Source organism: Wolbachia endosymbiont (group B) of Ischnura elegans (genome assembly GCF_947251585.1).
Lineage (GTDB): Bacteria > Pseudomonadota > Alphaproteobacteria > Rickettsiales > Anaplasmataceae > Wolbachia.
Genome location: NZ_OX366371.1, coordinates 57,672 through 173,014, shown reverse-complemented (window position 1 = coordinate 173,014; position 115,343 = coordinate 57,672). Strand labels below are relative to the sequence as shown.

Below are 115,343 nucleotides of genomic sequence, written 5' to 3'. Positions count from 1 at the left end.
GAAAAATGTTGTTGTTTTTAATGGGTAAATATTGGTATCCGTTCAGGATAGCGGCAAGGTAGTATAACCATAGAGTAAAAGTGAGTTTACAACAAATGGTGTCATCCCAGTGCTTGACACTGGGATCCAGTCCTTTCGCACAAAAAACGTTGTAAAGTGTTTACCAACTTAGTTGGATCCCATTGTCAGCTACTCTGATGACAAGAAAGGGAGCACTGGAATTTTTGTTTCAGTATTTGTACATTAGCCATGCATCTGAACAGATACAAATATTGCAATTAAAAGCATTAGACAGGCAGTAAAGGTCTTGATATTATATAATCTTAAGTTCTAAACTTGGAAGGGTGGCCGAGCGGCTGAAGGCGGCGGTTTGCTAAACCGTTATACGATTGAAAAGTCGTATCGAGGGTTCGAATCCCTCTCCTTCCGTATATTATTGTTTAGGTATTCATTACAGTAATTTTACCCTCTTTTTTAATTATTAAAAAGTTAGCTAGCGTTTATTCAGTATTTATTATAGAATTAGTTATTAGCTAAATAATTTTATATGCATAAAATACTAATTTTGATATTAATAATGCTGCCGCTTAGGTTACTTGCAACTGAGATTGAAATTGTTGCAGATGTAAATGGTGAGCCAATTTCAAATTTAGATATCGAAAGACGTATAAACTTCATAAATTCATTGCTTGGCACTCAGAAGATTAATCAAAAAGAGGTAAAATCTCAAATTCTAAGACAGTTAATAGACGAAATTATCATTGTCAGCAAAGCACAGAAGATGAATATAGAATTGAGTAACGAGGAGTTAAATAATGCTGTCACGTTATTCTTAACTCAAAGTTTAAAACTTGAGGCTGATGAAGTTGATCAATACGTAAAAAAGCATAATATAGATCTCAATACTCTAAAAAAACAAGTAAAGTGTCAGCTACTGTGTAACAAGATTATTGAAGTAGGAATTGTGCCACTTGTCAATATCAGCGATAAAGAAGTGGACGATGTAAGAAAACAAAAAGAGAAACCTGACTACCTTATTACATTTCAGGAGTTTGTAATTCCTGATCAGAAGATGGCTGAAGATTTAATAAAACAATTACGTAGCAGTAATAATCCAGAATCTTCAATAAAGATGAGCAAAGCAACCGTTAATTTAAGTCAGCTAAAAGGTAAACTCAAGGACGTTTTGGAAGGATTAGAAATCAGTGATGTAGCAGGTCCGGTTAGTTTAAGCGAAGGTTACTCTGTTATAAAAGTCATAGATAAAGTACAGCTTAATCATACAATGCTGAAAAGTACTTTAAAACTGAAACAGGTTGTAGTTGAAGGTTCAGAAAGTTTACTCTCTAATTTTAAGGAGCAAAAGGTCAGTTGTTTAAATTTTGACAAGTTAGCAGATGATTTCAAGTTGCCAAGCGTAAAAGAGTTTGAAATAAAAATGCGAAATTTAAATCCTGATTTACAGATTTTATTTAGTAAAACAAATATGAATGAAATAGTAGAATTAAGAGAAAATAGCACTGCAAAGTTGATGATGTTATGTGATATCAAAAATAATGTAATGGATATAGAAGCAATCAAACAGGAAATGTATCAACAAAAGATTATGATACAAAGCAACCTGTTATTGGATAATATGCGTAAAAATGCAGCTGTTAGTTATCAGTTTAATTGAAGTTAGAGAGGTTTTCTAATCCATAAAAAGTTTATGAAGAATATAATGCTCATTGGCGGTGGAGTTGGAAATGCAGTGTTATTTTCGATAGGGAAGGCATGTCTTGAAAACAATCATAAGGTTTTATATTTCGCTGGCTATAAAAAATTAAGTGATGTATTTAAACGAGCACTGATAGAACGTGCATCAAGTGCAGTAATTTGGGCATGTGAAGAAGGATTGATAGAAACAAGTAGAGATCAGGATAAATCCTTTCATGGTAATATAGTTAATGCAATAAGCTCATATCAGCAAGGAAAGTTAGGTAAAATTACTATTAGTTTAAACACTATAGATAAAATCATCACTATTGGTTCTGATAAAATGATGAAAGCTGTAAATGAAGCTAGAAAAACAATTTTAAAGCCATATCTGAAACCAAAACACATAGCAATATCATCAGTTAACTCTCCTATGCAGTGCATGATGAAAGAAATCTGCGCTCAATGTATTCAGCAACACATAAATAAGGAAACAGGAGAAATAAGTTTTGTTTATAGTTGCAGTAATCAAGACCAGGATATGGAGCTTGTTGACTTTGATTTTTTAAGTGAGCGCTTGAAGCAAAATAGTTTACAAGAAAAGCTCACTGCAAAATGGATAGAACATGTTCAAAGACACTAAACAGCACAAAGAGGAACTAAGGAAGCAATATAGAACCATAAGAAAAGATGTTGATGAAAGTTATTCTAGTTATGCAGCAAATTCTCTTATTAATCTCTTTAACAAAAACTTAAGTTGCGTTAAAGGTAAAACAATAGCAGCGTACATTCCAACAGACGGAGAAATTAATGTTGTGCCTTTGATGCATCATTTACTCGATTTAGGATATAAAGTAGCAATTCCTAATAAAAATAAGTTATTAAAATTTGAGGAATGGAATAAAGCAGATGAAGATATAATTCCCGACACAATCATTACCCCTATTATTGCTTTTGATGATCATTTTAATAGGTTAGGTTTTGGCGGTGGTTGGTATGATGAAATGATAAAAAAATTACGGCCACTTGGAAAAATATTTATAGGTGTAGCCTATGAGAAGCAATATTGTAAAAATTTACCTGTAGAAAAACATGATCAAAAATTGGATATTATAATCACTGAGATGTGTGTTAGATGTAGAAGTGGATTGCTCAAAAAAGTGGATAGAAAGGAGTAGCATAGTCTCCCTCTTTCTGATAGTATAGCCCTTCTCATAATAGTCCAAAAAGAGTAAGATATGGATTGGTAGTAGTGGAAGGTAAGGATGCCAGTAGCATATAGTTATGACTTAAGAAAAAAGGTAATGGAAGCATTGGATGAAGGAGAGAGTGGAGAAACTGTTGCCAAGAGATTTAAGATCGGAAAAACAACTTTATATGAGTGGAAGAAAAGACGTGAGAAAACGGGAGATTTTCAGTCAAAAAAGCCTGGAAGCGTGGCATAAAATTACCGACTGGAATGCATTTGCCGAATTTGCAAATGAGCAAGGTGGCAAAACTCAGTCAGAGATGCTGGGGCAATATTAGTAGACAAACAATTCATCGAGCACTTAAAAATATAGGATTCACAAGAAAAAAAAGACCTACGGATATAAAGAAAGAAATGAAGAAAAGCGAGCTCAATTTTCAAAGGTTATAGCAACAAAAGAACCTAAAGAATTAGTGTATAGCTCTTTTCATAATGGTCCAAACGGGTTAAAATAAGAGTTTATAGTAGTGAAGGTAAGTATGCCAGCAGCATATAGTTATGATTTAAGAAAAAAAGCAATGGAAGTGCTAGACGAAGGGGAAAGCAGAGAAACGGTAGCAGCAAGATTTAAAATTGGAAGAACTACATTATGGGAGTGGCAGCAAAGAAAAAAAGAAACAGGAGATTTTCAGTCGAAAAAACTTGGAAATGGAGGTTATAATCACAAAATTACCGACTGGAATAAATTTACTGAATTTGCCAAAAAACACGGTGGAAAAACTCTATCGGAAATGGCTAAGCTTTGGAGTAATGTTAGTATCCCAACGATTCATCGAGCTCTTAAAAAAATTGGACTCACACGAAAAAAAAGACATATGGATACAAAGAAAGGAATGAAGAAAAACGTGCTGAATTTTTGAAAATTATAGCAACAAAAGAACCTCAAAACTTAGTATATATAGATGAATCTGGTATTGATAATACCGAAGACTATCCCTATGGATATTCTCAGAAAGGATAGCGGTTTTATGCCCTAAAATCTGGAAAGAAAACTCAACGAATTAGCATGATTGCAGCTCTAAATGGTAGAAAAATAGTTGTTCCGTTAACATTTGAGGGCCATTGTAATATGGATATCTTTAATAAATGGTTTGAGCAGTTTTTGACACCGATTTTGGAACCTGGACAAACTGTTATCCTTGATAATGCTACTTTTCATAAGTCTAATAAGATTTGCTAAAGGAGTTGGTGCTGAAATTTTGTATCTTCCTACGTATTCCCCAGATTTCAATAAAATTGAGCATCATTGGTTTGCTATAAAAAATAGAGCTAGGAAAAACATCCCTCTATTCACATCTTTTCGTCATGCTGTTGATTCTGCTTTTCTATGAACTTTCCGGATTATTATGAAAAGAGCTATATATAGATGAGTCTGGCATCGATAACACTGAACCTATGGGTATTGCCAGAAAGGACAGCGGTTTTATGCCCTAAAATCTGGGAAGAAAACTCAACGAATTAGCATGGTTGCAGCCTTAAGTGGAAGAAAAATAATTGCTCCGTTAACCTTTAAAGGCCACTGCAATATGGATATCTTTAATAAATGGTTTGAGCAGTTTCTGACACCGATTTTGGAACCTGGACAAACTGTTATCCTTGATAATGCTACTTTTCATAAGTCTAATAAGATTTGCTAAAGGAGTTGGTGCAGAAATTTTATATCTTCCTCCATATTCTCCAGATTTTAACAAAATTGAACATTATTGGTTTGCTATAAAAAACAGAACCAGGAAAAACATTCCTTTATTCAAATCTTTTCGTCATGCTGTCGATTCTTCTTTCTTATGACCTTTTTGGACTATTATGGGAAGGTAACCGTTCACGGAATATTCCCAATTAGGCAGGAATAGCGACTAAATTCTGTAGTTTCTGGACAGGATTCTGATCATTCAAACGTGCAGTCAAAAATATCGAAAGCATTCTTTCAATGAACTTTTCTCCACGTTCTGACCAAGTGAAAAAACTATTTTTACGATAAATGACGTACCGTCTAGCCTGACGTTCTGCAAGGTTATTGGTTGTCTCGATCAGATCAGGATTGCGCACGAATCTCCACATCATATCTTCAGAACGTAGTATATTGGCAGCCATTCTCGAGGCCTGAGTTCCTTTTGCAACCCTTGTTATCTCTCGCAAAAAATGTTTCACCCTTTTTCGAATCTTCCTCATTAACCGGAAAAATCTTAAATTGTCTATCAGGTTTTGTTTACGTGCTCTATCTACCACAAATACCCTGTTGCTCAGCGATTTTAATGCTGCGCCAATTCTGCTCACTTCAACATTTTTACTGTAAAAAAACCTTTCAAAGTCCCTTGCTAAATGGGCCCAGCATATCTGTCTGTTTTCACGATTAAAGTAATTATACGCAGCATACCTATCGCTTATAACTATTCCATCATACTCTGGCAATAGCCCTTTTAATATCTTCTTTCCGCGAGATCCAACTAACTTCATAAGTGTTGCTGTTTTATTCGTTACTACCCAACTCCAACCTTTCTTTCCCTGGTTCCTATGGCTTGTTTCATCTATATGTAAATACTTGCTTTTCCGTAGCTCTTCTCTTATTTTTTCGTATTCAGATATACATTTTTCTGATACTCTACCCTCGGTCTTTGATACCAAACCTAGGCTTATATTCAGATTAAATATGCTGCTCAAAATTTGCTGTACTTCCCTTTTTGAATTGATAAAAAATCCACTAAAACTGCTAATTACTGCTTTTGCATTAGCTCCTAAAAGATCCCTTGTCACACCTTCAGGCAGACTAGCTGAGATCCTTTTCTTACACGCCTTACAGTAGCCTTTTTGTAGCCTATATTCAGTCACTATCGGTTTAATTTTTGGCAATTCAACCTTTTGATGCACAGTTTCTTCTTCTAAAATAACTTGGCTTCCACACATGCAAATTGTATCAATTGAACATTTTACCACCTCATCTGCTACCATCAATTCCCGCTTGTGCGCTTCATGTCCTGGCTGCCCGCCTGGTTTTTTATCGCTCTTCTTTTTTGTCTTTTTGCGATATACATCTTGCGATGGTGGCAGCGATGAATTTTTTGAATTTAAACCCAGCTTATCCTCTAGCTCAATTATTTTTGTCCTTAACTTATCATTCTCTGCTTTCAGAGTACCAACTTCTGACTCCAATACCACAATCTTTTCTTGTAGCACCTCTATCATCAACCCCTCATCTATCTAGTTTATTGTTTTTTATACTAATTATGCAATTTTTGTAAACTACTTTCTTATACCGTGAATGGACAAAGTTGATAAGCCTAAACGCCATCATGTCTTTAGGAGAGTCTGCTAATGAAGGCTCTTAAGTTGACGCCATTGCGTGAACGGTTACTATGGGAAGTGCTATATTGCCTGAGTCTCTTGACCTTGGGTCTTTTACTTTACTTTTTAAACATGGAGTACTCTCTATTAATGGCGCAAATCTTCCTTTTGACCAGCGTTTTCCCATTTCAACTGTTGGCTGTACAACTAACATTGGCCCTGGTGTTTGATCGATAATATAGCCTATCCAATTGTTACCTGCTTCTGTTCCTCCAATCTGAGCTCCTTTCATGAATACTACTTTTTCTACTGGCGAGGACGGAGATAGTGAATCCATGATCTCTTGAAGGTATGGCGTTCTCTCTGTTCTCCATTTACCAGGTTCTGATGCTGCAGTTGCTGCTAAAACTCGATACTCATTCGCCCACTCTGATACTTTAAGCTCTGGATCTGGTTTTAAACCTTCAGAAAAAGATTTGGCGTATATCATTGTCTGCATCTACTCACAATTGGTTCTATCTGAATATCATTAACAGTAGAACTACACTCCTCTAGCTCCATAAACATCTTTTTCTGAAATTCCTTTTCTATATATCTTTTGCTCATCTCACTTAGCATTATTGCTATAACAAGTGCAAATACTCCTGTTATTGTTGCAAAAATGATCGCACTGCTTATTGTGGCTGCTGTTAAACCTATATATGCTGCCATTGCTACTGCAGAATCAGTTACTCCCTCTATAACTTTCAGGTCATCCATTTCTCTACCTAAAATCCTTCCTACTCCCGTATAGCTATTCACCAGATTTTTAGCAATTTCTTGAGCTTGTGGTCTTTCATGTACTGCACTTAGAAACGTTTCCATTATTTCACGATCAAGTAGTGCTTTGCCTTTGCTTTCTAATATTCTGAATTCTATTTCTTCTTTATTCTTATTATTATTCATAAAAATTACCCTTCACTAATAACAAAATGTTTTTATATATTTACTGCTGTTTTTTTATCAGCATTGGAATAGAGCCATAGCTTTTGAGTGAAGTCAAATCAATTTCTCAATCTTTTTTGCTTATTTTTTTATCTAAGAGTAAAGATATTAATATATACTGATTTCTTTATTTTAAACTCGTTGAATTTCGTCCAAAGAGATGCCTACTGTTTTTAAAATAATATTGATAGAAATTCCTTCCTTAACTAAATTATTTGCAATTTTCATCCTTTCTACTCTCTCCACTTTCTCTTTGCAAACTTGTATGCTTTCAAACAGAGATTTTATTAGTGCATTACGTAGTTCTTGACTCTCAATTTTTTTGTATTCTTTTATTAAATCAGGTAGCTCATTTTCTACTATCTCATCTTCTTCTATGAGCAGATCTGTAATGCTAATCGATAATGTTTCTGCTGTTGCATATAATTTTTCCAGTGGAATAGCTACACGCCCTTGTTCATAGTTGCTTATTTCGTCACGGGTCGTACTCATTTTCTCTGCTAAATCTTTTTGAGTATACTCTCTCACTAGTCTCCATTCTTTTATCTTCTTTCCTATTTTGCAGTAAATAGAACCTCCTTTTTCTTCAACGCATTCATCAGCAGAGAGACCAATTGTTTTTGCAACAATATCAAAAGAAACTCCTGCTTTTACCAAACCTTTCGCAATCTTTATTTTCTCTGCTTTTTTACTACTTTTTTCACTAACTTGAGCAAATTTGGTTAGTAAACAAAACATTTTACGTAGCTCTTTATCGTTAATCTTTTTATATTTTCTTACTAGATTTAATATTTCCTCTCCCTCATCTTCAAAACAGATTTTTTCATTTGATACAGGAATTAGGTCTACAATACCAATCGACAATATCTCTGCTATAGCATACAACTTTTCAATCGAAATTCTGCGTGTTCCTTTTTCATATTGTAGTATTACCTGATATGTTGTACCGATTTTTCCCGCTAAATCTTTTTGAGTATAACCTCTCTTTAACCTCCAGTTCCTTACTTTGTGTGCTATCTGATACCTTATCGAGATGTTTGTCATAAATATTATACAGGTTAACATTACGTTTAATTGTTGAATATTTCTTCAGAATTGTGTATAATTATTAATGCTTTTTATCTTACTTTCTCATGGCTCTTTCGAAGTTTCTCGATCCGAAGAATGATGTTGCATTTCGCCGTATCTTTGGTACTGAGAAGAATAAAGATATCCTCATTCATTTCCTCAATGATATTCTGGATTTCACTGGCAAAAATACAATACAGGATATAGAGTTTTTAAGTACTATTCAAGACCCTGATATTGCCTCTAAAAAGCAAAGCATTGTTGATGTATTATGTAGGGATTCCACGGGGGTGCAATGCATAATTGAGATGCAGGTCGCTAAAACTAAAGGCTTCGAAAAACGGGCACAATACTACGCAGCTAAAGCTTATTCAAGACAAGCTGATAAAGGTGATCAGTACCATAACCTTAAGGAAATTATCTTTATTGCTATAGCAGATTGTATTTTATTTCCTGATAAGTCTGAGTATAAGTCAAAGCACACTATTCGCGATGAAAATACTAATGAGCATGATCTAAAAGATTTTTACTTTATATTTATTGAGTTGCCTAAATTTCCAAAAACCAAAGAAGATCAGCTTTCAAGTATAGTTGAAAAATGGGTCTACTTCTTTAGATATGCAGACGAAACTAGTGAAGAAGAGCTAGAGAGAATAATAGGAAGTGATCTAATAATTAAAAGAGCATATGAAGAACTCAATAGGTTCAACTGGTCAGAAAAAGAATTTATTGCCTATGAACAAGAGATCAAGCGTATTCGTGATGAACAGGCTGTCCTTGCTCAAAAACTCGATGATGCTAAACATGAAGGTAGACAAGAAGGTAGACAAGAAGGTATTCAAATCGGCGAGGAAAGAGGTATTCAAATCGGAAAGGAAGAGGGAAAGGTTGAAGGCAAAATTGAGGTGGCAAAGAACCTACTTAAAGCTGGCATCTCTATTGACGTTGTATCGCAAACTACAGGTCTTTCTTTCGATGATATCAAACAGTTACAGGCAGAAAAGACCTCATAGTTCCCTCAATTTATCCCTCTGCTTATTCCTTTAACTACTGATGTGTAACCGTTCACGGAATATTCCCAATTAGGCAGGAATAGCGACTAAATTCTGTAGTTTCTGGACAGGATTCTGATCATTCAAACGTGCAGTCAAAAATATCGAAAGCATTCTTTCAATGAACTTTTCTCCACGTTCTGACCAAGTGAAAAAGTAACCGTTCACGGAATATTCCCAATTAGGCAGGAATAGCGACTAAATTCTGTAGTTTCTGGACAGGATTCTGATCATTCAAACGTGCAGTCAAAAATATCGAAAGCATTCTTTCAATGAACTTTTCTCCACGTTCTGACCAAGTGAAAAAACTATTTTTACGATAAATGACGTACCGTCTAGCCTGACGTTCTGCAAGGTTATTGGTTGTCTCGATCAGATCAGGATTGCGCACGAATCTCCACATCATATCTTCAGAACGTAGTATATTGGCAGCCATTCTCAAGGCCTGAGTTCCTTTTGCAACCCTTGTTATCTCTCGCAAAAAATGTTTCACCCTTTTTCGAATCTTCCTCATTAACCGGAAAAATCTTAAATTGTCTATCAGGTTTTGTTTACGTGCTCTATCTACCACAAATACCCTGTTGCTCAGCGATTTTAATGCTGCGCCAATTCTGCTCACTTCAACATTTTTACTGTAAAAAAACCTTTCAAAGTCCCTTGCTAAATGGGCCCAGCATATCTGTCTGTTTTCACGATTAAAGTAATTATACGCAGCATACCTATCGCTTATAACTATTCCATCATACTCTGGCAATAGCCCTTTTAATATCTTCTTTCCGCGAGATCCAACTAACTTCATAAGTGTTGCTGTTTTATTCGTTACTACCCAACTCCAACCTTTCTTTCCCTGGTTCCTATGGCTTGTTTCATCTATATGTAAATACTTGCTTTTCCGTAGCTCTTCTCTTATTTTTTCGTATTCAGATATACATTTTTCTGATACTCTACCCTCGGTCTTTGATACCAAACCTAGGCTTATATTCAGATTAAATATGCTGCTCAAAATTTGCTGTACTTCCCTTTTTGAATTGATAAAAAATCCACTAAAACTGCTAATTACTGCTTTTGCATTAGCTCCTAAAAGATCCCTTGTCACACCTTCAGGCAGACTAGCTGAGATCCTTTTCTTACACGCCTTACAGTAGCCTTTTTGTAGCCTATATTCAGTCACTATCGGTTTAATTTTTGGCAATTCAACCTTTTGATGCACAGTTTCTTCTTCTAAAATAACTTGGCTTCCACACATGCAAATTGTATCAATTGAACATTTTACCACCTCATCTGCTACCATCAATTCCCGCTTGTGCGCTTCATGTCCTGGCTGCCCGCCTGGTTTTTTATCGCTCTTCTTTTTTGTCTTTTTGCGATATACATCTTGCGATGGTGGCAGCGATGAATTTTTTGAATTTAAACCCAGCTTATCCTCTAGCTCAATTATTTTTGTCCTTAACTTATCATTCTCTGCTTTCAGAGTACCAACTTCTGACTCCAATACCACAATCTTTTCTTGTAGCACCTCTATCATCAACCCCTCATCTATCTAGTTTATTGTTTTTTATACTAATTATGCAATTTTTGTAAACTACTTTCTTATACCGTGAATGGACAAAGTTGATAAGCCTAAACGCCATCATGTCTTTAGGAGAGTCTGCTAATGAAGGCTCTTAAGTTGACGCCATTGCGTGAACGGTTACACTGATGTTCCATTTAAGAATGTATCAGGCTTTTTAGATAACTCTACTTTCCTTGAAACTTTCTGACCTAAAACTTTAGAAGGCTTTTCTACTTTCTGCTGTAGTATCATAATTTCTTCCTTAGCTAAAACTTCTTCTAAGTTACTCTTTAAATGATCTAGAAACTTATCAGTTTGTTTAAATTCTGGACATGCTTCTTTTCCAAATGAATATAGGGTTTCTGCTATTTCAGAAAATCTTCTATTTGTTATTTTTCCATTTATTATTTTTTCAATTATAGCTGATTGCACTGCCATGGGATCAAAGTTTAGATTTGTCACTGATATTCCTGACTTAATAGCAGTTTTATTTAACACTTTCTCAAATCTATGTGTAATATTTAGTGCATAACCTCTTGCTTCTAATAAAGGTATAGATTGATCTACTGCAGGTATATATTGTTTACCCGCAAACTTTCTTACAAGCAAATCAAGTAACATTATCGTACCATTTACATCCATTTTTGCATCTACTTGTGAGATTGGACTTTTAGTTGTAGTACTTGATTTGGAATCTAATAACCCACCTATAGAGCTTTTTACCCAACCAAATAAATCATTTATCCATGAAGATGGTCGTCTTGTACCACTACTCATTGTGTACTCACTTCTACGGTTTCTAATGTGCTGCCTATGTCTATGAGGTTGATCAGATAACATGACTTCTGTAAACACATCATCGTACACTTGATCCTTATACTCTCTTTTTACAATATCCAAGTATCTTGCAGCACTTATTTCCTTCTCATGATCTTTTAATACTATCTCTTTATCAGTAAATTTTATTGATAACGTTTTCATTTTAGGTGTTTTATAGAATTTACTAAGTGTAATACTGCAAAAATCATCTTTAGTAATAGTCGAATCAAAAGCATTAGTTATTATTAGATCATGACCATTACTACAAACAAACGTATTGTTTCCTCCTTTTCTAGGCGTGATAAGCTCAGCATCTTTCTCCACATCTTGATCGGTTACCACAATAATTTCTTTATCTTTGTCAAAGATCAAAGGTAGTGGTTTTAATTCTAATTCAGAACTTATTTTCATAGGCGCACTATCTGAGATAATATGAAGATTTTCATACCAATCCAAACCGTCTTTTAATCTTACTGTTAGCACTTCTAATAAAAAACTTTGTCCCATTTCTGTTTCTAACTTAACTAGCAAATCATTTCCATCTTGAAAAATTCTTGGCAGATTAATATGTATTTTCAAATCATCTTGTATTATTTTTACCACGTTACGTAAATCTAATGTATCTATGGAACTTCCTTCATCAAAATTATAGATGTTTACTTCTGGTATAGAAGAAATACTATGTTCATATCTTTTCTCACCTGAAGCTATAGTAATTACATATATATTCTCACCACCATTTCCAATTAAGTGACTGTTATAGATTGGGTTATTGTGAAGTACCTCACATTTCCCATGGCCAACAAGTATAGATTCACCACCTGATTGCACAGCGATAGTCATATTGAGTTTATTCGCTATAGCTGGATAACTTTTTATAATTTCATCAATAGTTGTATTAGTACTCTGTATTGCATACAAATTTCTTTCCTTACCCACTTTTATTTCAGCGCTGTCTTTTAATTGATAGGTTATATTGTTCATTATGTTATATGAGATAGCTATACTAAAGTTTCCATTTGCAACTTTTGGAAAAAAATTGAACTTTATACTATTTTGATCTTTAACATCAACACTCTGAATATCAGCAAGCAAGTAGTCGAATATAAACCTATGATTACTTTCCAAATTAGTAAGTAATTTAACAGATGCACTACCTTTTTGAAATGGTACAATATAGTTAAAGTTACCTTTGAGTGCTAGATTATTTACTTCAGTGTAATTTCTAACTATTACTTGTATATCATAGACACAGTTATTATCTTTTATTTCCAAATAATCAAGTTGATCTTCCTTACCACCATCACCATCCAAGAATTTAGTTTCACATGCACTAAATATATGATCTGCCTTAGCTTTTCTACCAAGCACTCTTTCTACTGAATTAATTTGAAATCCAGAATAACCATATCTATTGTACATAATAGTGCCAATATTTGTATTTAAATACACATTCACACTTACAGCTTCTTGAGCAAATTCAGTCAGATCTAAGGTATCAATTCCATCCTCTCCGTACAAAGACCCTTCTATCAGATCTCTCTGCAAAACAAAGATATCATTCTTATTTCCTCCATAGTATCTCTTAGATCCATCATTCACTATAAATATGTTTGGGCTATCCTTAAATCCTTTTGCATAATCTTCACCTTCTCCTAAATTAATTAGAGTATACCCTTCTGTTTTGTTATTAGATAAACCAATTGCATTTTTACATAAATATGAGCCATAACTTGGAGCAGGATGATAATCTCCTTTTGGTAAACAAAATAATTTTCCACCACTTGGATCATCCGGTCTTTCTTTACTCCATTTTATATCATTTCTTTTTCTGTCAAGCAGTACTGTACTGTCTAAATCTATCTCAAATTTAGTTGTGCACTCTTCAGTATAATAATGTCTAATCCCAAGTGATGTTGTGTGCAGCACTTTACGACAAGAACCCACAACTGATCGATCAGTAGGGAATACATAGCTTTGAATAGCACGATTCTTCCTTAAATACTCAAATCCTTGCTTAACTAATTGGTTATAAAGTTGTTTTTCTTCCATTAACTTTTCTACATATTGTTCAGGTCGCATACCTATAAATGCACGCAATCCTTCAATAAATTTTTCTCCTCTAGTTAAGTGAATAATTTCATCAATTTTATCAACTCTCTTTACTGCCATATAAATATCAGTGTAAATAAATACTGCAGTGCCAACTCCTGCTCCAATAGGTCCAGTAATAGATGAAACTCCTTCTAATACTTCAAAACCTTCAGCAACTTCAATCCCAATCTCTGCAGCGTCAACTCCCAGGTAAATGCTATCTCCTACTACGCCAACCAATGCTCCTTCTGTACCATTTTTAAATGCTTTTACCTGATTTACTAAATCATAAATAATAAAGGCAGAAGTACCTCGAGCAAGAAAAGGTGATGCAACTCTTAAAGACCTACCAAGTAATACCTTTTCTTCTGAGAGCAAATTTAATCCTTTACGAGATGCAACTTCAGCAACTTTAGCAAACCCTTGACCACCTGCTATAAAACCAACATTAATTGCTACACCCTGATAATCTCTGTTTAAAAAGTCAGCTAAAATATTTTTAGCCATCATTCCATGCATAGTTATGCTAGAGATTTTCTTTACTCTATTTAAATGATTCATGACCTTCTGATTACTGGTAAGCTTATTAATCAAATCACGAAACCTACCTGTAATTTGAACTTTATCTGCTAGCTCAATTAGCTGAGAATGCTTTTCCTCTGGTAGATCTTTAATATAATTAACGAACTTTTCACTATCTATTTTAATTTTACTAAAATCTCTTTTCTCATCTTTTTCTGTGTTAAATTTATCTACATCTTCCCAAGAAAGCTCACATTCCCCGATCTTTACTTCTCTTTTTCTTCTTCCTGAACTTGTACTTGGTAAACATTCTTCAACTTTACCTTTTTGATATATTGCAGACGCCCTTTCTAGTAACTCTTTTGCTCTTTCATGATTACCTAAAGCTTTCTCAGCACCACTTAAATTTTCTAAGACCATAGCTACTTCAACATGATTTTCTCTATAATACTTTTTAAATATAGGCAAAGCCCTTTCTAGCAACTCTTTTACTTTTTGATAATCACCTAAAGCTCCATAAGGGATGCTCAGGTTTACTAATGTTTTAGCTACTTCAAAGTTATCTTCTCCGTAATGCTTTTTAAATATAGGCAAAGCCCTTTCTAGTAAATCTTTTGCTCTTTCATAATTACCTAAAGTTTCATAAGAGTTACCAAGGTTTGCTAGAACAATAGCTACGTAAAAATGCTCTTCTCCATAATGATTCTCTAAAATAGGTAAAGCCTTTTCTAGTAACTCTTTTGCTTTTTGATAATCACCTAAAGTTTCGTAAGCATTACTAAGATTTGCTAGAGCTATAGCTACTTCAACATGATCTTCCCCATAATGTTTCTCTAAAATAGGTAACACATTTTCCAGCAAATCTTTTATTTTTTGAGCATCACCCAAAATTCCGTAAGAAACAACAAGATTTGCTAGAGCCATAGCTACGTGAAAATGCTCTTCTCCATAATGATTCTCTAAAATAGGCAAAGCCCTTTCTAGTAACTCTTTTGCTCTTTGATTATCACCTACAACGTAATAAGTGACACTCATACTTATTAATATTTTAGCTACTTGAAAGTAATCTTCTCTATAATTATTCTCTAAAATAGGTAAAGCCTTTTCTAGCAAATCTTTTGCTTTTTGATAATCACCTAAAGCTCCATAAGCGGTACTAAGATTTACTAGAGCCATAGCTACTTCAAAATGCTCTTCTCCATAATTATTCTCTAAAATAGGTAAAGCCTTTTCTAGTAACTCTTTTGCTTCTTCATAATCACCTAAAGCTTGATAAGTGACACTCAAGTTTACTAATACTTTAGCTACTCCAAAATGGTTTTCTCCGTGATGTTTCCTTTCAATTTTTAACCCCTCTCTATCAACCTTTTCGCTTTTTGATGATCACCTAAAGCTACATAATTGATACTTAGATTTACTAATGTTCGAGCTACTTTTAAATGCTCTTCTCCATAATGCTTCTCTAAAATAGGTAGCACCCTTTCTAGCAACTCCTTTTCTCTTTTAGGATTATTCAAGTTAAAATACCCATCATCCATCAATATCAATAAATCCTCAAGGTAATCCTCTTCTATTTTTCTTTATCTTGAGGGTTCTTTTTTAACCAATTATCTATATTCGATAAAAATGCCTCTAAGTGCGGTAATAATTCTCGTTTCTTTAAATAGTCTTCTAATTTATCACCATTATAAGGAAAACTTGCTCTGAGTAGCTCGAAAGTCTCTTTCATAACTTCCTTATTCTTACCTTTCTCTACCAACGCTATTCTTGTTACTTCTTGAACTAATTTATGGGCACTCAACACACTTTGCCTTTGTTCACCATTCACCATAGAATATTTTATAAGCAAACGAACAGCTGACCTTAATTCCTCCTCACTACTCCCTGTCAAACCTAAAAACACTTCTCTACTAATATTGTCAGGTGCAAGATAAGAGATAACATCAAGAATCCTTAAAGCTAAATTTCCATACTTTTCATTGCTTGCTATCTTATCGGTTGTAATCTTCCAAGTTGTGAAAGTTGTTTTTGCATAGTTATTATCAATTCCTCTAAATCCTTCATAATTAAGCAAATCTTTCGCTTTTTTCTCATATTCCTTTAGGTAATCATCTATATCAAATTTTCTAGTAACTCTTTGATCTTCAATATATGATATTGCTTGCTGTACAGCTAAAGGAAAGTGTTGTAATTTCTCTACCAAAGCTTTTATCTTTTCATTTTGAGATTCATCTTCTATACTAAAGCCCTTTTTTACAAATTCTATCGCTTCTTCTGACTTTAATTCGTTTAGATTAATAACTTCTATCCCCCTTTCCCACTCTCGATTACGAGAAGTAATTAAAATATAAGGTCCATTACCACCCGGTAATGAATCATGAATTGGTAAAAACTTATTCAAATAATTACTTTTCTCGGCATCATCAAAAATAAACAAGCTTTTACTATTACTGAAAAATTCATAAACCTCTTCTATGAGAGCTTTTATATCCTTTTCTTTTCCATTCTCATCTTTTATATCAATTCTTAGTTTATTCTTCGCTAATCGAGTAAATGATTCAACAAGAGCTATCTCACTTTCAGCATTGATCCATATAACGTTGTCATAACAATCTTTACTATATTCTTGAACATATTGTCTAGCTAACTCAGTTTTTCCTATTCCTCCTAAACCGCTAATTGAGGTTATTTGTGATATTACTGTTACTTTTTCTGAACTACGTTGTATCTTATTATGTAGGTCAATTAACTCTTCCCTTCTTCCAGCAAACAAAATTACTGGCTTTTTCACATTAAACCAAATAGGCTCTCTTACTTGTTGTCCTGCTACAACTGCATCATATATCTTATCAAGCTTTTTATCTATTTTCTCGAAACTTTTTTCACTTTCTTTCCTTCCTTCTACAATAGAATCTGCTATCTTGTGACGTTGCCTACTGGCTTCCTGATATTGACTCATTAATTCATCAAAGACTCCCTTAATCTCATTTTGATTACTTTCTATGTAACCTGATAACTCATTAAAATTCTTACCTATATAATCCTCTAATTCATTGAAGTTTTTTTCAGCTTCCTGTTCCATTTCTCCTTTGAATTTGCTTAGTAACCTCTCTTCGACTAACTTCGGATCTTGCTTATTAAGCTCATCCAATAATTCATCTTTCCATTTTCCCTCATCTAACTTTAAAATATACCTATACTCCTCCCTAGAAGGATTTTCTTCAATGTATTCTCTAGCGAATTTTTTTATTTTACTTTCCAATTCCCATTTAAAAAGAAGACGATAGCCATATTTGCTAGTATCACTCTTTCCATCTATTCTCCTATAGTACTTATCAGCACTACCATCACTCTTTATTGTTACTAATCCCGCTTTATCAAATAGTTCTGCAGTATTCCATGAATTCGAGTTTTTACTTTCTAAAGTATGTCCTAGCTTAATATGAGGAACACCAGTGTAGGTTTGTTTATATCTTTTTGATTCTCCAAAAATAATACCCTCAGTAATTGAGGAAGCACAAAGCTCTTTTTCAGTATTTTTTCTATAGTAATCAACCACTCTACTCACAGCATCTTCTGCTAATTTTGTCATTGCTCTCTGCCAACTTCCTTCTGCTGTTACTTGTATAAATTGGCTCTCAAAACTTTGAAAAATCTCAATACCAGATTTTACTAACTCTTCCCTGACTTTGATTGGATCCTTTTTAAATATATACAATTGATCTATCAGCTTTTTAAGCTCTGCTCTATTATAACTACTACCAATGCTGGATATTGTTGCTCGAAGAATGTTAATTCCAATAAGAGGAATTACTTTTGATTCCGCTTCTCCTTGTTCTGTTCCACCTTTTCCTATATATATTATCATATTAACAAAATCAGCCCATTTACCTTGCTTTCCTCTTTGATTTTCTAGTCTCTCATAGTACTCTGATAAAGAGCGTTCATAAATAAAAACAAAATCTTCAACAAACTTTCTTAGCTTTTCATGTACTTCCTCCTCCTGTGCAGAAAGTCTTTTTACTTGATCAGAAAATTTTTTTAAATGTTCTTCTAGAGTCCTAATAATCTCTCCCTTATTTTGTTGCTTAGCAATATCTAGTGGAGTTTTACCTTGATTATTTTTAATATTTGGGTCTATACCAGACACATTCAAAAGAAGTTCAACAATGTCTTGATGATTTTTGCTTACAGCAACATGTAGTGGTGTATTACCACCATCATTGAGATCAATATCATTAATATTTTGTACTTGAGTAAGTAACCCTTCAATTTCACTAATCTTATTTAGCTGAGGATTATCCGTTCTATGCTCACGTATCGCCAGAAACAATTTAGCAATGTTAGTATCATCAGGATTATATTGACGTCTTATTCTATTTTTAAATTGAAAAGATTTACTGTTTTGTTGCTTATTCAGCTGCTCTTTCAACCGATCAATGATTTCTGAATTAATCTCTTTTTTTAGATTACTTACTCGATGTTGTGTCCTCAGCATACACACCCCCTATCTTACCTAAAGCTTTTATATAGTAATTAGATACATCAGAAAACAAAGGATTTTTGAATATTATGGTATTTTGTTGAAGTTTTTGAGCTTCCTTGTAGAAGGGCTTTGTTCTAATTTCGTTTTTGCTGTAAATCATCTCAATTTTTCTTTATTCTCCCAAATTTGGGAGAAAAACCCTGGACCATCCTTTCAAGAATATAATTTTAAGGTGAAAAATTTGAAAGAATGTGGAATATTATAGAAAAAGCAGTCACTCTGTATATATATCACATAGTGTGGATAACAAAATATCGATATCCAGTATGAGTTGGAGATATTGGTCAGAAAACTAAAGAAGTTGTACAAGAAGTATGTGGAAGTAGAAATTATCAGAGGTAGAGTTACGTCAACATGTATACGTTTCTGTACCCCCATACTTAAGTATTAGTAAGTTAGTGCAGTTAATAAAAGGAAAAAGTTCCAGCAAAACTTTCCAGAGCTGAGAAAAAGATACTGAGTTATGGTTAGTAGGCTACTTTGTAATGATAAAAAATCATATTGAAAATCACTCTAAAAAAGAAGATAAATTTGGTAAGTCGAAAGTTAGCATTCTACGCTCTCTTTCAATCTTTGGATTTTAATCCATAGTGGTTGAATTGAGATGTCATTAAGTACAAATTAAATTCTTTTATTTACTCACTTTACTCATTTTGTATAATATTCGAGAGAGTGAGTTCGAAAAGTACGCTTGCCTCCACCAATATAGGTTTCAACATACCATAAAGCCAGCCTATTTATTCTATCGGGGTTTTATACTAATTCTCTAGTGATATTTGTTATTATGACTCCAATACATGCTAATTTAATTATAAATTAATCAGTAAATGCTAGAATAGCTATAATTAAATTTATTAGATAATACTTATGAGTGGAAAAAAACATGTCTTTAAGATGGTACCTGGACAGCAATTTTCATGCGGATCTAGTGGATATGAAACGTATTCTAACATTGAAGATCCTCAATCTATGAAAAAAGTCAAGCTTATATCGCTAAGCGAAGAAGACGATACGCTAGAATTATCTATAAAATTCTGTAGCGATTTTCTTGATAGATTAGGAATGTATTGCGTAGAAGAAAAACAAAACAGATATATTCGAGATGATCAACCTGGTTATTATAAGAACAGTAATTCATTTGCATATGACAATGATAGATTAGTTAAACTATCATTAAATTGGGGCATAGGAGATAAAACTGGTTATCATAATTTTGTGTAACCGTTCACGGATTGTGAGAATGAATTAAAGAACTAAGCAGTGACAGCTACTAGATTCTGTAGCTTTTGAAAGGGGTTCTGGCCATTTAGACGTGATGTCAAAAATATCGACAACATTCTTTCCACGAATCTTTCTCCACGTTCTGACCAGGTGAAAAAGCTGTTTTTACGATAAATTACGTACCGTCTAATTTGCCGTTCTGCAAGGTTATTAGTTGTTTCTATCACTTCAGGTTTTCTTAAAAACTTCCACATCATATCCTCAGATCGTAACATCTTAGCGGCCATTCTTGAAGCTTGAGTGCTATTTGCAACCCTCGTCATTTTACGTAAAAAATGTTTTACCCTTTTCCGAATTTTTCGCACCAGTCGATAAAATCTCAAATTATCTATCAAATTTTGTTTTTTTGCCTTATCTACTACAAACACCTTATTGCTGAGCGATTTTAGTGCTTGGCCAATTTTGCTCACTTCAACATTTTTACTATGGGCAAATCTCTCAAAATCTCTTGCCAGATGTGCCCAACATATCTGTCTATTTTCACGATTGAAGTAATTGTATACAGCGTATCTATCGCTCACAACTATACCATCATATTCTGGCAGTAAACTCTTCAACACCTTCTTACCACGAGACTCGCTTACCTTCAGAAGTGTCAACGCTTTGTTTGTTATTACCCAACTCCAGCCTCTCTTTCCTTGATTTCTGTGCCCTGTTTCGTCTATATGCAAATACTCGCTTCCTTGCAACTCTTCCTTCATTTTCTCATATTCAGATGCACACTTCTTCGATACCCTGCGTTCAGTATTTGAGACTAAACCAAGGCTTATATTTAGATTAAAAATACTGCCCAAAATTTGCTGTACCTCTCTTTTTGAGTTAATAAAAAAGCCGCTAAGGCTGCTTATAACTGTTTTAGCATTGGGTCCTAGAAAATCTCTTGCAACACCTTCGGGTAAATTTGCTGTAATTCTTTTATTACATACTCTTATATGTTAAAAACAAGTCTTTATAAATGTCACGAAATGGCGGTATAAAGACACGCAGAGAGGAGGAACCGTACATACTCTTGGTCATAAGGACCGTTTTGCAGCAAGGTTCTCCTCTCTGGTTTATTATACTGAAAGTTCCGAACAACTGGTTGAGCTTTTAGGCTCGTATATAAGGGTGGAAAATGCAGTATACACATTATTTATGGAGGGATTATGAATTTATCAAATATTATTACTGGCATTGATATTAGCAAAAATAAACTAGATATCCATATTCATCCACTTGGACATCATAAAGTATTTGAAAATAACGTTCAAGCTATTGATCAAATAATCGACTTTTTGCGTTTACATAACGTAACCAAAGTTGGACTTGAAGCAACTGGTGGGTACGAAAAATTATGTGCTTATACTTTATTAAGCCATGGTTTTGAAGTATATGTCATTCAACCAAGATGGGTGAGAGATTATGCAAAAAGCCTTGGTATTGCTACTAAAACTGATAAAATAGACTGTAGCATCATCTCACGTTATGTTAGTAATACAGACATGCGTGTCACTCCTTTAAAAGTTAGTAGTATTGACTGTTTGAAGCAAAAATTATCTCGCAGGAATCAACTAGTAGAAATAGCAAAAATACAAAAAACCCAAGCTCATCAAGTAACCGATTTATCTATAATCAAACAAATGGAAGAGCTACTTGCAGTTTTACAAAATCAAATTCAAGTCTTAGAAGATGAGGTAATGGAATTAGTCGATAAAAATCAAGAGCTTAAAAAAAAGTACATGTCAATAACTAGTATACCTGGTGTAGGTGCAATAACAGCTATTACTTTTATTTGTTATCTACCCGAGCTTGGAACTCTCCAACATAAAGAAATATCCAGCCTTTCCGGAGTTGCACCTTTTAATCGAGATAGTGGTTTTAGTAAGGGAAAAAGGTGTATTCAGGGTGGTAGATCACAAATTAGAAAGGTTTTACATATGTGCATTCTTAGTGCGCAAAGGTACAATTCTTATATAAAAATCTTCTTTGATAGGCTATACAATCAATATAAAAAACCATATAAAGTTACCTCTACTGCTGCAATGAGAAAATTACTTATCCTTGCTAACTCTTTAGTAAGAGACGGTAGACTGTTTACTGAGGAGTATAGCCCTAAAACTGCTTCTATATAGCAATAGCATAGCTGTGAATAAGTACGCCCACACAAATTTTAAGTACTTATTCACAGCTACATCAATTTTTCTATTGACTTTTAACACAACTGCTACAATGTCCTCTTTGCAACCTGTACTCAGTTACAATTGGCTTAATTTCTGGCAACTCTGCCTTCTGATGAATAATTTCATCTTCTAAAGTAATCTTACCTCCACACATACAAATTGTATCAATTGTGCATCTCACTACCTCGTCTGCAGCCATTAATTCACGCTTATGCACCTTATGTCCTGGCTGACCTCCTGGTTTTTTATCACTTTTCTTTTTTGCTTTCTTACGATATATATCTCGTGATGGTGGCAGCGATGAGAATTTTGCGAATTTAAGCCCAATTTGTCTTCTAATTCAACTATTTTTGCTTTCAAGCTATCATTTTCTCTGATCAGTGCTTTTATTTCTTCCTTGAGATTAGCCTTTTCTGCTACAACCTTTTCTTGCAGCACTGTTGTCATTTACCCATTCCATATTTAGCTTCCTATCTCTTTACACTTTTATACTTACTTTGTAAACCACCTTATCTCCGTGAACGGTTACCATTAATTTAGCATAAGCTTACCGAATTAGTTTGCCTGTGAATTTTCTTAGATCCCAGTGTCAAGCACTGGGATGACACCAAAAGGGCTACTTAGGCGACAAGAAAAGAAGCACTGATTTCAACATTTGCACATTAGCCATGCATCTGAATGGATACTAAAACTTCACCCTAATCTAGATTAGAATACTGATTCTTCTAGAAGTTGTTCACGCTCCTCTTCTATTGCAATAGAGTTATCGTGATTTTTAAATAAATCTCTGATTTTTGTTTCTATTTCATTTGCAATTTCTTTGTTTGCCTTGAGGTAACTTTTTACATTTTCTCTTCCTTGGCCAAGACGCGTATTGTTATATGAATAATAAGCACCTGCCTTTTCAAGCACACCAAGCTTTGCTCCTATATCTATTATTTCTCCAAATTTTGATATGCCTTCATTGTACATTATATCGAATTTTGCTTCTCTAAATGGAGGAGCAACTTTATTTTTTACAACTTTAACTCTCGTTTCATTACCCGTAATATTCTCCTTATCCTTTATCGCACCAACTTTTCTTATATCAAGTCTTATAGAAGTATAGAATTTTAACGCATTCCCACCAGTGGTAGTTTCAGGATTTCCATATACTACTCCTATTTTCATACGAATTTGGTTAATAAATATCAATATACAGTTTGCTTTTGAAACTGCAGAGGTGAGCTTTCGTAGCCCATGACTTAGAAGTCTTGCTTGTAGTCCCATGTGCTGGTCGCCCATATCTCCTTCAATTTCAGCTCTTGGAGTTAGTGCTGCAACAGAGTCAATAACTATTACATCAACTGCACCAGAACATACTAAATACTCAACAATATGCAACGCTTGTTCTCCAGTGTCTGGTTGTGAAATCACTAAATCATCGGTGTTTACTCCAAGTTTACGAGCATATATAACATCAAGTGCGTGCTCCGCATCGATAAATGCACATAAACCTCCTTTTTTCTGTGCTTCAGCAATTACATGCAAAGCAAGGGTAGTTTTACCAGAACTCTCAGGGCCAAATATCTCAATTATACGTCCTTTTGGCAATCCCCCAACACCCAGAGCTGAATCAAGTGCAATCGACCCTGTAGATATCGTGTCTATTTTTTCTACAGGGTTTTGCTTTAGCTTCATTATTGCACCTTTACCGAATGCTTTTTCAATTTGACTTATTGCATTATCTAGTGCTTTTTGCTTATCATTATTTCTTTCTTCTGGATTATGTGCCATGGATCATTTATTAACTTGTATAGTCTCCATGGTAATTGAACGCAACCAATCTGCCAAGGGTTTTTTAATAACGAAGAACGTTAGTTACCTAAAATTAGATAGATAGACTTTGTAGTGCGATACAAAATAACGATAGAATACAATGGTAGTGGTTTCTCTGGCTGGCAAAAGCAACAACACTCTGCTAACTCAATTCAGGAAACCATAGAAAACGCTATATTTAATTTCAGTGGCGAGAGAGTCTCTTTGCATTGTGGTGGCAGAACTGACACAGGGGTTCATGCTTTAGGGCAAGTTGCTCATTTCAATATGGAAAGGCAATTTGAGCTTTACAGAATAAGAAATGGAATAAACTATCACTTAAAAGCGATTCCTATAGTTGTGCTTAGTGCAGAAGCTGTAGATGATGCATTTCATGCACGATTTTCAGCAAAAAAAAGATATTATGAATATAGAATAATTAATCGCTACGCTCCTGCAGCTCTAGAAATCGGTTATGTGTGGCAAGTATTTTACCCACTTGACGTAAACATCATGCGTGAAGCTGCTAGACACCTGCTTGGAAAACATAATCTTTCAAGCTTCCGCTCAAAAGATTGTCAAGCTACAAATCCGGTCAGAACAATCGATGATATTGATATAGTACAAAACGGAAGTCACATATACATCAAAATATCTGCGATTTCCTTTTTACATAACCAGGTGAGGATTATTGTTGGTACTTTAGTTGAATTTGGAAAAAATAGAACTAATCCACAAGAAATGCTAAACATATTAAGTCAATGCAAAAGAAACGCCGCTGGAATCACTGCGCCGTATCACGGCTTATACTTAGTAAAGATAGATTACTAGCTTAAGTCCTCATTGGCATTACTATATATAGTGCACTTGGATCATCTTCATCAGTGATAATTGTAGCACTATTACCATCTGATAGGCTGACCTTACATTTGTTTTTTATACAAGATAAAGCATCAAGCAAATAACGAGAATTAAATCCTACTTCCATAAGAGCTCCATCGTAATCCACCTCTATAGACTCAGTCGCATCACTGCACTCTTGGGAATTTGAATGTAGAGTTAATAAATTCTCTTGCAATGAAAATTTAATTGATTTTATTTTATCGGACACAACAACGGAAACTCGGTCTATAACACTAGCAAGTTTGCTACTCTCAACAATCATTTGTTTATCTTGAGACGTTGGAATGACAGCTTTGTAATCTGGAAAAGTCCCATCTATCAATTTTGATATTAGAATATACTCACCACATGTAAATTTGATTTTTCTATCTGAAAGTTTTATATTTATCTCATTACAATCACCCAATACTTTCAACAGTTCCATGATAGTTTTACGTGGAATGATCACCCCAAATTCTCCGTTGATATCTTCAGGTTTAGGCCTTTTTATACATGATAAACGGTGGCCATCAGTTGCAACGCAGTACAGAAATTGCTCATCTGTATGCAGATATATCCCGTTTAAATTATACCTTGTATCATCCAGCGACACAGCAAACTTCGTTTTAGTCAACAAGTCTACCAAATCTGCACTTAGTAGAGTGAAATCGTATTGATGATCACCTTCTTCAAGAACAGGGAAGTTATTTGAAACTACGTTCGGTAAAGAAAAATTTGCATTTCCACAGGATATCAATAATTTTCCTTGATTATTCATTTCGAAATTGACATCCAAATTAGTTGGCAATTTTTTCACTATGTCATGTAAAGTATGTGCTGAGATTTTCACTTCTCCTTCTGCTGATACATTTGCAGTAAGTGAGGCAAATATTGAAATGTCAAGATCAGTAGCCTTCAATTTTATGCTACCATATTGTGCTTTGATATTTATACACGCTAAAACATCTATCGCGTTGCGCCTTTCAACCACCCCGCTCACTCTGGATAGCGTATTTAAAAGACTTGCTCGGCCAACGCTAAAACGCATTTGTTCACACACAGAACTTTGTTCTTTGATTCCTATATCTACAATTTTTGACATATTAATTCTCAAAAATATATTTTAAATGATATTCATATTCTATGTAAAGTGATATCCATATTTTTGTCTGAGAGACAAAACAGCCTATCTTATACTTTAGTGATCAATAATTTACTTTGTATGGCATAAGTCATGCATTTTTTTGTACGCTTTTTGAAAGCCAAGCAAGGAATAAGTATCATCAACATTTGCTGTTTTTACTTTTCCATTAACTACCATTGATAATCCCTGCTTCATTTTTAGAATCAAATCTTGGTCCATTTTTGTATCATCTGTCCACGCAAGACTTCCCTGTATTATTGGCAATTGATATTTAATTTTTTTATCGATATTGAGAACTACAGGCTCATTATTATACTGAAAGCCAGAAGTGACGCTCACCTCATCTGCTTTTTTATCAACGTAACTGACCATTACATACGGCTTGCGGTCAGCTGTATAATGTTCACTTTTTTTCTTAGGATGAGATACAATGTAACACACTTTTTCACCATCTTCCAATGCAGTGTACACAAGCCAATCTTTATATTTTTCCTTCAGTTGTACGTTACTAACCGATGCAAGAGTACCTATTGAAAAAAATATTAGAAATACAAAAAGACTACGCATGTAAACCAAGTTTCAAACTCTCTGATTTTACATGTTGTTTTACCTTACTCATTGCTTGCTTAGCCAACTGTCTTATTCTTTCTCTTGAAACACAATATTTTTTGCTAAGCTCATCCAAAGTCTGAGTACTTTCAGATAAATATCTGCTAATGAAAATGTCTCTTGATCTTTCATTAAGACTTGCCAGCGCATTGCTTAAAATTGTTTCTTTTAATGCCTTTTCTTCATGATTCTGGTAAGCTACTTCTTGACTAACTAAATTACACGGAATCATATCTTGTAACTCCTTTTTAGAGTCATCACCTATTTTTATACAATTATTTAACGACTGATCCTTACAAGCCAGACGATAGCTCATCTGTACAACATCTTCTTCAGATACAGAAAGCTCATTTGATATTGCTTTTATTTCTTCTTTACTCAAAGTTTCTCTGTTTGTGTATTGTAAAATTCTTTTTTTTATTTTACGTAAACTAAAAAACAATCTCCTTTGTGATTGCGTTGTACCTATTTTTACAAGTGACCAAGATTTTAATATAAAGTCTTTCATTGAAGCTTCAATCCACCATACTGCATAAGTTGAAAAACGAAATCCCAAGTCAGGATTGAACTTTTTCACTGCATGCATTAAACCCATATTTCCTTCCATGACCAGGTCCATCAACAATAGACCGTAATTCTTAAATTTCATTGCAATTTTTACTACCAAATTCAAATGGCTAGTAATCAACCTGTGAGCAGAAGAAATATCCTGGTATTCTTGCCAATTTTTTGCTAATCGCACTTCCTCTTCTTGGGAAAGCATAGGAAATTTTCGCACTTCAGCAATATATTGCATGAGATTAGTGCTACTATTAACACATAAATTTGCTACTGGGGTCAACATAATAACTTAAATTAAAACTCTGTACATATAATATATTGATTTTCAGTGAAAAATTCAAGCTTTAATTAAAAAAGCATAACTTTATATCTAGTTGAGATCTTAACAACAGCTACCTAAATGTAGAATTAAAATTGCCAGCGTGTAACGATAAAAACTACATTAAATAAATAATGTGTTATTCCAGTGCTCAAACACTGGAATTCACATTTCTTTTTTCTAGATCCCAGTGTCATGCTACTTGAATGACAAGAAAAACCCACTGGGATAATAAGACAAAGATAGACTAGAAATTAAACGCTACTCCAGCTTCTGCACCAACAGTGCTGTAAAGAACATTTTTGATACCAGTATCATCCTTAGCTGCCTTATCAAAACTAGCACCATAAGAACCGAAGTAACGAGCTCCAGCAAAGAGTTTGATTTCTGGGGTTACATCATAACTAACACCAGCTTTTGCTTGATAAGCAAAACCAAATCCTTTTTGATCTTTAACTGCATCAACTTTTGAAGGATTGCTGATATATGCTGCACCAACACCAACACCAACGTATGGAGTGATAGGCATATCTTCAATCGCTATATCGTAATAAACGTTAACCAATCCTGAAAATGCTGTTAAACTGTCTGCAACATTTGTTTCAGAAGTATTTACTATAGCTTTATCTTTAGCCAATTGTGAGTAAAGCCCTTCAACATCAACTCTAATGTCATCCATTTTATAACCAAATGCACCACCACCAGCTATAAAAGATCTTGTTAAGGGACTATCCTTTTCTTTACCTGTTGCATTTGTAATACCATCAACTTTTGTATAAAAAGGTAAAATTTCACCGTTGTATTGTAAACGAACGTAGTAGCTAGTTTCTTCATCACTTATTGGACCAATAGGGTCTGATGAAAAAGCAGAGTTTGATAGGCTTAGCAACGTCACTAAAGCAGCTGCCGAAAAAAACTTTTTATAATGCATAATTGCCCTCGTTAAAAAAATTAAAATTCCACTTTAGCAGTCTAAATAATAACTAAAGTTAAGTCAAGTGCTAACTTAATAACACAAAACCTTCTGTATCTTAACTAACTTTTAGGAAAATACAAAGATTTTATTAATTAATAAATAGAGTTACTCTACTTTTTTTACTCTTGATCTTCTGACACCTATTTCACTAATGTCTTTTTATCTTCTGATCTGCATTCATCATTGTGAATTGCTGCATATTCATGCAGTAATATGAATGTACTTCATGGAAGTACTAGTATAAAAGGAAAACACTTAGTTACTGCATTAAGGCAAACTTCAGTAGTAAATTTAAAAAGGAAGTTTAAATCCAGGTGGTAACCCCATCATACCTGCAAGATCAGAGGTTGCATTTGCCATATCTTCTTCTGCTTTTTTAATGGCATCATTAAACGCTGCTGTCACTAAATCTTCTACTATATCTTTTTCTTCATTTCTCATAAGTTCTAAGTCTATATTTACCTTTTTAGCTTTATAGACACCTATTTTTATAACTTCCACTAATATAGAAACTTTGCCACCACCAGAAATACCTTGAAACTCTTTTCCAATATATTTTTCTTGGGCTTCCGCAAGCTTTTTTTGCATTTCTTGCGCTTGCTTCATTATTTGACTGAAATCCACAACCTACTCCTTATTTTCTATATTAACTACCTTTGCACCTTTAAACGTATTTAATATATCCTTAACTACAGGTGCATAATTTAAATTGCTCACTTCCCTATTCATATAACTCGTATCAACTATAATAACCCACTCCTGATTAGTAGATTGATTTAAGTAACTTTTCAAGTCATTACAAAAATTATTGTTCAAGTTAGATACAGCTTTTAATTTTAAATACCCAAATCTACAATCTATTAATTGTAGATTACTACACAGTTGTTTGTAAAGATAAATTTGGTTACTCCGCCTTAATAGTTGCAAAATCTTATCAAAATCGTAATTTTGTTGTTTATTTTTCACATGGATCCCAGTGTCGCGCACTGGGATGACAGAGTGGGGTTTTTCCACATATTTTTTTGGATCCGAGTAGTCAGTTACTTGGATGACAGAGGGGGAAGGTGCAACAGGTCTGCCCTGTCTATTTCCTTGCTCTACATTCTGTGAAAGAATTTTTTTGATCACCTGTTCCGGAGAAGGCAAATCAGAAAGATAACAAAGGCTAATTAACATCATTTCAGCAGCAACCTCATTGCATGTTGAAATTTTTATATCTTGAATACCCTTAAGCAGCACCTTCCACAATCTCGAAAAAAATATTAAAGACTTTTTTGCACTCAAATCTTTTACTCTGCTCTTCTCATATTCTGTATCAATCTCTTTTGTAATTAAAAAACGGCATATTAACTGGATTGTTTGCAGCAGATCTTCAAAAATATTGAGCGGATTTGCTGTTTTTACCACATTGTCGAATACTAACAAAGCCTTCTGTAAATCACTATCTAATACTGCTTCCAGTAGATCAAATATAACGTTTCTATCTACTAGACCAAGTATGTCTGTAACACTTTGAGTGGATATTGTACCATCTTTGCTATATAGCACTGCTTGATTCATCAAAAATAAAGCGTTACGCATTGAATTGCTACAGTGGTGAGCAATTAATTCCGATGCTTCTTTTTCAATAAAATAATTTTCTTTTTGTGCAATATCATTTAAACGCTCCATTATCTTAGCTGAAGGAATGTTATGTAAGTCAAACCTTTGACAACGTGCAATAACAGTTATTGGTATCTTTTTTATTTCTGTAGTTGCTAGAATAAACTTTACGCTAGATGGTGGTTCTTCTAGAGTTTTAAGTAATGCATTAAATGCATTACTGGATAACATGTGTACTTCATCTATAATGTAAACTTTAAATTTAGAACTTATTGGTAAATAGCAAATATCTCCCAAGATCGCTCTAACATCCTCAACACTAGTGTGACTTGCCGCATCGATTTCAACTACATCTGGATGGCTTGAATTTTTTATTGCCAGACAACTTGTACATGATCCACAAGGTTCAAAAGTTGGCCCCAATGAGCAGTTCAAACATAAAGCTATTATTCTTGCAGTGGTGGTTTTACCAATTCCACTGCTACCAGAAAGCAGTATAGATTGTGGAATTTTGTTGAGAGTAAAAGCATTTTCTAGTATACGCACCAATATATCTTGACCTACTAAATCTTTAAAGCTACTAGGACGATATTTTAATGCTATGTTCATAGCCTAGAATAAAACAAATAGTACAAATAGGTATGCAACCCAAAAAGATTCTGATATGGTTGCTTCATTTCTGACCTGACCAAGTTACAGAATTTTTGCCTGCATACCTTATAAAAGGTTATACTTTTTTTTTTTTTTAGCAAGGTATATTCTATATTAGTCTTATAATTTATATGTTAGACCTTTTGCAACATTACTTTGGAGTAAACAGATGTTACCTAAAATACTCTTCTTCTGTCATCCCAGTGCGTGACACTGGGATGGCTTTGTTGCATAGCACCTTAAGCAGTGATGGTTTACGACAAATTTATGTAATGATTTCAAATTTAGCCATACCAATACCAGTGAATTTGTTGAGCAAATAGCACTTAATTAGTAATTCTTTTTCACGATTTACTTCAGATTTATTCCTAAACAAATACTTGCTTCAACTTTGAGAAAAATCCTTCTATATAAGATCTTTTCCCATAATTTACTTCTTTTTTCCATTCTTTCATGCCATCTTCACCGTATAATTTTATTAACCTAATAGCAGCATTCCTGTCAGACATATAATCTATTTTTGAATGTTCTGCTGCATTGTTTATTGGTGGAATTTTTGTCTTTATATCATATTCGTTACACAACTTATAAAACTTGTGCCTATCACATGCTCTATCTGCATATAGTGCTTTTATGGCATGCTGAAAATCAACTTCTTTTAGCAAATCACAAGTGATCAGAGTAGACACCGTTACTGTATTTTACAGCTATGGCTTTTTTGTTGTTTATATTCAACATTACGTGCAATTTTCTCGTTTGCTCATAGCCACTCTGTCAGTGCTATTTTCCTTGCTGTGTGTTGTTGTATATACTAATTCCTGTACTGTCTATAGCAATTTCGATATCTTCTATATTATTTTCTGCAATCATTTATCTTAATATTAAGTTTTTTGATGCTTGTGAATAGCTGCAAATCTCTTCCTATTTGTTGCAAATACCCTTTTATAAACCCGACTGTTTGTCTTAAACCAATTCTAAAGAAACTGACGATTATATGCACTAAAATCACAACTTTATCACTATAAATATAGTTGCCGCCCTGCATTTTTGGACAATTCTCGTACCAATTTTCTATGGCGTCATTGATATAACAAAAAATGCTTCCTCTTTCTTGGAGAAATTTGTTATATTCATGGCAGTTACTGACTCTCATTTTTTGTGGCATATTTTTTCTTCAACAGTTAAATGGCTATTTATAATGAATTTTGTCAGTAACTGCCAGTTCTTTTCACTTGAGCGATGCAACAAAGCCCACTGGGATCCAACTAAGTTGGTAAACACTTTACAACGTTTTTTGCACAAAAGGACTGGATTCTAGCGTCACGCGCTAGAATGACATCAACTTTTGAATTCCAGTTATGCAAGAAATCTATTCATTTGAAACTTGTTTGAGAAACGTAGCTATAAAAACCGCAGGTACCAGTTGTTTTTTATTAGCTAAAGTAAAGGTCAAATATCTGGAATTCTGGACATAAAATCCCCCTGTAAAAAAGATTAGAAAAAAATGCAGCGCACATATGACAGAAATTAAGTATACACTGAAGAGGATACGCTACATTTTTTATGAGTTTAATAAAAAAGGTCTGCAGACAAAGATAGATTTTTGAGCTCTAAAAATATCTATAATTGTAATTATAATTGGATTCAAAATACGCGGAAGTAATTTTTTTAGCTATAAAATAATTCTGTCTTGTAAAAGTTTAACAAGAGAACCAAAAAGTTAGTGTCATAAATATTTTTATCAAAAACTATTTTAAAAAAATTTAAATAGAGTTGAAAAATTTTAAAGATGAGATACCCTACCTGAAATGCAATCCCTGTAAAATAAAGAAATATGAAAGGTGAAATAAACACTGCAGCAAATTTTCAAGCAGAAGACCTTGAGTCTAAAAATGCTACAGATCTTGATTGTTTAGCTAACTCTCTAAATTCTTTGAATGCAAAGAGTGCTGAGATTAAAGATAAAAAGAACGATGTGCCTTTTTCCAGTAGAAAAAGCAACTCGCATGTTTTAGAACTTTTTTCTAGTGAAAATGTTGAGATTAACATTCCAGATGAAACACCTTGTGCCACTCGGAGTGAATCAGGTATAGCTGAACTGTTTAGAGGTATAGCTGGGTTGTTTAAAGGCAGGGGTAGTATGAACATAAACCTTTATCAATCTAAAGTGAAACGTAGCTCTGCAATTGATTACAGTACTACAGAAAGTATAGGGTCACGGCTATTAAATATCTGTGAAGGAGAAGAAGATATCTATTTTGACCAAGAGATTGATTCTCTATATAAAGAGGGCTGTTTGTATGATGCCTTATTGTTGCAAGATAAGAAAAATCAGGACACACCTTTACATTTGGCCATAAAAAAAATCGTGCTGATTTTGTAAAAAAGCTTTTGTCTATTCTTAAGGAACCATACTGTTCAAATGAGTTTTACAAGCACAAATATTTTGAACGTAAGCAAGAGAATGAAAAGCCGCTTTCTAAAGTTATTAGTACTAAGAACAAAGACGAAAAAGATGTAATTACTCTGGCTATTGAAGGTAATAATTCAAAATGCGTTTCAGTTCTTTTCGACTACTTAACTCGTGAACATATTAACAGAAGGAAAGATGTTGAAAGTGAGTACACACCTCTACACGAAGCTGTGCTTCTTGGCAAGAATGAAGTAATCAAAGAGCTTCTAAAATCAAGAGATATAGATACTGAATTTATGGATAAGGAATCTTACAAAGCATATAATTATGCTAATAACAAAGAGGCAATAGAATTGTTTATTAAGCACTATAGTAGTAAAATTAGTGAGTTGCGTATAAAATTAGAAGATAATAATAAAAAACTAGCGCGAATTAAGTGCGTCCTAAACAAAACAAAACTTACTTGCGTATGCTTAGCAGCCTTCGGCTCTTGTTTTAGAATGTATAAAAATTCTCATGACATAATAAATGAAGAAGTGAGTGAAGATATGTTATATTATTCTCTTGAATTGCTCTCCAACACTACAGGTCTAATATTATTTTTTAATTATTTGATCGATACAATACTTTCCAAGTATGAAGAAAAAAATTCTAGTTTGAATAAAGAATCGGACAGTTATGTGGAAGAAAGAAATATGTTGAAAAATAAATTACGTCATTTTCAAAAAAGAAGTACCGTAGTAACTACGCAAATGTGTGAGATAATTTCAGTTATACCTGAATCAGAGTTAGATTACAGTAGATTGTGATTACATTAATTTTTTCAAGACAGTTCTAAAAAAAAGTGGGAAATCTTTTTCATAGCCAATCAAACTAAGCTTTCTTTACGAAAGGTTTGATGTTATCATTTTATAAACTATATCCTGAATTTGTTAAATGAACATTAATATAAAGAATTTAGTTCATGCTTTTTCTAAATTGCCAAGTTTAGGTCCATCATCATCACGAAGGTTAGTTATACATTTGCTCCAAAATAAAGAGAAAGTCATGCTACCGCTTGCATCTTTGATTAGAGAGCTAGCGGATCTTATAATAGAGTGCAAAATTTGTGGAAACCTAGATACTAAATCGCCGTGTTCTATTTGTACTAACCCAAAGCGTGACACCAAGTTAATGTGTGTAGTAGAAGAATTGGGTGATCTATGGGCATTTGAAAAAGGGAATATATATTCAGGTATGTATCATGTTTTGGGTGGAAGGCTATCAGCAATAAATGGCATAGGTCCAAAAGAACTGAATCTTGATAACATTCCCAAAAGAGTTACAGAATTTAAAATTGAAGAGGTCATTATTGCAATCAATCCGACATTAGAAGGCCAAGTTACTGCGCAATATATAATTGAATTGCTAAAGAATTCGAATGTAAAAATATCGCGCCTTGCTTGTGGTATACCGATAGGTGGAGAAATTGACTACCTAGATGAAGGGACTCTGAAGATAGCGCTTACGTCAAGACAAGAGTATGAGTTAAATATAAAGTAAGGTATGTGCTTAAAAAAACTTACATCGCTAATAACCTTCAGAAAAAAAGAAGAGAAACAATTGCCTAAGGTAATAAATTGGGAAGGTGATTGCTTGGGTTATAAGCAAATTGCAAGTAAATTTAGTTCTATAATCAAGACAATCGATAAGTCTTTTTCAATCGTATCCTTAGAAGGATATGATAAGTGGGGTAAGACATTTTTTTTGAAAGAATGGGTAAAGGATCTAGAGCAGCAAAATGAAATTGCAGCTTATTACAGCGCATGGGATATTAGTGCGCTAGATCAACCATTGCCTTCTTTTTTGCATTTCTTGTTTGAGGATCTATTCGCATCATACAAAGTAAAAAGGAGTGTTATACAGCAGTTCAAAAACATAAACCAAGAACTATTTTCTCTCAATACATTAGGAAAGCTGATCAGTAAATCTCCACTTGCTATGCTTTCAGTATTTCTCGATGCTGCAAAAGAGGCTGATAAGAAAGACATTGGTTTTGTCTTGGGTGAATTAAATCTTCTCCAAAGGAGAAAAGAGAACATTAGAGACTTTAAGATACAACTAGCAGATGTGGTTAATAAAATCAGGAAAGACAAAAACATTTATATAATGGTCGATGATCTTGATATATGTCGCCCTAAATTCATTGTCGATTTTTTAGAATCCATAAAGTACATGCTTGATGTCGAGGGACTGGTTTTCATTATCTCTGTTAGCCAAGATAAGAGTAATGTGCAAAGAGCAATTAGCACAATACTTGGACCAAATTTTAGCCTAAAATCTTTTACTGATCTCTCTTTGCATTTGCCAAAACAGCCAACAGAGCAGTTTATAAGAAAACTGTTTGAAAGTTCTGAATTACCGAAAAAATCAAAGAGCTTAATTATAGATAGCTTTATATTTTATGCAGAAAGCTTCTCATTATCACTGCAGGCAATACAATACTGTATAAGGAGAATAAAGCTATGTTTTTTGAACCATGCAAAAGAAGAATTACTTGATCCGAATTTATTTACATTTTTAGTAATACTACAGTCAGTAAACACTGATTTGTACGAGGAATTATATTCATCACCTCAGAAAGTACTGGAGAAGATTGAGAGTGATTTAATGCCAAATGGTCAAGAAGAATGGAAAAAGCTTAAAATCTCTCTTGAGACTACTTTTAAAAAAAAAGAATCAAAGACTAACAAATCTTTGAAGCAAATAAGAGATATTATATTCTAGCACTTTCTTCTTAATTTGCATGACACAATGGTTGTACTTATTCCAGTTTAGCATTGGAACCATAAGTTGGCCCACATAAATTTTAGCATGTGTGACCTTGAAAGATCGCAGTGCAATACTTAAATTATTAGAGTAGTAGGCTAATAATGGAGCTCAAAATGCACAACATACAAGAAACTGAAAGTTTAAAACTTGACGCTGAAGTAGGCAAAGTACTAAATATAGTAATTCATTCACTTTATACTAATAAGGATATTTTCTTGCGTGAGTTAATATCAAATGCATCAGATGCATGTGATAAATTGCGCTATGAATCACAATTAAATGCTGATTTATTAGATTCAAGTGATGAGTTGAAGATTACTATTAGCTCCAGTAAAGATAAGAATGAGCTGTATATAACCGACAATGGAATTGGCATGAACAGGCAAGATTTAATAGATAATCTTGGCACGATTGCAAGTTCTGGTACGCAAAAATTCTTGGATGCAATTAAGAATAATAAAGATTCGAGCCAAGCTGTAGAGCTGATTGGAAAGTTTGGTGTTGGTTTTTATTCAAGCTTCATGGTTGCTTCAGAAGTTATAGTAGAATCAAGGAAAGCCGGAGAAGAAGAGTCTTGGGTGTGGAAATCTAAAGGAGATGGAGAGTATTCAATCAGCAAATTAGATGGTCAAATCTCTCGTGGCACAAAAATTACGCTCATCATGCGTCCTGAAGAAAGCGAATTTTTAGACAAATTCCGTATTGAAAACATTGTTACTACTTACTCTGACCACATAAATTTTCCCGTTGAGTTTGTAAATGAAGAGGGAAAAAGTGAAAAATTAAACAGCAAAGCTGCAATTTGGACTAAGCCAAAAAATGACGTTACTCCAGAAGAGCACAACGACTTCTTCCGTGGTGTTGCACATGTGGGCGGTGAGCCTTGGATGATATTTCATAATAAAAATGAAGGTGCAATAGAGTATACGAACTTGCTTTATGTTCCTTCTATCAAGCCTTTTGATTTATTTCATCCAGATAGACGCTGCTCTGTAAAATTGTATGTAAATAAAGTGTTTATCACTGAAGATAATGTGCAGATTATACCGCAGTACTTGCGTTTTTTGAAAGGTGTGGTTGATTCACCGGATTTGCCTCTCAATATCAGCAGAGAAACACTGCAAAATAATCGTGTAGTTGAGCAGATTAGGAAATCTTTAACTAAGCGCATAATATCAGAGCTCGGCAAAAAAGCAAAAGAGAATTTAGAGGAATATACAAAATTCTGGGGCAATTTTGGTGCGGTGTTAAAAGAAGGTCTTTGCGAAGCTATGCCAACTGATGAAAGAGAAGCATTGCTTTCCATTTGCAGATTTCATAGCACCAGTGATGGTAAGCTAGTTAGCATTGATGATTATATAAGCAGAATGAAGCCTGAACAGGAACATATCTACTATCTCACAGGTAATAGTCTCGATTCAGTGAAAAACAGTCCACAACTTGAAGGATTTGTCAGTAAGGGATTGGAGGTGCTTCTATTTGTTGATCCAGTTGATGATTTCTGGACTAGCGTAATTCATGAATATAAAGATCAAAAATTTAAGTCTGTAACTCGTGCAGATGTTGATTTAGAAAAATTCTCTTCAGAAGAAGGTAAGAAAGATGAAGAAAATAAATCAGATGAAAACAAAAGCGAAGAAAACGCGGATTCTATACTCGAATACTTCACCAAGGTTCTTGGAAGCTTAGTAAAAAGTGTAAAGATCTCTAAGAAATTAACCGATAGTCCTGTGTGTCTAGCAGTTGATGAAGGAACTATGGATCTCCGTATGGAGCGTTTTTTACGTGAACAGAAGCAGCTAAATTACCGCACGCCAAAAGTACTTGAAATTAACATTAAGCATCCTTTGATAAGAAACATAATGGAATCTCACGCTGAAAATGGTGAAAATCCAACACTTGGAGATATGATTTACTTATTGTTCTATCAAGCTTGTATAGTGGAAGGTGAAGAGATGGAAGACGTAAGTCTATTTGCTAAAAGGCTCAATAACTTGCTTGGCAAAATTTCTATTTAATGCTATACTTAGTTTAGCTAATAATGAGGGGGTAAAACATGGGGTGGAATTTACTTGGTGGGCTCATGCCGCCAGCAGTAGATACTGCAGGAGAAAGTGAGCGACGCCATTCTGGAGATTCAGGCACTGAAGAGGAGTTTGAAATTTTAGGGCGAGAAGAAATTAAGGAGCGTCGCTACTCTGGAGATTCAGGTGATGAGAGTCAAGAAGAAGCTGATGTGAGGGATTCTGATGTTGAACCTAGTGTACCAATTATGTTACAGTTTCAACTAACACAATCTCTGCTAAGTCAAGTAAAGGCAAGTGAGAATAATAGGAATGCAAATTCTGGCAAGCAAGCTTACAAAGACCTACCCAGGATGGATTTTGTAATTAATGGTCAAGTTATAGACAAGAATTTCGTTAGCCAGCTTCGTGATAAATGTAATCAAAATGACCAACGCCAAATTGCAAAACATGTTTTTACAAAAATGTTTGAACATGCTAAAGCAGAAATTCCAAATGATAATCTATTAGAAGAATTAATTACTAGTTGCAATCAGGCTGGTTATGATGGCTCTTTGTTAATGCAGCTCTCTCTTATATTTTTGGGACACGGTTTGCAATTGCCTGATGCTAATGATAGACATATAGAGATTGTCTGTAGTGATCAGGATTCTTTAAACGTTAAATATTGTCCAAATATGCCTGTTAAGCAACTGGGTAAAGAAATATGCAGGGTTGATGCTATTTTAGAGTTCACCCTTAAGTTTCGAGATAGTAAGGTAGAGTATGAAAACGGCAAAGTAACATTTGCCATTCCTGAACAATTAGAGAATTACAAAGCTGATGGCAAAAGTTTGTTAGATGAAATAAATAGGCATTTCGAAGATGAGGATAATAGAATTACAGAGACTCTTGAGAAAAATATGAATGAAGGACCTAAGTCATTTGCTGCTGAAGACTTGTCTATTACTGAGAGTTCATCTGATAGTAGTGAAGTAGCAAACAAAGTAGTTACTGATCCAGGCATTTTGGTAATGTTGCGAATGTATTGGTAGGTGTTGCAGAAGTTACAGCAGTTGTAGCAACAGAGTTATTTTGGCCTCAAGATCAGGTTAATATAGAACCAAGGCATAATGAAGAAGAATTTACCATTATCCCTGAAAATTTAACCTTTGATGGATTAATAGACGTTATAAATAAAGCAAAAAATTATGGTGATTACACAGGTTTAGATAAAACTATAAATAATATAGAGGAAAGCGATAGATTTATTACTGATTTGAATTGTGGTAATTTGAAGGATTTTTGCTCTCAACAGCTTAATTTGACTGATCATATGCACAATGTGCTGTTGAATAATAGCTATGATGAAACAAATGGTTATTATAATTATTCAGTAAAAGAGCTTTCACTACTAGCCATTGCAGCTGATGACACACTTGTGGAAAGGTATGCAGAAACGCATAAAAGTATATTATTTACGCAAGATGAAGGTCTCGATAGGCTACTTATTGGTGTTGGTGGACAGCGCTATACTAAGCTTTTATTAGAAGATTTGGAAAAAAATCGAAGTACTATTCTACCTTGGCATAGCATATGTGAAAAACTTCGAAGGGCGTTGTCTATTCGTAATCAAGAATGCGTGAAAGCGGTATTAGATAAATTTAAAGATACTGAAGCCAGGTCTAGAGTTTCTGATATGTCAGAAAAATTTTTGCACTATGCTATACAACAAGATTTTATAGATGTAGCAAAGACTATTATTAATCATAAAATTGCTGATATTAATAGTATAGACAATTCAGGGCATGCACCTTTGCATTGGGCTGTGGCACGTAATAATTTAGAATTAATGGGCTTGCTTATTGGAAATGGCGCTGAGATTGATATTCAAGATGAGAGGCATGGCAGAACAGCTTTACATTGGGCTGCTTACCATGATAAATTTGAAATAGTAAAATTACTTGTAAACAAGGGAGCTGATTGGAACATTAAAGATAGAGATGGCAAAACAGCTTTAGATCTGGTAGGAACGAAAAGTTTATATTTGGTAAGGGAAGAAAACAGGGAAAAATCTTCTAGTGAATCAAAAATCACAAAATTTCTTGAAGGTTTAGATGATAAAACACCTTTGCATTTAAATATTAAAAAAGATCCAGAATCCAAAAATATTGATAATCAACGGCCACAAAGGAGTATTGTTGATAAAGAAGAAAATATTATGAATAATAAAAAGGTTTCAATAGAAAAAACTATAGATAATAATAATTATAGGAGGGGTAAAATGCCTAAAAATATAGAAGAGAAATTGTCTAATGATATCTTCGCTCTTAATTATGAAGAAGTAATGTCTTTAGTGGAAAAGGTAAGGAAAGAGGACAATAGTGTAGACACAAAGCAAATCTTGAATAAAGCCTTAGAAGACGCTAATAAGACGGAAGTTGGTAAGAAAGATAAACTATCTCAAAGCAAGCTCGCAAAAATTAAAATATTTCTTGAAAAAGAGTTCGAGCATGTTGCTGCATTATCAGTGAGTGGTAATATAGCTGCTACTGCAAGTAGCCAAGAAATTACTGTAGTGGAGCGTAAAGAAAGCGAGCCGGATTCACCATCACTGAGTTCTGAAGATGATGATTTTTCTAAACTTGAAAGTGACGATTCTCCTAGAATTTCTTCAGATTCTCCTTCGTTTGATATTATTTCTGAAACAGAAGTACCTGAAACTGCAGCAGAAATGCCTTCAATGGTCACTGAGGGAAAGTCTGATGATCTAAATGACGAAAAAGATGATCAGCAAAATCTTACAATACCTAAAGCTGTAGATCAGGGTACATCGCCTATTCCCGAAAGTCAATGTGGTACTGCACACAATGAAGAAGATTTTACTGTTCTACCTCAATCATCATCATTAGGTTTTGCAAATGAAAGTGTTAATACCGTAATATCAATTGATAATAACAGAAAAGAGCAAACTTCTAATAAACCCGCCAAGCATGTAGAACAAGTTGCTAACGAAAATACACAACCAAAATCAGTAGCTAATAAGCAAGCTAGTAATAGCAACAAAATTTACACAAAAGAGAATAGCGTTAAATGGCCTACTGTGGCTACATGGATGTTTGCAGTAACTGGAGTACTTTCATTAGCTGCTGCACCAGTTGCATATTTTGCTCTCGGTACTAGTCTGCTGGTAGCAGGAGTAGCGGCAGGCATTGGAGCTTTCTGTATAGTTGCTGCTATAGCTGTACATTATTATAATAAGGCACCTTCAGGTCCACTTAAAGGACCAGATGTTGAGGAGGTTGTTCGTAATGCTGCTGTAGAAGCAAGTTAAGAAATAGTAGTCTATCATTTAATAATTTATTATAATTATATTGATTGTTAATAGATAAAAACTTGGTAGACTACGAAGAGATGCTTGCTAAGTTGACAAAATTGCCATTTAATGCTACACTTAGCTTAGCTTAGCTACTAATTAAGAGGAAAAACATGTTAGGTTCAGATTTTGTATCACAGGAATCAAACAAAATTTTAAAGAAATCAGATTCTAGGGATTCGGGAACTGAAGAAGGGTTTGAAATTTTAGAACGAGAGGAAAAAGAGCGCCGTCGTTCTGAGGATTCAGGTAATGAAAGTCAAGAGGAATCTGGCGTTAATAATTCTGATACTAAATCTAGTGCAGTAACTACGTTAGAATTTCAGCTAACGCAATCTCTGCTGGGTCAAGTAAAGGCAAATGAGAATAATGAAGATGTAAAGTCTGGTAACACAGCTTATCAAGACCTATGTAGAACGGATTTTTTGTAATCAATGATCGCACTATAGATAATAGTTTCATTAAAGGGTTATATGATAAATATAATGAGGGAGATGATAAACGTCTGTTTGCAAAGTATGTTTTTACGGAAATTTTTAAACATGCTAAAGCAGAAGTTCCAAATGACTATATACTGGAAGAGTTAATTACTAGTTGCAATCAGGCTGGGTATGATGGCTCTTTGTTAATGCAGCTCTCTCCTATATTCTTTAAGCATAAACTAATCTTGCCTCATGCCAATGATAGAAAGATAAGTATTGTATATAATAGCCAAGGTTCTCTCAATGTTCAGTATTGTCCAAGTATGCCTGTCAGGGAACTTGATACAAATAGGGAAATATGCAGGGTTGATGCTATTTTAGAGTTCACACTTAAATTTCATAACGGTGAAGTAGAGTATGAAAATTGTAAGTTAAAAATGTGATATAAAAGAGATAAGAGGGAAAGATAACCCTACTCACTATAGGAATAGGGCTATCACGGGCGTGTGCGACCGAATGAAAGTTGGTATTACAACCGTAGCCATCAAGGTAAACTAGCCCCATCTCTCGATACGTTTGAATAGTTGCATGGGACATATGTATGCACCCGTTTACAATCTTAAATTAATTAAACTATCGAGGTTATTTATTATGATTACATCTTATCAAAATTTCATTGGCATTGATATCGGAAAATTTAAAAATGTTGCTGCAGCTTATAACCAAAGGAGCGCTATCAAGTTTGACAATGATGCTACTGGTTGGCAACAGTTGTTTCAAAAATTTTCAGATATCCTACCTAATTCTCTAGTAACTTTAGAAAACACTGGAAAATATGAGCTTGGCTTAGCACATTTTCTTGTTGATAAGAATGTTGCTGTACATCGAGCTAATACTCGTAAAGTAAAAAGTTTTATCATATCACATGGAACTTTAGCAAAGACAGATCAATCAGATGCAAGAGCCCTTGCTCAATATGGTTTTGAACGCTATAGTGCTCTATCTCTATTTGTGCCTATGTCAAAAGAACAAACCGCCTTAGTTGCACTCTGTCAACGTCGTGATGACATTACACAAATGAGAACTCAAGAGAAATGTAGGCTTGCAGCACCTGAAAACGACTATATAAAGGAAAGTTGCCAAAAAACAATAGACTTTTTTACCAGTCAGATAAATGAGTTCAACGATGCCATACAAAGAATTATTGATAAAAATCCAGAGTTACAAAAGCGTCAAAAGATCTTGAGAACAGTGCCAGGAATAGGTCTCAAGTTATCACAAGTTTTTGTGTGTCTAATGCCAGAACTTGGCCACCTAAACAAAAAAGAAGTTGCAAGTCTTGCTGGAGTTGCTCCACATCCAAAAGAAAGCGGTAAAACTATTGGTTACCGAAGGATAACAGGTGGTAGGAGCAATGTTCGTGCAAAGCTTTTCACAGCTGCTATGGCTGCTGCAAGATCTAAATCTGCACTTGGTGCTTTTTATTCTGATCTTATTGGTAGAGGTAAAAAGAAGATGGTAGCTATAACAGCTCTAATGCGAAAAATCATAGTAATTGCCAATGCAAGACTTAAAGAAGCAATTAATATGAAATAAAAAATCTGTATAGAAAATAGGTTAACGAATATGTGCGTCTACACACATTTAAAGCACATATTCGTTAACCATAAAATCTAAGCAGTGCTTGCTGTTTGATATAAATTTCTTTCTGTATAAACTAGGGTTTTTGTTGCCAAAATACATTTTTCAATTGAATAAAAATACAAAATTATCAACAAATGAGACTAAATTCAAAAAATTTTAAAAAACATAGTTGAGGTAAAGTAACACTTATCATTCCTGAGGAATTAAAAGCTGGTAGGGAAAGTTTACTAGACGATATTAATGAACGTTTCACAGATTATGATAATGATGGATTTATTCGTTTACACGTTGCAGCACAAAAAGGTAATGTTGAGCTTGGCAGGCGTTTACTAGAATGTGGTGCAAATATTGAGATTAAATCAAAAACAAAAGTAGGTGGTGACACTGCACTTCATTTAGCTGCCAAGAGTGGTCATAAAGATTTTGTGAAGCTTTTACTTGATAATGACGCAAATGTTAATTCAGTAAGCAGTACAGGCAGCAGAGTAACTCCTTTACATGAAGCAGCATATAAAGAACATTCAGATGTTGCAGAATTGCTAATAAAGCGTGGTGCAACAGTTGATGCTAAAGATCGGCAATAACTTTACTCCTTTGATGTATGCTTCTGCAAGAGGTAATTTGGAGATGGTGAGATTACTTTTACAAAACAATGCAGATCTTTATTTACAGAATAATAATGATGAAACTGCACTGCACTTAGCTGCTGATAATGGTCATTCTGATGTAGTTGCCATTTTAATAGGTGCAGCAAAAGATAGAGAAAAGTATGTTAATATGCAAAGCAACAGTATTGGTACTGCGTTGCATGTTATAGCTTATAATCGAGAAATAAATGAAGAGCATAAAAAATCTGCAAAATTGCTACTAGACAATGGTGCAAGCCCGTATTTAGAAAATAATCCAATTATTAATACACCATTAGATACTCTTTTGAAAGGAAGCTCTTTAGATATGGCAAAAAAACGAGGAAATAAGGGATTTTTGGAACTTATGGAATCTTGGGGTCATTCAGCAACCGTACCAAGCAATTCAAAGAATGATCCACAAAACACAAAAAAGTATGTCGTAGCTGCTTCTGCGCTTGCAATGACTGGGTATTGCCTTAGGAGCAGCAGTTGCAGTTTGTTGTCTTATTGCAGCTACAATTACGTACTGCTATAGGCCTAAAAGCTTAGTTGAGGATAATCAGTTCAAAAAGGTTATGCAGACAGAAGAATGTCAGTCTAAGTAATAAATATAGTAGTCTATCATTTAATAATTTATTATAATTATATTGGTTGTTAATAGATAAAAACTTGGTAGACTACGAAGAAATATTCTTAAATAAAATCAAAGATATAAAAGAAGAAGGGCGCTATCGTGAATTTACGCATTTTGCGTCATTACCTGGCAAACTTCCCTATATTATGGATTATGAAAGAAATAGAGAGGTTATTGTCTGGTGCAGTAATAATTATCTGGGAATGTCACAAAACGATAGTGTCATTGCTGCTATTCAAAATTCATCTGTTGGTGCTGGAGGAACAAGAAATATATCAGGTACAACAAAGGAAGTTGTTGAGCTCGAGAAGTCTTTGGCTGACTTGCATCAAAAAGAAGCTGCTTTAACTTTTGCTTGTGGCTATCTTGCCAACCAAACTACACTTAGTACTTTATCGTCTGTTATTCCGGGCGTGGTAATTTTTTCAGATGAGAAAAACCATTCTTCAATGATAGAAGGTATAAAATCAGGAAAAAGACCGAAGCACATATTTAGGCATAATGATGTTGATCACTTAGAGCAGTTGCTAAAGTCTATAGATATAAAAACGCCGAAAATAATAGCACTTGAATCTGTATACTCAATGGATGGTGATGTAGCACCGCTTGAAGCGATATGTGATCTAGCAGATCAGTATAATGCAATTACCTATTTGGATGAGGTACACGCAGTTGGCATGTATGGACCGCGCGGTGGCGGAATTGCAGAAAGAGAAGGTTTGATGGATAGAATAACTGTTATTCAGGGTACATTATCAAAGGCTTTTGGAGTGATGGGTGGATATATAGCGTCTTCAAAGAGCTTGGTGGATGTAATAAGAAGTTCAGCCCCAGGATTTATTTTTACTACTGCTATGTCACCCGTTTTAGCAGCAGCAGCAAAGGCAAGCGTTGAGCATTTAAAATCGAGCAATGTTGAAAGAGAGAAGCAAAAGCAGTCTGTTGAAAAGGTAAAAGACTCACTGAGAAACGCAGGAGTGAATTTTATGCAAACAGAAACTCATATAATTCCAATCATAATTGGCGATCCTGAGTTGTCCAAAAAAGCATCAAAATTGTTATTTGATGAGTATGGAATATATGTACAACATATAAATTACCCAACAGTTTCAAAGGGGACTGAGCGCTTCCGTATTACTCCTACGCCTTACCATACAAATGAAATGATAGAGCATTTAACAAAATCTCTTGTAAAAGTTTTTGAGAAATTGTCTGTTTGTGTCTGTTGTTGAGTTTAAAGTTGCCAAGAATAAGGTATCTATTTAAAAGCATGGTTAATGTACAAAATCAGTGCTTTATTTCTTGTCATGAAAGTAGCTAACACTGGGATCTATAGCTCACACAGGTAAAGTTTACTCTTTTGTCATCCTATGGCTTGACCATAGGATCCAGTCTAAACAATCTGGATTCTAGTGTCACGTGCTGGAATGACACCTATTTGTTCCTATAGTTGTCTTTTCTCGTCTATCTTATTTTGCCACCCTGCTGCAATGAGCGGTAGGTAAGACCATTTATTATTTTCACTACGTGACTTTTGCTCTTTTGAATGAACTTTAGTTTATATCTCCAGCAATGACAAGCGCGTTATCTTCCCTTAATCTCCCACCGCTTTCTTGCAGAAAAAGCCTACCGAGTGAAGTTTTATATTTATTAATTCCAGAGTAAATTATTCCATTGTATCTTCCGGCAGCAAGATATGCAAAACCTAGTACCGTTGAGCCAAGGGAGCGTAGATTATTATTGTCAAGTGGTAATTTATTTAACAAATTACCACTTATGTCTATTATTCCCCCTTCACGAGCTTTCATCCGCATTTTTACATGGCGAGATTTGAAATCTTCAAGAAAAGCTCCTTTCTTTTCCTCTGCCCAGAAAGTTTCTCTAAGCGCTGGAGCATCAATCACAGCTGCTACAACTCTGTTTTTATGAATGAGACAAACTGATACTGCAAAATAAACCATACAACTAAAAAGGTTTTCCTTGCCTTCTATAGGCATAATAAACCAAGTATAACCGCCGTCTTTTAGATCTTGGCCCACATCGTCTTCAAAAATAAAGTCATAGTTCTGGTTGTAGTTTTTCAAGCAATCGTATATAAGTTGCTTGGATTTTGAATAAGTTTTATTGATAAAGTCTGCTGACTTAACGCTTGAAATTTGCAATTCATTAAAATCACGTATAAGCTGCTTGGAGGCACTGCGTACAGAATCAAGCATCACATTGATTCGTGGTGATGAAATGGCCATTTACTCTTTTACTCTTTCGTAATAGCTGTTATCAGGAGTATGTACTACAATTTTATCCCCTTCTTTTATAAATTGAGGCACGTTAACACGTATTCCGTTTTCCAAAATTGCAGGCTTATAAGAAGCAGTAACAGTCTGCCCTTTGATAACAGACTCTGTTCCTTTTACAGTTAGTGTAACGTGATCAGGCACATGTGCAGAAATTATTTTATCTTGATAAGTTACTACTTTAATTTTCATATTATCTTGCAAATAAGCCTTCTTTTCCCCTAATAAGTCTAAATTTATAACAATCTGCTCGTAACTACTTGGATGCATAAGATTTACGATATTCCCTTCAGTAAAGAGATAAACATATTCCTCTTCATCTAAAATTGCCCTTCTGATTGTTGCATCAGAGCGAAACCTCTCATAGTACTTTGCTCCTGTTTGGATATTTTTCATTTCAGCTTGTATATATGCACCACCCTTACCAGGTTGAGTATGCATAATACTTATAACCGAAAATAAACCACCGTTATGTTCTAGTACCTGACCTGGCCTGATATCATTAGCCCTTTCTGCCATAATTACACTTTTAATTTAGTCTGATGATTATAAATAACTTTATACAAATATCAAAATTTTTATTGGCCAATGAATTCTGGCATGTTGATTACTATATATCTTTCCTTCATGTTGATGTATGGAAATATTTCTTTAGTGAAAGATAGCATAATGTTTTTTTTTGTGCTGATAACCAAAATTTCTAATATATCCCCTGAGCCAAAATTATGTACAGACTTCACATAGCCATATAATTCATTACTTTCTAATCTTACTTCCATATTCACAAGATCATTTTGGTAAAATTCATCCTCATCATTTAATTGTGGTAGCTTATTTCTCTCTATATATAACTTTTTATTTCTTAAAAGTTCTGCTTCATTACGGGAGTTCACACCGCTAATTGTTGCTATTACTAAATTATTACTGACAACAGACACCAAGCTTATTTTATAATTTTCACTTCCGCTTATTAGTTCACCATATAGGAAAATATTTTCGGGCTTTTCAGTAAAGGTTTTTATCTTAACAGCTCCTTTGATTCCATGGGGAGAAGTAATTATTCCGAGGCATATATTCATATTAATATGATAGTTGAAATCAGCTTTTTGTCTATAGAATTGACAATTTACTGAATTAACATACAATTAATATTGTGATAATTATAGTGGATAATGTGTGAGTTCTATCAGCAATCAAGAAAAGCAAAGTATTATAAGTGGCTTAGAAGAAATCAACTGTAAGTTGCAAGGTGAATCTATAAAACTTGATGATACAAAGGAATCTATAATAGTAGCACGTCGTAAACCTGTTGTTGAAGGGGTATTAGAACATCTACGCAACCCTTCTACTACTAACTGTAATGTTATGATCGATGCAGAAACTGGGTTTGGCAAGACTTACGATATTGGAATACTGAGTCATGTACTAACCCAAGCAGGGTTTCATCATCTGGTTGCAGTACCAAGTAGTGACCTAGTGAATCAACTAAAAAAATGATGAGCAGTGCATTTACTGTAAACATTAGGACACCTAAAACTGCTGAGGAAATTAAAAATGCACTGAAGGCAACTAAACCTACAACAATTATAGTGACACATGACCTGTTATTACAGCAAGAAAATGATCGTAAATTTAAAGACCAAAATACCAAGTTGTGGATTAGTGTTGATGAAGCAGACAGTATTAACAAGCAGCAGGATTTTGAGAACATGTGCAAGCTTGATGAGAAATATCCTACGACTTACCTCACTGCAACACCAAAGAGAAGGATTTTAAATAGATGCGGAAAAGTTATCAGCCCGACAAGATTGAGTAGACGTTGTATTGCAAACGCCATCGAAACAGCAAGTGTTATTGCAAAAACCAATAGGAGAACAAATTTCACTCTAGCATTTGTAGTGAATATTGCTGTTACTATAATACCTATGATTACATTATTTCCTGTTATAAATAGTAATGTTGCTGCTGTAATTGGTCTAACTTCAAATTATTGGCTGTATTCTGCTTTGATTGGGCAGCTATACTATACAATTTCTATGTTTATATTTGGTATGGTAATGTTGCCAGTTTGGTGGGTGCTAACTAAAGCAACTGGAGTAGAATCAAGAGAACTACTCTCTAGGTTTCTTGCTAACGTGCGTAGCTTGTTCACTAGAGAAAAATCCAGTCCAGCTCATGAGTATGTTGAAGAGAGCGAAGAAGTTTTTAATTACAATAAGCTTGTTGATACCGATGATTTATTAACTTCTATAAGATGGAATGTGCAAAGCCCAATTGGAGAAAGTGCTCTGCTTTTAGCTGATGATGTAAATAGTATAGTTAATCTTAACTTTGCGTTGCAGGGTAGAGATAATTTAGTATATGAAGGTAGTACACGTTATGAAGTGTATAATAAATTTCAGCCTGAAGGGATATCTTATCAAGACTATAGGCTCAAGTTACGCGAAGCGAACTTTATAAGCTGCGTTAAAAAGCAACATCCTAGTCTGACAGAAGAGCAGATATCTGAATTAAAAGAAAAGGTGGATTTCAGTAGTACTGCTGAATATCTAAAATATAGAGTAATGCATTCAATGATCGATCTTACTCTCTCATATTTAATGAAGTGTGATAATATTACTTTAGATAAAAAAAGAAGAGAAGGTTTGAGTGAATTGATAGAAGATGTTAAAAAGAATGTTAGCACCACTAATGATAACAATATTATAAGCTACCTAGAGAGAAAAGGCTTTAGTGAGCAATTTGCTAGAGATGAGCTCTTACTGCAAATAAAGACAGTAATTGAAGCACTGAGTAAAAGTGATAATGAGCAATGCAGCTTAATAGTTGATAATTGGCGCTTAAGCAAAGAGCTCCATGACCTCATGGAAAGAGAGGAAGGTATACTACATAGTCTCATTGATTTCTGCAAACAAAATAAATGTATCTTTGCAGGAATTGGGAAAAATGATCTTGGTATTGGAGAAAACAGACTCTTTTCAGCGATAATACGTAATCAGATAGGTGGATATCGAACTCTTTATTGTGATTATGAAAAAAGAGATTTTGATTCATTGGCTAAATATGCGTTGACAACGGTTATAGATGGATCGAAAGGTCGTGGATTTGATAGTGAATATAATCATGTTGCATCAATATTTGCAGATTCGGTTAGTCAGTTCAATAATCCATCTGAAGCCCTACAGAATCTTGGAAGAAATAGAGAGCGTAATGAGAGCAGACAATCATGGTTTTTCGCTGCTGCAGGTGAAGAAGTTGAGCTATTTGTGAATAAGATCTTAGCAAATTTTAAAAACGAACCACAGAAATTTTGTCAGAAAGTTTTGTTTCCAGCTACTAATAAATACAATAAGTTGCTAAAAAATAGAATGGGAGAAGAACTTGGAAGAAAAATAGAAATCTATATTAGTAAAAATATTGATGCATTAGGAAATATTGATGATTCAGCTCTGAAGAAGTTTTCTAGTGATTTGATAAAAGAAACGTATGAAAAAGTTCATGATATAAATGATTTTGATGTCAAAAAGACAGAACAAGATTTACATAGGATTTTAAAAAGTACAGAGGCATACCTTCGTTCATATGAGAACAGAATTAAAAACAACGGTAAATTATCTTGCACACGCTCAGCTTTATTTTCTGTGGGGAGTGCTATAACAAAGGTAATGTATTATCTTTGGGCAGGGTTTGACTATTTAGTCTTTTTGGCTAAAGCGTACAATATAGATAAATCTGGAGATACCAGTGCAAGAGCGTATGTACACATAATCAGAAACTTTCACTGTGAAAGTAGTGTGAAGGCGCAAAATGTATTGGTTCATGCATTAGAAATTGCCAAAGAACATGACAGCAGTTTCAAAAGAAATAGTTTGTACGAAGGCAATGAGGATAGATGTAAAGAAAAAATCATCTCATATTTTCAATCCAAGCAATATATACGTGCATTAGATAGAACAATTGCTCAAATTGAAAATAAACACTTGGTAACAATTTTGAAAGCTGTAGGCTACGAAGATGATGCTAATAAAATGGCACAAGAAATCAAAGATTTTTTATGTGATTTAAAGAATTTAAATTGTGTAGACTTGAGAGAAAAATATTATCAAGGCAACTTATATCAAGAAAGCAAATTATACAAAATCAATAATCAAGTTAGTACGATAATTGATGAAATTGTAAGGTGTCATAAGTGGCATCATGGAATAGAGGACTTAGAGCTAAAATTAAAAATCAACCATAATATTTTTGAAGTCAGAGTTAACAATGATTTTTCTAAGTTACGTGAGAAAAACTTTAACAAACGCTCTAAAGAAAGGACATATCTAGGTAGAGCTATGTTACTTATTGGGTTTATAATTTCAATGGAGCTTATAGGTAGAATATCATCAGGTCAGACCATGCCATTGCCTTTACTTTGCGGTTTTATAGTATTTGGACCACTGGCACTCTTGTGTGGTGCATTGTTATATGAAATAACAACCTATTTAGTGAGAGGAGCATTTTTTACTTTTGGAGTGCCAGTTGTGTTAGAGGAGCTATTTAAATTCATTGTTAAAAACAGTTTAATGCAGAAGTTATTAGATGTGGCATTATCGTTTGGTAATGGTGCTTTCTTAGGTGTTGAGAAGAGTGCCGTGCAATCTTTTATATTTGAAGATGCAACAAAATTTGACTCACTAAGTGATATAAATGAGCTTACACTGATAAGAGAACAGGAAAAGGCAAAGTGTACAAATGAAGTAGCTGATAAAGTTGTAGCTACTGCTTTATCTGCAATTTTGATACAGCCAACAACTAGTGAGCAGGAAGGTTTAGTTTTTAACTAGAACTTTTCAGATAAATACTGAGTGAGGATTTCAATGCCTTCATCAATCTCTTTTTCAGTGATAATGAGTGGAGGCAAGATTCTTAGAACATTATCTGATGTTACTCCAACAGTAAGTAAACCACGGTGACTTAGCTCTTCTGCAAATTTTTGGTTATTCATTTTTACTTTTATTCCTAGCATCAACCCTTTCCCTCTCACTTCTTCTATCATTGGAAACTTGCTTGCTAAGTCCTCTAGTTTGTTTTTTAAAGACTTACCTCTCACTTCAACATTTTCTAAGAAGCCAGGGCTGAGCAATTCATCCAATACAGCATTACCTACTGAAGTTGCAAGTGGATTACCACCAAAAGTAGAACCATGCATACCGACCGCCATGTACTTAGCAACCTTTTCAGTTGCAAGACAAGCCCCCAGAGGGAAACCTCCTCCTATCCCTTTTGCAAGAGCACATATGTCAGGCTTAATTTCTATGTGTTCATATGCAAATAACTTTCCTGTCCTGCCAGCACCGCACTGAACGCAATCAAAAAATAGCAGTATGTCGTTTTCGTTACATAGTTCTCTTAGCTCTTTCATGAAGACTTCACTCATTACTTTAATACCACCTTGTCCCTGTATTGGTTCTATTAATATAACACCTATGCCATTAGAAATTGCTTTCTTTACACTCTCAATATTGGGCTCTATGTTATCACACCAGTCAATATAAGGATTCAGTAATTCAGAAAATTTCTGTCTATCGTTTATTGCACAAGTTAAAAATGTCCTTCCATGAAATGCACCATGAAATGTTAGAATTCTATAGCGATTTTTATTACCTTTTCCATTTTGATAGGCCCTAGCGATTTTAAGTCCACATTCCACTGCTTCTGATCCAGAATTTGCAAAAAATACAGTATTAGCAAAGCTGTTGTTTATTAAATTTTCTGCAAATTTGTTGGCAGTAGATATATTATAGGTATTTGATATATGCCATAGTTTTTCTCCTTGTAATTTTAGGACATCAGTTAATCGTGGGTTGGCATGACCTAAACTGCTAACAGCTATTCCAGAGTGAAAATCTATATAGCGCTTATTATCGATATCATACAAGTAAATACCTTTGCCATAAGAAAAATTTATGTTAACAGGAGAATAAACTGGCAAGATAGGAGAAATTGTCATAAAAGTATGATATGCTAATTTTTTATTAATACCATAAAAGACGTTATTTCACAATGAGAAGAATATGTATAAATTAAGTAAATTAATTTTTACTACACTAAAAACAAATAGATATACAAAAATTATCTCGCTATTCTTATTAATTTTTGTGGTTTTATTGGGCACAATATACCGCAGTTATTCATTAAAGAATAATTTTCTTTCTTTTTACCGTAATTCAAATGCAAACTTAAAAGATCTATTGGAAAATAGTATAATAAAAAAATATCATTATTTACTAATAGAAAAACATCATATTAAATATAACAGTTTTGATTACATAAACCAGTTGGTAAAATTGCGTGCTGAATTGTTACAATCAGTAAGCAAAGTAAGAAATTTTAGCTTAATACTGTATGATCAAAATGCCAGAGTAATTTTCAGTAATTTTAATACTCAAGGTCATGACTATGAGCAGTTGCTTACAAATGATGAAATTGATAAATTGCTAAGCAATCAAGAAATATTTTACGCTACAGGAAATACATTAACTTCTACTTTCCCTATATTTCATGAAGATGACATTAAGCCTTCATTTTTTTTGAAGATCATTCAAAGCTATAATGACTCTTATATTATGGTATATAGTCTATTTTCAATATTAATGGGCTTATTACTGGTTATCTTAATACTAATAATGCTTTATTTGCACTTTTCCAATACCCAAATGCTAGCCAAGCAGCATAAAACTAATATTGAATTACAAAGGGTTAAAGAGGCATTAGAGCAAGAAAATGCAAATAAGATAAAATTTTTTGCAAGTGTTACACATGAGTTGCGTACACCTCTTAATGCTATTATTGGATTTGCAAAGTTGATCAAAAATGAAACTTTAGGTTCGGTAGATCACTCTAAATACAAGGAATACGTAGACGATATATATAATGCTGGTACACATTTACTTGCTTTGATTAATGATGTGCTCGATTTTTCTAAAGCTGAATCAAGTAGTTTAACAGTAGAGAAAGTGAAGTTTAATCTGAATAAGATAATAGATTCGTGCTTAAAAATGTTATCACCTAAACTAAAAGAAACAGGTATTAGTTTAAAGAAAGAGATATCTGATAAACAATTATTAGTTATCGCCGATCCCAAAAGAATGAAGCAAGTTATAATAAATTTGTTATCAAATGCAATCAAGTTCACTCCTCAAGGTGGTTTAATAAGAATGATTATTAAAGAGAATATAGAAAAAAATTTATTAACTATTGAGTTTCATGATAATGGAATAGGGATAATGCAGCAGGACATATATAAAGTTATGTCCGTTTTTGGCCAAGCAGATTCGGGATATAGAAACGAAGGCACAGGTATCGGATTACCTCTAAGCAAGAAATTAGTAGAGTTAATGGGTGGGACTTTCAACATTCAAAGTGAAGCAAAACTTGGTACTACGATAACATTGAGCTTCTTTTATGAAGAGCAAACATGTGAAAAGTTGATTGATTTTTAGTAAAATATATTTGATATTGCACTTTTATATCTAGTACATTCCTAAGTCATACTGACGTGATACCTCTTGGCTAATAATAAGTAGCGGAATGTAAGTAAATTAAACTTTTTTAGCTATACTTCCTGAAAACACTTTATAATTCTTGAGCATAAAGAAAATTCCTTTAATAATGAAGCATGCTAATCAGGAACTTAATAAAACAAGCAACTCAAGTAGGAAATAGTGAAAACGTAATACAATATGTCAAATATCTCTATCAATTTGAGAAGTTTAGAAATACATTAAACCTCACTTTGTCACTAATAAAGCAAACTAGACTCTCGTTTGAAATATATCAAGAAGGATTAGTGGATATGGAAGAGGGAGTGTGTAAGACAATTCATTCTTCTGGTTTAAATAAGTATGTTATTGTGCTAAGAAGGTCAAATCCTTACATCATAGTACATGAACTTTCACATATGGTTGAAAATGAACTGAACTTAAGCTTAGAGCAAGAATTTCTCTATAAAGTTTATCAGGATATTGAGCAGAACTTAAAGCAGTCAAATATTCTGGTACAAAAAATTATTGGTCAAATTATATTTAAGGAGATACAAGTTTACCAAACTCCAAAATCACGTGCGTCTGAGTTATTCGCACGCTATTTTGAGCTGTTTGCTTGGGCTCAGGAAGTTTATCCTAAAGATAAAGAATATCTAATTCGCACTCAAGATTTAAATAAAGTATTTCTTGCTACTAACCAATGGAAAAAGAGATGCCTGGATCCACAAATAATGAAGATAATAGATAAAGAAGTAAAGGAGTATAGCAATAAAACTGCCTTTAAAGATATAAACAAAGTACAAAGCAGTTGGACTAATAAATTTTCCTCTGGGAGTAAAAAAATTGGTTCTATATTTGGAGATGATAATTAGCTTAACAGAACAAAGTTCACTTCTTCAACATTTCAAGTTATAGTTCTCACAATTAAAGAGTTCAAATATATATGAAAACTATATTAGCTGTTGAAACAAGCTGTGATGAAACTGCAGCAGCAATTGTAAATAGTAATAAGCAAGTCCTTGCTCACGAAATTCTTTCTCAGGAAGAGCACAAAAAACGCGGTGGGGTAATACCTGAAATAGCGTCACGTGCTCATATGAAGCATTTAAGTGGTCTAGTAAAAAGCGCTATAGAAAAATCTAACCTTAACTTTTGTGATCTAGATGCAATTGCAGCAACATCAGGACCAGGACTCATAGGTGGACTAATAGTTGGTACAATGATGGCTAAAGCAATTTCGCATGTAGCACAAAAACCGTTTATTGCAGTTAATCACTTAGAGGCACACACATTAGTTATTAGGCTGCTATATGAGGTTAAATTTCCATTTCTAGTCCTACTTATATCGGGTGGCCATTGTCAATTTTTAATTGCACAGGATGTAGGTAAGTATATTAAACTTGGAAAAACACTTGATGACTCGCTGGGTGAAGCGTTTGATAAAATTGCTAAGATGCTGGATCTAAGCTATCCTGGAGGTCCATTGATTGAAGAGTTAGCTAAAAAAGGTGATGGTATGAGATTTAAGCTGCCAAGAGCAATGATAAAACGTTCTGGATGTGACTTCTCATTTTCTGGAATTAAAACAGCAGTAAAAAACTTAGTTAAAGAGCTTGCAATGAGCAAGCAAGATGTTTGCGATATGTGTGCTTCGTTTCAAGAGTGTATTAGCGACATATTACTCGATAGAGTCAGAAATGCTATTGATATCACTTCATCTTTAAATATTAAAATCAATAATTTTGTAATTACCGGTGGAGTTGCAGCAAATAATTTTCTGAAGGAGAGATTGAAAAAATACATAGATTTGAACGTGCTTTCTCCTCCAAGCAATTTATGTACAGACAATGCAGTGATGGTTGGATGGACAGGAATTGAAAGGTTACAGAGAAACTATGTAGACTCTCTTGACTTTGCACCAAGGCAAAAGTGGGAATTAGAAAAATATTAGTAACCGTTCACGGAATATTCCCAATTAGGCAGGAATAGCGACTAAATTCTGTAGTTTCTGGACAGGATTCTGATCATTCAAACGTGCAGTCAAAAATATCGAAAGCATTCTTTCAATGAACTTTTCTCCACGTTCTGACCAAGTGAAAAAACTATTTTTACGATAAATGACGTACCGTCTAGCCTGACGTTCTGCAAGGTTATTGGTTGTCTCGATCAGATCAGGATTGCGCACGAATCTCCACATCATATCTTCAGAACGTAGTATATTGGCAGCCATTCTCGAGGCCTGAGTTCCTTTTGCAACCCTTGTTATCTCTCGCAAAAAATGTTTCACCCTTTTTCGAATCTTCCTCATTAACCGGAAAAATCTTAAATTGTCTATCAGGTTTTGTTTACGTGCTCTATCTACCACAAATACCCTGTTGCTCAGCGATTTTAATGCTGCGCCAATTCTGCTCACTTCAACATTTTTACTGTAAAAAAACCTTTCAAAGTCCCTTGCTAAATGGGCCCAGCATATCTGTCTGTTTTCACGATTAAAGTAATTATACGCAGCATACCTATCGCTTATAACTATTCCATCATACTCTGGCAATAGCCCTTTTAATATCTTCTTTCCGCGAGATCCAACTAACTTCATAAGTGTTGCTGTTTTATTCGTTACTACCCAACTCCAACCTTTCTTTCCCTGGTTCCTATGGCTTGTTTCATCTATATGTAAATACTTGCTTTTCCGTAGCTCTTCTCTTATTTTTTCGTATTCAGATATACATTTTTCTGATACTCTACCCTCGGTCTTTGATACCAAACCTAGGCTTATATTCAGATTAAATATGCTGCTCAAAATTTGCTGTACTTCCCTTTTTGAATTGATAAAAAATCCACTAAAACTGCTAATTACTGCTTTTGCATTAGCTCCTAAAAGATCCCTTGTCACACCTTCAGGCAGACTAGCTGAGATCCTTTTCTTACACGCCTTACAGTAGCCTTTTTGTAGCCTATATTCAGTCACTATCGGTTTAATTTTTGGCAATTCAACCTTTTGATGCACAGTTTCTTCTTCTAAAATAACTTGGCTTCCACACATGCAAATTGTATCAATTGAACATTTTACCACCTCATCTGCTACCATCAATTCCCGCTTGTGCGCTTCATGTCCTGGCTGCCCGCCTGGTTTTTTATCGCTCTTCTTTTTTGTCTTTTTGCGATATACATCTTGCGATGGTGGCAGCGATGAATTTTTTGAATTTAAACCCAGCTTATCCTCTAGCTCAATTATTTTTGTCCTTAACTTATCATTCTCTGCTTTCAGAGTACCAACTTCTGACTCCAATACCACAATCTTTTCTTGTAGCACCTCTATCATCAACCCCTCATCTATCTAGTTTATTGTTTTTTATACTAATTATGCAATTTTTGTAAACTACTTTCTTATACCGTGAATGGACAAAGTTGATAAGCCTAAACGCCATCATGTCTTTAGGAGAGTCTGCTAATGAAGGCTCTTAAGTTGACGCCATTGCGTGAACGGTTACGACTAAACAGTAAAATTAATCAAGAAAATGTAGATGGTAACACCCCATTGCATATAGCTGCAAAACATGGAAATAAACAGCTAATAGAATTGTTTATTAAATCAGGTGCAAAAATTGTTCAGAATAAACAAGGTAACACCCCCTTACATATTGCTATTATACATGGTAATACATATTGTATAGAGCTATTTTATGAAAATATAGGAAATAGCATACTTCAATCCAAAGGTGAGTATGGAAGAGATCTTGTACATTTAGCTGCAATGTACGGGAAGTATGATTGTCTAACATTTTTACTCAATAAATTTCCTGATTACGATTTAAGCACAGAAACACGCAAAGGAAATATGGCCCTACACTTAGCTCTATCGAGTAATACAGAAACAGAACTAAGAAAAAAATGTGTGAGTCTATTAATAGACAGAAGCATGCAAATAAATAAGAGTAATAATGAAGGAAACACCCCTTTACATTTTGCTGCCCAACTTGATTTATCGTTTTTAAGCATGATAGAAAAAAAGTTGGAAGAGAAGAAATTTGACGTTTATCAAGAGGTTTTGCGTGAGAATAGCAACGGTGACACCGTCTTTCATATGGCAGCACGTGTTGGTAATAAATCATGCCTTGAGCACCTTTTTAAAAAAGAGAGAGTGGGAGAAATATTAAGTAAGAAAAATAAGGATGGACAAACTTTACTACACTTATCTATCCTCAGTGGAAGAGTAGAATGCGTTAAGTATTTGGTAAAAAAAAGCCCAAAGGGTATTTTTTTAGAACAAAATACACAAAAAAAGTTGTTATTTGCAGCTATTTTGAGCGGCAATAAGGAATGTCTTGAATTTGTGTCAAAAGAACTTGTAGGTAAAAAGGTGGCTGCTAACATCAAAGTGTTATATGATGAAAATGACAATACACCGTTACACATGGCTGCTCTTGCCGACGACATAGGATTCTCTCAGTATGTTATTGAAAGTATTGCTAAGTCAATTATTAGGAACACAGTACCACTTTTTAACACAAACAGTCAAGGGCTTATACCTCTACATTTAGCTGCCATGAGCCTTAATGCTGAGTTAATAGAATATTTTATGACAGATAATCATTACCCCTATAATAAGAAAATGTTAAATGTTGTATCTAAATCTGGAAGAACAGCATTACACTATCTTGTAATGAGTGATAATGATTTTGAAAAAACTATAAATGAGGATTTTAAGCAAGGTCAATTTTTGAAAAAGTTGGTTTTAGAAAAGCGTAAACAAAATGAGCGCTTAAGGGAAAAAGCTATTAAAGCCTTATTCTACCTAACAATCAGCACCGAAGAGAAAACTGTAAATAAGAAGATAAATTTTGATATAAAGGATAATGCAAAAAAAACAGCTTTAGATTATGCTTTTAAACATGGCGACACAAATATCTTGAGGTTATTTTTAGATTTCTTTTATGAAATAAGGGAAAACAAAAAAAGGAAATATGATAGACTTAATATGGAAGATCAAGAAAGAAGCAAAAAGCTTCTAGACTACTATAATCTGGCCATGTCAATATCAAGTGTGATTATTTCTGTTTGCGTTAAGTATAATAATGCAGAACCTGAAAAGGAAGAAATTCTTACCTGGATTTCCATTGCATTTTCTTCGATATCATTTTTACTTATCTTATACAACTTAGTGATTGGCCTTCAAAAAGAACCTGTTAAACGTAAGATAGAAAACTATACTGAAAAAATGAACAGAATTGAAGAGGCTACAGGAAAGTTAGCTAAGACAAAAGTAGAGGATCATGATTTGGAGGAATACAACTCAATATTGGAACTATTAATAAAGAATGCAGAAGATATTTCACGATTGGAAAATGAACTTTACAAGTTTACGCATGAAACTAGATTAGAGAGTAAAGACAAACTCAATATTTCTCCTCAGAAAATGAGTAGGGGTGGTAGTGCAGTACCATGTTCGAATAAGTCTTTAGAAGGTAGAAAAAGTTCACCTGTTTTGAATGATTTAACAGCAAAACTTAGTCTGTTTTCAAGACGCAACAGTAGAGTACAAAATACAATGGACAAGTTAGATAATCCATCATGTGTAATTACTATAAATGAGCATCCAGAAATTAAACCAAAAGCTCCGAAAAACAAATTCAAGAATGTTGCAACCAAGCTAAAAATAGGCAATATCTTTAGTAAGAAAAAAGAAGATCTTATTGCTTCATCAAGCTTATCAGAAGGTGCTAATCAAGAGAATATTACAAAAATGAATGAAGAAAACTGTGGGTTGATAAAACGATTTGGTGATACCAATGGGTATTCAACATTTTCGACTCCTTTTAATCCAAGCGGTTCAACCTCAAGAGAAGAGTGTGGTAACAATCATAGTGCAGCGCGTCATGTGAGTTATGGTAGTGCAAATAATTCTGTGAGTGATAAGGAAGTTAGTAAATCTCCATCTCTAATACTTTCTAACTTTGAGGAGGGGATTACTGTTGACTGTTTTAAATTCGAAAGATATAGACCAAGGTTATATTCAAGTCCATCTTGTGTGAGAAAAAGAGCAATTACAGCTAGATCATTGGAATATGTAATACTTCCTGATCATATAGAAAGAGGAAAATAGATGCAGATTGTAATCACTGACTCTGATAGCATCAACTTTCAGAGGAGTGATAGTAAGCATTATAGTAAACTGTCATTGAGTAGTAGATAAGGAAAACATAGAACAATTGGCAAGGCTATCGTATAAGATTATAGTAGAGAAGGAATTAGATAGTCTTGCTATAAAAAAGTTTATGTTTTCCTATTCGCATATGTTAACATTTTATTATATTAACGATAGGGTAAGGCAATAGCTGTTAATACTTTTGAAATAAAAGTTATATATGGTGCATATAGTTAAGTTAAAAGGAAGATTGTGGAAATTACTCCATCAATAAAAAAAGAATTAAAGCAAAGTATACTATACACTTGTCTAGAGAAATGCAAGAGTGCGTTTTGGTTCATTTTCTGGTTTAGTTCAGGGATTAATGCGTTGATGTTATTTTTGCCACTCTATACTTCTCAGGTACTTGATCGAGTGATATCGAGCGAGAGTGTATCAACATTAGTTATGCTGACGATTATTACTTTATCTGCGTTTGCATGTTCTGCAATGCTTGAAACTTGTCGATATTTAGCCATGGCAAAAATTGGCGACTGGATTGATAAAACTGCAACACCAGACCTAATAGTAAGGTCAATTAGGCTAACATCAGTGCAGAGCTCAACTTCCAGCGGTGAAGCAATACGAGATCTTGGGGTAATAAAAAATTTCATTACAGGAAATGGTATATTTTCACTATTTGATACTCCATGGTCGTTAATTTACCTTGTTTTCATCTTTATGATACATACCTCTACAGGGTTTATAGCTATTGCCGGAATTATTATATTAGTTTCAATGGCAGTATGGAATGAACTTGCTACTAAGCGTATATTGAGAGAAACCAATGAAGAAACTATACGTAATATTAATGCTATAGATGTTGCAACACGAAATGCAGAGGTGGTTGAAGCTATGGGTATGTCAGAATTTATAGTTTCTGATTGGTGTAAACGGAATGATCAAAATCGTGCAATGCAAGTTACAGCGCAGAATCGTTCTAATGTGATTACTGGGATTACTAAGTTTTTACGCTCGACTCTCCAAATTTCAGTAATTGGAACAGGTGCATTACTCGCAATCACAGCTCACAAAACTGCTGGTAGTATCATTGCTGCCTCAATTTTGATGGGTAGAGTATTGGCTCCATTTGATGCAGCAGTTCATACTTGGAAATTTTTAAATCAAGCCAAAATGTCATATGGCAGGCTGCAAAGACTTATCCTAACATCACCAAAAAGAGAGCAAACTATGGCTCTACCAGAGCCTGAAGGGAAGTTGGAATTTGATAGAGTATTCTTTACTCCTTATGGGAGTAATAAGCCAACAGTAAAAGGAATATCATTTTTAATAGAACCAGGGGATGTAGTTGGTGTTATTGGCGCAAGCGCTTCTGGTAAGTCCACCATTGCCAAGCTAATTGTTGGTGTATGGAAACCCATATCTGGTGTAGTCAGACTAGATGGTGCTGATGTATACACTTGGAATCGAGAAAATTTTGGTAATTATGTTGGCTACTTACCTCAAGATATTGAGTTGTTCAACACTAGTGTTAAAGCTAATATTGCTCGAATGAGACCAGACCCAAATCCTGAAGAAATAATCAAAGCAGCAAAAATTGCAGGAATACATGAATTAATACTGAGCTTACCAAATGGGTATGATACAACAATAGGAGGACCTGGAGGAGTAATACTCTCTGGTGGCCAAAAACAGCTTCTTGGACTTGCAAGGGCTTTTTATGGTAATACTAAGCTTTTAGTGCTTGATGAACCGAATGCTAACTTAGACAGTAATGGAGAGGCGCGCTTGATTAATGCAATCAATGTTGCAAGAAAGCAAAATACTACCACTGTTATCATCACTCATAAGCTACCGTTACTATCCGTAGTTGATAAAGTGATTATCATGTCAGATGGTGTTATTTATGATATGGGACCAAAAGATGAGATTTTGAGCAGATTAGTTGCTCCATCACCAGATGCCACAGAAGATAAACGTTCTTCAGCAAGTGGTTAAGAAAGAGAGAAGCTGTCACACTTCTCTTTCTCTTATAGAGTACTATATGCACAGTTTATAAAATCTTAAGCAATTGTTATTAGAAAAATCCAATAATGATTAGCCGCGGAACCTATTTGCTAATTCTCTCACATTGACCTTAGACATTTCTGATATAGGCTCTTGTGTATATGAGACATCAGATTTAACGCCTTTTTTGTCATGACCTTTAGTAATAGAACATACTACAGTATCGTAACCGTTCACGGAGATAAGGTGGTTTACAAAGTAAGTATAAAAGTGTAAAGAGATAGGAAGCTAAATATGGAATGGGTAAATGACAACAGTGCTGCAAGAAAAGGTTGTAGCAGAAAACGCTAATCTCAAGGAAGAAATAAAAGCACTGATCAGAGAAAATGATAGCTTGAAAGCAAAAATAGTTGAATTAGAAGACAAATTGGGCTTAAATTCGCAAAATTCATCGCTGCCACCATCACGAGATATATATCGTAAGAAAGCAAAAAAGAAAAGTGATAAAAAACCAGGAGGTCAGCCAGGACATAAGGTGCATAAGCGTGAATTAATGGCTGCAGACGAGGTAGTGAGATGCACAATTGATACAATTTGTATGTGTGGAGGTAAGATTACTTTAGAAGATGAAATTATTCATCAGAAGGCAGAGTTGCCAGAAATTAAGCCAATTGTAACTGAGTACAGGTTGCAAAGAGGACATTGTAGAGTATGTAATAAAAGAATTACAGCAAATTTACCCGAAGGTGTTGCAAGAGATTTTCTAGGACCCAATGCTAAAACAGTTATAAGCAGCCTTAGCGGCTTTTTTATTAACTCAAAAAGAGAGGTACAGCAAATTTTGGGCAGTATTTTTAATCTAAATATAAGCCTTGGTTTAGTCTCAAATACTGAACGCAGGGTATCGAAGAAGTGTGCATCTGAATATGAGAAAATGAAGGAAGAGTTGCAAGGAAGCGAGTATTTGCATATAGACGAAACAGGGCACAGAAATCAAGGAAAGAGAGGCTGGAGTTGGGTAATAACAAACAAAGCGTTGACACTTCTGAAGGTAAGCGAGTCTCGTGGTAAGAAGGTGTTGAAGAGTTTACTGCCAGAATATGATGGTATAGTTGTGAGCGATAGATACGCTGTATACAATTACTTCAATCGTGAAAATAGACAGATATGTTGGGCACATCTGGCAAGAGATTTTGAGAGATTTGCCCATAGTAAAAATGTTGAAGTGAGCAAAATTGGCCAAGCACTAAAATCGCTCAGCAATAAGGTGTTTGTAGTAGATAAGGCAAAAAAACAAAATTTGATAGATAATTTGAGATTTTATCGACTGGTGCGAAAAATTCGGAAAAGGGTAAAACATTTTTTACGTAAAATGACGAGGGTTGCAAATAGCACTCAAGCTTCAAGAATGGCCGCTAAGATGTTACGATCTGAGGATATGATGTGGAAGTTTTTAAGAAAACCTGAAGTGATAGAAACAACTAATAACCTTGCAGAACGGCAAATTAGACGGTACGTAATTTATCGTAAAAACAGCTTTTTCACCTGGTCAGAACGTGGAGAAAGATTCGTGGAAAGAATGTTGTCGATATTTTTGACATCACGTCTAAATGGCCAGAACCCCTTTCAAAAGCTACAGAATCTAGTAGCTGTCACTGCTTAGTTCTTTAATTCATTCTCACAATCCGTGAACGGTTACGTCCAGACTGGCTTTGTTGCATAGCACTGATAGGCATGTAAATCACAATGAACTTACGCAGCTAATTTAAATTTAGCCATACCAATATCAGTAAATTTGTTCAGTAAGTAGCACTTAATTAACAGCTCTTTTTCACGATTTACCTCTGATTTATTTTTCAAGCCAAACCCAAATATTTGCTTCAACCTATAGAAAAAGACTTCAATATAAGACCGTGCTCCATACTTAACTTTTTTCTTCCATTCATTAATACCATCTTCATAATTCTCATATGACCTAATTCTACTAATATACTTGTTTCTTTCTGATAAGTAGTCAGCTAAACAAATTTTAGTATCCTTCCTAGGGCGAATAATAGGCACAATATTGTATTTTCTGCATTCTTTATACACACTTTTTATATCATAAGCCGCATCTGCTCGAATAGAACAAATGTTATATTTATCACTGACTTCTTCTAACATATCGCAGACCGGCAAATAGTCTACAGCAACACCACTAGTGTAGTTCATGCTTATTGCTTTCTTATCATTTATGTTTAAAATAACATGTAATTTTCTTACTTGACCATAACCACTGTATTTTCTTTTTCGAATATTAAGCTTACTATGCCCACCGTTATTATTGTAGATACTAACTCTAGTGCTATCTACGGCAATTTCAACATTTTCCAGATCATCTTTATTGCTTCTATGGTCATCAATCTTCAAATTAAGCTTTTTAAATCTTCTGGAAGCTTGTGTATAGCTGATAATCTTAAGTTTTTTGCCTATTTGTACCATATAACCTTTTACAAAACCTACAGCTTGTCTCAAGCCAATTCTAAAAAGATGAACTATTATGTGTATTAAAATTACAACTTTATCACTATAAGTGTTATTGCCACCTGCAACTTTTGGACTATTTTCATACCAATTTTCTATGGCTTGATTAACAAAATGAAAAACATTTCCTCTTTTTTTTAGAAACTCATTATATTCTCTTTGGTTACTTACTCTCATTTTTTGTGGCATAAGTTATACTTGTTTGAAAAATGCCTATTTTACAACAAAATGCGTTAGTAACCATAAGCTTTTCTCCTTACAATAACCTCAACCAACACTAGCTATGCAACAAAGCCATCCCGGTCACATGAAAATAAGGAGCTTTTTTTGAGTGACAATGATGAAGAAACTAAGAAATTTCTGAGTGTAATTCGAAAAGGAATTGCTGAATATACAGGTAATGATTCTGTAGATGTGAGGTTGAGAGGAAAAGAAGATAAATCATTTACTGCATGGGTATCGTTAAAAGAAGGCAGAGGTGAGTTAAAATTTGATAACTCATTTCCTGGTAAAGCCTTAAAGGATAGTAATCCAAAAATTGGAGCTTTTACATTGGTATCTCCAGAAGATAAAAGGTTGGTGCGTGTTTCACAAAGTGATGATGGTGTAAGGCTTTATCACATACTAAATGAGTCTTGTATAATTAAATTTAACTGGAAAGTGGGTGATAGAGATTGCAGTATTGCTTTAAATATTAGTGAAAATGGTAACGTATTTTGTACTGATTTAAGTGATAATATAAGTCCTGAGGACTTCGAGGAAAACAAAGCTGTAAAAATAAAAATTGGCTATTATGAGAATAAGAAGATGGATAAATATAATGACATGACTCTAGCAAAATTGGTCTCATTGGCTTCAAACTTACAAGGAATTGAAAGAGAAGTTATAACAATTAATCCATCAACAGGTGTAACAAGTGCAAGTGCACAGAATGTTAGTGAGTCTCAGCATTCTCAAAATATTAAATAGAAATTGCTAGCGCATTAATTATCGTACACATACACCGTTGCATGCAGCAACGGTGTATGTGTATAATCAATAGGATTTGTAAGCTCAATAAAGTTTACAACCAATTTGAAAGTTATTTTACTACATGCAAGACTCTGAAATACTAGAAACTCTAAAGATCAAAACATTAGAAGCCGAAAAAGGAGGAGGTCCTGATAGAGTTAACAAGCAACATGAAAAAGGAAAGCTAACCGCTAGAGAAAGGCTGAGTATATTGCTCGATGAAAATTCATTTCAAGAGTATGATAAGTTTGTGAAGCATCACGCAACTGATTTTGGCATGCAAAATGCTGATTTTTTAGGTGATGGAGTTGTAATTGGCCATGGTACTATTTATGGCAGAAAAGTTTTTGTTTATTCTCAGGATTTCACTGTCTTTGGTGGATCACTTGGTGCATCACATGCAAAAAAAATATGCAAAATTATGGATATGGCAATTAATGCCAGAATTCCAATTATCGGACTAAACGATTCTGGTGGAGCCAGAATCCAAGAAGGAGTAAATTCCCTTGCTGGTTACGGAGAAATTTTTCAAAGGAATGTAAATGCATCAGGCGTTATACCACAAATCTCTCTAATCATGGGCCCATGTGCTGGCGGTGCAGTTTACTCTCCAGCGCTAACCGATTTTATTTTCATGGTAAAAAATAGCTCATACATGTTTATAACCGGACCAGATGTAGTGAAAAAAGTTACATACGAGAACGTAAGCCACGAAGATCTCGGTGGAGCAAAAATTCATACGAGCAAAACAGGAGTAGCAGATTTTGCATTCAATAATGAAGTTGAAATGCTACTAGAAATGCGAAAATTCTTCACCTTTTTGCCAGCAAATAATCAAGAGTTGCCAAAAACTGTACCAATCTGCGACTTAATTGATGATGTTGATGAATCTTTGAACACTCTAGTTCCTAGTAATCCTAATACTCCTTATGATATGTATGAACTCATTGAAAAGGTGTGTGATGAAAGGAAATTTTTTGAACTAAAACCCGATTTTGCTCGTAACATCATAATTGGCTTTGGCAGAATTGGAGGAAATACTATTGGTGTTGTTGCAAATCAACCTATGCACCTTGCAGGATGCTTGGATATTGACTCTTCAAGAAAAGCTGCAAGGTTTGTAAGATTTTGTGACGCATTTAACATTCCCATCATCACACTTATTGATGTTCCAGGGTTTTTACCTGGCACGAATCAAGAATACAATAATATAATACAACACGGAGCGAAACTGCTTTACGCTTACGCTGAAGCGACCGTGGCGAAAATTAGCCTTATCACTAGAAAAGCGTATGGTGGTGCATATATTGTTATGAACTCAAAGCATTTAAAAGGTGATATAAATTATGCTTGGCCAACCGCTGAGATAGCTGTAATGGGCCCTGAAAGTGCAGTTGAAATTATATTTAGGCATGAAAAAGAACAGCAAACGTTAATCAAAGAATATAAAGAGAAATTTGCTAATCCATTTTTTGCTGCATCACATGGATACATTGATGACATTATAGTGCCAAGTAAAACAAGGCATCACTTTCACAAAGCATTAGAGCTACTTAAAAACAAGAAAGTAGAAAGAATATGGAAGAAGCATGATAATCTTCCTTTGTAACTTTCCTCTCAGTCTTTATTGTAAGGTCTACAGTGCCGTTACACCAAGACTAGCGCTTGGATTACCAATAACGCTAACTTTTGGATTCTTTTTTCTACAATATATTCTTACTTTAGCTAAAAATTACTTCCACATATTTTAAATCTGATTATAACTACAATTAGAGATATAGCTCTTTTCATAATAGTCCGAAAAGCTTATAGAAAAGCGGAATCAACAGCATGACGAAAAGATGTGAATAGAGGGATGTTTTTCCTAGCTCTGTTTTTTATAGCAAACCAATGATGCTCAATTTTGTTAAAATCTGGAGAATATGGAGGAAGATATAAAATTTCTGCACCAACTCCTTTAGCAAATCTTATTAGACTTATGAAAAGTAGCATTATCAAGGATAACAGTTTGTCCAGGTTCCAAAATCGGTGTGGCTTTGTTGCATAGCACTGATAGGCATGTAAATCACAATGAACTTACGCAGCTAATTTAAATTTAGCCATACCAATATCAGTAAATTTGTTCAGTAAGTAGCACTTAATTAACAGCTCTTTTTCACGATTTACCTCTGATTTATTTTTCAAGCCAAACCCAAATATTTGCTTCAACCTATAGAAAAAGACTTCAATATAAGACCGTGCTCCATACTTAACTTTTTTCTTCCATTCATTAATACCATCTTCATAATTCTCATATGACCTAATTCTACTAATATACTTGTTTCTTTCTGATAAGTAGTCAGCTAAACAAATTTTAGTATCCTTCCTAGGGCGAATAATAGGCACAATATTGTATTTTCTGCATTCTTTATACACACTTTTTATATCATAAGCCGCATCTGCTCGAATAGAACAAATGTTATATTTATCACTGACTTCTTCTAACATATCGCAGACCGGCAAATAGTCTACAGCAACACCACTAGTGTAGTTCATGCTTATTGCTTTCTTATCATTTATGTTTAAAATAACATGTAATTTTCTTACTTGACCATAACCACTGTATTTTCTTTTTCGAATATTAAGCTTACTATGCCCACCGTTATTATTGTAGATACTAACTCTAGTGCTATCTACGGCAATTTCAACATTTTCCAGATCATCTTTATTGCTTCTATGGTCATCAATCTTCAAATTAAGCTTTTTAAATCTTCTGGAAGCTTGTGTATAGCTGATAATCTTAAGTTTTTTGCCTATTTGTACCATATAACCTTTTACAAAACCTACAGCTTGTCTCAAGCCAATTCTAAAAAGATGAACTATTATGTGTATTAAAATTACAACTTTATCACTATAAGTGTTATTGCCACCTGCAACTTTTGGACTATTTTCATACCAATTTTCTATGGCTTGATTAACAAAATGAAAAACATTTCCTCTTTTTTTTAGAAACTCATTATATTCTCTTTGGTTACTTACTCTCATTTTTTGTGGCATAAGTTATACTTGTTTGAAAAATGCCTATTTTACAACAAAATGCGTTAGTAACCATAAGCTTTTCTCCTTACAATAACCTCAACCAACACTAGCTATGCAACAAAGCCAATCGGTGTCAGAAACTGCTCAAACCATTTATTAAAGATATCCATATTGCAGTGGCCTTCAAAGGTTAACGGAGCAATTATTTTTCTTCCACTTAAGGCTGCAACCATGCTAATTCGTTGAGTTTTCTTCCCAGATTTTAGGGCATAAAACCGCTGTCCTTTCTGGCAATACCCATAGGTTCAGTGTTATCAATGCCAGACTCATCTATATGCACTAATTCTTTAGGTTCTTTTGTTGCTATAACCTTTGAAAATTGAGCTCGCTTTTCTTCATTTCTTTCTTTATATCCGTAGGTCTTTTTTTTCTTGTGAATCCTATATTTTTAAGTGCTCGATGAATTGTTTGTCTACTAATATTGCCCCAGCATCTCTGACTGAGTTTTGCCACCTTGCTCATTTGCAAATTCGGCAAATGCATTCCAGTCGGTAATTTTATGCCACGCTTCCAGGCTTTTTTGACTGAAAATCTCCCGTTTTCTCACGTCTTTTCTTCCACTCATATAAAGTTGTTTTTCCGATCTTAAATCTCTTGGCAACAGTTTCTCCACTCTCTCCTTCATCCAATGCTTCCATTACCTTTTTTCTTAAGTCATAACTATATGCTACTGGCATCCTTACCTTCCACTACTATCAATCCATATCTTACTCTTTTTGGACTATTATGAAAAGAGCTATACTTTTAGAGCTCAAAAATTTATCTTTGTCTGCAGACTTTTTTTATTAAACTCATAAAAAAATGTAGCGTATCCTCTTCAGCGTATGTGGGTGCATACACACATACTTAATTTCTGTCGTATGTGCATTGCATTTTTTTCTAATCTTTTTTTTCAAAGGAGGATTTTATGTCCAGAATTCCAGATATTTGACGTTTACTTTAGCTAATAAAAACCAACTGGTACCTGCGGTTTTTATAGCCTCAAAATTTCAATCAAAATTCAACTATCATTCAAAGAAACTTATAGTTATTCTTAGTGTTATTACTGTAGTAACAGCGCTATGATGATAAGAATATACAATCCTTTGTAACTTTCTTCTCAGTCTTTATTATAAGGTGTTCAATAATATGGGAAGAGTAAAGTTTTAAAGAGATAATTAAAATTATCCTTATCACCTACTTAGCAATAAATTATATTTGCTTAATCGTGATTACTTACACTTCTTCAATGTCCTGTTTTATTTATGGCAAATATTAAGCTTAAAAACGTACACAGTTTATTCAATTATATTGTTTGCTTTTTCCTTATATACATTCAGTATACGCACTCTGCTATTGCTTTAGATAACTCTTCATCAAATTTGAAAAAATTACCTAATTTTCTACCTTTTAGAAAACCTTTTGATAATATAGAAAAAATTATTAGAACTGGCAATTTTAGAAGTTTTGATCTTGATAAAAGAAATAAGCTTTATACCAATGCTCATAATAGTATCAGTCTTGTAAATATTATTAATAAAATTATCTTAGCTCAAGATAACTTATTCATACTAGAAAGTAAGCCGTATAATATAGTATAGCTCTTTTCATAATGGTCCAAACGGGTTAAAATAAGAGTTTATAGTAGTGAAGGTAAGTATGCCAGCAGCATATAGTTATGATTTAAGAAAAAAAGCAATGGAAGTGCTAGACGAAGGGGAAAGCAGAGAAACGGTAGCAGCAAGATTTAAAATTGGAAGAACTACATTATGGGAGTGGCAGCAAAGAAAAAAAGAAACAGGAGATTTTCAGTCGAAAAAACTTGGAAATGGAGGTTATAATCACAAAATTACCGACTGGAATAAATTTACTGAATTTGCCAAAAAACACGGTGGAAAAACTCTATCGGAAATGGCTAAGCTTTGGAGTAATGTTAGTATCCCAACGATTCATCGAGCTCTTAAAAAAATTGGACTCACACGAAAAAAAAGACATATGGATACAAAGAAAGGAATGAAGAAAAACGTGCTGAATTTTTGAAAATTATAGCAACAAAAGAACCTCAAAACTTAGTATATATAGATGAATCTGGTATTGATAATACCGAAGACTATCCCTATGGATATTCTCAGAAAGGACAGCGGTTTTATGCCCTAAAATCTGGAAAGAAAACTCAACGAATTAGCATGATTGCAGCTCTAAATGGTAGAAAAATAGTTGTTCCGTTAACATTTGAGGGCCATTGTAATATGGATATCTTTAATAAATGGTTTGAGCAGTTTTTGACACCGATTTTGGAACCTGGACAAACTGTTATCCTTGATAATGCTACTTTTCATAAGTCTAATAAGATTTGCTAAAGGAGTTGGTGCTGAAATTTTGTATCTTCCTACGTATTCCCCAGATTTCAATAAAATTGAGCATCATTGGTTTGCTATAAAAAATAGAGCTAGGAAAAACATCCCTCTATTCACATCTTTTCGTCATGCTGTTGATTCTGCTTTTCTATGAACTTTCCGGATTATTATGAAAAGAGCTATACTTGTTGATAATCCAAATCTTAGTAGAACTACAGGTGCTGCAGGAAAGGACTATGTAATTATTGAGGGAAGCTTAAAAAAAAATATCAAAGATTATACTAGAGTGATATCACATGAATTAATTCACAGATATATAGGACATATAATAGAGCAAGACAACGATAAGAAAAATGAAATAAAATATAAGTGGTTTTTTGAAGGATTTACGGAATTTTATGGAGTGAAAACCTTACTTGACACGAAACTTATTGATAAAGATGAGTACTTAAAAATAATTAATATTACTTTAAAAGAATATTGTAATTCTTTAATACCTGATATTGATTTCGAAAAAATAAATCAAAATCATTTACTTGATCAAAACATAAGCATGTTGAGCTATAACAGAGGTTTTATTCTTGCAATGATAATTGATGAGAAATTAAATGAGGTTAGTAATGGAAGGTATAACTTATTGACTACTATAAATAGTATAATAAGTGAAATAACTTCAAAGCAAGTTAATTTTAATGTTGACTTATTTGCAAGTCATTTAAAACATTACTTACCAGAGTCTTTTATAAAAGACATCATAGCCTCTATAAGAGATTCTAGCATACTTCTCAGTTTGTTACCTAGTAGATTACTCAATAAAAATTTAACTTTCCAAGATACTGATAAGTATAGTGATATATGCTTTAACTTAACCAGAAGTCTAGAGCTACAAAAAATACGTGGGGTTAAATTAGGTAGTGATTGCCATAATATGGGACTCAAGAATGGTCAAGAACTAAAGTGTTATAGTATTGACTTTAATAGTGGTAATATTAAGTTAAAAGTCCTTGAAAACAAGATACCGAAAGTTATACATTTGAAAGCCAACAAAATAACGAGTAGCACTCCAATATATAAATAGCTCAAATAAATGCTTGACAAAAGCTATAGTAAACCTAGAGTTTGCTATTTTAAAGCAAAATAATTATGGTAAACAATAAAGAAAAACAAGTGGATTTATTATTAGAGCGTCTTAGCGTTAATATTGGTCAAGTTAGTAGTAGTATTATACTTAAAAGAATAGAGAAACTTTCAGGTAATTTTTATGGTAGAAATAATCACAGTAGCCATTGTCAGTTTGATAGAGATGGTGGAGGACATGGTAATATATGCTGGGCAGATAAGATTACAGAAGACTTAAGTAAAATTAATAGCGGAAAGGGTAAGGAAGTGTCCAGGTAATTTCCACGATAGAAGTAATTACTTTAAGCACAATAGTTACTGTCAATTTGAATGTGAGGTATGTTAGTGAAGGCTGGTGTTATACTTAAAACTATAGAAAGGTGTAATATTAATTGCACCTACTGCTATTATTTTAATAAAGCTGACCAATCGTGGCGCAATCGAAAGCCTCATATATCGATGGAAATGATTGATAAGTTCAATGATCTTATTTCTCAAGGAGAACATGTGTCCCTCATAAATTTGTCGAATATAACATCAGCAATACTAGTTGGGCTAAGTTCTTATCAGATAAATTTTAACAACTTTTTGAGTGATATGGAAAATAGGCCTGATGATTGTAAGCAGTGTTGTTATGAAAATATTTGTGGTGGGGGAAGTTATGGTAACAGGTTTAACCCTGCCAACGTAAGTTTTAATAATCCTTCAGTATATTGTGAGGGATTTTTGGCAAAGGATTATACAATTTCTTTTAATGCATGGATTTTCTAAAGAAAAATTACGGCAGGTATTATTGAATAGTGATACTGAAAAAGCAGCTTAATGGTAGTGTATAAAAGGTATTTACTAGACGTTTTTCTATAATCTAATTAGCATCTAGAGGATTGACTTTATGAATATCGTCCTCTAAACTGCCGTTACCAAGATTCGAACTTGGGACCTCGTCATTACCAATGACGTACTCTACCACCTGAGCTACAACGGCAAGTTCACGTATTATGATAATGAATAACATGAAAAAAAATAAGGAAAAAGAAGAAGAGAGAAAAAGATTGGCAAAAGCTTTAAAGCAAAATATTCTAAAAAGAAAAAAACAGCAACAGAGTAGACAAGATGCCAGAACTCCCAGAAGTGGAAGTAATCTCTAACTTCTTATTTGATAAAATCAAAAATAAGAAAATAAGTAATGTTACAGTCAATAATTGGAATTTGCGTGTACCAATAACGAAGAATATTGATGATTTGCTAAAGGGCAAAGTTATAAATGATATCAAGCGTAGAGGTAAATATATAATCTCGAATATAGATGGTAGTATGGCTGTCATCATACATCTTGGCATGAGCGGAAAGCTTATATATGCTGAAGACAATCAAGCACAGAACAAACATGATCATGTGATATTCTTATTTTCTGACAACACTTCACTAATCTTTAATGACCCAAGAAGGTTTGGATTAGTGATTGTTTTAAACAGAGAGCAAGAACTAAATTTTTTTAATAACCTAGGAATAGAACCCCTCACAGATGAATTTGACGGAAATTATTTACAGAAGTTGCTAAAGAACAGAAAAGCAAATATCAAATCAGTATTAATGAATAATAAGCTAATAGTTGGCGTAGGTAACATATATGCTTCTGAGAGCTTATTTAGAGCTCGCATATCACCACTTAGGCTAGCACAAGATTTAACATATATAGAGTGCGAAAAACTTGCTATCGAAATAAAAAATACTCTGAGTGATGCAATTGCTGCTGGTGGTTCAACACTGAAAGATTATGCACAACCATCTGGATCTGCTGGATACTTTCAAAATAACTTTTACGTATATGGTAAAGTGCAAAAACCTTGCAGAATCTGCAACAATATCATAACACTTATACGACAGAATGGTCGTAGCACTTATTTTTGCAATGCATGTCAGAATTAAATTTTATTTTTGCATATGACACTCTTACCTGAAAAAGATCCTTTTGATTTGTTCTCAAAGTGGTATCAAGAAGTACTTAATTTTCCGTGTAAAGAGTCAACTGCAATGACGCTAGCAACGTGTAGCAAAGACTGCATTCCATCTGCAAGAGTGGTATTACTAAAGGAATATAGTAAAGAAGGTTTTGTGTTCTTTACTAACGTAAATAGTAGAAAAGGAAAAGAATTGACTGAGAATCCCAAAGCTGCACTCGTATTTCATTGGACAGAATTTTCTAGACAAGTACGAATTGAAGGAGAAGTTAGGCTTCTAAACGGCAAAAAGGCTGACGAATATTTCTCCTCTCGAGCACGTGATAGTCAAATTAGCGCGTGGTGCTCAAAACAATCAAGAGTTCTGAAAAATTGGCAAGATTTTGAGCAGGCTATAGAATTGAAAGAGAAAGAATTTCACAATATACAAGTTTCTCGTCCTGACTTTTGGGTGGGATTTTGCGTAATCCCAAAGGTAATTGAATTTTGGCAAGAAGGTGAATATAGGAGACACACTAGATTTAGATATACTCTTGTTGAGAAAAGCAATTGGAAAGTGGAACAATTATATCCCTAACGTTAGAGAAAGCTACTCTGCAGATCAAAAATAAGGATTTATTGTCATAACAAGGAAAGTAACTTTTTATGTAACCGTTCACGGAGATAAGGTGGTTTACAAAGTAAGTATAAAAGTGTAAAGAGATAGGAAGCTAAATATGGAATGGGTAAATGACAACAGTGCTGCAAGAAAAGGTTGTAGCAGAAAACGCTAATCTCAAGGAAGAAATAAAAGCACTGATCAGAGAAAATGATAGCTTGAAAGCAAAAATAGTTGAATTAGAAGACAAATTGGGCTTAAATTCGCAAAATTCATCGCTGCCACCATCACGAGATATATATCGTAAGAAAGCAAAAAAGAAAAGTGATAAAAAACCAGGAGGTCAGCCAGGACATAAGGTGCATAAGCGTGAATTAATGGCTGCAGACGAGGTAGTGAGATGCACAATTGATACAATTTGTATGTGTGGAGGTAAGATTACTTTAGAAGATGAAATTATTCATCAGAAGGCAGAGTTGCCAGAAATTAAGCCAATTGTAACTGAGTACAGGTTGCAAAGAGGACATTGTAGCAGTTGTGTTAAAAGTCAATAGAAAAATTGATGTAGCTGTGAATAAGTACTTAAAATTTGTGTGGGCGTACTTATTCACAGCTATGCTATTGCTATATAGAAGCAGTTTTAGGGCTATACTCCTCAGTAAACAGTCTACCGTCTCTTACTAAAGAGTTAGCAAGGATAAGTAATTTTCTCATTGCAGCAGTAGAGGTAACTTTATATGGTTTTTTATATTGATTGTATAGCCTATCAAAGAAGATTTTTATATAAGAATTGTACCTTTGCGCACTAAGAATGCACATATGTAAAACCTTTCTAATTTGTGATCTACCACCCTGAATACACCTTTTTCCCTTACTAAAACCACTATCTCGATTAAAAGGTGCAACTCCGGAAAGGCTGGATATTTCTTTATGTTGGAGAGTTCCAAGCTCGGGTAGATAACAAATAAAAGTAATAGCTGTTATTGCACCTACACCAGGTATACTAGTTATTGACATGTACTTTTTTTTAAGCTCTTGATTTTTATCGACTAATTCCATTACCTCATCTTCTAAGACTTGAATTTGATTTTGTAAAACTGCAAGTAGCTCTTCCATTTGTTTGATTATAGATAAATCGGTTACTTGATGAGCTTGGGTTTTTTGTATTTTTGCTATTTCTACTAGTTGATTCCTGCGAGATAATTTTTGCTTCAAACAGTCAATACTACTAACTTTTAAAGGAGTGACACGCATGTCTGTATTACTAACATAACGTGAGATGATGCTACAGTCTATTTTATCAGTTTTAGTAGCAATACCAAGGCTTTTTGCATAATCTCTCACCCATCTTGGTTGAATGACATATACTTCAAAACCATGGCTTAATAAAGTATAAGCACATAATTTTTCGTACCCACCAGTTGCTTCAAGTCCAACTTTGGTTACGTTATGTAAACGCAAAAAGTCGATTATTTGATCAATAGCTTGAACGTTATTTTCAAATACTTTATGATGTCCAAGTGGATGAATATGGATATCTAGTTTATTTTTGCTAATATCAATGCCAGTAATAATATTTGATAAATTCATAATCCCTCCATAAATAATGTGTATACTGCATTTTCCACCCTTATATACGAGCCTAAAAGCTCAACCAGTTGTTCGGAACTTTCAGTATAATAAACCAGAGAGGAGAACCTTGCTGCAAAACGGTCCTTATGACCAAGAGTATGTACGGTTCCTCCTCTCTGCGTGTCTTTATACCGCCATTTCGTGACATTTATAAAGACTTGTTTTTAACATATAAGAGTATGTAATAAAAGAATTACAGCAAATTTACCCGAAGGTGTTGCAAGAGATTTTCTAGGACCCAATGCTAAAACAGTTATAAGCAGCCTTAGCGGCTTTTTTATTAACTCAAAAAGAGAGGTACAGCAAATTTTGGGCAGTATTTTTAATCTAAATATAAGCCTTGGTTTAGTCTCAAATACTGAACGCAGGGTATCGAAGAAGTGTGCATCTGAATATGAGAAAATGAAGGAAGAGTTGCAAGGAAGCGAGTATTTGCATATAGACGAAACAGGGCACAGAAATCAAGGAAAGAGAGGCTGGAGTTGGGTAATAACAAACAAAGCGTTGACACTTCTGAAGGTAAGCGAGTCTCGTGGTAAGAAGGTGTTGAAGAGTTTACTGCCAGAATATGATGGTATAGTTGTGAGCGATAGATACGCTGTATACAATTACTTCAATCGTGAAAATAGACAGATATGTTGGGCACATCTGGCAAGAGATTTTGAGAGATTTGCCCATAGTAAAAATGTTGAAGTGAGCAAAATTGGCCAAGCACTAAAATCGCTCAGCAATAAGGTGTTTGTAGTAGATAAGGCAAAAAAACAAAATTTGATAGATAATTTGAGATTTTATCGACTGGTGCGAAAAATTCGGAAAAGGGTAAAACATTTTTTACGTAAAATGACGAGGGTTGCAAATAGCACTCAAGCTTCAAGAATGGCCGCTAAGATGTTACGATCTGAGGATATGATGTGGAAGTTTTTAAGAAAACCTGAAGTGATAGAAACAACTAATAACCTTGCAGAACGGCAAATTAGACGGTACGTAATTTATCGTAAAAACAGCTTTTTCACCTGGTCAGAACGTGGAGAAAGATTCGTGGAAAGAATGTTGTCGATATTTTTGACATCACGTCTAAATGGCCAGAACCCCTTTCAAAAGCTACAGAATCTAGTAGCTGTCACTGCTTAGTTCTTTAATTCATTCTCACAATCCGTGAACGGTTACTCTCAAACAAGTTTCAAATGAATAGATTTCTTGCATAACTGGAATTCAAAAGTTGATGTCATTCTAGCGCGTGACGCTAGAATCCAGTCCTTTTGTGCAAAAAACGTTGTAAAGTGTTTACCAACTTAGTTGGATCCCAGTGGGCTTTGTTGCATCGCTCAAGTGAAAAGAACTGGCAGTTACTGACAAAATTCATTATAAATAGCCATTTAACTGTTGAAGAAAAAATATGCCACAAAAAATGAGAGTCAGTAACTGCCATGAATATAACAAATTTCTCCAAGAAAGAGGAAGCATTTTTTGTTATATCAATGACGCCATAGAAAATTGGTACGAGAATTGTCCAAAAATGCAGGGCGGCAACTATATTTATAGTGATAAAGTTGTGATTTTAGTGCATATAATCGTCAGTTTCTTTAGAATTGGTTTAAGACAAACAGTCGGGTTTATAAAAGGGTATTTGCAACAAATAGGAAGAGATTTGCAGCTATTCACAAGCATCAAAAAAAACTTAATATTAAGATAAATGATTGCAGGATTGATAAAAGCAACATGGAAAATATTGAAATTATCATAGATAGCACAAATTTACAGTAACACTCCTGGCCACAGTAAGGAAAACAGTGCAGATAGAAAGTACCGAAGCTACGAGCAAGTAAGAAAGTTACATGTTATGTTAAGTGTGAATAGTAAAAAAGCTATAGCTGCAAGATACAGTAATGGCGTCTACTCTGATCACTTGTGATTTGCTTGAAGAAGTTAATTTTCAGCACAAAATAAAAGCATTATATGCAGATAGGGCATACGATAGGCAAAAACTTTATAAATTGTGTAAGAAATACGATATAAAAACAAAAGTTCTACCAAAAAAGGATGCAGCAGAACATTCAAAAATAGATTATATGTCTGACAGAAATGCTGCTATTAGGTTAATAAAATTATATGGACAAGATGGTGTAAAAGATTGGAAAAAGGAAGCAATTTATGGAAAAAGATCTTACATAGAAGGATTTTTCTCAAGGTTGAAGCAAGTATTTGTTTAGGAATAAATCTGAAGTAAATCGTGAAAAAGAATTACTAATTAAGTGCTATTTGCTCAACAAATTCACTGGTATTGGTATGGCTAAATTTGAAATCATTACATAAATTTGTCGTAAACCATCACTGCTTAAGGTGCTATGAAACAAAGCCATCCCAGTGTCAGCTACTCTGATGACACCAAAGGGGCACTTGGATAGAGGCTACTTGAATAACACCATCATAAGGTGAAACTAGATTCCAGTGTCAAGCACTGGAATGACATCATCTGCTATGCAATTTACTTTCAAAAATAAACGTTCCAGCATTTCCTTCTGCTGTCATGACATCTCATTGAAGATCAAGATTTTGAATGATTTTAATGAGATGTTCTATAAAAGTGATGAGTTTGTATAATAAATATTATTATTAATATATTAATTGACTAATGGTATAAATTATTCTATTATTAAGATATATGGTTAATATCTTAATAACCAATATGCCAAAATATGTTAATCATATTGCTGAATCTACTGTATTGAAAGTCTATACTGACAAGGAGAATGCTAAAATTAGAGTGTTTTCTAAAATTAAAGATGGAGAGGTTGAGAAAACACTTTCAAAGCAGCAAATTGTAGAATCTTTAAATTTATTTACTAATATAAGGAATCAAGGAAATAAAGAAATTGCTATCAGTAAAAATATAGAACGTGGTATTGTTGAAGATATAGAAGGTATACGTAGAGAAAATGGTAGATATGTATATAAAGCGCCAGATTTATCAGCTGAAGAACAATATAATAAATTATTTGAAAGTGAGCAAGCCATTCAATTTCATTTGAATGATTTCATGTCAGATAGCATATCTGGAATTGGACAATTAAAAAGTAGATTTGAAGAAATTTTAGATTTTGACCCTGAAGAAGGGTTATGTCACCCATTAAATTACTTTATTACCTTTATAAGATTAGAGAATAGGAAAGATTTTGTTCAATTCCTCGAGTCTGGTAATATTATATCTGAACAAGATTTTATGGACTATATTGATGGAAGAAAAGAACAAACGATTGAGTTATTAATGATGCAGTTTTTATTGCAATTCTTACCTGTTCTCGATGTTCAGAGCATTGAAAGGCGAGAAGGAGATCCATTTTATGATGAGACGATATATGAACAAGCATGTAACGATTTATCTTCAACAGAGGTATGGGTCTATACTAATCAAGAACAAATCAAACGTGCTTTAAATGATGTAGAGATAGGATGCTACTTAGAATTTAGTTTTTCTTGTTATGCTTGTAATGGAGCAGATGATGAAGATGACGAGAATATTGCTCATTCTATGTTGGTATATAAAGCAGAGAATGATAAATACATATTTTTTGATCCTAGTAAAGGAGCGATTGGCTTTTGTCCTGATACAGGAGTTGCTAATTTTACATTAGAGGAAGTTTGTAGGGCAATAGAACTTGCTGTAAACCATTATTCATATAATATGTATGTTGAAAATTCTCCAGATTATTGCGAAATTTTTATTACGCTTAGAAATGCAACACTGATGTTAAAGAAAGCTGAAAAGCTTTATGAAATAACAGAAAGAACAAATTCAAAAATAATTGATATATCAGTTGATAAAGGCATGAATCAATTGTTGTTCACACCTGCAAGTCTGTGAACGTACATATCTTGATCTTTTTGGTTATTTACAAAGTATAGACATCAACTCATCCCATTCTCTTTTACCAATGCCACTTTCTTCTCTCGTAACATTTTCTCCTTTTATTAGCTTGCGAATTATTTCAAGACCAGTTTTTGAAATACAGGCTGATTTTAAGGAGTATTCAATGAAAGCATTATAGGCCAGCGGGACCCATTTCTTTACTATGTCCAACATAACTTCTGCATAGACTCTAATTTCATATTGGGCGTGCTGATCAGCTCTAAGCCTTAAAAAGTGAAAAAGGTTATGTAAATCTATTTTCCAATAAAACTGAGTATAGTAATTAAGTGTTAGATTAGTTCGGGCAATTTCCCTTGCAAGGCCCTGTTCAATAAATTTCTCATAATGAGAATATACTAAATTAGAATCATTTATTAGAGAATCTATTATTTCTTTTGAAGTACTTGAGTCAAAAGCTTCACCGCTGCCTTGTTTATTATTATCAGATTGTTTTGCAACCTGTTCTGGTATATAAAATTCATTATCAAGTATCGAATACCTTCCGGAATATTCATTCACATTTGCAGTTCTATGTCTTATCCACTGTCTTGCAATAAAAATTGGAAGTTTCACGTGAAACTTAATTTCACACATTTCAAATGGAGTTGTATGATGATTTCTCATCAAATATTTTATAAGCGCCTCATCTTGATTTATCTGTTTCGTTCCCTTTCCATAAGAAACGCGAGCAGCTTGAACTATGGCGCTATCAGAGCCCATATAATCAATTACTCGAACAAATCCATGATCTAACACCTTATGTTCTTCGTATAGAATTTCATCTATCTCTTTTACTGTAGTTCGCTTAGTTGTCTCATTCATAATATATTCTCAAGATGAAACAGAGATATCAGCTCCACATGAATTGAGTTTTTCGTGCATTGCCTCATATCCTCTCCATAAATGATGTGAGTTGTTTATTGTAGTTTCTCCTCTAGCCACCAAAGAAGCAAGCACCAAAGCTGCCGTTGATCTTAAGTCATTAGCATATAGATTAGCTCCAGATAAGCTCTTTATTCCACTTATAGTAGCTTTATTTTTTTCGATGCTGATATTAGCACCTAATTTTCTTAGCTCATTTGCATGTGCAAATCTACTTTCAAAAACGTTCTCTTCAATGATTGATATTCCACCTGCAATTGACATAGCAGACATTAGTTGTGGTTGCATATCACTGGGAAAGTTGGGATATGGATTTGTTGCAACGTGAGCAGATTTAATAGAGCCATTTTTTCTAGAAATAATAATACCATCATCATGTAACTCAACTCTGGCTCCTATAGTCTTCAATTCATTTGCAATACATTCTATATCAGACAAACTTACTCCTTCTAACTTTAGCTCGCCGTCGGTAATGATAGCAGCCAAAGCATAAGTACCGGCCTCTATGCGATCTGGTATGATTGTGTGGACACATCCGTTTAATTCATCAACGCCTTCTATTGTGATTTTTGTGTTGTTAACTTCAATATTGGCACCCATAATCTTCAGAAACTCTATTAAATCAAGAACTTCCGGCTCGATTGCAGCATTGTTTATTATTGTTACTCCCTCTGCAAGTGTTGCTGCCATTATTATATTTTCTGTTGCACCAACACTTACTTTTTTAAATGTTATTTCTTTGCCTTGCAATTTCCCCTTTGTTGTTGCAGTTATATTACAGCTATCAATTTCAATTTTAGCTCCCATTGCTTCAAGTGCCTTAATATGAATGTCAACAGGACGTTTTCCAATATTACATCCACCAGGAAATACTGTTGAAACTCTACCAAATCTGCTGAGCATTGGACCTAGCATTAAAAAAGATGCTCGCAGTCTGCTTGCAATTTCATGTGATATTAAATAGTTATTGATATTGCTACAGTCAATTTCCAAAGTGTGATTTGCTTTATAGTCTTTATTGCATATAAAATTTACTTCTGCACCAAGACTCTTAAGCAGCTCAGACATCAAATACACGTCAATTAAATCAGGTACGTTATGCAAAGTTATTGAAGAATTACTAAACAAGCTTGCCGCCATTATTGGCAAGACGGCATTCTTTGAACCATTAATCTTGATTTTTCCAATCAAGGGCTTATGGTTACTTCTTACTAATATTTTATGCATTTAATCAAGCGATAGAACTTATCAAGTAAGTATAATAGGTTAGCGGTAAAAGGCAAAATTTTGCTTTTTCTTCTTCTGTCATTCGAGTAGTTGACACTGGGATCCATTTCTTCATCATCATCAAAATGTTATATTTCAACATTACTTTTATGCTGACCAATTTAACTGGATTCTAGTTTCAGCTACTCGAATAACATTTTCGTAGTCGATTGTGTGTCCAGAGAAGGCAAGTATGTTCAGTGGGAGGTAGACCCACCAGGATAAAAGTCGAAGTCCTGTAGCTAGGGTAGCAATGTGGAGGGAAAGCAAAATGTTGAAGCCTACCGACAACGTTATCATAGGATAATGGCGAATTACTAGGCCGTAGCGAAAGCAAACATATAGGTGGCCTCGAAAACGATAAGAACTGAAGGCTGAGCCAGCGGTCAATGGGCGAAAGCAGAATAGGCAGTTGAAAAACGACTGATACAATTGTTCTACTTCAGCGGGGTGGTAGTGATAGCATGGTAATGAGGACATACAAAGCAACTGGAGAAGCCCTCCTCATCCCAAGGAGAAATACCTTGGAGTGGTAGGTTCTATAACTGGAAAACAGGAAAAGAACCGAAGATGAAAGGGTGGCGGATGGGTGTGTAGTAGCGAAGAAGTGGGGTAACGCCCATGGAGCAAAGGCACCCTACTAGTAGAGATCTTTTAACAAAAGGAAGGTAAAGGTAAAAATGACAAAAATGCCAATAAAATTACAAGACCTGAGAAGAAAGATATATATCAAAGCGAAAGCAGAACCGGAATGGCGATTCTGGGGAATCTATGTACACGTCTGCAAGATGGAGACACTAGAAGAAGCATATAAGCTAACAAAGAAAAGCAATGGGGCACCAGGAATTGATGGGGTAACATTCAAATCGATAGAGGCAGAAGGCTTAGAAAAGTATCTTCAGCAAATAAGACATGAACTAATAACCAAAACCTATAGCCCAAATAGGAACCGGAGAAAGGAAATACCAAAAGTTGGGGGAAAACTCAGAACGTTGAACATACCCTGCATCCGGGATAGAATAGTGCAAAGTGCACTAAAGCTAATAATTGAACCGATATATGAATCTGACTTTCAGGACGGATCATATGGATATAGACCCAAGAGAAAAGCGCATGAAGCAGTAAGCAGAGTAGCGAAAGCAGCAATCAAAGGCAATACAAAATGTATTGATGTAGACCTGAAATCCTATTTTGATAACGTACGACATCATATTCTCATGGAGAAAATTGCCAAGAGAATAAATGATAAAGAAATCATGCACTTGATTAAGCTAATCCTTAAGGTAGGAGGAAAACGAGAATAGCGCAAGGGTCGCCTATCTCACCGTTGTTGAGCAATATATACCTCAATGAGGTAGACAAAATGCTAGAGAGAGCAAAAGAGGTGACCAGGGAAGAAAAATATCAACGTATAGAATACGCCAGATGGGCAGACGATTTAGTGATACTGATAGATGGGCACCAGAGATGGGAATGGCTCGAGAAATTAGTGTACAAAAGGTTACAAGAAGAATTAGCAAAACTAGAAGTAAGTGTAAATGAAGAAAAGACAAAAATTGCCAATCTAAAGAGAGGAGAAACATTCGGCTTTCTAGGATTTGACTTTCGAAAGAAAATTACAAAACAAGGAAAGTGGAGAGTACAGATAACACCACAGATGAAAACACGAACAAGCCTACTTCAAAAGTTGAAGAAGGTATTCAGTAACTATAAATCGCAACCAATACGGAGAGTGATTCAGATCATCAATCCGATATTGAGAGGGTGGGTAAACTACTTTAGAATAGGAAACTCAAGTCGAAGCTTCAGCTACGTTAAACAGTGGGTAGAGAAGAAAACAAGACGCAATATGATGCAAGCCAGAAAAGCAAAAGGATTTGGTTGGAAAAGGTGGAGTAGCGAATGTATATATGAGACCCTTGGTCTATATTCGGACTATAGAATAAGATATTACGTTCCGAAAGCCTTACCAGCACAATATGTTATAAACTTTGGTAAGAATCTACTAGGAAAGCGTAGTGCGGGAAATCCGCATGCTGCGTTTGATGAGGCGGGAATTGGAAACGTAAACATGGGAATTTTGGATTGAGGACCAACATGAAAATAATGGATCAGCCACCAAACCCTAAAGAGGCGCGCCAGTTCTCGACCCTACCAAAATAGCATAATTAACTACACCTTTCCAAAGATGAGAGACGCGTTGGTACCACCAAAACCAAATGAATTAGAAAGCGCATATTGAATTTTATGCTCTTGAGCTTTAAGTGGTACAAAATTTAAATCACACCCTTCTGAAGGTTTGTGTAGGTTTAAAGTTGGTGGAACAATTCCATTGTTTAATGCAAGGATACTAAATATTGCTTCAACACTTCCTGCGGCACCAAGTAAATGTCCTATAGAAGATTTAGTTGAGGAAACAGGTATTTTATAGGCATAGTCACCGAATAACTGCTTCATTGCTATTACTTCAACTTTATCCCCAAGTTTTGTTGAAGTTCCATGTGCATTGATATACCCAATTTGACTTGGGCTTACTTGTGCACTCCTTAAAGCAAGTTCCATTGCCTTAAGTGCGCCTCTTCCTTCTGGATGTGGTGCTGTGATGTGGTGCGCATCTCCTGTTAACCCATATCCAGTGAGTTCTGCATATATTTTTGCTTCCCTTTTTTTTGCATGTTCATATTCTTCCAGAACTAATATACCTGACCCTTCGCCCATGACAAATCCATCGCGTTCTTCGTCCCATGGCCTTGAGGCCTCTTCAGGCTTATCATTGAATTTAGTTGATAGCGCCTTCATCGATGCAAAACCTGCAATTCCAACTCTGCATAACGCACTTTCTGCTCCGCCTGCAATCATAATGTCAGCTTCACCGAGTTTTATAGCTCTTGCTGAGTTTATAATCGCATGCGCACCTGTTGCACATGCAGTTACCGCTGAGTCATTTGGACCTATAAATTCGTATTTAATAGAAATATGACCAGATATCAAATTTATTAGACTTGCAGGAACAAAAAATGGGCTAACACGTCTAGGCCCCTTCTCCTGCATGGTAATTACATTTTCCTGAATTGATGGAAGACCACCTATACCAGAACCAATAGCTACACCTATTCGCTCTTTATTAATATTTTTATTTTCCAAAATTAGTGAATCTTCTACTGCCTGAACAGCTGCTGCAATTCCGTAGTGAATAAAACGATCTGTTCTTTTTAGGTCTTTTTCAAAAATATAATCTGGTGGATTAAAATAGTGCTCAATGTTATCGGATTGCACAGGCACCTGCCCTGCAACCTGACAAGCAAGATCAGAAGAGTCGAACCTATCTGTATTGATTGCTTTGATGCCAGATTTACCTTCTTTCAGCTTTGACCAGGTGTTATTAACATCTGCTGCTAGTGGAGTAATTAAGCCAACACCGGTAACTACTACTCTTCTGCTCATTCAACATCAATTGTTTGCTTTGTTTACTACATATTCAACTATCTGTTCCATAGTTTCCATTTTTTGTGCATCTTCATCAGGAATCTCTATACCAAATTCTTCTTCAGCTGCCATGATTATTTCAACTGCATCTAAACTATCTGTGCCATGGTCTGAAAGCTTTGAAGAACTACTAAATCCCTCTACATCCTTACTGATGTGCTCTAGTATAATCTTCTTTACTTTTTCTTCTATATCTTCCCTAGTGCTTTTTGCCAATTCGCTCATTTCTTACTAAAAAATAACCTATTCTCTGATGTTATAAGAAATTTTGATGTTTGCAATAGCTTTTATGATTATATAAACTATTAAAAACTTCCTATCTCTTAGCACTCAATAGTTAATAAATTTAAAAATGCTAGACGAAACAACAAAAAATTTGCTTGTTGTAGAAGTGAATAAGCTCTTACCTGAAAATAGCGAGAATAAACTTATATCAGCTATGCGTTATGTGCTTCTTGCTCCTGCAAAACATATACGTTCTTTTTTAGTTATAAAATCTTCGTCGATATTCAACATAAAGGTTGAAAAAGCAATAACAGCAGCAGCAGCGATTGAATTTATTCATGCTTACTCCCTAATTCACGATGATCTGCCATGTATGGATAACAGTGACACCCGCAGAGGCCAACCAAGCTGCCACAAAAAATTTGGTGAAGCAACAGCAGTACTGGCCGGAGATGCATTACTTACCCTGGCTTTTGAGGTATTATCTTTGTTAAATTGTGAGATCGTAAAAGTGCTCTCTCAAGCAATAGGAATGAAGGGAATGGTGGGAGGGCAGATTTTAGATATAGGTGCAGATTTTGACAAAATAAAAGAAATTCATTTGATGAAAACTGCAAAACTATTTGCAGCTTCATGTGAAATAGGGGCTATAATAGGAGGCGCTACAGACAAGGAGCGGGAAGCATTATATAACTATGGAATAAATCTAGGGCTTATTTTTCAAGCCAAGGATGATATCGAAGATTATGAGCAAGATAAAACAAACAATTTAATGTCCGTGCTTGGCAAAAATGAAATGGAAAACTATATAGATAGTCTCTTTAAACAGGCCTCAGATAATTTAAGTACGCTTTCAGAGAATACTAATGACTTATATGATTTATTGAATCAAGTAAAAAAAGATGGTTAGAAAAATTATATTACAAATGTTTATCTCTGTAGTAATGATTATCACTTTAGCTTCTGCTTTTATAATTACGATTGTTTATATAAACAAAGATAAACCAGAGAAAAGGGAAAAGCTTTACGAAATAAATGCTACACATGGTGGTTTGACACAGATGATAGCAAGTTATTTGGTCAGGCCGATACTTGAATCAGCTCTTGATCGTTATATTGAAAAGCATGGGTTAGCAGAATATTTAGAAGAAATAACACAGCAAAAAGAAGAAGAGATGATAAACTTTTATGAAATTACTGAAGGCAGCGGCAGTAAGGCTTTCTGTGGCCAAGAAGTCCTGCTACAAATGTACAAAATATCCAACAATCTGGCAGCATTACCAAGTCAAGTCTCTGATATTACTCTGAGAATAGGTGAAAAAGAAGTGAGTTTAGGGGTAATAGGTATGAAAGAAGGCGGAGAGCGTGTAGTTACTATTGCCGCTGATGACAACAAAATGAGTTTTAACTCTTATTACATCAAACTGATTGAAGTAAAAGATAAATATCCTGATTCAGTAAATAACCTAATGATTTTTAATGACTTAATTAACAAAACTGGAAAACGAGTAAAATGTGGCGATGAGATATCAGTTCAATATAGCATAAAGAGACATAATGGTGAGTATATAATCAAAGATCAAATAGTGCAGTTTAAGGTTGGTGACAAAAAAATACCACTTGCTATAGAACTTGGAGTTGTGGGAATGAGAGCTGGTAATAAAAGAACAGTTCTTTCTCCACCTGATCTTTTAACTGATGTGTTAACAAAAGGCATAGATTGTGATATTGCAATAATTGATTTAAGCTTGAATTCTACTATTGAAAAATAGCTTAAAGAATTACGAAGTAAGAAAAAATAAAACTTCTTGAGTGCTATATATTACTTAAAGAAAAAGTTTCTTCTAAAGTATAAACTTAGATAAATCAAGCTGCTTTGAAATTGATTCAAGCTTATCTCTTACGTGCTTGCTATCTATAACAAATTTTTCACTATTTTTTTCAGAAGCGATAAAACTTATTTCATCCAAAAGCTTCTCCATGACAGTATGAAGTCTTCTTGCACCTATATTTTCCACTTCTCTATTAACTGTAAATGCTATTTCAGCTATAGTCTCTATACCATCATCAGTAAACTCAAGTGTTACATTTTCCGTTTTCATTAACGCTATATACTGTTTTAACAAACTAGATTCTGGTTCCTTTAATATTTTTATTAGATCCTCTTGAGTAAGCGCCTTAAGTTCCACTCTAATTGGCAATCTACCCTGTAATTCTGGTAAAAGATCAGATGGCTTAGATAAATGAAAAGCACCAGATGCAATAAATAATATATAGTCTGTTTTTACGGGGCCATACTTAGTTGAAACAGTTGTTCCCTCAAGTAATGGTAACAGATCGCGCTGCACTCCTTCTCTGTTGACTTCACCTTTTATTTCTGTACGTGCTGCAATTTTATCTATTTCATCTAAAAACACTATGCCTTCATTGCTAACAAGATCAATCGCTTCTTTGATTATCTTGTCTTCATCCATTAACCTTTCGCTTTCTTCATTAATCAATATTTCACGTGCTTCTTTCACTTTAACTGTAATAGTTTTTGTTTTTTTGCTCCCATTAAACATCTTGCCCACGATTTCTGTTACGTTCATCACACCAATTTGCCCACCTGGCATGCCAGGTATATCAAAAGTGGGTAACATACCCTTGCTCTCCCTGACGTTAATAGAAACTTCTCCATCTTCAAATTCCTTATTTCTCAGTCTTTCTCTGAAAACTTTTTTGCTTTCCTCGGTTGCATCTTCACCAACCATGGAGTTGACTATTATCTTTTCAGCCAAACCTAAAGCTTTTTTAGTTAAGGCTTTACGTGCTTTTTCCTTAACTAAAACTATTGCTGCGTCAACTAAATCACGTATTATCGAGTCAACATCACGTCCAACATATCCTATTTCAGTAAATTTCGTTGCTTCAACTTTTATAAAAGGTGCACCAGCAAGCTTTGCTAAACGGCGAGCTATTTCAGTTTTACCAACTCCCGTATGCCCTATCATGAGTATATTCTTAGGTATAATCTCTTCACGTAGTGGAAGTGGGACTTTATTTCGACGCCAACGATTTCTGAGTGCAATAGCAACAGCGCGCTTTGCATCATTCTGCCCGATTATAAATCTGTCTAATTCTTTAACTATCTTCTGTGGTGGTAGATCATCTAATAAAGCTTGTGAGCTTTGAATGCTGCTACTTCCTGTACCTTCATTTTCATAGAGGCTATTTTTCTCATTATAGTCATCATTATTATCAAATTGACCTACTACAGATTGACTAGAAAAATTAGCACACAAAGTTCTTGACATATTACTCCTCTATTTTTTCGATAATTAGATTATGGTTTGTATAAACACATATATTGGCAGCTATCTTCATAGCCTTTTTTGCAATCTCCTCTATTGATATTCCTTCAACGTCAATCAAAGCTTTTGCTGCAGATAAAGCAAAATTTCCTCCAGAGCCAATGGCTGCAATGCCATCTTCAGGTTCAAGAACATCACCCGTTCCTGTAATGACCAATGAAATGGACTTGTCTGCCACGATCATCATAGCTTCTAATTTTCTTAGATATTTATCCATTCTCCAGTCTTTTGCAAGTTCAACACATGCCCTCATTAACTGTCCTGGGTGCTTATCAAGTTTAGATTCTAGCCTTTCGAAGAGAGTAAATGCATCAGCTGTTGCTCCAGCAAAACCGGCAATTACGGAATCACCAGAAAGACGCCTAACTTTTTTTGCTCCAGATTTTATAACGGTATGGCCTAGCGAGACTTGCCCATCACCTATTACTACTACATTTTTGTCTCTTCTAATTGACAGTATAGTAGTACCATACATTTTACTGCTGTCATGATGAATCATTTTTTTGTTATTTTAATTCGTTATATTATATTAAGATTATAACTTATAATATAGTACTTTTCTTATAACATTTAAAGTGTAGATGCAAAACATAATTCATCCAAATCTGGAAAAAGATATAAATAATTGGTTCAAAACAAAATTTAATGGTTTTACATTACCATTTTATAGCTCCATAGATCTTAGGAATTCAGGCTACAAAATTGCTCCAGTAGACGCCAATTTATTTCCTGCAGGGTTTAATAACCTAAGTGAAGTATCAAAAGCGATAGCAGCAAAATTGATAAAAAGCTACTTCGAAACAAAACAATATAAAAAGGCCCTTATAATACCGGAGAATTACACACGAAATAAAATGTATATAGAAAATGTATTTGCTATAGAAAAGGTACTGCAACTCGCAGGTTTTGAAACTAGAATTGGCCTCTTTCATAATGAAACGTACAATTTAATAGAACAGTATGAAACTGTTGTGAAAGAAAACTCTTTGCTGAAGACAACTTCAGGATTTGTGCCTGATATTATTATACTGAACCGTGATATGACGAGCCACATTCCAGACACGCTAGAAAACGTAAAACAAGAGATAGTGCCAAGTCCATTATATGGCTGGCACAGTAGGCAGAAATTTCAATATTTTGAAATCTATCAAAAATTAGTGTCCGAATTTTGTGGCGAATTTAAAATGGACCCATGGCTTATTTCTGTGCTTACAGAAAGCTGTAATGGAGTTGACTTTAATGATGATTCATCACTAGGAGCAGTAGCGACTAGAGTTGACCAAATATTATCTCTAGTGCAAAAAAAATATGAGGAATATGAAATAAAAACACAACCTTACGTTTTTATCAAAGCAAGCAATGGCACATATGGAATGGGCATTATAACAGCAACAAGTGGAAAGGAAATATTAAATCTCAATAAAAAAAAGCGTCATAAAATGAAAAAGATAAAAGAAGGAATAGCAATCAATAGTGTTATTATACAAGAAGGTGTACCAACTATTGACATATTTAAAAGTAGTTCTGCAGAACCGCTAATATACTATATAGGAGATACTCCAACATGTTACTTATACCGATGTAATAGCAGGAAAGATGTATATTCTAGCTTGAATTCCACTGACTGTGAATTTTATGACATCAGCCAAGAAAATAAAACTTTGCCACTTTGGAATATTGTTAGCAAATTAGCAGTGCTAGCATTGGCAGTAGAAATTAAGTCTTTTCATCTCTAATAATTAATTTCTACAATGCTGCCATTATGCTGAATATGGTGAGCGTCATCAAGTCCAGTAGAAGGATCAGTACCATTATTAGGTTGATTGACAAACTTATCGATGTTTGATACTAGATATGCTATGCTTAGTATCAAACTGACCGTAACAGTTAAGTTGAAATTATAGATTATGCCACCACCCAAGTCTATTGGTATGGTTGGAAGTTCCATTCTTTTTAATATGAAGCTTAACAAGCCCAATGACAAAGCGAATGTGCTAAAAATAACTTCTTTGCCATATTTAGCAGACTTTTCAGAATCCTTATTATCTAGATACTTCTTCCATGTATAATAACAGTTTATGCATTCTGAAAATAGAAATAGAACTGCTGATGTTAAGCTAATATAACTTATTACATCCTTGTTGTTTCTAGCTAAGAAATGAATGATTTTTGTCTGCATCAATATTCCTATGACACAGTTTGCCAAGAAGGCTAAGCTACCCACAACCTGTATTGGTTTTTCAGGTTCATTTCCCCCTTTACCATTCTGAAGTTTTTTAGATTTATATCCAGCTAAATTGAGACCAAAGTGAAGAGCAAATATTATTGATGTTGGTAGTTTTATGAACTTAGAAATATCTAATATAGTACAAATATTGGATCTGTTGTTATCAACAAACTCGCAACAGAATTGCAATGAAATTTTACACAATATGCCTGTTAAACCTACTGCAATACAATACATCTTTCTAATATCATGATTGTGAGCATCATGTATACTTTCTATAAATGTATTTGGCTTACCTTTTGGCATAAATAGATAATAAAATAATAACTTTTTAATATTATACTATAAAAATCTAAAAAGAAAAGTGCTATAAATCAGTACTTTGAGAGTGATCTAAACATAAATCGGCCAAGCACTTGATAAATAAGAGATCAGTACTGAGAGTTGGTACGCGAAAGTAATATCCGTCTTTGATAATTGCTTTATACTCTATATCAAGTTCAACCAGTGTTTCAGAATGCTCAGAAACAAAAGATATAGGTGATAAAACTACAGGTATATTATCGTCTTTCGCGCGTGATAGCTCACTTTCAGTGCTAGGCTCCAACCATTTTACAGGGCCAACCTTACTCTGATAACATATTCCCCAATCAAGATCTTCAATATTCAATTTTTTTACTATTAATTTTACTGTTTTTTCTATCTGTGAAGCGTAAGGGTCGCCTTTTTTAATGATACTAAGAGGTAAGCTATGAGCCGAGAATAGGACTCTTGGCTTACCGATTTTGCTAGCTAATTTATAATATTTAGACGTCAGATTAACATGAGCTTCAATAAAGTTTTCATTGTCATAATAATGGTGAATTGTTTTTGTGTTACATTCCAGTTTGGCATTTTTTTGCCAATTCTCGATGGATGATAGAGTTGTGGTGGTTGAATATTGCGGATATAGTGGTAACAGAATGATTTCGTCAGGGTCGAATTGCTTTACGCTTTTAACAACTTCATCAGCAAATGGATGCCAATAACGCATGCAGATGAATATCTTATATACATGGTTTCCATTTTCATTTAATTTTAGTTCTAAAGCATCAGCTTGTGCTTTCGTATTCTCCAAGATTGGCGATTTACCTCCAATGTGCTCGTATATTTCTTGTGCAGTACTTTCTCGCCTTTTGGAGATAAACTTTGCTAAAAGAAAGCGGAAAGGATTGGGTAGATTGACTATTCTTCTATCATAAAATAGATTAAACAAGAAAGGACGTACTGCACTTAGTGAATCAGGTCCACCAAGGTTAAATAAGATTACTGCCTTCTTCACTGACAGCACCTTTCTTCAGGTTTGCCTATAAAATCAGCTACACACTCATCAAGTTTAGTTACAGGCACTAAATTTCTCACACTAGCATACAATAGATGACCAGATCTCTTCACGTTACTCTGTGTAGATACAAAGTTTCTATCAAAAACCACATCAACACAAAAACTTGGCACTGCTTCAAAAAGTTCAACAGCAGCCAAAGATATCATTATGCAGCTTTGTAGAGCCTTCAGAAAAATCGTAAGGGGAAAAAGTAAAACCTTAACAAAGAGAGAGGGAGGACTTTCATTCATTAATTGTCCTGGATTAGGAGAATTATACTCAATATGCTGTCTGTTTTTATTAAAAATAGGAAATTTTATAGTGTCTTTCTTAAATTCCTGCTCTATTTGTTTCTCGGTATAATTTTCATTATTAGTCATTTTTTTCAATAACTTTTCACGCAAGTGAAAGGTTCTTACAACAAAACATGTTGCAACCATCAGTGCAGCACATATAAGTGCGCACTCGATAAGGCTTATGTTGCCTACCATAGCTGGTAATACAAAGCAAAAAAACAGCGGTATGGCAATCATTTCACCAAATGGAACAACGTTCCTTTTCATCGCAAAAGCGGCACCTTCTTTTAATTTTGTATTATTGTGTAAGCTATACTCTAAATAACTTAAAAATGCCAAATTAAAGGTTAAAAAACCTTTTGTTCCGCAAAAAATTGATGATTTAAGATTATTCACTAGTTTCTTACGACAGTAAACCATAAACTACCCCTTGATGTTTTATTCTTGACTATAAATAAAAAATCTCTTTGATGGAACAAAAATTCACAATAAAATAAATATACGATCTTAATATAAGGGAATGATATGGCAATTGAGAGAACACTTTCGATATTAAAACCTGATGCAGTAAAAAATAATATTACAGGCAGTATAAATTCTTACATTGAAAAATCTGGACTAAAAATTATAGCACAAAGAATGATGATGCTGACAAAAAAACAAGCAGAGCTGTTTTATGAAATTCATAAGGATAGGCCTTTTTTTGGAGAGTTGGTGGAATTTATGACTTCTGGGTCTGTGATAGTTCAAGTTTTAATCGGTGAAAATGCAGTCAGTAAATACAGACAAATCATGGGTGCTACAGATCCAAAGCAGGCAGATAAAGGTACAATTAGGGGTGATTTTGCTGATGATATTAGTGAAAATAGAGTGCATGGTTCTGATAGTCTAGAGAATGCTCATAGAGAAATAGCTTTCTTTTTTGCTGAATGTGAATTGGTGTAGTTTTACTTTTTTACATATTAAATTTCTGAATTTTATGTTGAACTGTATAATATTAGCCCAATTTTTAGTTTAAGCAATATTAAGGGAAAGCTTTTTCATGCACAGTATAGATAATATTTAAAATGGATCATGTTGTTAACGCTTATAATAGATCTGAAGCTTCTATAGTTAGAGGAGAAGGAGTATATCTCTTCGATAAGGATGGTAAAAAATATTTAGACTTTGCTGCAGGAATTTCTACAACCTCTCTAGGGCATTGTCATCCATACATTACAGATAAACTGAAGGAGCAACTGGATTCATTATGGCACTGCTCTAATATTTTTACTATTCCTCAGCAGGAAAGGCTTGCTCAGCGTTTAACAGAACTTACCTTTGCCGATAAAGTTTTTTTCTGCTCAAGTGGACTTGAAGCAACAGAAGCTGCAATTAAATTTATTCGCCGCTATTTCTACTTAAATGGACAAGAAAAGCGCAGTCACATCATTACAATTGAAGGAGGTTTTCATGGCCGCAGTATTGCTGCAATTTCAGCTGGGGGAAATGAAAAATCACGCGAAGGTTTTGCTCCACTCCTTTCTGGTTTTGATAAAGTTCCAAGAAATAACATTGAAGCATTAGAAAAGAAAATCAATAGCGAAACAGCTGCCATATTTTTAGAGCCCATACAAAGTGAAGGCGGAGTACATCCATTGGACGTAGAGTATCTTAAAAAAGTAAGAGAGATAACAAAAGCTCAAGGAATAATTTTATGCTTTGATGAAGTGCAATGCGGATATGGACGGATTGGCTCTCTATTTTACTATCAAAATATAGGAGTTGAACCTGATATGCTCACTTGTGCGAAGGCTATGGGTAATGGATTTCCTCTGGCTGCATGTTTAGTAAAAGATTATATAGCAGAAGCAATCACTCCAGGAACTCATGGGTCAACTTATGGAGGTAATCCACTTGCCATGACTGTTGGTAATGCAGTACTCGATGTAATGCTAAAGGAAGGCTTTTTTGACCATGTTAAGAAGGTCAGTAAATATCTAAAAGAAAAGTTGTTGCCTTTGACTGAAGAATTTCCGAAGATCGTTTCAGAAGTTCGTGGGGAGGGTTTATTGATAGGGATAGAGCTTAGAGTACCTTTGGCTGATAAAATTGTTAAACAATCTCTTGACAAAGGCTTAATAATGACTAAAATTTTAAATAATAGGGTAATAAGAATAACTCCTCCACTTGTTGTTGAGAATATGCATGTGAATGCAGTGTGTGATATATTTCATGATTTATTTTTTTATATTAAAGATATATAGACTTGCAAATGCTTCTTACAACATATAAAATCAACTCTGTTTCTATATCGCAATAACATCATACTTTAATGGATTGGTTATTGATTTCAGTATTGTCAGCAATTTTTTTCTTATTGATTTTATCGTTTTTGTTCTCAGGAGCAGAAATAGGGTTAACCTCAATTAGCCGATCCCGAGTGAATAAACTAAAGCTAGAAGGTAACAAAAAAGCCAAGATAATAGAGCTTTTGTTAGGTAAAAAAGAATTAACAATAGGAACAATATTACTGTGTAATACAATTATTAACATTACTTGCTCTGCTTTATTTACAGTAATATTTATAAATTCTTTTGGGAGTGAGGGCATATTTCTTTCAACATTCATGATGACGTTTTGTATTTTGCTATTTTGTGAAGTTTTACCAAAAACTTACGCCATGCAAAATCCTGAAAAATTTACATTACTTTCTGCTTATTTTATGCTGTTTTTTGTCAAGGTTCTTTCTCCATTGACATTAGGCATTCAGTTTATTGTCAATATCATTCTGAAGTTATGTGGGCTTCATAAGAATAGGGAGGTAATATCTGCAGCAGATGCAATGCGTAATATGATTACTCTTCACCGCAGTGAGGGCACTATGTTACAACAGGATTTAGATATGCTAAATAGTATACTTGATTTGGCTGAGACAGAAATATCACAAATTATGACCCACAGGAGAAACTTATTTTCTCTTGATATAGATCGAAACAAAGAAGAGTTAATAAGAGAGATTTTAACCAGTAGCCATAGCAGAGTACCTTTATGGCAAAAAGAACCAGATAATATTGTTGGAGTGGTTCACGTGAAAAATCTAATAAATGCCTTGCGTGAAAAGGATAATAAAATAGAGATTGCCAAAGTTATGTCAAAGCCTTGGTTTATACCAGAAAGTACGCCACTCAGTGTACAACTTCACAACTTCCGTAAAAACAGGAAACACCTTGCATTTGTTATTGATGAGTATGGAGCACTACAGGGAATCGTAACTCTTGAGGATATACTGGAAGAAATAGTTGGAGAAATTTCAGATGAACATGATTTGATCACAGAGAATTTTATAAAAAAGATATCCGATAATATGTATCACATAGAAGGAAAATCTACTATTAGGGATATTAATAGACAGTTACATTGGGATCTTCCTGATGAAGAAGCTACAACTCTAGCAGGTATGATTGTAAACGAGATAGAGCGCATTCCTGAAGAAAATGAAGAGTTTTCCATGTACGGTTTTTACTTTAAGATTTTAAAAAAAGATAAAAATATTATTAATATGATTGAAGTACAAGTAAAAACTGATAATACTGTAGTAGCAATTAATTAGTTGGGTTCTATGGAAGATACAGTAAAAATAACGGCTGAAGATTTGAAGAGCTATATAGAGAGAATCGAAAAACTTGAACAAGAAAAGAGGGATGTGCAAGATCACATTCGTGATGTATATGCAAAAGCTGCAGATGAAGGTTGGGATATAAAAGTGATGAAACAGATTATTAGGCTAAGAAAGATGGATGATGATGACAGGGAGGAACAGGAAATATTACTTGATACCTACAAACGTGCATTGGGAATGAATTACGAAGGTGAATAGTAGGATTGTAATTGGAATAAGTGGAGCATCTGGTTCTATTTACGGTGTACGGATTCTAGAGGCACTAAAAAATACCAATCATGAAACTCATTTAGTGATCAGCAGTGCTGGAAAAATAACTATAGCTCATGAGATTAAAGAAAAACTTGAAGATATTATATCGCTTGCAGATTTTTACTATTCTGAAGAAAAAATAGGAGAAAAAATAGCAAGCGGCTCATTTAAAACCTCAGGTATAGTTATTGCTCCATGTTCTATGAAAACAATGTCTGAAATAGCATCGGGGGTGACTTCCAATCTATTAACAAGGGCTGCAGATGTAACTCTAAAAGAAAGAAGAAAATTAGTTCTTATGGTGCGAGAATCTCCACTACATCTTGGACATCTCCGAAATATGTTAAAACTAACGGAGATGGGAGCAATAATTGCTCCGCCGATGCCTGCTTTTTATATTAAACCAAAATCTTTGGATGATATTGTAAATCATGCTGTTGGTAAAGTATTGAATTTATTTGATATCGCATTACCTGACTTCAAGGAGTGGCAAGGAAATGTCAATTATTATTAACGGTAAAAAAATAGCAAATGATCTCTGTGAGGAGCTATCAAAAAAAATTGATATTTTAAAGAAAGAGTATAATGTTTTTCCTTGTCTTAAAGTAATTCTTGTGGGTAGCAATCCAGCAAGTCAGGTCTACGTTCGTAATAAACAAAGAAAAGCAGAATCAATAGGCATAAGTTCTGAAACTATTGTTTTGCCTGATAGTATCTCAGAAGATGAATTGATTGAAAAAGTTAATACATTAAATGAAGATCCATCTGTGCATGGAATTTTAGTTCAGTTACCTTTACCAAAGCACATCAGTGCAAGCAGAATAATTAATACAGTAAGTGTTGAAAAAGATGTAGATGGCTTTCATGATGAGAATGTTGGCAGGTTAGTTAAAGGTGAAAAAAATTGTCTGATACCTTGTACTCCCAAAGGTTCTTTGCATTTAATTAAGTCAGTTGAAAATAATCTGTCCGGTAAAAATGCGGTAATCATTGGCAGATCAAATATTGTGGGTAAGCCAATGTTTCACCTATTGTTGCAAGAAAATTGCACCGCTACCATCTTGCATTCACAAAGCAAGAATTTAGCTGATTATTGCTCTAAAGCGGATATAGTAGTTGCAGCAGTTGGAAAGCCAAATTTTGTTCAACCAGATTGGATAAAAAAAGGTGCAATAGTGATTGATATTGGCATAAATAGCGTTAACGTAGGAAATCAAAATAAGCTTGTAGGTGATGTTGACTTTGAGGGAGTAAAAGAAAAAGTCAAAGCTATTACCCCAGTGCCTGGTGGGGTTGGCCCGATGACAATAGCATTTCTTATGATAAACACTGTAGTTGCTGCTTGCTTACAGCGGGAAGTTGATCCTTCTGATTTTATTAATTGAGGGTATAAGAAGAATAGATACCCCGTTTCTAGGTAATAACATCAAATTTCTGTCCAAATAGCAAGTAACCGTTCACGGAGATAAGGTGGTTTACAAAGTAAGTATAAAAGTGTAAAGAGATAGGAAGCTAAATATGGAATGGGTAAATGACAACAGTGCTGCAAGAAAAGGTTGTAGCAGAAAACGCTAATCTCAAGGAAGAAATAAAAGCACTGATCAGAGAAAATGATAGCTTGAAAGCAAAAATAGTTGAATTAGAAGACAAATTGGGCTTAAATTCGCAAAATTCATCGCTGCCACCATCACGAGATATATATCGTAAGAAAGCAAAAAAGAAAAGTGATAAAAAACCAGGAGGTCAGCCAGGACATAAGGTGCATAAGCGTGAATTAATGGCTGCAGACGAGGTAGTGAGATGCACAATTGATACAATTTGTATGTGTGGAGGTAAGATTACTTTAGAAGATGAAATTATTCATCAGAAGGCAGAGTTGCCAGAAATTAAGCCAATTGTAACTGAGTACAGGTTGCAAAGAGGACATTGTAGCAGTTGTGTTAAAAGTCAATAGAAAAATTGATGTAGCTGTGAATAAGTACTTAAAATTTGTGTGGGCGTACTTATTCACAGCTATGCTATTGCTATATAGAAGCAGTTTTAGGGCTATACTCCTCAGTAAACAGTCTACCGTCTCTTACTAAAGAGTTAGCAAGGATAAGTAATTTTCTCATTGCAGCAGTAGAGGTAACTTTATATGGTTTTTTATATTGATTGTATAGCCTATCAAAGAAGATTTTTATATAAGAATTGTACCTTTGCGCACTAAGAATGCACATATGTAAAACCTTTCTAATTTGTGATCTACCACCCTGAATACACCTTTTTCCCTTACTAAAACCACTATCTCGATTAAAAGGTGCAACTCCGGAAAGGCTGGATATTTCTTTATGTTGGAGAGTTCCAAGCTCGGGTAGATAACAAATAAAAGTAATAGCTGTTATTGCACCTACACCAGGTATACTAGTTATTGACATGTACTTTTTTTTAAGCTCTTGATTTTTATCGACTAATTCCATTACCTCATCTTCTAAGACTTGAATTTGATTTTGTAAAACTGCAAGTAGCTCTTCCATTTGTTTGATTATAGATAAATCGGTTACTTGATGAGCTTGGGTTTTTTGTATTTTTGCTATTTCTACTAGTTGATTCCTGCGAGATAATTTTTGCTTCAAACAGTCAATACTACTAACTTTTAAAGGAGTGACACGCATGTCTGTATTACTAACATAACGTGAGATGATGCTACAGTCTATTTTATCAGTTTTAGTAGCAATACCAAGGCTTTTTGCATAATCTCTCACCCATCTTGGTTGAATGACATATACTTCAAAACCATGGCTTAATAAAGTATAAGCACATAATTTTTCGTACCCACCAGTTGCTTCAAGTCCAACTTTGGTTACGTTATGTAAACGCAAAAAGTCGATTATTTGATCAATAGCTTGAACGTTATTTTCAAATACTTTATGATGTCCAAGTGGATGAATATGGATATCTAGTTTATTTTTGCTAATATCAATGCCAGTAATAATATTTGATAAATTCATAATCCCTCCATAAATAATGTGTATACTGCATTTTCCACCCTTATATACGAGCCTAAAAGCTCAACCAGTTGTTCGGAACTTTCAGTATAATAAACCAGAGAGGAGAACCTTGCTGCAAAACGGTCCTTATGACCAAGAGTATGTACGGTTCCTCCTCTCTGCGTGTCTTTATACCGCCATTTCGTGACATTTATAAAGACTTGTTTTTAACATATAAGAGTATGTAATAAAAGAATTACAGCAAATTTACCCGAAGGTGTTGCAAGAGATTTTCTAGGACCCAATGCTAAAACAGTTATAAGCAGCCTTAGCGGCTTTTTTATTAACTCAAAAAGAGAGGTACAGCAAATTTTGGGCAGTATTTTTAATCTAAATATAAGCCTTGGTTTAGTCTCAAATACTGAACGCAGGGTATCGAAGAAGTGTGCATCTGAATATGAGAAAATGAAGGAAGAGTTGCAAGGAAGCGAGTATTTGCATATAGACGAAACAGGGCACAGAAATCAAGGAAAGAGAGGCTGGAGTTGGGTAATAACAAACAAAGCGTTGACACTTCTGAAGGTAAGCGAGTCTCGTGGTAAGAAGGTGTTGAAGAGTTTACTGCCAGAATATGATGGTATAGTTGTGAGCGATAGATACGCTGTATACAATTACTTCAATCGTGAAAATAGACAGATATGTTGGGCACATCTGGCAAGAGATTTTGAGAGATTTGCCCATAGTAAAAATGTTGAAGTGAGCAAAATTGGCCAAGCACTAAAATCGCTCAGCAATAAGGTGTTTGTAGTAGATAAGGCAAAAAAACAAAATTTGATAGATAATTTGAGATTTTATCGACTGGTGCGAAAAATTCGGAAAAGGGTAAAACATTTTTTACGTAAAATGACGAGGGTTGCAAATAGCACTCAAGCTTCAAGAATGGCCGCTAAGATGTTACGATCTGAGGATATGATGTGGAAGTTTTTAAGAAAACCTGAAGTGATAGAAACAACTAATAACCTTGCAGAACGGCAAATTAGACGGTACGTAATTTATCGTAAAAACAGCTTTTTCACCTGGTCAGAACGTGGAGAAAGATTCGTGGAAAGAATGTTGTCGATATTTTTGACATCACGTCTAAATGGCCAGAACCCCTTTCAAAAGCTACAGAATCTAGTAGCTGTCACTGCTTAGTTCTTTAATTCATTCTCACAATCCGTGAACGGTTACGATATTTTTGACATCACGTCTAAATGGCCAGAACCCCTTTCAAAAGCTACAGAATCTAGTAGCTGTCACTGCTTAGTTCTTTAATTCATTCTCACAATCCGTGAACGGTTACACAGTATCAGCCTTTACATGCTTAACACTTGGATCTGATTGAAACCCATGCTTTCTTTCCATTTGTGCTTCAAGCTTACTGCTATCATGTGTAACCCTACACCTTTCTAGATTACGGTCACGTTTGTCAGGAGCTACATATCCATCTATATCACTACATAAGAACGGGCGCACTTTGAACCTGTCTGAACTAACACCATTTTCAACATTTGCAGAATTATGAGCTTTTCTATTATTGCGCATTTTATCTACAGCTTCCTTTATTTTTTCTTTTGATGGTTTTGGCAGCAGTGCTGGCTTATATGCACATGCTGGTAGTTCTGGAAATGAGTCCTCCTGAAACAGCAAATGACTTTGGTTTCTCTTACTATCTGATTCTTCAATATTCTTTATTGGTGTCTTGAAAGAGTTTTCATTTTTCTTTCTTAGATCTAACTCATTTAATCCGCTTCCAACATTATTTTTTCTTGTTGTAGTGTGAATAACACCTGAAAGTTTCACTTCATACTTAAATTTTTTACCAATGGTATCTATTGACTCATTAGATGAGGAATCTATTTGAAACCTATGGTTTGAAAATTTTGATTTTGTAGCATCAAAAGATATACTACGTTTTTCTATCTTGTTATCAGTCATATTTTACCTCTAAACCTATTAACTAACAAAAGTATAAACTAAGAGGTATTAATTTTATTATAATAATAAAGGCTCAAGAAGCATCACCGTAGGGTTTTCTATATAGTACTTAAAGGCATTTAAAAATTTTGCTCCTAGTGCTCCATCAACTGCTCTGTGGTCAACAGAGAGAGTAACTGTCATTACCTCTGCTATCTCTATTTTTTCACTTATGACAACTGGTTGTTTTTTAGATGCGCCGACAGCCATAATGCAAGACTGTGGTGGATTGATTATAGCACTGAAAGTTTTTATACCAAACATGCCTAAATTAGAAATGGTAAACCCTCCTCCTTGAAATTCTTCAGGCCTTAATTTTCCAGATCGTGCTCTATTTACTAAATCTTTCACTTCTTTTGATATAGATAAAACACTTTTTTCATCAGCATTTTTTACTATAGGAGTAATAAGTCCATCCTCAAGCGCTACAGCAATTGAGATATCTATATTTGAATATTTTACTATCTTAGTATCTATCCACGATGAGTTTATGTCAGGAAATTTTTTCATGCTGAAAGCCACAGCTTTTATAATTAAGTCATTAATTGTTACTTTATTGTTCTCATTTGCTGAATTAACCTCATTTTTGAGCGATATTAGCTTATCAACGTGGCAGTCTACAGTTAAATAAAAGTGTGGAATATTTTGCTTAGATTCAACTAGGCGCTGCGCTATCACTTGGCGCATATTACTTACTTCAACTGTTGTATTTTCCTCAAATCTCTCATAGCTTTTAGTTTGATCTAAAAATTCTAATACATCAGCTTTGATGATACGACCATATGGACCTGTACCTTTTAATCGCTTTATATCAACACCTTCATTTTGAGCTATTTTTTTAGCTAAGGGGCTTACTTTTATTCTATTTTCTGTTGCTCTATCCTCTTTTTTAGATCCCAGTGTCACGCACTGGGATGACATTGAAGAGCTAGATGAAATCGAAGGGTTGGATGATACTGAAAAATCGGCTTCAACCTCCTTCTCAACCTTGGTATTGATGGCAGAAGCTAAATCAAGTGCGCTTTTATCTTCCCCTTCCTCTAACATTAGAGCTATCAGTTGATTTACAGGCACACCACTTGTTCCTTCCGACACTAAAATTTTTGCTAAAACTCCTTCATCGACAGATTCAAACTCCATTATGGCTTTATCAGTCTCAATTTCAGCGATTACATCACCTATTTCAACTTTATCTTGTTCTTTTTTACACCACTTTACAATTTTCCCTCCAGTTTTACTCATTGTTGGGGAAAGAGCGGGCATCAATATTTCTATAGGCATTTATTCTGCATTAAAAGATCTATTTAATTTTTAATTTACTCTTTACCCTATGTCAATCTAATCGTAAATCATGATACTTATATCATCCTAGTACGTGATGCTGGAATCTTGGTTGACTACTGTTATCCTACTATTTCTATTGCTTAGTCCTAGACAGAGTACAAATAGTAAGATCATCATGAAAATAGACGAATCTGTTATAATGGAAATAGAAAAATGTAGTGCTTACTATCCTCTCACAAACATATAGCTTGGGTACAGAAAAAATTTATATGAGGAGCTGGTTAAATTGATAAAAGATCAGAATTAATAGTAGTTTCCGAATCTTCTGTAGCAGGCTCTTCATGTGAAGCAGAGGACAGACTAACTTCTTTATCCTCTGTTCTCTGTATAGAACTACCACAAAAACTCCTTAACATCTCTTCAGCAGATGAATTTAAAATCTGTATAATAGACTTTTCACTTTGTTCTTTCAGCGATTGATCCATCTTAGAAATCAACTCGGAAAATTCACTACCTTCTTTTCTAGCTTCACTTTCTATCTTATTTTTTATGCTTTCTATATTACTTTGGTTAATTTCTTCTTTCGTTATGTTAAATGAATTAGCAATACCTTGATACTTAATCTCACAATCGCCACAGCCAACTATGCAAAGAGCAATAGAATCGGATATTTCACCTGCAGCCGAATTATGGATAGTGTAAGCTAAGCAATTGTCATGATATTTAATGCCAAGCTGTTGCTCTATCAATTCAGAAATTTCATTTTTTAAAGACATAAAGTACCTCCTTCTTACATTACTGTACCTTCTGATTAAAGTACAACAGCTGCTCCTAAATAGCAATCCATATATGGTTTACTTTAATAAATTATTAAAGTAAGAAGCTTTTACATCCTAAAACATAACTGAGATAAGCCAATGTAAAAAAATTTTTAAACGAGAATTATTGTATATATATATTACTTATTTGGTAAAATTATTTTGGCAAAATAGCATATAAAAGTTGAGGCTAATTATGAATATTAAAGAACGAAAGGATTTACAACAGGAGTTATTAGGAATTGTTTTCAATATACTCATAGAAAGTGAAGATAGCGCCATAGAAGCTATGGAAACAAGAGCAGTAGAGATAATTAAAAAACTAAAGGAACACATTAATGATTATATAGAGTATGGTGGTCAAAAAAAGCCAATTTTAGATTGGGTTATTGTTTGTGATTCTCAGAATAATGTCAGACTAAATAACAAGTCGCTATTAAAATTTGAGAAGGCAATTAAGGATATTGGAGGAAGAGCACCGCTAAATGAAATAAAAAGTACAATAAGGTTATTAGTAGAACAAGCACAGCTAAATCATGTTAGAATTAGAGGTGAGAGAGAAGTACCACTAAACCTCTTTGAGGAAAACATAATAATGAGAGAGCGAAGAAGGGCAAGAGAACAACAAATGCGGCCAAATTTTATTAGAGAAAGAGAAGCGTCATTGAATCTCTTTGGAAACAGGGATGAAAATGTAATAATGAGAGGACAAATGAGGTCGCGCTATATTAGGCGTATTAGACGTGAAAGAGAAGTACCACTTAGTTCAAAAATAGGAGAATTAATTGGTGTAGTTTCATCCATAATTGTAGGTGCTTTCATTGGTATAATGGTTGGTATGGTCATTGCTGGTTTATGTATTGAGCTTTGTGGTAATCACCACTGCAGAACCGATTCTTCTCATCATGGGTGCTACTGCTGTTATAGGAGCTATTGTAGCAGGAACTGCTCCTGTATTAAAGCTAATAGAGATGTTTAAAGGTCAAGAACCTAATCTTTCTCCTAGTAGCGGTCTGGAAAGCTCTAATACTGAACATACTTATTTAAATAGGCAAAGAGTTATTTAGAAAAAAATTGGAAGAATGTTCAAAAAAGTCCATTTATAAAATACATCGGCTTAACTATGATCTTATAACTTAAGCTAATTAATTAAAAATTAGTAACCGTTCACGGAGATAAGGTGGTTTACAAAGTAAGTATAAAAGTGTAAAGAGATAGGAAGCTAAATATGGAATGGGTAAATGACAACAGTGCTGCAAGAAAAGGTTGTAGCAGAAAACGCTAATCTCAAGGAAGAAATAAAAGCACTGATCAGAGAAAATGATAGCTTGAAAGCAAAAATAGTTGAATTAGAAGACAAATTGGGCTTAAATTCGCAAAATTCTCATCGCTGCCACCATCACGAGATATATATCGTAAGAAAGCAAAAAAGAAAAGTGATAAAAAACCAGGAGGTCAGCCAGGACATAAGGTGCATAAGCGTGAATTAATGGCTGCAGACGAGGTAGTGAGATGCACAATTGATACAATTTGTATGTGTGGAGGTAAGATTACTTTAGAAGATGAAATTATTCATCAGAAGGCAGAGTTGCCAGAAATTAAGCCAATTGTAACTGAGTACAGGTTGCAAAGAGGACATTGTAGCAGTTGTGTTAAAAGTCAATAGAAAAATTGATGTAGCTGTGAATAAGTACTTAAAATTTGTGTGGGCGTACTTATTCACAGCTATGCTATTGCTATATAGAAGCAGTTTTAGGGCTATACTCCTCAGTAAACAGTCTACCGTCTCTTACTAAAGAGTTAGCAAGGATAAGTAATTTTCTCATTGCAGCAGTAGAGGTAACTTTATATGGTTTTTTATATTGATTGTATAGCCTATCAAAGAAGATTTTTATATAAGAATTGTACCTTTGCGCACTAAGAATGCACATATGTAAAACCTTTCTAATTTGTGATCTACCACCCTGAATACACCTTTTTCCCTTACTAAAACCACTATCTCGATTAAAAGGTGCAACTCCGGAAAGGCTGGATATTTCTTTATGTTGGAGAGTTCCAAGCTCGGGTAGATAACAAATAAAAGTAATAGCTGTTATTGCACCTACACCAGGTATACTAGTTATTGACATGTACTTTTTTTTAAGCTCTTGATTTTTATCGACTAATTCCATTACCTCATCTTCTAAGACTTGAATTTGATTTTGTAAAATTGCAAGTAGCTCTTCCATTTGTTTGATTATAGATAAATCGGTTACTTGATGAGCTTGGGTTTTTTGTATTTTTGCTATTTCTACTAGTTGATTCCTGCGAGATAATTTTTGCTTCAAACAGTCAATACTACTAACTTTTAAAGGAGTGACACGCATGTCTGTATTACTAACATAACGTGAGATGATGCTACAGTCTATTTTATCAGTTTTAGTAGCAATACCAAGGCTTTTTGCATAATCTCTCACCCATCTTGGTTGAATGACATATACTTCAAAACCATGGCTTAATAAAGTATAAGCACATAATTTTTCGTACCCACCAGTTGCTTCAAGTCCAACTTTGGTTACGTTATGTAAACGCAAAAAGTCGATTATTTGATCAATAGCTTGAACGTTATTTTCAAATACTTTATGATGTCCAAGTGGATGAATATGGATATCTAGTTTATTTTTGCTAATATCAATGCCAGTAATAATATTTGATAAATTCATAATCCCTCCATAAATAATGTGTATACTGCATTTTCCACCCTTATATACGAGCCTAAAAGCTCAACCAGTTGTTCGGAACTTTCAGTATAATAAACCAGAGAGGAGAACCTTGCTGCAAAACGGTCCTTATGACCAAGAGTATGTACGGTTCCTCCTCTCTGCGTGTCTTTATACCGCCATTTCGTGACATTTATAAAGACTTGTTTTTAACATATAAGAGTATGTAATAAAAGAATTACAGCAAATTTACCCGAAGGTGTTGCAAGAGATTTTCTAGGACCCAATGCTAAAACAGTTATAAGCAGCCTTAGCGGCTTTTTTATTAACTCAAAAAGAGAGGTACAGCAAATTTTGGGCAGTATTTTTAATCTAAATATAAGCCTTGGTTTAGTCTCAAATACTGAACGCAGGGTATCGAAGAAGTGTGCATCTGAATATGAGAAAATGAAGGAAGAGTTGCAAGGAAGCGAGTATTTGCATATAGACGAAACAGGGCACAGAAATCAAGGAAAGAGAGGCTGGAGTTGGGTAATAACAAACAAAGCGTTGACACTTCTGAAGGTAAGCGAGTCTCGTGGTAAGAAGGTGTTGAAGAGTTTACTGCCAGAATATGATGGTATAGTTGTGAGCGATAGATACGCTGTATACAATTACTTCAATCGTGAAAATAGACAGATATGTTGGGCACATCTGGCAAGAGATTTTGAGAGATTTGCCCATAGTAAAAATGTTGAAGTGAGCAAAATTGGCCAAGCACTAAAATCGCTCAGCAATAAGGTGTTTGTAGTAGATAAGGCAAAAAAACAAAATTTGATAGATAATTTGAGATTTTATCGACTGGTGCGAAAAATTCGGAAAAGGGTAAAACATTTTTTACGTAAAATGACGAGGGTTGCAAATAGCACTCAAGCTTCAAGAATGGCCGCTAAGATGTTACGATCTGAGGATATGATGTGGAAGTTTTTAAGAAAACCTGAAGTGATAGAAACAACTAATAACCTTGCAGAACGGCAAATTAGACGGTACGTAATTTATCGTAAAAACAGCTTTTTCACCTGGTCAGAACGTGGAGAAAGATTCGTGGAAAGAATGTTGTCGATATTTTTGTAACCGTTCACGCAATGGCGTCAACTTAAGAGCCTTCATTAGCAGACTCTCCTAAAGACATGATGGCGTTTAGGCTTATCAACTTTGTCCATTCACGGTATAAGAAAGTAGTTTACAAAAATTGCATAATTAGTATAAAAAACAATAAACTAGATAGATGAGGGGTTGATGATAGAGGTGCTACAAGAAAAGATTGTGGTATTGGAGTCAGAAGTTGGTACTCTGAAAGCAGAGAATGATAAGTTAAGGACAAAAATAATTGAGCTAGAGGATAAGCTGGGTTTAAATTCAAAAAATTCATCGCTGCCACCATCGCAAGATGTATATCGCAAAAAGACAAAAAAGAAGAGCGATAAAAAACCAGGCGGGCAGCCAGGACATGAAGCGCACAAGCGGGAATTGATGGTAGCAGATGAGGTGGTAAAATGTTCAATTGATACAATTTGCATGTGTGGAAGCCAAGTTATTTTAGAAGAAGAAACTGTGCATCAAAAGGTTGAATTGCCAAAAATTAAACCGATAGTGACTGAATATAGGCTACAAAAAGGCTACTGTAAGGCGTGTAAGAAAAGGATCTCAGCTAGTCTGCCTGAAGGTGTGACAAGGGATCTTTTAGGAGCTAATGCAAAAGCAGTAATTAGCAGTTTTAGTGGATTTTTTATCAATTCAAAAAGGGAAGTACAGCAAATTTTGAGCAGCATATTTAATCTGAATATAAGCCTAGGTTTGGTATCAAAGACCGAGGGTAGAGTATCAGAAAAATGTATATCTGAATACGAAAAAATAAGAGAAGAGCTACGGAAAAGCAAGTATTTACATATAGATGAAACAAGCCATAGGAACCAGGGAAAGAAAGGTTGGAGTTGGGTAGTAACGAATAAAACAGCAACACTTATGAAGTTAGTTGGATCTCGCGGAAAGAAGATATTAAAAGGGCTATTGCCAGAGTATGATGGAATAGTTATAAGCGATAGGTATGCTGCGTATAATTACTTTAATCGTGAAAACAGACAGATATGCTGGGCCCATTTAGCAAGGGACTTTGAAAGGTTTTTTTACAGTAAAAATGTTGAAGTGAGCAGAATTGGCGCAGCATTAAAATCGCTGAGCAACAGGGTATTTGTGGTAGATAGAGCACGTAAACAAAACCTGATAGACAATTTAAGATTTTTCCGGTTAATGAGGAAGATTCGAAAAAGGGTGAAACATTTTTTGCGAGAGATAACAAGGGTTGCAAAAGGAACTCAGGCCTCGAGAATGGCTGCCAATATACTACGTTCTGAAGATATGATGTGGAGATTCGTGCGCAATCCTGATCTGATCGAGACAACCAATAACCTTGCAGAACGTCAGGCTAGACGGTACGTCATTTATCGTAAAAATAGTTTTTTCACTTGGTCAGAACGTGGAGAAAAGTTCATTGAAAGAATGCTTTCGATATTTTTGACTGCACGTTTGAATGATCAGAATCCTGTCCAGAAACTACAGAATTTAGTCGCTATTCCTGCCTAATTGGGAATATTCCGTGAACGGTTACGTGGAAAGAATGTTGTCGATATTTTTGACATCACGTCTAAATGGCCAGAACCCCTTTCAAAAGCTACAGAATCTAGTAGCTGTCACTGCTTAGTTCTTTAATTCATTCTCACAATCCGTGAACGGTTACAAATTAATAGTGTTTACGCAATAGGCAACGATTTCATATACTGAGGCTCATTTAAATATAGAGCCTCAACCCCATTTAATTTTTGTTTATTTTTTAGTCTATAACGGACTAATAGCGCTGCATGGCTAGCATCCAACTTTGGTAAACTGCAATCCATATATGTAATGCAGTGCGTTTCAGGCTGGAGTTCACTTACTACAGCAGGATTTGATAGCGGTAACAAATTGAAATCAAATAACTGCGTATAAAACTTTTGATCATCTTCGATTATAGCTTTAATATTTTTTTTGCTATTTGTACAAAGTAGCGATATTGCATATGCTTGAGCTTCCAGGGCACTAACCCCATATAACGGCTTATTTGTAGCAAGATTTATACCTTGTGCAGTTGATATACCAACTCTGATTCCAGTAAAACTTCCTGGTCCAACTATCACTGCTAAATAGTCTATTTTATCGTAGCTGTAATTATGCTTATCAAACAAAGTATTCAGTATTTGAAAAAATGATTCTGCATGACTATTGTTTGCAGAATTGCGTTCTACAAAACAATTACCATCGTAATCAATTACTGCTATTGAACTACCAGCACCTACAGTATTAATTGCTAGAATGGACATCACTTAAGCTTATCATAGAGCTTTGTAAACATCATAGTGAACGCACCGTTACCCATAACATTTGCTGAAGTTATTATTGGGTCAAACACTATATACAATGCTGTAATTAATGAAAGCATCTCTGGGGAGAATTTAAGATACTTCTCAAGAACAGGCAACATTACCATAATCCCTCCCGCTGGAACTGCAACAATAGCAAATTTAAATAACAGAAAGTAGAGAAGGAAAGTCACATAGTCTGTTGCAGACAATGCACCACCAAAAGTCATTATCATTGATAGTATTATAATAAAAAAGCAATCACCTACTAAATGAAAGCTAGCAGTTATTGGCACAACAGACGATGCTATATCATGCTGCTTTACATTTTTTTTGCTTCCTTCAAGAGTAAGCGGCATAGCTGCATTACTAGACATTGTGCTCATTGCAGTAATAAATGCTGGTATCATATTACCTATACTAGCTATCCAGCTTGTGATCTTGAACGAATTTGCTGCTCCATATAAGAGAAAAACATAAAGGTAAGTTGAAGATGATATAATAATAAAAATTATTGAGTAATCCTTAAATATTATGGGTAAAACCTGATCATGTTCCATTTTTAAAGCAAGACCAAGTACAAACATTGGAATAATTGGCGTCAAAAATGTCTTCAAAATAAAGAGAGTTAAATCTAACATTTTGTTCGAGAGCTCTTTGCTTTTTTTTGGTAATATTGTGGACACTAATATGCTTAATACAAATCCACAAGCAAGGGCATAAAAATTAGAAAGCAATGCAGGTATCCTAAATGACCATAAAGGAACAATTGTTTCTTCATATGTTATATCTTGTATTGAATAAGTGTTTTGTGTGATGAAATGCCCAACAGAATAAGCTATTAAACTTGAAGCTAGATTCGACAAGAAAATCGTTATAATAAGTAACAATATAAACTTTATAGCCGACTGCTTAAGATTGTTAACACTACTAAAGATTAATGCAAAAACAATAAAAGGCATTATAAATAGTAAGATCTCTTTTATACTAAGGCTTATTGAATACAAGAAGGTTTTCACTTCCATTGGAACTAGATGACCAAAAAATACAACCGAAGTGATAACAGCAAGTAAGGTTAGTAATTGTAACATATTCTAATATAGCGATATCCTATGGAAATACATATGATAAATTAGCTGCTAAGTAAAGTAAAACTGCCTAAAATATTTGCATTACCTTCTAGTACTTGAATGAGATTTCAAATTACAACGTTTCCACAAAGTATATAATTAACATCCACACCTTTGGTCAAGTTCCATTCACGCTTTATTACATTATATTCCATACCAGTCATATCTTGTAGTGTTACATTGTTTTCCCTTAGATGATTTGCAATTTCTGATGGCTTGAGAAATTTATTCCAATTATGTGTGCCTTTTGGCAGCCAGTTTAATATGTACTCTGCGCCGACTATTGCAAGACAGAAGGATTTAATAGTTCTATTTATCGTCGATATAAAAATTAGCCCTTCTGGCTTCAACAGCTCTATTGCTTTTTTCATGAAAAACTCTAAATTATCGACATGTTCAACCACTTCCATCAACAAAACCACGTCATACTTCTTGTCATTGCTTAGCTCTTCAATGCTAGTGTGTGTGTATTCTATATTTAACCCTACTTTCTTCGCATGCGACTGTGCCACTTTTATGTTTTCCTCACATACATCTATTCCCGCAACGCTAATACCAATACGCGCCATTGACTCTGACAAAATGCCACCACCACAACCAACATCGAGCAATGATAGTTCTTTTAAATCGCATTTTTTTAATTCTTTTATTTTCTCAACGATGTATGATACTCTCACAGGATTCATCATGTGCAATGGCTTGAACTTGCCATTCTCATCCCACCATTCACCTGCTATTTTAGCGAATTTTGATATTTCATCTTCATTATAAGTTTTTGTGGTTTTTTTCTTGCTAATATTGCTAAGTTTATCAAGGCGTTCTTTATGTCTACTTTCTTTTGAAAATTCTGTTTCGAGGAATTGTTTGACTATGTCTTTTGCTAATCCACTCGCAGTAAACCCTGCACCAAGACACAGTATATTCGCGTTGCCATGCTCGCGAGCTAATTTTGCGATCTCAACACTATTACATAAAGCAGCGTAGATTCCTTCAAAACGATTTGCCACAGTACTCATGCCCAAACCTGTACCGCAAATTAATATTCCATAATTTGCTTTTTTGTTTGTTATATCTTCTACAACTTCAGCAGCATAGTCAGGGTAGTCTACACTCTTTTGTTCAGCAGTGCAGCCACGGTCTATCACTGTATAATCTAAAGTTTCCAAGTAAGTCTTTATTTCTGATTTTAGTTCATAACCTGCGTGGTCTGAAGCAACTGATATCACATCTGACATATAAGAAATTGCAACTTAAGGGTATTTATATGGGTAATTTATTTTGAGCTTTTTGTCAAGCTCTCCTGATCTTTCTGAATAAATTTCGAGTCAGATATGCATAAATTCTATATAATTTTATCCTACCACTACTCATTCGGTAAAATGGATCATATAGATATTATAAAGTCAAAATTATTGTTGTCCGACATAGTAGGAAAAAAAGTTAGGTTAATAAAAAGAGGAGATAGTTTTGTTGGACTCTGCCCATTTCATAACGAAAAAACTCCATCTTTTTCGGTCAGCAATGTTAAGGGCTTATATTACTGTTTCGGTTGCTCAGCTCATGGTGATGCGTTTGAATTTATTTCACAAACTGAGGGCTTAAGTTTTAAGGAAGCGTTGGAAAATTTGGCATCTGTTGCAGGTGTTGAGTTACCCAAAAACCTCAGCTTTGCTAAAGAAAATGACAAACTGTTTTCAGCACTGAATTTAGCTGCAAGTTGGTTCGCGCAGAAAAATCGAGGTGTTATGGCTTATTTAAGGCAGCGCAAGATCTCACTCAAAATCATAGATAAATTTAAGATAGGTTATGCACCAAGTTCTGGCTTGAAGGAATATTTGAACTCCTCTGGTATTAAAGACGAGATTTTGATCGATGTTGGGTTAATAAATAAGAATTCTCGTGATTATTTCTATGATCGGCTGATATTTCCTATACACAACATCACGGTCAAAGTTATTGGTTTTGGCGGACGTGCGCTGAACTCTGAGCAACAGCCGAAGTATCTAAACAGCCCAGAGAGTCAGCTCTTTAAGAAAAGAGAAAATTTATATGGATTAAACTTTGCTTTGAGTGAAATACGCAAAAAACAGCATCTATTTGTTGTTGAAGGATATATGGATGTAATAGCACTACATCAAGCGGGAATTAGCAATACAGTTGCTCCGCTTGGTACCGCAATTTCTGCAGAGCAGATAAAAAATCTTTGGAAACTTGCTAAAGAAATTTCTATCTGTATGGATGGCGATAGTCCTGGATGTCATGCTGCTATTCGAATTGCAGAACTTGTTCTGCCGATACTGGAGCCTGGATACACATTGAAGTTCGTGACTTTGCCAAGCAACAAGGACCCATACGATATATGCAATGAACTAGAATATAAGACGGAAGATGTACTATCCGCTTTTAACCGCTCAACAGAACTGCACTCTGAATATTTATGGCATCACATAATTGGTAGCAATTTGCAAAATTATGAAAAATTTGCTCCGGAAAAATATTCAATTCTTGAGCACAAGTTCATGAAATATGTCAATGCTATCGGTAACAGCAGTATTAGAAGGTATTATAGAGATTATTTTTACAATAAGGTCAGTGAATTAAGAAGAAACTTTAAAAAGCTGATTTTTAATAGCAAAGCAACAAAAGGTGAGTATCTTTACAATAAATCTCCAGAGCTAATTGAAGCAGAGCAAAATCAGGCCATAATTTTGCGTATAGCCGTAGAATTTCCTGAAATCTTGAACCGTCCTATATTTTTTGAGCAATTTTCTCATTTCGAATTTACTAATGAGATGAAAAAATTACAACAGTGCGTAATTAATATGGTAACTAATGAGAGCAACTTTAATAAAGAAATTCTGCTACAGGAGTCTAGTGTTATAAAGTTTATATTTGAAAAAACTAGCGTACTAAATAGTCAATTAAGTGAGAAGAGATCGGCAGAAACTGTCTGGAATAACATAGTATTACGGAAAGAATTAAATGTATTACAAGAAGAAAAAATTAAAGCAAGGCTGGGCGGTAATTTTGACTTAGAGGAAAGGCTAATAGAACAAATAAAGCAAATAGAGGATA

The 115,343-nt window shown here is 34.3% G+C and carries 99 protein-coding genes, 2 tRNA genes, 1 other RNA gene and 13 pseudogenes (1 of these 115 only partly in view); 65 read left to right on the top strand and 50 right to left on the bottom strand.

Translation table 11 applies throughout. The features are described from left to right. The first annotated feature begins 338 nt into the window (after nt 1–338). From OPR58_RS00850 to OPR58_RS00820, 7 genes and pseudogenes are all read left to right on the top strand, one after another. Nucleotides 339–429: transfer RNA gene (locus tag OPR58_RS00850), tRNA-Ser, on the top strand. A gap of 118 nt (nt 430–547) precedes the next feature. Further along, on the top strand, nt 548–1,675 hold the full coding sequence (locus OPR58_RS00845; protein WP_265022789.1) for a SurA N-terminal domain-containing protein: 1,128 nt from the start codon (nt 548–550) through the stop codon (nt 1,673–1,675). Nucleotides 1,676–1,708: 33 nt separating this feature from the next. Next, nucleotides 1,709–2,338, top strand: a complete 630-nt coding sequence (locus tag OPR58_RS00840) for a ferredoxin reductase domain-containing protein (protein WP_139686783.1) — start codon at nt 1,709–1,711, stop codon at nt 2,336–2,338. Continuing rightward, complete coding sequence (locus OPR58_RS00835) at nt 2,322–2,873, top strand: 5-formyltetrahydrofolate cyclo-ligase (RefSeq protein ID WP_265022788.1); 552 nt, start codon at nt 2,322–2,324, stop codon at nt 2,871–2,873. The genes OPR58_RS00840 and OPR58_RS00835 overlap by 17 nt, the downstream gene beginning before the upstream one ends. Nucleotides 2,874–2,960: 87 nt before the next feature. Continuing rightward, nucleotides 2,961–3,363 (top strand): annotated as a pseudogene (locus OPR58_RS00830) (helix-turn-helix domain-containing protein); the annotation flags it as partial. 60 nt (nt 3,364–3,423) lie between these two features. Further along, a pseudogene (locus OPR58_RS00825) lies at nt 3,424–4,275 on the top strand (IS630 family transposase). Between the two features lie 25 nt (nt 4,276–4,300). Continuing rightward, nucleotides 4,301–4,732 (top strand): annotated as a pseudogene (locus OPR58_RS00820) (IS630 family transposase); the annotation flags it as partial. Nucleotides 4,733–4,780: 48 nt separating this feature from the next. Here OPR58_RS00820 and tnpC (OPR58_RS00815) read toward each other — a convergent pair. From tnpC (OPR58_RS00815) to wmk, 4 genes and pseudogenes are all read right to left on the bottom strand, one after another. Further along, nucleotides 4,781–6,124 carry an IS66 family transposase gene (tnpC, locus tag OPR58_RS00815; RefSeq protein ID WP_265022247.1) on the bottom strand — a complete coding sequence of 448 codons (1,344 nt, stop codon included), beginning with the start codon at nt 6,122–6,124 and terminating at the stop codon, nt 4,781–4,783. A gap of 184 nt (nt 6,125–6,308) precedes the next feature. Then, a pseudogene (locus tag OPR58_RS00810) lies at nt 6,309–6,713 on the bottom strand (phage terminase large subunit family protein); the annotation flags it as partial. Continuing rightward, nucleotides 6,710–6,952, bottom strand: a pseudogene (locus OPR58_RS11165) (ankyrin repeat domain-containing protein); the annotation flags it as partial. The pseudogenes OPR58_RS00810 and OPR58_RS11165, both read right to left, overlap by 4 nt. Nucleotides 6,953–7,339: 387 nt before the next feature. Next, nucleotides 7,340–8,251 (bottom strand): WO male-killing family protein Wmk, encoded by a 912-nt coding sequence (gene wmk, locus OPR58_RS00800; RefSeq protein ID WP_265022786.1) that lies wholly within the window; start codon nt 8,249–8,251, stop codon nt 7,340–7,342. A gap of 89 nt (nt 8,252–8,340) precedes the next feature. Here wmk and OPR58_RS00795 point away from each other — a divergent pair, with 89 nt between their 5' ends. Further along, entirely contained in the window at nt 8,341–9,288 is a 948-nt protein-coding gene (locus OPR58_RS00795) for an Rpn family recombination-promoting nuclease/putative transposase (RefSeq protein WP_010402003.1), read from the top strand. 69 nt (nt 9,289–9,357) lie between these two features. Here OPR58_RS00795 and OPR58_RS00790 read toward each other — a convergent pair whose 3' ends face one another. From OPR58_RS00790 to OPR58_RS00770, 5 genes are all read right to left on the bottom strand, one after another. Next, on the bottom strand, nt 9,358–9,495 hold the full coding sequence (locus OPR58_RS00790) for a hypothetical protein (protein WP_265022785.1): 138 nt from the start codon (nt 9,493–9,495) through the stop codon (nt 9,358–9,360). 13 nt (nt 9,496–9,508) lie between these two features. Further along, nucleotides 9,509–10,852: an IS66 family transposase gene (gene tnpC / locus OPR58_RS00785; protein ID WP_265022273.1), complete on the bottom strand. Its 1,344-nt coding sequence runs from the start codon at nt 10,850–10,852 to the stop codon at nt 9,509–9,511. A 165-nt stretch (nt 10,853–11,017) separates the two neighbouring features. Continuing rightward, complete coding sequence (locus tag OPR58_RS00780) at nt 11,018–15,601, bottom strand: tetratricopeptide repeat protein (protein ID WP_265022784.1); 4,584 nt, start codon at nt 15,599–15,601, stop codon at nt 11,018–11,020. Between the two features lie 59 nt (nt 15,602–15,660). After that, nucleotides 15,661–15,852, bottom strand: a complete 192-nt coding sequence (locus OPR58_RS00775; protein ID WP_265023148.1) for a tetratricopeptide repeat protein — start codon at nt 15,850–15,852, stop codon at nt 15,661–15,663. 32 nt (nt 15,853–15,884) lie between these two features. After that, entirely contained in the window at nt 15,885–18,812 is a 2,928-nt protein-coding gene (locus tag OPR58_RS00770) for an NB-ARC domain-containing protein (RefSeq protein ID WP_265022783.1), read from the bottom strand. A gap of 239 nt (nt 18,813–19,051) precedes the next feature. On the opposite strand from OPR58_RS00770, the pseudogene tnpA reads away from it, so the two are divergent. Together tnpA and OPR58_RS00760 are read left to right on the top strand one after the other, a co-directional pair. Then, nucleotides 19,052–19,444, top strand: a pseudogene (gene tnpA, locus OPR58_RS00765) (IS200/IS605 family transposase). A 283-nt stretch (nt 19,445–19,727) separates the two neighbouring features. Continuing rightward, on the top strand, nt 19,728–20,081 hold the full coding sequence (locus OPR58_RS00760; RefSeq protein ID WP_265022782.1) for a hypothetical protein: 354 nt from the start codon (nt 19,728–19,730) through the stop codon (nt 20,079–20,081). Between the two features lie 32 nt (nt 20,082–20,113). Here OPR58_RS00760 and tnpC (OPR58_RS00755) read toward each other — a convergent pair whose 3' ends face one another. Next, nucleotides 20,114–21,052, bottom strand: coding sequence for an IS66 family transposase (gene tnpC / locus OPR58_RS00755; protein ID WP_265023147.1), 939 nt, complete (start codon nt 21,050–21,052; stop codon nt 20,114–20,116). Nucleotides 21,053–21,286: 234 nt separating this feature from the next. Between tnpC (OPR58_RS00755) and OPR58_RS00750 the strand changes: the two genes are divergently transcribed. Continuing rightward, nucleotides 21,287–22,252 (top strand): IS110 family RNA-guided transposase, encoded by a 966-nt coding sequence (locus tag OPR58_RS00750; RefSeq protein WP_264336652.1) that lies wholly within the window; start codon nt 21,287–21,289, stop codon nt 22,250–22,252. A 70-nt stretch (nt 22,253–22,322) separates the two neighbouring features. On the opposite strand, the gene OPR58_RS00745 is transcribed toward OPR58_RS00750, so the two are convergent. From OPR58_RS00745 to recA, 3 genes are all read right to left on the bottom strand, one after another. Further along, complete coding sequence (locus OPR58_RS00745; protein WP_406846499.1) at nt 22,323–22,499, bottom strand: IS66 family transposase zinc-finger binding domain-containing protein; 177 nt, start codon at nt 22,497–22,499, stop codon at nt 22,323–22,325. Then, on the bottom strand, nt 22,499–22,747 hold the full coding sequence (locus OPR58_RS00740; protein WP_265022250.1) for a DUF6444 domain-containing protein: 249 nt from the start codon (nt 22,745–22,747) through the stop codon (nt 22,499–22,501). The genes OPR58_RS00745 and OPR58_RS00740 overlap by 1 nt, the downstream gene beginning before the upstream one ends. Nucleotides 22,748–23,008: 261 nt before the next feature. Beyond that, nucleotides 23,009–24,076, bottom strand: coding sequence for a recombinase RecA (recA, locus tag OPR58_RS00735; protein ID WP_010407051.1), 1,068 nt, complete (start codon nt 24,074–24,076; stop codon nt 23,009–23,011). A 114-nt stretch (nt 24,077–24,190) separates the two neighbouring features. Here recA and truA point away from each other — a divergent pair, with 114 nt between their 5' ends. Then, a complete protein-coding gene (gene truA, locus OPR58_RS00730; RefSeq protein ID WP_265022781.1) occupies nt 24,191–24,928 on the top strand; it encodes a tRNA pseudouridine(38-40) synthase TruA in 738 nt (245 codons plus the stop codon). 1 nt (nt 24,929) lies between these two features. On the opposite strand, the gene dnaN is transcribed toward truA, so the two are convergent. The 8 genes and pseudogenes from dnaN to OPR58_RS11370 form a co-directional block, all read right to left on the bottom strand. Next, a complete protein-coding gene (gene dnaN, locus OPR58_RS00725) occupies nt 24,930–26,081 on the bottom strand; it encodes a DNA polymerase III subunit beta (RefSeq protein ID WP_265022780.1) in 1,152 nt (383 codons plus the stop codon). Nucleotides 26,082–26,192: 111 nt separating this feature from the next. Beyond that, on the bottom strand, nt 26,193–26,690 hold the full coding sequence (locus OPR58_RS00720) for an invasion associated locus B family protein (RefSeq protein WP_265022779.1): 498 nt from the start codon (nt 26,688–26,690) through the stop codon (nt 26,193–26,195). After that, the gene (locus OPR58_RS00715; protein WP_265022778.1) at nt 26,683–27,576 is read right to left on the bottom strand and encodes an RNA polymerase factor sigma-32; all 894 of its coding nucleotides are present in this window, start codon (nt 27,574–27,576) and stop codon (nt 26,683–26,685) included. Before OPR58_RS00715 ends, OPR58_RS00720 begins: the two co-directional genes overlap by 8 nt. Nucleotides 27,577–27,859: 283 nt before the next feature. After that, the gene (locus OPR58_RS00710; RefSeq protein WP_265022777.1) at nt 27,860–28,543 is read right to left on the bottom strand and encodes a P44/Msp2 family outer membrane protein; all 684 of its coding nucleotides are present in this window, start codon (nt 28,541–28,543) and stop codon (nt 27,860–27,862) included. Nucleotides 28,544–28,879: 336 nt separating this feature from the next. Beyond that, entirely contained in the window at nt 28,880–29,194 is a 315-nt protein-coding gene (locus OPR58_RS00705; protein WP_320109901.1) for a YbaB/EbfC family nucleoid-associated protein, read from the bottom strand. Nucleotides 29,195–29,215: 21 nt separating this feature from the next. Further along, on the bottom strand, nt 29,216–30,799 hold the full coding sequence (gene dnaX, locus OPR58_RS00700) for a DNA polymerase III subunit gamma/tau (RefSeq protein ID WP_265022775.1): 1,584 nt from the start codon (nt 30,797–30,799) through the stop codon (nt 29,216–29,218). Nucleotides 30,800–30,815: 16 nt separating this feature from the next. Then, an RNA gene (ffs, locus tag OPR58_RS00695) (signal recognition particle sRNA small type) lies at nt 30,816–30,914 on the bottom strand. A 192-nt stretch (nt 30,915–31,106) separates the two neighbouring features. Then, nucleotides 31,107–32,006: pseudogene (locus OPR58_RS11370) on the bottom strand (IS5 family transposase). Nucleotides 32,007–32,675: 669 nt separating this feature from the next. Between OPR58_RS11370 and OPR58_RS00680 the strand changes: the two are divergent. From OPR58_RS00680 to hemA, 13 genes are all read left to right on the top strand, one after another. Continuing rightward, complete coding sequence (locus OPR58_RS00680; protein ID WP_265022772.1) at nt 32,676–33,224, top strand: hypothetical protein; 549 nt, start codon at nt 32,676–32,678, stop codon at nt 33,222–33,224. 8 nt (nt 33,225–33,232) lie between these two features. Continuing rightward, nucleotides 33,233–34,063 carry an ankyrin repeat domain-containing protein gene (locus OPR58_RS00675; RefSeq protein ID WP_265022771.1) on the top strand — a complete coding sequence of 277 codons (831 nt, stop codon included), beginning with the start codon at nt 33,233–33,235 and terminating at the stop codon, nt 34,061–34,063. A gap of 133 nt (nt 34,064–34,196) precedes the next feature. After that, nucleotides 34,197–34,796, top strand: coding sequence for a recombination mediator RecR (gene recR, locus OPR58_RS00670; protein ID WP_405197680.1), 600 nt, complete (start codon nt 34,197–34,199; stop codon nt 34,794–34,796). 3 nt (nt 34,797–34,799) lie between these two features. Then, nucleotides 34,800–36,020 carry a KAP family P-loop NTPase fold protein gene (locus OPR58_RS00665; protein ID WP_010403185.1) on the top strand — a complete coding sequence of 407 codons (1,221 nt, stop codon included), beginning with the start codon at nt 34,800–34,802 and terminating at the stop codon, nt 36,018–36,020. 158 nt (nt 36,021–36,178) lie between these two features. Then, the gene (gene htpG, locus OPR58_RS00660) at nt 36,179–38,083 is read left to right on the top strand and encodes a molecular chaperone HtpG (RefSeq protein WP_265023209.1); all 1,905 of its coding nucleotides are present in this window, start codon (nt 36,179–36,181) and stop codon (nt 38,081–38,083) included. Between the two features lie 65 nt (nt 38,084–38,148). Further along, a complete protein-coding gene (locus OPR58_RS00655; RefSeq protein ID WP_265022769.1) occupies nt 38,149–39,123 on the top strand; it encodes a hypothetical protein in 975 nt (324 codons plus the stop codon). After that, on the top strand, nt 39,117–41,402 hold the full coding sequence (locus OPR58_RS00650) for an ankyrin repeat domain-containing protein (protein WP_265022768.1): 2,286 nt from the start codon (nt 39,117–39,119) through the stop codon (nt 41,400–41,402). The genes OPR58_RS00655 and OPR58_RS00650 overlap by 7 nt, the downstream gene beginning before the upstream one ends. A 155-nt stretch (nt 41,403–41,557) precedes the next feature. After that, the gene (locus OPR58_RS00645) at nt 41,558–41,875 is read left to right on the top strand and encodes a hypothetical protein (protein WP_265022767.1); all 318 of its coding nucleotides are present in this window, start codon (nt 41,558–41,560) and stop codon (nt 41,873–41,875) included. A gap of 642 nt (nt 41,876–42,517) precedes the next feature. Further along, a complete protein-coding gene (locus OPR58_RS00640) occupies nt 42,518–43,462 on the top strand; it encodes an IS110 family RNA-guided transposase (RefSeq protein ID WP_265022222.1) in 945 nt (314 codons plus the stop codon). Between the two features lie 236 nt (nt 43,463–43,698). Then, the gene (locus tag OPR58_RS00635) at nt 43,699–44,094 is read left to right on the top strand and encodes an ankyrin repeat domain-containing protein (RefSeq protein ID WP_320109917.1); all 396 of its coding nucleotides are present in this window, start codon (nt 43,699–43,701) and stop codon (nt 44,092–44,094) included. Continuing rightward, nucleotides 44,075–44,674 (top strand): ankyrin repeat domain-containing protein, encoded by a 600-nt coding sequence (locus tag OPR58_RS00630; RefSeq protein WP_265023207.1) that lies wholly within the window; start codon nt 44,075–44,077, stop codon nt 44,672–44,674. The genes OPR58_RS00635 and OPR58_RS00630 overlap by 20 nt, the downstream gene beginning before the upstream one ends. Beyond that, entirely contained in the window at nt 44,610–44,744 is a 135-nt protein-coding gene (locus OPR58_RS11365) for a TomO hydrophobic C-terminal domain-containing protein (RefSeq protein WP_458694764.1), read from the top strand. The genes OPR58_RS00630 and OPR58_RS11365 overlap by 65 nt, the downstream gene beginning before the upstream one ends. 64 nt (nt 44,745–44,808) lie before the next feature. Next, the gene (gene hemA / locus OPR58_RS00625; protein ID WP_211908736.1) at nt 44,809–46,005 is read left to right on the top strand and encodes a 5-aminolevulinate synthase; all 1,197 of its coding nucleotides are present in this window, start codon (nt 44,809–44,811) and stop codon (nt 46,003–46,005) included. 321 nt (nt 46,006–46,326) lie between these two features. Here the strand turns inward: hemA and OPR58_RS00620 are convergent, their stop codons facing one another. The 3 genes from OPR58_RS00620 to rimM are packed head-to-tail and all read right to left on the bottom strand — an operon-like array spanning nt 46,327 to nt 48,146. Further along, nucleotides 46,327–47,019 (bottom strand): inositol monophosphatase family protein, encoded by a 693-nt coding sequence (locus tag OPR58_RS00620; RefSeq protein ID WP_007302192.1) that lies wholly within the window; start codon nt 47,017–47,019, stop codon nt 46,327–46,329. Beyond that, nucleotides 47,020–47,586 carry an elongation factor P gene (gene efp / locus OPR58_RS00615; RefSeq protein WP_010403241.1) on the bottom strand — a complete coding sequence of 189 codons (567 nt, stop codon included), beginning with the start codon at nt 47,584–47,586 and terminating at the stop codon, nt 47,020–47,022. Between the two features lie 59 nt (nt 47,587–47,645). Next, nucleotides 47,646–48,146 carry a ribosome maturation factor RimM gene (rimM, locus tag OPR58_RS00610; protein ID WP_007302194.1) on the bottom strand — a complete coding sequence of 167 codons (501 nt, stop codon included), beginning with the start codon at nt 48,144–48,146 and terminating at the stop codon, nt 47,646–47,648. A gap of 97 nt (nt 48,147–48,243) precedes the next feature. Between rimM and OPR58_RS00605 the strand changes: the two genes are divergently transcribed. Both OPR58_RS00605 and OPR58_RS00600 read left to right on the top strand, forming a co-directional pair. Continuing rightward, nucleotides 48,244–48,564, top strand: a complete 321-nt coding sequence (locus tag OPR58_RS00605) for a DEAD/DEAH box helicase family protein (RefSeq protein WP_265022766.1) — start codon at nt 48,244–48,246, stop codon at nt 48,562–48,564. Between the two features lie 92 nt (nt 48,565–48,656). Next, nucleotides 48,657–51,893 carry a hypothetical protein gene (locus OPR58_RS00600; RefSeq protein ID WP_265022765.1) on the top strand — a complete coding sequence of 1,079 codons (3,237 nt, stop codon included), beginning with the start codon at nt 48,657–48,659 and terminating at the stop codon, nt 51,891–51,893. Here the strand turns inward: OPR58_RS00600 and OPR58_RS00595 are convergent. Next, nucleotides 51,890–53,059, bottom strand: a complete 1,170-nt coding sequence (locus OPR58_RS00595) for an aspartate aminotransferase family protein (protein ID WP_265022764.1) — start codon at nt 53,057–53,059, stop codon at nt 51,890–51,892. The genes OPR58_RS00600 and OPR58_RS00595 overlap by 4 nt on opposite strands. Nucleotides 53,060–53,123: 64 nt before the next feature. Between OPR58_RS00595 and OPR58_RS00590 the strand changes: the two genes are divergently transcribed. The 3 genes from OPR58_RS00590 (at nt 53,124) to tsaD (ending at nt 56,544) form a co-directional block, all read left to right on the top strand. Beyond that, nucleotides 53,124–54,551 carry a sensor histidine kinase gene (locus tag OPR58_RS00590; protein ID WP_010403276.1) on the top strand — a complete coding sequence of 476 codons (1,428 nt, stop codon included), beginning with the start codon at nt 53,124–53,126 and terminating at the stop codon, nt 54,549–54,551. 176 nt (nt 54,552–54,727) lie between these two features. Further along, nucleotides 54,728–55,465 (top strand): WD_0702 family putative metalloprotease, encoded by a 738-nt coding sequence (locus OPR58_RS00585; RefSeq protein ID WP_458694757.1) that lies wholly within the window; start codon nt 54,728–54,730, stop codon nt 55,463–55,465. Nucleotides 55,466–55,536: 71 nt separating this feature from the next. Next, nucleotides 55,537–56,544: a tRNA (adenosine(37)-N6)-threonylcarbamoyltransferase complex transferase subunit TsaD gene (gene tsaD / locus OPR58_RS00580; RefSeq protein ID WP_265022762.1), complete on the top strand. Its 1,008-nt coding sequence runs from the start codon at nt 55,537–55,539 to the stop codon at nt 56,542–56,544. A 24-nt stretch (nt 56,545–56,568) separates the two neighbouring features. Here the strand turns inward: tsaD and tnpC (OPR58_RS00575) are convergent, their stop codons facing one another. Next, nucleotides 56,569–57,912, bottom strand: coding sequence for an IS66 family transposase (gene tnpC / locus OPR58_RS00575; RefSeq protein WP_265022247.1), 1,344 nt, complete (start codon nt 57,910–57,912; stop codon nt 56,569–56,571). 168 nt (nt 57,913–58,080) lie between these two features. Here tnpC (OPR58_RS00575) and OPR58_RS00570 point away from each other — a divergent pair. Continuing rightward, nucleotides 58,081–60,693: pseudogene (locus OPR58_RS00570) on the top strand (ankyrin repeat domain-containing protein); the annotation flags it as partial. A gap of 294 nt (nt 60,694–60,987) precedes the next feature. Next, a complete protein-coding gene (locus OPR58_RS00565) occupies nt 60,988–62,733 on the top strand; it encodes a type I secretion system permease/ATPase (RefSeq protein WP_265022760.1) in 1,746 nt (581 codons plus the stop codon). Between the two features lie 99 nt (nt 62,734–62,832). Here the strand turns inward: OPR58_RS00565 and OPR58_RS00560 are convergent, their stop codons facing one another. Next, a complete protein-coding gene (locus tag OPR58_RS00560) occupies nt 62,833–62,979 on the bottom strand; it encodes a hypothetical protein (RefSeq protein ID WP_265022759.1) in 147 nt (48 codons plus the stop codon). Between the two features lie 70 nt (nt 62,980–63,049). Between OPR58_RS00560 and tnpC (OPR58_RS00555) the strand changes: the two genes are divergently transcribed. Beyond that, the gene (gene tnpC / locus OPR58_RS00555) at nt 63,050–64,405 is read left to right on the top strand and encodes an IS66 family transposase (protein ID WP_253309750.1); all 1,356 of its coding nucleotides are present in this window, start codon (nt 63,050–63,052) and stop codon (nt 64,403–64,405) included. 89 nt (nt 64,406–64,494) lie between these two features. On the opposite strand, the gene OPR58_RS00550 is transcribed toward tnpC (OPR58_RS00555), so the two are convergent. Then, nucleotides 64,495–65,454: an IS5 family transposase gene (locus OPR58_RS00550; protein ID WP_265022212.1), complete on the bottom strand. Its 960-nt coding sequence runs from the start codon at nt 65,452–65,454 to the stop codon at nt 64,495–64,497. 138 nt (nt 65,455–65,592) lie between these two features. Here OPR58_RS00550 and OPR58_RS00545 point away from each other — a divergent pair, with 138 nt between their 5' ends. Next, nucleotides 65,593–66,234, top strand: a complete 642-nt coding sequence (locus OPR58_RS00545) for a hypothetical protein (protein ID WP_265022758.1) — start codon at nt 65,593–65,595, stop codon at nt 66,232–66,234. 124 nt (nt 66,235–66,358) lie between these two features. Next, the gene (locus tag OPR58_RS00540; protein WP_265022757.1) at nt 66,359–67,885 is read left to right on the top strand and encodes an acyl-CoA carboxylase subunit beta; all 1,527 of its coding nucleotides are present in this window, start codon (nt 66,359–66,361) and stop codon (nt 67,883–67,885) included. Between the two features lie 197 nt (nt 67,886–68,082). On the opposite strand, the pseudogene OPR58_RS00535 reads toward OPR58_RS00540, so the two are convergent. The 3 genes and pseudogenes from OPR58_RS00535 to OPR58_RS00525 form a co-directional block, all read right to left on the bottom strand. Further along, nucleotides 68,083–68,308, bottom strand: a pseudogene (locus OPR58_RS00535) (transposase); the annotation flags it as partial. 44 nt (nt 68,309–68,352) lie between these two features. Continuing rightward, complete coding sequence (locus OPR58_RS00530) at nt 68,353–69,312, bottom strand: IS5 family transposase (RefSeq protein ID WP_265022212.1); 960 nt, start codon at nt 69,310–69,312, stop codon at nt 68,353–68,355. Between the two features lie 107 nt (nt 69,313–69,419). Then, nucleotides 69,420–70,031: pseudogene (locus OPR58_RS00525) on the bottom strand (IS630 transposase-related protein); the annotation flags it as partial. 961 nt (nt 70,032–70,992) lie between these two features. Here OPR58_RS00525 and OPR58_RS00520 point away from each other — a divergent pair. The 4 genes and pseudogenes from OPR58_RS00520 to OPR58_RS00505 all read left to right on the top strand — a co-directional run bounded on the left by OPR58_RS00520 (nt 70,993) and on the right by OPR58_RS00505 (nt 73,580). Then, nucleotides 70,993–71,844: pseudogene (locus OPR58_RS00520) on the top strand (IS630 family transposase). A 15-nt stretch (nt 71,845–71,859) separates the two neighbouring features. After that, on the top strand, nt 71,860–72,768 hold the full coding sequence (locus tag OPR58_RS00515; protein ID WP_265022756.1) for a M61 family metallopeptidase: 909 nt from the start codon (nt 71,860–71,862) through the stop codon (nt 72,766–72,768). Nucleotides 72,769–72,833: 65 nt separating this feature from the next. Then, nucleotides 72,834–73,088 (top strand): hypothetical protein, encoded by a 255-nt coding sequence (locus tag OPR58_RS00510; protein WP_139686717.1) that lies wholly within the window; start codon nt 72,834–72,836, stop codon nt 73,086–73,088. 186 nt (nt 73,089–73,274) lie between these two features. Next, a complete protein-coding gene (locus OPR58_RS00505; protein ID WP_265022755.1) occupies nt 73,275–73,580 on the top strand; it encodes a hypothetical protein in 306 nt (101 codons plus the stop codon). A gap of 141 nt (nt 73,581–73,721) precedes the next feature. Here the strand turns inward: OPR58_RS00505 and OPR58_RS00500 are convergent. Beyond that, nucleotides 73,722–73,794, bottom strand: a tRNA-Thr gene (locus OPR58_RS00500). Between the two features lie 13 nt (nt 73,795–73,807). Between OPR58_RS00500 and OPR58_RS00495 the strand changes: the two genes are divergently transcribed. The 4 genes from OPR58_RS00495 (at nt 73,808) to OPR58_RS00480 (ending at nt 75,922) form a co-directional block, all read left to right on the top strand. Beyond that, nucleotides 73,808–73,957: a hypothetical protein gene (locus OPR58_RS00495; protein WP_010403672.1), complete on the top strand. Its 150-nt coding sequence runs from the start codon at nt 73,808–73,810 to the stop codon at nt 73,955–73,957. Then, the gene (gene mutM / locus OPR58_RS00490; RefSeq protein ID WP_064085772.1) at nt 73,923–74,738 is read left to right on the top strand and encodes a bifunctional DNA-formamidopyrimidine glycosylase/DNA-(apurinic or apyrimidinic site) lyase; all 816 of its coding nucleotides are present in this window, start codon (nt 73,923–73,925) and stop codon (nt 74,736–74,738) included. The genes OPR58_RS00495 and mutM overlap by 35 nt, the downstream gene beginning before the upstream one ends. A 15-nt stretch (nt 74,739–74,753) precedes the next feature. Next, nucleotides 74,754–75,347: a pyridoxamine 5'-phosphate oxidase gene (gene pdxH / locus OPR58_RS00485; protein ID WP_265022754.1), complete on the top strand. Its 594-nt coding sequence runs from the start codon at nt 74,754–74,756 to the stop codon at nt 75,345–75,347. A gap of 152 nt (nt 75,348–75,499) precedes the next feature. Further along, nucleotides 75,500–75,922: a DUF6444 domain-containing protein gene (locus OPR58_RS00480; RefSeq protein ID WP_265022563.1), complete on the top strand. Its 423-nt coding sequence runs from the start codon at nt 75,500–75,502 to the stop codon at nt 75,920–75,922. Between the two features lie 70 nt (nt 75,923–75,992). Here the strand turns inward: OPR58_RS00480 and OPR58_RS00475 are convergent, their stop codons facing one another. Then, complete coding sequence (locus tag OPR58_RS00475) at nt 75,993–76,958, bottom strand: IS110 family RNA-guided transposase (RefSeq protein WP_264336652.1); 966 nt, start codon at nt 76,956–76,958, stop codon at nt 75,993–75,995. Between the two features lie 213 nt (nt 76,959–77,171). Between OPR58_RS00475 and tnpC (OPR58_RS00470) the strand changes: the two genes are divergently transcribed. The 3 genes and pseudogenes from tnpC (OPR58_RS00470) to OPR58_RS00455 all read left to right on the top strand — a co-directional run bounded on the left by tnpC (OPR58_RS00470) (nt 77,172) and on the right by OPR58_RS00455 (nt 80,862). After that, the gene (tnpC, locus tag OPR58_RS00470) at nt 77,172–78,131 is read left to right on the top strand and encodes an IS66 family transposase (RefSeq protein ID WP_320109902.1); all 960 of its coding nucleotides are present in this window, start codon (nt 77,172–77,174) and stop codon (nt 78,129–78,131) included. A gap of 265 nt (nt 78,132–78,396) precedes the next feature. Further along, a pseudogene (locus OPR58_RS11360) lies at nt 78,397–79,313 on the top strand (IS5 family transposase). Between the two features lie 349 nt (nt 79,314–79,662). Continuing rightward, nucleotides 79,663–80,862, top strand: a complete 1,200-nt coding sequence (locus tag OPR58_RS00455) for a hypothetical protein (protein WP_265022752.1) — start codon at nt 79,663–79,665, stop codon at nt 80,860–80,862. A gap of 24 nt (nt 80,863–80,886) precedes the next feature. Here the strand turns inward: OPR58_RS00455 and thyX are convergent, their stop codons facing one another. Both thyX and murA read right to left on the bottom strand, forming a co-directional pair. Continuing rightward, complete coding sequence (thyX, locus tag OPR58_RS00450; protein ID WP_265022751.1) at nt 80,887–81,729, bottom strand: FAD-dependent thymidylate synthase; 843 nt, start codon at nt 81,727–81,729, stop codon at nt 80,887–80,889. A 9-nt stretch (nt 81,730–81,738) separates the two neighbouring features. Beyond that, nucleotides 81,739–83,016 (bottom strand): UDP-N-acetylglucosamine 1-carboxyvinyltransferase, encoded by a 1,278-nt coding sequence (murA, locus tag OPR58_RS00445; RefSeq protein WP_265022750.1) that lies wholly within the window; start codon nt 83,014–83,016, stop codon nt 81,739–81,741. A gap of 719 nt (nt 83,017–83,735) precedes the next feature. On the opposite strand from murA, the gene OPR58_RS00440 reads away from it, so the two are divergent. Then, on the top strand, nt 83,736–84,359 hold the full coding sequence (locus OPR58_RS00440) for a reverse transcriptase domain-containing protein (protein WP_265022252.1): 624 nt from the start codon (nt 83,736–83,738) through the stop codon (nt 84,357–84,359). Nucleotides 84,360–84,382: 23 nt separating this feature from the next. Next, nucleotides 84,383–85,144, top strand: coding sequence for a group II intron maturase-specific domain-containing protein (locus OPR58_RS00435; RefSeq protein ID WP_320109896.1), 762 nt, complete (start codon nt 84,383–84,385; stop codon nt 85,142–85,144). 83 nt (nt 85,145–85,227) lie between these two features. On the opposite strand, the gene fabF is transcribed toward OPR58_RS00435, so the two are convergent. Together fabF and acpP are read right to left on the bottom strand one after the other, a co-directional pair. Next, nucleotides 85,228–86,499, bottom strand: coding sequence for a beta-ketoacyl-ACP synthase II (gene fabF, locus OPR58_RS00430; protein WP_265022749.1), 1,272 nt, complete (start codon nt 86,497–86,499; stop codon nt 85,228–85,230). Nucleotides 86,500–86,505: 6 nt separating this feature from the next. After that, nucleotides 86,506–86,766, bottom strand: coding sequence for an acyl carrier protein (gene acpP / locus OPR58_RS00425; RefSeq protein ID WP_064085853.1), 261 nt, complete (start codon nt 86,764–86,766; stop codon nt 86,506–86,508). Between the two features lie 127 nt (nt 86,767–86,893). On the opposite strand from acpP, the gene OPR58_RS00420 reads away from it, so the two are divergent. Next, on the top strand, nt 86,894–87,676 hold the full coding sequence (locus OPR58_RS00420) for a polyprenyl synthetase family protein (protein ID WP_265022748.1): 783 nt from the start codon (nt 86,894–86,896) through the stop codon (nt 87,674–87,676). Then, a complete protein-coding gene (locus tag OPR58_RS00415) occupies nt 87,669–88,538 on the top strand; it encodes an FKBP-type peptidyl-prolyl cis-trans isomerase (protein WP_265022747.1) in 870 nt (289 codons plus the stop codon). Before OPR58_RS00420 ends, OPR58_RS00415 begins: the two co-directional genes overlap by 8 nt. Before the next feature lie 72 nt (nt 88,539–88,610). Here OPR58_RS00415 and hslU read toward each other — a convergent pair whose 3' ends face one another. Beyond that, entirely contained in the window at nt 88,611–90,062 is a 1,452-nt protein-coding gene (gene hslU / locus OPR58_RS00410; protein WP_265022746.1) for an ATP-dependent protease ATPase subunit HslU, read from the bottom strand. A 1-nt stretch (nt 90,063) separates the two neighbouring features. Continuing rightward, the gene (hslV, locus tag OPR58_RS00405; protein ID WP_265022745.1) at nt 90,064–90,618 is read right to left on the bottom strand and encodes an ATP-dependent protease subunit HslV; all 555 of its coding nucleotides are present in this window, start codon (nt 90,616–90,618) and stop codon (nt 90,064–90,066) included. Between the two features lie 82 nt (nt 90,619–90,700). On the opposite strand from hslV, the gene gshA reads away from it, so the two are divergent. Beyond that, on the top strand, nt 90,701–91,855 hold the full coding sequence (gene gshA, locus OPR58_RS00400) for a glutamate--cysteine ligase (protein WP_265022744.1): 1,155 nt from the start codon (nt 90,701–90,703) through the stop codon (nt 91,853–91,855). Here the strand turns inward: gshA and OPR58_RS00395 are convergent. From OPR58_RS00395 to OPR58_RS00385, 3 genes are all read right to left on the bottom strand, one after another. Continuing rightward, complete coding sequence (locus tag OPR58_RS00395) at nt 91,852–92,652, bottom strand: hypothetical protein (RefSeq protein ID WP_265022743.1); 801 nt, start codon at nt 92,650–92,652, stop codon at nt 91,852–91,854. The genes gshA and OPR58_RS00395 overlap by 4 nt on opposite strands. A 61-nt stretch (nt 92,653–92,713) precedes the next feature. Continuing rightward, the gene (gene hemH / locus OPR58_RS00390) at nt 92,714–93,667 is read right to left on the bottom strand and encodes a ferrochelatase (protein ID WP_010406433.1); all 954 of its coding nucleotides are present in this window, start codon (nt 93,665–93,667) and stop codon (nt 92,714–92,716) included. Then, entirely contained in the window at nt 93,664–94,425 is a 762-nt protein-coding gene (locus tag OPR58_RS00385) for a hypothetical protein (RefSeq protein WP_320109895.1), read from the bottom strand. The genes hemH and OPR58_RS00385 overlap by 4 nt, the downstream gene beginning before the upstream one ends. A gap of 105 nt (nt 94,426–94,530) precedes the next feature. Here OPR58_RS00385 and ndk point away from each other — a divergent pair, with 105 nt between their 5' ends. From ndk to OPR58_RS00350, 7 genes are all read left to right on the top strand, one after another. Beyond that, nucleotides 94,531–94,950 carry a nucleoside-diphosphate kinase gene (gene ndk / locus OPR58_RS00380; RefSeq protein ID WP_149168695.1) on the top strand — a complete coding sequence of 140 codons (420 nt, stop codon included), beginning with the start codon at nt 94,531–94,533 and terminating at the stop codon, nt 94,948–94,950. Between the two features lie 122 nt (nt 94,951–95,072). Beyond that, on the top strand, nt 95,073–96,251 hold the full coding sequence (locus OPR58_RS00375) for an aspartate aminotransferase family protein (protein ID WP_015587994.1): 1,179 nt from the start codon (nt 95,073–95,075) through the stop codon (nt 96,249–96,251). A gap of 68 nt (nt 96,252–96,319) precedes the next feature. Then, nucleotides 96,320–97,597, top strand: coding sequence for an HlyC/CorC family transporter (locus OPR58_RS00370; RefSeq protein ID WP_265022741.1), 1,278 nt, complete (start codon nt 96,320–96,322; stop codon nt 97,595–97,597). A 9-nt stretch (nt 97,598–97,606) separates the two neighbouring features. Further along, nucleotides 97,607–97,864, top strand: a complete 258-nt coding sequence (locus OPR58_RS00365; protein WP_006014634.1) for a DUF2312 domain-containing protein — start codon at nt 97,607–97,609, stop codon at nt 97,862–97,864. Then, on the top strand, nt 97,857–98,432 hold the full coding sequence (locus OPR58_RS00360; RefSeq protein WP_265022740.1) for a UbiX family flavin prenyltransferase: 576 nt from the start codon (nt 97,857–97,859) through the stop codon (nt 98,430–98,432). Before OPR58_RS00365 ends, OPR58_RS00360 begins: the two co-directional genes overlap by 8 nt. Beyond that, nucleotides 98,416–99,303: a bifunctional methylenetetrahydrofolate dehydrogenase/methenyltetrahydrofolate cyclohydrolase FolD gene (folD, locus tag OPR58_RS00355; RefSeq protein ID WP_265022739.1), complete on the top strand. Its 888-nt coding sequence runs from the start codon at nt 98,416–98,418 to the stop codon at nt 99,301–99,303. The genes OPR58_RS00360 and folD overlap by 17 nt, the downstream gene beginning before the upstream one ends. A 146-nt stretch (nt 99,304–99,449) precedes the next feature. Next, nucleotides 99,450–99,872, top strand: a complete 423-nt coding sequence (locus OPR58_RS00350; protein ID WP_265022563.1) for a DUF6444 domain-containing protein — start codon at nt 99,450–99,452, stop codon at nt 99,870–99,872. A gap of 70 nt (nt 99,873–99,942) precedes the next feature. Here OPR58_RS00350 and OPR58_RS00345 read toward each other — a convergent pair whose 3' ends face one another. Beyond that, entirely contained in the window at nt 99,943–100,908 is a 966-nt protein-coding gene (locus tag OPR58_RS00345) for an IS110 family RNA-guided transposase (RefSeq protein WP_264336652.1), read from the bottom strand. Nucleotides 100,909–101,121: 213 nt separating this feature from the next. On the opposite strand from OPR58_RS00345, the gene tnpC (OPR58_RS00340) reads away from it, so the two are divergent. Continuing rightward, nucleotides 101,122–102,081 (top strand): IS66 family transposase, encoded by a 960-nt coding sequence (gene tnpC / locus OPR58_RS00340; protein ID WP_320109902.1) that lies wholly within the window; start codon nt 101,122–101,124, stop codon nt 102,079–102,081. Nucleotides 102,082–102,225: 144 nt separating this feature from the next. Here tnpC (OPR58_RS00340) and OPR58_RS00335 read toward each other — a convergent pair whose 3' ends face one another. From OPR58_RS00335 to OPR58_RS00325, 3 genes are all read right to left on the bottom strand, one after another. After that, the gene (locus tag OPR58_RS00335) at nt 102,226–102,864 is read right to left on the bottom strand and encodes a hypothetical protein (RefSeq protein WP_265022738.1); all 639 of its coding nucleotides are present in this window, start codon (nt 102,862–102,864) and stop codon (nt 102,226–102,228) included. 57 nt (nt 102,865–102,921) lie between these two features. Then, the gene (locus OPR58_RS00330; RefSeq protein WP_139686792.1) at nt 102,922–104,184 is read right to left on the bottom strand and encodes a pyruvate dehydrogenase complex dihydrolipoamide acetyltransferase; all 1,263 of its coding nucleotides are present in this window, start codon (nt 104,182–104,184) and stop codon (nt 102,922–102,924) included. Between the two features lie 284 nt (nt 104,185–104,468). Further along, entirely contained in the window at nt 104,469–104,963 is a 495-nt protein-coding gene (locus OPR58_RS00325) for a WBM0748 family T4SS-associated protein (RefSeq protein WP_010403296.1), read from the bottom strand. 238 nt (nt 104,964–105,201) lie between these two features. Here OPR58_RS00325 and OPR58_RS00320 point away from each other — a divergent pair. The 3 genes and pseudogenes from OPR58_RS00320 (at nt 105,202) to OPR58_RS11225 (ending at nt 106,671) form a co-directional block, all read left to right on the top strand. Further along, a pseudogene (locus OPR58_RS00320) lies at nt 105,202–106,072 on the top strand (hypothetical protein). Nucleotides 106,073–106,246: 174 nt separating this feature from the next. Next, complete coding sequence (locus OPR58_RS00315; protein WP_265022268.1) at nt 106,247–106,495, top strand: DUF6444 domain-containing protein; 249 nt, start codon at nt 106,247–106,249, stop codon at nt 106,493–106,495. Beyond that, complete coding sequence (locus OPR58_RS11225; RefSeq protein WP_406846499.1) at nt 106,495–106,671, top strand: IS66 family transposase zinc-finger binding domain-containing protein; 177 nt, start codon at nt 106,495–106,497, stop codon at nt 106,669–106,671. The genes OPR58_RS00315 and OPR58_RS11225 overlap by 1 nt, the downstream gene beginning before the upstream one ends. A 70-nt stretch (nt 106,672–106,741) precedes the next feature. Here the strand turns inward: OPR58_RS11225 and OPR58_RS00305 are convergent, their stop codons facing one another. Next, the gene (locus OPR58_RS00305) at nt 106,742–107,707 is read right to left on the bottom strand and encodes an IS110 family RNA-guided transposase (RefSeq protein WP_265022736.1); all 966 of its coding nucleotides are present in this window, start codon (nt 107,705–107,707) and stop codon (nt 106,742–106,744) included. Nucleotides 107,708–107,920: 213 nt separating this feature from the next. Between OPR58_RS00305 and tnpC (OPR58_RS00300) the strand changes: the two genes are divergently transcribed. Together tnpC (OPR58_RS00300) and tnpC (OPR58_RS00295) are read left to right on the top strand one after the other, a co-directional pair. Then, nucleotides 107,921–108,817, top strand: coding sequence for an IS66 family transposase (tnpC, locus tag OPR58_RS00300; RefSeq protein WP_320109912.1), 897 nt, complete (start codon nt 107,921–107,923; stop codon nt 108,815–108,817). Nucleotides 108,818–108,982: 165 nt separating this feature from the next. Beyond that, nucleotides 108,983–110,326 carry an IS66 family transposase gene (gene tnpC, locus OPR58_RS00295; protein WP_265022247.1) on the top strand — a complete coding sequence of 448 codons (1,344 nt, stop codon included), beginning with the start codon at nt 108,983–108,985 and terminating at the stop codon, nt 110,324–110,326. Between the two features lie 167 nt (nt 110,327–110,493). On the opposite strand, the gene tsaB is transcribed toward tnpC (OPR58_RS00295), so the two are convergent. The 3 genes from tsaB to ubiG form a co-directional block, all read right to left on the bottom strand. Next, complete coding sequence (tsaB, locus tag OPR58_RS00290; protein ID WP_265023206.1) at nt 110,494–111,099, bottom strand: tRNA (adenosine(37)-N6)-threonylcarbamoyltransferase complex dimerization subunit type 1 TsaB; 606 nt, start codon at nt 111,097–111,099, stop codon at nt 110,494–110,496. Continuing rightward, entirely contained in the window at nt 111,099–112,229 is a 1,131-nt protein-coding gene (locus OPR58_RS00285; RefSeq protein ID WP_064085278.1) for a cation:dicarboxylate symporter family transporter, read from the bottom strand. Before OPR58_RS00285 ends, tsaB begins: the two co-directional genes overlap by 1 nt. 107 nt (nt 112,230–112,336) lie before the next feature. Next, the gene (ubiG, locus tag OPR58_RS00280) at nt 112,337–113,503 is read right to left on the bottom strand and encodes a bifunctional 2-polyprenyl-6-hydroxyphenol methylase/3-demethylubiquinol 3-O-methyltransferase UbiG (protein WP_264720061.1); all 1,167 of its coding nucleotides are present in this window, start codon (nt 113,501–113,503) and stop codon (nt 112,337–112,339) included. Between the two features lie 144 nt (nt 113,504–113,647). Between ubiG and dnaG the strand changes: the two genes are divergently transcribed. Continuing rightward, on the top strand, nt 113,648–115,343 hold the 5' portion of the coding sequence (dnaG, locus tag OPR58_RS00275; RefSeq protein WP_265022735.1) for a DNA primase. 38 nt of this gene lie beyond the right edge of the window; only the first 1,696 of its 1,734 coding nucleotides appear in the window; the start codon lies at nt 113,648–113,650; the stop codon falls past the right edge of the window.

What these genes read in the sequence shown, in the direction of transcription:
- OPR58_RS00305 (WP_265022736.1), bottom strand. Translation starts at nt 107,707, where the DNA reads ATGAATTTATCAAATATTATTACTGGCATTGATATTAGCAAAAATAAA.
- OPR58_RS00540 (WP_265022757.1), top strand. Translation starts at nt 66,359, where the DNA reads ATGCAAGACTCTGAAATACTAGAAACTCTAAAGATCAAAACATTAGAA.
- OPR58_RS00745 (WP_406846499.1), bottom strand. Translation starts at nt 22,499, where the DNA reads ATGGCTGCAGACGAGGTAGTGAGATGCACAATTGATACAATTTGTATG.
- wmk (WP_265022786.1), bottom strand. Translation starts at nt 8,251, where the DNA reads ATGACAAACATCTCGATAAGGTATCAGATAGCACACAAAGTAAGGAAC.
- OPR58_RS00475 (WP_264336652.1), bottom strand. Translation starts at nt 76,958, where the DNA reads ATGAATTTATCAAATATTATTACTGGCATTGATATTAGCAAAAATAAA.
- pdxH (WP_265022754.1), top strand. Translation starts at nt 74,754, where the DNA reads ATGACACTCTTACCTGAAAAAGATCCTTTTGATTTGTTCTCAAAGTGG.
- OPR58_RS00315 (WP_265022268.1), top strand. Translation starts at nt 106,247, where the DNA reads ATGACAACAGTGCTGCAAGAAAAGGTTGTAGCAGAAAACGCTAATCTC.
- OPR58_RS00420 (WP_265022748.1), top strand. Translation starts at nt 86,894, where the DNA reads ATGCTAGACGAAACAACAAAAAATTTGCTTGTTGTAGAAGTGAATAAG.
- OPR58_RS00385 (WP_320109895.1), bottom strand. Translation starts at nt 94,425, where the DNA reads ATGGTTTACTGTCGTAAGAAACTAGTGAATAATCTTAAATCATCAATT.
- OPR58_RS00655 (WP_265022769.1), top strand. Translation starts at nt 38,149, where the DNA reads ATGCCGCCAGCAGTAGATACTGCAGGAGAAAGTGAGCGACGCCATTCT.
- OPR58_RS00505 (WP_265022755.1), top strand. Translation starts at nt 73,275, where the DNA reads ATGATTGATAAGTTCAATGATCTTATTTCTCAAGGAGAACATGTGTCC.
- mutM (WP_064085772.1), top strand. Translation starts at nt 73,923, where the DNA reads ATGCCAGAACTCCCAGAAGTGGAAGTAATCTCTAACTTCTTATTTGAT.
- tnpC (WP_265022247.1), top strand. Translation starts at nt 108,983, where the DNA reads ATGATAGAGGTGCTACAAGAAAAGATTGTGGTATTGGAGTCAGAAGTT.
- OPR58_RS00620 (WP_007302192.1), bottom strand. Translation starts at nt 47,019, where the DNA reads ATGGCCATTTCATCACCACGAATCAATGTGATGCTTGATTCTGTACGC.
- OPR58_RS00480 (WP_265022563.1), top strand. Translation starts at nt 75,500, where the DNA reads ATGACAACAGTGCTGCAAGAAAAGGTTGTAGCAGAAAACGCTAATCTC.
- OPR58_RS00510 (WP_139686717.1), top strand. Translation starts at nt 72,834, where the DNA reads ATGGTAAACAATAAAGAAAAACAAGTGGATTTATTATTAGAGCGTCTT.
- htpG (WP_265023209.1), top strand. Translation starts at nt 36,179, where the DNA reads ATGCACAACATACAAGAAACTGAAAGTTTAAAACTTGACGCTGAAGTA.
- OPR58_RS00630 (WP_265023207.1), top strand. Translation starts at nt 44,075, where the DNA reads ATGCTAAAGATCGGCAATAACTTTACTCCTTTGATGTATGCTTCTGCA.
- tsaD (WP_265022762.1), top strand. Translation starts at nt 55,537, where the DNA reads ATGAAAACTATATTAGCTGTTGAAACAAGCTGTGATGAAACTGCAGCA.
- OPR58_RS00665 (WP_010403185.1), top strand. Translation starts at nt 34,800, where the DNA reads ATGTGCTTAAAAAAACTTACATCGCTAATAACCTTCAGAAAAAAAGAA.
- ubiG (WP_264720061.1), bottom strand. Translation starts at nt 113,503, where the DNA reads ATGTCAGATGTGATATCAGTTGCTTCAGACCACGCAGGTTATGAACTA.
- OPR58_RS00345 (WP_264336652.1), bottom strand. Translation starts at nt 100,908, where the DNA reads ATGAATTTATCAAATATTATTACTGGCATTGATATTAGCAAAAATAAA.
- OPR58_RS00715 (WP_265022778.1), bottom strand. Translation starts at nt 27,576, where the DNA reads ATGTTGACCCCAGTAGCAAATTTATGTGTTAATAGTAGCACTAATCTC.
- OPR58_RS00415 (WP_265022747.1), top strand. Translation starts at nt 87,669, where the DNA reads ATGGTTAGAAAAATTATATTACAAATGTTTATCTCTGTAGTAATGATT.
- folD (WP_265022739.1), top strand. Translation starts at nt 98,416, where the DNA reads ATGTCAATTATTATTAACGGTAAAAAAATAGCAAATGATCTCTGTGAG.
- OPR58_RS00770 (WP_265022783.1), bottom strand. Translation starts at nt 18,812, where the DNA reads ATGCTGAGGACACAACATCGAGTAAGTAATCTAAAAAAAGAGATTAAT.
- dnaX (WP_265022775.1), bottom strand. Translation starts at nt 30,799, where the DNA reads ATGAACATAGCATTAAAATATCGTCCTAGTAGCTTTAAAGATTTAGTA.
- OPR58_RS00645 (WP_265022767.1), top strand. Translation starts at nt 41,558, where the DNA reads ATGTTAGGTTCAGATTTTGTATCACAGGAATCAAACAAAATTTTAAAG.
- murA (WP_265022750.1), bottom strand. Translation starts at nt 83,016, where the DNA reads ATGCATAAAATATTAGTAAGAAGTAACCATAAGCCCTTGATTGGAAAA.
- tnpC (WP_265022273.1), bottom strand. Translation starts at nt 10,852, where the DNA reads ATGATAGAGGTGCTACAAGAAAAGATTGTGGTATTGGAGTCAGAAGTT.
- OPR58_RS00795 (WP_010402003.1), top strand. Translation starts at nt 8,341, where the DNA reads ATGGCTCTTTCGAAGTTTCTCGATCCGAAGAATGATGTTGCATTTCGC.
- tnpC (WP_265022247.1), bottom strand. Translation starts at nt 6,124, where the DNA reads ATGATAGAGGTGCTACAAGAAAAGATTGTGGTATTGGAGTCAGAAGTT.
- OPR58_RS00720 (WP_265022779.1), bottom strand. Translation starts at nt 26,690, where the DNA reads ATGCGTAGTCTTTTTGTATTTCTAATATTTTTTTCAATAGGTACTCTT.
- recA (WP_010407051.1), bottom strand. Translation starts at nt 24,076, where the DNA reads ATGGCACATAATCCAGAAGAAAGAAATAATGATAAGCAAAAAGCACTA.
- OPR58_RS00705 (WP_320109901.1), bottom strand. Translation starts at nt 29,194, where the DNA reads ATGAAGCAAGCGCAAGAAATGCAAAAAAAGCTTGCGGAAGCCCAAGAA.
- OPR58_RS00835 (WP_265022788.1), top strand. Translation starts at nt 2,322, where the DNA reads ATGTTCAAAGACACTAAACAGCACAAAGAGGAACTAAGGAAGCAATAT.
- OPR58_RS00350 (WP_265022563.1), top strand. Translation starts at nt 99,450, where the DNA reads ATGACAACAGTGCTGCAAGAAAAGGTTGTAGCAGAAAACGCTAATCTC.
- OPR58_RS00680 (WP_265022772.1), top strand. Translation starts at nt 32,676, where the DNA reads ATGAAAGGTGAAATAAACACTGCAGCAAATTTTCAAGCAGAAGACCTT.
- thyX (WP_265022751.1), bottom strand. Translation starts at nt 81,729, where the DNA reads ATGAATGAGACAACTAAGCGAACTACAGTAAAAGAGATAGATGAAATT.
- OPR58_RS00515 (WP_265022756.1), top strand. Translation starts at nt 71,860, where the DNA reads ATGAAAAGAGCTATACTTGTTGATAATCCAAATCTTAGTAGAACTACA.
- hslV (WP_265022745.1), bottom strand. Translation starts at nt 90,618, where the DNA reads ATGATTCATCATGACAGCAGTAAAATGTATGGTACTACTATACTGTCA.
- ndk (WP_149168695.1), top strand. Translation starts at nt 94,531, where the DNA reads ATGGCAATTGAGAGAACACTTTCGATATTAAAACCTGATGCAGTAAAA.
- dnaN (WP_265022780.1), bottom strand. Translation starts at nt 26,081, where the DNA reads ATGTCAAAAATTGTAGATATAGGAATCAAAGAACAAAGTTCTGTGTGT.
- OPR58_RS00740 (WP_265022250.1), bottom strand. Translation starts at nt 22,747, where the DNA reads ATGACAACAGTGCTGCAAGAAAAGGTTGTAGCAGAAAAGGCTAATCTC.
- OPR58_RS00530 (WP_265022212.1), bottom strand. Translation starts at nt 69,312, where the DNA reads ATGCCACAAAAAATGAGAGTAAGTAACCAAAGAGAATATAATGAGTTT.
- tnpC (WP_265022247.1), bottom strand. Translation starts at nt 57,912, where the DNA reads ATGATAGAGGTGCTACAAGAAAAGATTGTGGTATTGGAGTCAGAAGTT.
- OPR58_RS00595 (WP_265022764.1), bottom strand. Translation starts at nt 53,059, where the DNA reads ATGACAATTTCTCCTATCTTGCCAGTTTATTCTCCTGTTAACATAAAT.
- OPR58_RS00750 (WP_264336652.1), top strand. Translation starts at nt 21,287, where the DNA reads ATGAATTTATCAAATATTATTACTGGCATTGATATTAGCAAAAATAAA.
- OPR58_RS00455 (WP_265022752.1), top strand. Translation starts at nt 79,663, where the DNA reads ATGGTTAATATCTTAATAACCAATATGCCAAAATATGTTAATCATATT.
- OPR58_RS00845 (WP_265022789.1), top strand. Translation starts at nt 548, where the DNA reads ATGCATAAAATACTAATTTTGATATTAATAATGCTGCCGCTTAGGTTA.
- efp (WP_010403241.1), bottom strand. Translation starts at nt 47,586, where the DNA reads ATGGCAGAAAGGGCTAATGATATCAGGCCAGGTCAGGTACTAGAACAT.
- acpP (WP_064085853.1), bottom strand. Translation starts at nt 86,766, where the DNA reads ATGAGCGAATTGGCAAAAAGCACTAGGGAAGATATAGAAGAAAAAGTA.
- OPR58_RS00375 (WP_015587994.1), top strand. Translation starts at nt 95,073, where the DNA reads ATGGATCATGTTGTTAACGCTTATAATAGATCTGAAGCTTCTATAGTT.
- fabF (WP_265022749.1), bottom strand. Translation starts at nt 86,499, where the DNA reads ATGAGCAGAAGAGTAGTAGTTACCGGTGTTGGCTTAATTACTCCACTA.
- OPR58_RS00395 (WP_265022743.1), bottom strand. Translation starts at nt 92,652, where the DNA reads ATGCCAAAAGGTAAGCCAAATACATTTATAGAAAGTATACATGATGCT.
- rimM (WP_007302194.1), bottom strand. Translation starts at nt 48,146, where the DNA reads ATGAATATATGCCTCGGAATAATTACTTCTCCCCATGGAATCAAAGGA.
- OPR58_RS00330 (WP_139686792.1), bottom strand. Translation starts at nt 104,184, where the DNA reads ATGCCTATAGAAATATTGATGCCCGCTCTTTCCCCAACAATGAGTAAA.
- OPR58_RS00840 (WP_139686783.1), top strand. Translation starts at nt 1,709, where the DNA reads ATGAAGAATATAATGCTCATTGGCGGTGGAGTTGGAAATGCAGTGTTA.
- OPR58_RS00590 (WP_010403276.1), top strand. Translation starts at nt 53,124, where the DNA reads ATGTATAAATTAAGTAAATTAATTTTTACTACACTAAAAACAAATAGA.
- OPR58_RS00710 (WP_265022777.1), bottom strand. Translation starts at nt 28,543, where the DNA reads ATGCATTATAAAAAGTTTTTTTCGGCAGCTGCTTTAGTGACGTTGCTA.
- OPR58_RS00285 (WP_064085278.1), bottom strand. Translation starts at nt 112,229, where the DNA reads ATGTTACAATTACTAACCTTACTTGCTGTTATCACTTCGGTTGTATTT.
- OPR58_RS00640 (WP_265022222.1), top strand. Translation starts at nt 42,518, where the DNA reads ATGATTACATCTTATCAAAATTTCATTGGCATTGATATCGGAAAATTT.
- OPR58_RS00775 (WP_265023148.1), bottom strand. Translation starts at nt 15,852, where the DNA reads ATGGATGATGGGTATTTTAACTTGAATAATCCTAAAAGAGAAAAGGAG.
- OPR58_RS00325 (WP_010403296.1), bottom strand. Translation starts at nt 104,963, where the DNA reads ATGTCTTTAAAAAATGAAATTTCTGAATTGATAGAGCAACAGCTTGGC.
- OPR58_RS00335 (WP_265022738.1), bottom strand. Translation starts at nt 102,864, where the DNA reads ATGACTGATAACAAGATAGAAAAACGTAGTATATCTTTTGATGCTACA.
- OPR58_RS00495 (WP_010403672.1), top strand. Translation starts at nt 73,808, where the DNA reads ATGATAATGAATAACATGAAAAAAAATAAGGAAAAAGAAGAAGAGAGA.
- OPR58_RS00550 (WP_265022212.1), bottom strand. Translation starts at nt 65,454, where the DNA reads ATGCCACAAAAAATGAGAGTAAGTAACCAAAGAGAATATAATGAGTTT.
- tsaB (WP_265023206.1), bottom strand. Translation starts at nt 111,099, where the DNA reads ATGTCCATTCTAGCAATTAATACTGTAGGTGCTGGTAGTTCAATAGCA.
- hslU (WP_265022746.1), bottom strand. Translation starts at nt 90,062, where the DNA reads ATGTCAAGAACTTTGTGTGCTAATTTTTCTAGTCAATCTGTAGTAGGT.
- OPR58_RS00760 (WP_265022782.1), top strand. Translation starts at nt 19,728, where the DNA reads ATGAGTGGAAAAAAACATGTCTTTAAGATGGTACCTGGACAGCAATTT.
- OPR58_RS00440 (WP_265022252.1), top strand. Translation starts at nt 83,736, where the DNA reads ATGACAAAAATGCCAATAAAATTACAAGACCTGAGAAGAAAGATATAT.
- OPR58_RS00365 (WP_006014634.1), top strand. Translation starts at nt 97,607, where the DNA reads ATGGAAGATACAGTAAAAATAACGGCTGAAGATTTGAAGAGCTATATA.
- OPR58_RS11225 (WP_406846499.1), top strand. Translation starts at nt 106,495, where the DNA reads ATGGCTGCAGACGAGGTAGTGAGATGCACAATTGATACAATTTGTATG.
- OPR58_RS00585 (WP_458694757.1), top strand. Translation starts at nt 54,728, where the DNA reads ATGCTAATCAGGAACTTAATAAAACAAGCAACTCAAGTAGGAAATAGT.
- OPR58_RS00370 (WP_265022741.1), top strand. Translation starts at nt 96,320, where the DNA reads ATGGATTGGTTATTGATTTCAGTATTGTCAGCAATTTTTTTCTTATTG.
- gshA (WP_265022744.1), top strand. Translation starts at nt 90,701, where the DNA reads ATGCAAAACATAATTCATCCAAATCTGGAAAAAGATATAAATAATTGG.
- tnpC (WP_253309750.1), top strand. Translation starts at nt 63,050, where the DNA reads ATGACAACAGTGCTGCAAGAAAAGGTTGTAGCAGAAAACGCTAATCTC.